This is a genomic window from Streptomyces sp. NPDC103540, assembly GCF_055584445.1.
This window is the reverse complement of sequence record NZ_JBVJMA010000019.1, coordinates 1-110853: the sequence shown is the minus strand read 5'-3', so window position 1 is coordinate 110853 and position 110853 is coordinate 1. Positions and strand designations below refer to the sequence as shown.

Below are 110853 nucleotides of genomic sequence, written 5' to 3'. Positions count from 1 at the left end.
GGGCGGTCCGCGGTGGGAGGGGGTCGGGCGGTCCGCGGCGGGAGGGGCGTCGTCAGCGGGCCCCGGCCCCGGTCCCCCCGAGCTTGCGGAAGTCCCAGGACACGACCGTGTCCGGAGTGAGCCGGATCCAGGCGTGGCGGCCGTCGTGGGGCATCGTCGGGATCCCGAAGTTCTTCACGGGGAACAGCCGTTCCGGCTCCTCCAGCTCCGGGCACGGCTCCCCGGTGCGCGGCGCCTCGCCCACGAAGACGGCGCGGCCGGACAGCTCCACCCCGCGCAGCTCGTCGTAGGACTCCCCGGCGTCCACCACGACCGAGATCCGCAGGTCCGCGCGCAGGTCGGACCAGCGGCGGCTGCGCGTGATCGAGTAGAGCCACAACGAGGCGCCGTCCCAGACGAACCACAGGGCGCCCACGTGCGGCCGCCCGTCCGGGGAGACGGTGGCCACCCGGCAGGTCCGCTGCCCGCGCAGGAAGGCGTCCACCTCCGCGTCGGACATCATGATCCGCCGGCCCCTTCGTTGGGCCGTCCGTGCCGTCTTCGCCTCGTCCATCGGCTCCGCACCCCTTCACATCTGACTGTGTGTCAGGAATCATGCGGGCTCCGCCGCCGCCACACCAGGGGGAGCCATGCAGGAACTCGATCCCGCCACGACCGCGCTGCTCACCGTCGAGTGCCAGAACGGTGTCGTGGGGGAAGAGAGCGCCCTGCCCGAACTGGCCGAGGAGGCCCGCCGCTCCGGGATGCTCGGGCGGGTGGCCGAGCTGGTCGACGCCGCGCGGACCGCCGGCGTACAGGTGGTGCACGCGGTGGCCGAACGGCGCCCCGACGGGCGCGGGGCGAACGCCAACGCGCGCCTCTTCCGGGCCGCCGGGAGGCTCCCCGTCCGCCAGCTGAGCGGGAGCCCGGCCGTCCGGGTGGCCGCCCCGATCACCGTCGCCGACGAGGACCTCGTGGTGCGCAGGCTGCACGGGCTCTCCCCGATGGCCGGCACCGACCTGGACGCCCTGCTGCGCAACCTGGGCGTCCGCTCCCTCGTCGTGACCGGCGTCTCCTCCAACATCGCCATCCCGAACACGGTCTTCGACGCGGTCAACCTCGGCTACGACGTCGTCGTCCCGGCCGACGCCATCGCCGGGGTCCCCGCCTCCTGCACCGCCGAGGTGATCCGCAACTCCCTCGCGCTCGTGGCGACCATCACCACGGCCGGAGCGCTGCTCGACCAGTGGGACTCCGCGCGCTGACCCCCGTAACCTGGGCGGATGCTGTCCGAAGTGATCGCGACCCGTTACGTCACGCCCTTGCGTGAGGGCGGCTCGCTCCCGGGGATCGTCGAGGCCGACGATCTCGGTACCTACGTCATGAAATTCACCGGAGCCGGTCAGGGACGCAAGACCCTGGTCGCCGAAGTGGTCTGCGGGCGCCTCGCCCAGCGGCTGGGCCTGCGCGTCCCGCGGCTGGTGGCCATGGACCTCGACCCCGTCATCGGGCTCGCCGAGCCCGACCAGGAGGTGCAGGAGCTGCTGAAGGCCAGCGGCGGCCTGAACCTCGGGATGGACTACCTGCCCGGCTCGCTCGGCTTCGACCCGCTCGCCTACGCGGCCGACCCGATCGAGGCGGGGCGCGTCGTCTGGTTCGACGCCCTGATCAACAACGTCGACCGGTCCTGGCGCAACCCGAACATGCTGGTCTGGCACGGGGACCTGTGGCTGATCGACCACGGCGCGACCATGATCTGGCACCACAACTGGCCCACCGCCCGGGCGGCCGCGGCCAAGCCCTACAACGCCTCCGACCACGCGCTGGCCCCCGTCGGCCCCGACATCGCGGCCGCCGCGGCCGAGCTGGCCCCGCTGGTGACGGAGGAGCTGCTGACCGAGGTCACCGCCGACGTGCCCGACGAGTGGCTCGTCGACGAACCGGGCTTCGACACCACCGACGCGGTCCGACGCGCCTACGTCGACGCCCTGCTGCCCCGCGCGGCCACGATCCACGAGAGGATCACGATGGAGGCCGAGGTCCGGCCCCGATCCGGTCCGCCGGGGTGGCTCGCCGAGCGCCTCGCCCCCCAGCCGAACAAGAAGAAGAGCGACAGCGAGTGACCAAGCGGGACGTGTTCGAATACGCGCTGGTGCGCGTGGTGCCCCGGATGGAGCGCGGCGAGTGCTTCAACGCCGGCGTCGTCGTCTACTGCCGGGCGCGCTCCTACGTGGCCGCCCGTACCCATCTCGACGAGGCCAAGCTCCTCGCCCTGGACCCCGCGGCCGACGTGGCCGGGGTCCGGGCGGCGCTGCGCGGGGTCGAGGGGCTGTGCGCGGGCGGCGAGCGGGCCGGGCAGGCGGCGGGCGACGAGCCGGGGCGCAGGTTCCGGTGGCTGATCGCCCCGCGCAGCACGGTGGTGCAGCCGGGGCCCGTCCACACGGGCCTGACGGCGGATCCGGAGGCGGAGCTGGAACGCCTCCTGGACCTGTTGGTCCGCTGATCGGCCCGCCCGTACCGGGTCCCGTTGACACGGGGTGCCACGGCTCCTAGCGTCTCCTCAGCTGAAGCTACTAAGCGGTTGCTCACCTCGGGCGGCCGTTCTCAAGGGCGAGGAGATCCAGCATGTCCACCACCGAGCAGCGCGTCGCGATCGTGACCGGGGCGGCCCGTGGCATCGGCGCGGCCACGGCCGTCCGTCTGGCGGCCGAGGGCCGCGCCGTCGCCGTACTCGACCTCGACGAGGCGGCCTGCAAGGACACCGTGGAGGCGATCACGGCGGCCGGCGGCCGGGCCCTGGCCGTCGGCTGCGACGTCTCCGACGCCGCGCAGGTGGAGGCGGCCGTCGAGCGCGTCGCGAGCACGCTCGGCGCCCCGACCATCCTGGTCAACAACGCGGGCGTGCTCCGCGACAACCTCCTCTTCAAGATGAGCGACACCGACTGGGACACGGTCATGAACGTCCACCTGCGCGGTGCGTTCCTGATGGCGCGGGCCTGTCAGAAGTACATGGTGGAGGCCAAGTTCGGCCGCGTCGTGAACCTCTCCAGCAGCTCGGCGCTCGGCAACCGCGGCCAGGCCAACTACGCCGCGGCCAAGGCCGGTCTCCAGGGCTTCACCAAGACCCTCGCCATCGAGCTCGGCAAGTTCGGCGTCACCGCCAACGCCGTCGCCCCCGGCTTCATCGTCACCGAGATGACCGCGCGGACGGCCGCCCGCGTCGGCATGGGCTTCGAGGAGTTCCAGGCCGCCGCCGCCACCCAGATCCCCGTCCAGCGCGTGGGCCGCCCCGAGGACATCGCCAACGCCATCGCCTTCTTCACCGGCGACGCGGCCGGCTTCGTCTCCGGCCAGGTCATGTACGTGGCCGGCGGCCCGCTCAACTGACGACCGCCGACGACGCGGGTCCACGAGTCCACGAGTCCACGAGAGACAGGACGCAGGAAATGACGGACAACGGCACGGGCGGCGACAGGGCCGCCGGCAACGGCGGCGTCGACAGCGGGCGGGTCGCGCTCGTCACCGGCGCGAGCCGGGGCATCGGCTACGGAGTGGCCGAGGCGCTCGTCGCGCGGGGCGACCGGGTCTGCATCACCGGGCGCAACGAGGAGGCGCTCAAGGAGGCCGTGGAGCGGCTCGGCGCGGACCGGGTGATCGGGGTGGCGGGCAAGGCGCACGACGAGGCCCACCAGGCCGTCGCCGTGGAACGCACCATGGAGGCCTTCGGCCGGGTCGACTTCCTGGTGAACAACGCGGGCACCAATCCGGTCTTCGGGCCGATCGCCGACCTCGACCTCGGGGTCGCGCGCAAGGTGTTCGAGACGAACGTGATCTCCGCGCTCGGCTTCGCGCAGCGGACCTGGCACGCCTGGCAGAAGGAGAACGGCGGGGCGATCGTGAACATCGCCTCCATCGCCGGCATCTCCGCCTCGCCCTTCATCGGCGCGTACGGGATGAGCAAGGCGGCCATGGTCAACCTGACCCTCCAGCTCGCCCACGAGATGGCGCCGGGCGTGCGGGTGAACGCGATCGCCCCCGCGGTGGTGAAGACCCGCTTCGCCCAGGCGCTCTACGAGGGCCGCGAGCAGGAGGCCGCGGCCGCCTACCCGCTGGGCCGGCTCGGTGTCCCCGAGGACATCGGAGGAGCCGCCGCATTCCTGACATCTGCACAAGCGGAATGGATCACGGGACAAACTCTGGTGGTCGATGGAGGAATGTTCCTCAATGCCGGAGTGCACTGACCGATAAACGGACGCATTTGCCTCCTTGAGGGAGGCAAATGCGTACCTAATGTGCACGTAATCGGTCAAGTGCCTCACGAAACCTGCCCATTGGATTTGTGATGCACTGCGGTAGGGTCTGCCGCACCCCTGGCTGATCGAGGAGCGTGCACGTGTTCAACCGGACCAGATGCCTGCAGATCGCTGCGGCCGTTGCGTCCATATCCCTGCTCTCCGGATGCGGTCTGTTCTCGGACGACAGCGGCGACAAAGCGAAGCGGATCGTCGTCGGCACCACCAGTGCCCCGAGCACCCTCGATCCGGCGGCGGCCTGGGACGGCTCCTGGGAGCTGTACCGCAACGTCTACCAGACCCTGCTGGCCTTCCCGACGGGCAGCACCAAGCCGCAGCCCGACGCGGCGCAGAACTGCGAGTTCACCGACGCGGCCAACGAGTCCTACCGGTGCACCCTGCGCAAGGGCCTGAAGTTCTCCAACGGCGAGCCGCTCGACTCCAAGGCGGTCAAGCACTCCCTCGACCGGATCAAGACGATCAACCACAAGTTCGGTCCCGCCGGGCTCTTCGGAACCCTGGAGAAGATCGAGACCCCGGACGCGCTCACGGTCGTCTTCCACCTGAACACCCCCGACGCGACGTTCCCGTACGTGCTGGGCTCGCCGGCCGCCTCCCTGGTCCCGCCGAAGGAGTACCCCGCCGGCAAGATCCGCGACGACGGCGCGATCACCGGCTCGGGGCCCTACGTCCTCACCTCGTACAAGAAGGACGGCGAGGCCGTCCTCGGCCGCAACGAGACCTACGCCGGATTCGCCAATCGCCGCAACGACGGCGTCACGATCCGCTACTTCTCCGACTCCAAGAAGATGGTCGCGGCCCTCAAGGGCAAGGAGATCGACGCCACCTACCGCGGCCTCTCCGCCGCCGAGATCAAGGACCTCCAGACCCCCGCCTCGCACGCCCAGGGCGTACAGGTCGTGGAGAACGTCGGGGCCGAGATCCGCTACCTGGTCTTCAACCCGAACGACCCGCAGGTCGCCAAGCCCGCGGTGCGCCAGGCCATCGCCCAGGTCATCGACCGGGGCGCCATCGTCTCCAAGGTCTACCAGGGCACCGCCGAGCCGCTCTACTCGATGGTCCCCAAGGGCGTCGTGGGCCACAAGACGCCGTTCTTCGACCTCTACGGCAACGCCAACGTCGAGAAGGCCAAGAAGATCCTCAACGGCGCCGGCATCACCACCCCGGTGGAACTGACCTTCTGGTACACCACCGACCGCTACGGCGCCTCCACCGCCGACGAGTTCACCGAGATCAAGCGCCAGCTCGACGAGACCAACCTCTTCAAGGTCAACCTGCGCGGCCAGCCCTGGATCGCCTTCCAGGAGGGCTACAAGAGCGGCCAGTACCCGGTCTTCGGCCGCGGTTGGTTCCCCGACTTCCCGGACCCGGACAACTTCATCGCGCCGTTCGTCGGCAAGCAGAACGCGGTCGGCACCCCCTACGAGCCGCCGCAGATCATGAACGAACTGCTGCCCAAGTCCCGCCGCGAGGGCGACCGGTCGGCCGGCGTCAAGGAGTTCGAGACGGCCCAGCAGATCTTCGCCCAGGACGTCCGCCTGCTGCCCCTGTGGCAGGGCAAGCTCTACGTCGGCGCGCGCGAGGACATCGCCGGCGCCGAGCGGGCCCTCGACCCGCAGACCGCCATGCAGATGTGGGAGCTGTACCGCAAGACCAGCTGGTGACGGCTCCGGCCGGCGCGATGCGCCGGCCGGGTCGAGGCGATGTCAGTGGCCCCCGGTAGGTTCTGAGCAGTTGCACGAACTTGTACCGGAGGTTGTCGCCGTGACCCAGATGCTGCCCGAGTCCTGGCTCCCCGCTGTCGGCGGGGAGCTGGAGCAGCCCTACTTCAGGGAACTCCTCGAGTTCGTCGAGAAGGAGCGGGCGAACGGGCCGGTCTACCCGCCCCGCGAGCAGGTGTTCGCGGCCCTGGAGGCCACCCCGTTCGACAAGGTGAAGGTGCTCGTCCTCGGCCAGGACCCCTACCACGGCGCCGGCCAGGGCCACGGCCTGTGCTTCTCCGTGCAGCCCGGCGTGAAGACCCCGCCCTCGCTGCGCAACATCTACAAGGAGATGAAGGAGGAGCTCGACCTCCCCGTCCCCGACAACGGCTACCTCATGCCGTGGGCCCGCCAGGGCGTCCTCCTGCTCAACGCGGTCCTCACCGTCCGCGAGGCCGAGGCCAACTCGCACAAGGGCAAGGGCTGGGAGAAGTTCACCGACGCCGTCATCCGCGCGGTGTCCGAGCGCCCCGATCCGGTCGTCTTCGTGCTCTGGGGCGCCTACGCCCAGAAGAAGATCCCGCTGATCGACGCCGATCGGCACGTGATCGTCAAGGGCGCCCACCCCTCCCCGCTGTCGGCGAAGAAGTTCTTCGGCTCGCGCCCCTTCACCCAGATCAACGAGGCCGTCGCCGCCCAGGGCCATGAGCCGATTGACTGGCGGATCCCGGACCTGGGCTGACGCCACACCGCGCCTCGGCGCCGAAGCCGCCGCCTCCGGTTAGCTTCTAGCTGACCGGAACGCGAAGATCCGGCGGAGCGAGTCGGAGGCCGCGTTGACGGAGCAGCAGGAGGCGTCCGAGGACGCCGTCATGACCAGGATCGGCCAGGCGGTCATCCTGCTGCACGCCGGTGACCGCGAGGAGGCCCGCAACCGGCTCGCCGAGCTCTGGGCCGAGCTCGGCGAGGACGGGGACGGCCTGCACCGCTGCACCCTGGCCCACTACCTCGCCGACGCCCAGGACGACCCCGCCGACGAACTCGCCTGGGACCTGAGGGCCCTGATCGCCGCCGACGGGCTGGAGGAACGGAGCACCCGGCCGCCGGAGTCCGCCGGGCCCGAGCCGGGACAGCCGTACCGGGCGGTGCGCGTGTTCTACCCCTCGCTGCACCTCAACCTCGCCACCGACTACGTCAAGCTGCGCCGTCCCGAGGCGGCCCGGGTACACCTGGCGCGGGCCCGGGCGGCCACCGCGGCGCTGGCCGACGACGGCTACGGGAACGGCGTACGCGCCGCCATCGCGCGACTGGAACGGCGCCTCGCGCAGGAGCCGGGCGCGCAGTACGGGCCCGGCCCCTTCCCGGAACAGTCGCCGTAGGCCGAAGGCGCCGTAGGCCGACGGCGCGGGGGTCGTGCGGCTCCGGGGGTTCAGCCGTCGCGGACGCCCGCGCAGATGCGGGCCTCCGGGCTGTCCGGGTGCCAGCGCCCGTGCCGCCGACCCAGGGCGCAGACGTCGGCCGGTCGCACCGGCAGCTCCCGCACCAGCTCGCGGGGGACCCGCGCCTCCGGCCGCCCGGCCCGCCCGTGGCCCTCGGGGTGCTCCGCCGGGCGTTCCTCGACCCGGAGCGGCTCCGGGATGTCCGGCACCGGGGGAACGGCCTCCCGGGGCCCCTCCTGCGCCTGGCCGGTGGCGTGCGTGGTGGCCCGCAGCGGGGCCGTCGCCCGCGCCGTCGCCCGCCCGGGCTCCGGGGGCACCGCGCGCAGCGCCTCCAGCGCGGGGGCCTGGACGACCACCGGGAGGGTTCCCGGCCCTCCGCGCGGCTCGTGGTGCGGGGGCACCCCGGCCGCGGGGGACGTCGGCGGGCGCGTCGCCGCCGGCGTCACGTTCACGCAGCCGGAGACCGCCGAGACGGCGCAGGCCACTCCGAGGAGCAGTTTCGTGGAGGTTCGGGTTGGATGCACCCGCGCAACTCTGCTGTGCGAGGTCCCCGTTGGGAAAACCCGGAGCCCATATTCACCCCGCACGGGTGACGCGAGGGGGGTGTCCGGCGGACACCCCCCTCGCGCCGGCGCCGGTCGCCCGTGACGCCGTCGACGCGCCGGCGCGGCAGGGTGGCGTGGCCGTGGTGGCGCGCGCACTCCCCGATCACGTCGAGCCGCCCGCCGGCGGTCCCGCACGCCGGCGGTCGCGGAGGGTTCGAAAGGGGCCCGGTCCTTCGGGGGCCATCGCCCCACCCCGGTCGAACGCGCCCCCTCCCACCAGGGATTAAGCTGCGGGTGACCCACACGGCACAGACCAGGAGGTACCCGGTGAAGGTCGGCGTCATCGGACTCGGCGACATCGCGCAGAAGGCGTACCTGCCCGTCCTCACCACCCGCCCCGGAGTCGAACTGCACCTGCAGACCCGCACTCCCGCCACCCTGGAGAGGATCGGCGCCCTCCACCACATCCCGGCCGAGCGCCGCCACACCTCCCTCGACGGGCTCCTCGAACAGGGCCTCGACGCAGCCTTCGTGCACGCCCCGACCACCGCCCACCCCGAGATCGTGGAGCGGCTGCTGGAGTCCGGCGTGCCCACCTACGTCGACAAGCCGCTGGCCTACGAACTCGCCGACTCCCGCCGCCTGGTGGAGCTGGCGGAGGAACGCGGCGTCTCCCTCTTCGTCGGGTTCAACCGCCGCCACGCACCCGGCTACGCCCAGTGCGTCGAGCACCCGCGCGAGCTGATCGTCCTGCACAAGAACCGCGTCGGGCTCCCCGAGGACCCCCGCACCCTGGTCCTCGACGACTTCATCCACGTCGTCGACACCCTGCGCTTCCTGCTGCCCGGGGACGCCGACCACATCGACGTCCGGGCCGTGGTGCGCGAGGGGCTGATGCACCAGGTGGTGCTCCAGATGTCCGGCGCGGGGTTCACCGCGCTCGGCGTCATGAACCGGCGCTCCGGCTCCACCGAGGAGGTCCTCGAAGTGTCCGGCCAGGACGCCAAGCGCCAGGTCGTCAACCTCGCCGAGGTCATCGACCACAAGGGCCAGCCGACCGTGCGGCGGCGCGGGGACTGGGTGTCCGTGGCCCGCCAGCGCGGCATCGAGCAGGTCGTCGACACCTTCCTGGAGGCCGTGGAGGCCGGTACGACGCTCAGCGCCCGGGACGCGCTCCTCACCCACGAGCTGTGCGAGCGGGTGGTGCTGACGGCCCTGGAGCAGGAGCAGGCCCCACCGGCCTGACCCGGCGGACCCCCCTGACCGCGCCGTACAGGACCAGAGCGGTCAGGGACGCCCCCGCCGGCCAGTTCCCGAAGCGGACGAACAGGGTCGTTCCCTCGGCCCGAGGGACCTCGTACACGAAGGCCGTGCTCCGCGACGTCGACAGCGCCGGACCGACCGGCTCGCCCGAGGGGCCGAACACCGCGCTGACCCCCGTCAGGGTGGCGTGCACCACGGGACGGCCGTTCTCGGCGGCCCGCAGCGCGGCCAGGGAGGCGTGCTGGGCGGGCGCCCAGCTGTCCTGGAAGGTCGAGGTCGCCGACTGGGCCACGAGCAGGCCCGCCCCCGCCCGCGTCAGGTGCCGGCTCATGTCGGGGAAGGCCGACTCGAAGCACACCAGGGGCCCCAGCCGCGGCCCGCCGGGCAGGTCCATCACCACCGGCGCCGCGCCGCGCATCCGGTCCTCGCCCGCCGCCCGGCCCACCGAGGTGGCCCAGCCCATCAGCGCGCGGGCCGGCACGTACTCCCCGAACGGGACCAGCCGCATCTTGTCGTACCGGTCACCGGTCGGCCCCTCGGGGCCGACCAGCACCGAGCTCTTGTAGATGCCGGACCGGTCCGAACGGCGCGCGTCCACGTTCACCAGGAGCGGGGCCCCGACCTCCCGGGCCAGGTCCGCCAGCCGGCGCGACAGGTCCGGCCGCGCGGCCAGATCCGCGCCGACGCTGCTCTCCCCCCACACCACCAGGTCCGGACGGGTGCCCACCAGCGTCCGGGTCAACCGCTCGCCGACCTCGAAGCGGCGCTCCGCGCTCTCGGGGCCGTCCGGGACCGGCCCCGGCTGTACGACGGCCACCCGCAGCGCCCCCGCAGGCACGGGCCGGGGCGCCCACAGCCACACCGCCCCCGTCAGCACCGCGCATCCCGTCAGCCCCGCCGCCGCGGGCACCCGCGCCCCCGGCGCCGCGACCAGCAGCACCACCGCGCAGTTCACCGCCACCACCAGCAGGCTGACCGCCCACACCCCGCCCACCGAAGCCAGGCGCAGCGCCGGGGCCACGTCCCACTGGGAGGCCCCCAACAGCCCCCACGGCCCGCCCAGCCCCTGCCAGGACCGGGCCAGCTCCGAGAGCAGCCACCCCGCCGGGACCAGGACCAGCGCGGCCCCCGCGCGAGCCGCCGTGGGCACCCCGCCCAGCAGTTCCCGCACCAGCAGCGCCCACGGGATCCACAGCAACCCCAGCAGGGCCGCGACCGGGACCAGGAACACGTGCAGGCTCGGCAGCAGCCAGTGGTGCACCGCCACGATGAGGCCCGCACCGCCGAGCCAGCCCTCCAGCGCCGCCCGCCGCCCGGTGGGGGCGGAGCGCAGCAACAGCATCCAGGGCACGAGGGCGACGTAGGCGAACCACCACAGACCCGGTGCGGGGAAGGCGAGGCAGGGCAGCGCCCCGGCGGCCGTCGCGGCCGCCGCACGTCGCCAACCTGTCCGTCGCCTGCCCATGACGCGCCTCCGCTTCCAGTGTGGGACCGGCCCCGGCGGGGCGCGGCTCAGAGCGACAGCCGGCGCCACTTCTCGTGGACGGTGACCCCGTCGATGCGCCAACCGTCGGCGGTGCGGGCGAGCGCGAAGGTGTAGCGGCCCGCCGCGACGAAGTTGGGGGAGACCGCGGTCGCGGCGTCCCCGCTCTCGTCCGGTCCGCGCAGACGCATCGGGTTGAGGAAGTCGGCCAGCACCTCGGCGGCGTCGCCCGGGTAGCCTCCCCGGTCCTCCAGCCGTATCCGGCGGTTGACGATCAGGTGCTGGCGCACCGGGAACAGTTCCATGGTCGTGGCGAGCCAGCCGGCCACCTCGGCGGCGGGCCCCGCCGCCCCGCCCGCCGAGCCGTAGTCGGCCCGCCCGGAAGGTGTGAACAGGGCCCGGTAGGCCTCCCAGTCCCCGTCGTCGACGGCCGCCGCGTAGCCCGAGATCAGCTCGTCGATGGCCAGTCGGTCCATTACCGTCGCGAGATCCACACGCTGCGTCATCGGGTCAGTCTGGGGTGCGGGGCCCGCCAGGTGAAGGGGCGTGCGCGGACCGGGCGCGCCCGCGGGCGGATCAGTGTCCGGAACGCGCCTCCCGCTGCCGCACCACGACCAGGAACGCGTCACTGGCCAGGTCCATCACCACCTCCGCCGGAACCCCCTCGCTCAGGCGCTGGGCGGCGTACTCCTCGGCCGGCCGGCTCCCCCTCGGACCTCCGGCCGGAAAACGCTCCAATACCACGCGGCTCATGCGGGCCACCCCCTGCTGCTGTCGTGCCGTCCTTCGGACACAACGACGAAGAGGCCGCCCGGGAACGTTCCCGAACGGCCTCCCGTTCACGCGAACCGGTGAGCGCGCGACCCGCTACGAGCCGGACTCGCCCGCGTGGGGGCTCAGCACGCCCATGCCGATCAGCACGAACAGCGCGATGCCCAGCAGGATGCGGTAGATCACGAAGGGCATGAAGCTCTTGTTGGAGATGAACTTCATGAACCAGGCGATGACGGCGTACCCGACGAGGAAGGCGATGACGGTCGCGAAGATCGTCGGCCCCCAGGTGATGTGGCCGGGGGTCTCGATCACGTCCTTGATCTCGAAGGCGCCCGAGGCGAGCACCGCAGGGATGGCGAGGAGGAAGGAGTAGCGGGCCGCCGCCTCGCGGGTGAAGCCCAGCAGCAGACCGCCCGAGATCGTCGCGCCGGACCGGGAGACGCCCGGGATCAGGGCCATCGCCTGGCACAGGCCGAAGATCAGACCGTCCTTGACGCCCAGTTCCTTGAGCGTCTTGCGCTGCTGCACCACCCGGTGCCGGCCGCCCTCCGCGTCCCGCGAGGCCAGCCAGTCGGCGAAGCCGAGCACCAGACCCATCACGATCAGCATCGTCGCCGTCAGGCGCAGGTCACGGGCCGGACCCACGATCTGGTCCTTGAGCGTGTAGCCCAGGACGCCGATCGGGATCGAGCCGACGATCACCAGCCATCCCATCTGGGCGTCGTGGTCGGAACGCAGCGACCGGTTGAACAACGACCGGAACCACGCCGAGACGATCCGCGCGATGTCCTTGCGGAAGTAGATGAGGACGGCCGCCTCGGTACCGATCTGGGTGATGGCCGTGAACGCCGCACCGGGGTCGTGCCAGCCGGCGAACGCCGCGGTCAGACGCAGGTGGGCACTGGAGGAGATCGGGAGGAACTCCGTAAGCCCCTGGACGAGACCGAGGATTAGGGATTCGAACCAGCTCATGTCGGGGTGCGCTCGTCCTTGTGATCGTCGGGCAGTTCGCCCCCGATGCTAGGGCCCGTGGGGAGTCGCCGTGACCACAGGAGGGTGAACGCCGGGTGACGGGAAGGGGGTGGTCGGGGCCAGCCGGTGCCGCTTGCGCCAGGCGACCACCGCCGCGACCAGCCCGGACACCGCGATGAAGCCGAACGAGGCCAGGAACGCGGGCGAACCGGGGGAGGAGGCGCTCGATCCCGCGATCACGTAGGCGGCGGTGTTGGGGATCGTGCCCAGGGCCGTGGCCGACAGGAAGGGCAGCCAGCCGCAGCGGGAGACCGACGCGATGTAGTTGGCCGCCGCGAAGGGCACCCCGGGGAAGATCCGCACCGCCAGCATCGAGCGGAAGCCGTGCCGGCTCAGCTGGGTGTCCGCCGCCGTCAACCAGCGCCCGCGCAGGTACGGGCGCAGCGCCTCCTGGCCCATGCTCCGTCCCAGGCCGAAGGCGATCGCCGCGCCGACGACGGTGCCGCCGACCGCCGCGGGCATGCCGAGCTGCGAGCCGAAGAGCGCCCCCGCCGCGAGGTTCAGCAGCGGGCGCGGCACGAACGCCGCCGTGCACAGCCCGTACGCGCCCGCGAACAGCGGGATCGCCGCACCGACCGGCAGGTTCGAGGGCAGGCCCTCGGACAGCAGCCGCTGGGGTTCGTAGACCAGGACGCACACCCCGGCCGCGACCAGCAGCACGACGAGGAGCGACAGGCGGGTCCACGGCGCGAGGAGGAAGGGCATCCCGGGAGACTAACCGACACATATGGAGCACCGCCGTAATCTGCGCCTCATGCGGGGGAACGCCCGGCGGCGGGCGACGGTTCCCGCGGACCGCGGCGCGGGCGGAAATTCGCTCGACGGCCCGCGACCCGTAGGACAGGATCGGGCTCATGAACCGGCAGGCCTTCCCCGCAGCGCCGTCCGCAGTCGCGGACGCGCCGAAGGCTGCCGTCCCGGCGTTCGCGGCGGCGGTCCCCGCCGCACTCGGCGGCGCACGAAGCTGACCCTTCCCGGATCGTCCGGCGGACCCCACAGGGGGAGGGTCGGATCGCTTCCGGGGTCCCGTTCCGGCTTCGAGCCACGGGAAAGAGATCATGACCAAGACGGCCTTCGCGCGCACCAAGCCGCACCTCAACATCGGCACCATGGGTCACGTGGACCACGGCAAGACCACCCTCACCGCCGCCATCACCAAGGTCCTCGCCGAGCGCGGCGGCGCCTCCTTCGTGCCGTTCGACCGCATCGACCGCGCCCCCGAGGAGGCCCGGCGCGGCATCACCATCAACCTCACGCACGTCGAGTACGAGACCGACACCCGCCACTACGCCCACGTCGACATGCCCGGTCACGCCGACTACGTCAAGAACATGGTCACGGGCGCCGCCCAACTCGACGGGGCCATCCTCGTCGTCTCCGCGCTCGACGGGGTCATGCCGCAGACCGCCGAGCACGTCCTGCTCGCCCGCCAGGTCGGCGTCGACCACATCGTCGTCGCCCTCAACAAGGCCGACGCGGGCGACCCGGAGCTGACCGACCTCGTCGAGCTGGAGGTCCGCGACCTGCTCACCGCCCACGGCTACGGCGGCGACACCGCCCCCGTCGTACGGGTCTCCGGACTCGGCGCGCTGGAGGGCGACCCGAGGTGGACCGGGGCGATCGAGGCGCTGCTGGACGCGGTGGACACGTACGTGCCGATGCCGGTGCGGTACACGGACGCCCCGTTCCTGCTGCCGGTGGAGAACGTGCTGACCATCACCGGGCGCGGCACCGTCGTCACCGGGGCCGTCGAGCGCGGCACCGTGCGCCCGGGCGACCGGGTGAGCCTGCTCGGCGGCGACGGCGAGGGCGCCGAGACCGTCGTCACCGGCCTGGAGACCTTCGGCAAGCCGATGGAGTCCGCCGAGGCCGGTGACAACGTCGCGCTGCTGCTGCGCGGGGTCCCCCGCGACGGGGTGCGCCGCGGGCACGTGGTGGCCGCGCCCGGCAGCGTCGCGCCGAGCCGCCGCTTCACCGCGCGGGTCTACGTCCTCTCGGCGAAGGAGGGCGGGCGGAGCACGGCCCTGGCCTCCGGCTACCGCCCGCAGTTCTACATCCGCACCGCCGACGTCGTCGGCGACGTCGACCTCGGCGAGGTCGGGGTGGCCCGGCCCGGGGAGACGGTCGAGATGACCGTCGAGCTCGGGCGCGACGTCCCCCTGGAGGCCGGGCTCGGCTTCGCGATCCGCGAGGGCGGCCGGACCGTGGGGGCGGGGACCGTGACCCGGGTCGGATAGATCCCGTACAGCTCCCGCGGGGCCCCCGTACAGACCCCGCATGTGGTGGCGGCAGGCCCGCTGCGTCAGACTGCCGTCACCACAGGGGTGTGCCCACGGGCGGAACGAGGGGGGCGGCGATGAGCGGCGGCGAGACGGCACTGGTGCTGGGCGGCGGGGGACTGACCGGCATCGGGTGGGAGAGCGGGATCCTCTACGGGCTCGCCCGCGCGGGCGTGGACCTGTCCGGCGCGGACCTCGTCGTCGGCACCTCCGCCGGCTCCGTGGTCGGCGCCCAGCTCACCTCCGGGCTGCTCGGCCCGCGCGCACTCTACGAACGCCAGCTCGGCGACCCGGCGGGCGAGACCGTCGCCCGCTTCGGCCCGGGGCTGCTCACCCGCTACGCCATGGCCATGGCCCGTTCCCGGGACGCCGCGGGCTACCGCCGGCGGATCGGCGCGATGGCCCTGGCCTGCGACACCGAGGCCGACGAGGCCGAACGTCGGGAGGTGCTGGGCCGTCGGCTCGTCTCGCACCGGTGGCCCGACCGGCGGTTCGTCGTCACGGCCGTGGACGCGCACAGCGGCGAGCTCGTGGCCTTCGACCGGCACAGCGGGGCCGGCCTCGTCGACGCGGTCGCGGCGAGCTGCGCCGTGCCCGGGGTGTGGCCCCCGGTCACGGTGGACGGCCGTCGTTTCATCGACGGCGGCGTCCGCTCGCCGGCCAACGCCGACGTGGCCTCCGGCTACCGGCGCGTGGTGATCCTCGCCCCGATGGCGCTCGGGGCCTCGATGATCCCGTCGGCGTCCGCGCAGGCGGAGCGGCTGCGGGCGGAGGGCGCGCGGGTCCTGCTGATCACGCCCGGCCCGCAGGCCCGCAAGGCGTTCGGCCGCAACGTGCTCGACCCCGCCCGCCGCGACCCGGCGGCCCGCGCGGGACTGGCCCAGTCCGAACTGCACGTGGCCGAGGCGCGGCGGGTCTGGGCGGCCTGAGCGGCCCGGACGGCGCCCCACAATGGTGGGGTGAGCGACGAACAGATCCCGGTGATCCGGGCCGTGGACCAGGGCACCGCCAAGCTGATGCCGGACGTGGACCGGGAGCGGGCCTGGCTGCTGACCGTGGACGGGGCCCCGCAGTCGTACGTGGACCTCGACGAGCCGGAGCACCTGGAGTTCGAGTACGTACGCCGCCTCGCGTACGTCCTCGACGCCGCGGCCGAGCCGGGCGCCGCCCTGGACCTGCTGCACCTGGGCGGGGGCGCGCTGACCCTGCCGCGCTACGCCGCCGTGACCCGGCCGGGGTCGCGTCAGACGGTGGTGGAGTTCGACGGGCCGCTCGTGGAGCTGGTGGCGGAGCACCTGCCGCTGCCGGCCGGGGCGGACGTGACGGTGTGCGCCGCCGACGCCCGGGAGTGGCTGGAGGCGGCGCCGCCGGCGAGCGCCGACGTGCTGGTGGCCGACGTGTTCGGGGGATCGCGGGTGCCGGCCCCGCTGACCTCCGTCGAGTACGCACGGCAGGTCGCGCGGGTGCTGCGGCCCGGCGGGCTGTACGCGGCGAACCTGGCCGACGGGGCGCCCTTCGCCTTCCTCAGGGCCCAGCTGGCCAACTTCGCGGCCGTCTTCCCGGAGCTGGCGCTCATCGCCGAGCCCGGGGTGCTGCGCGGCCGGCGCTTCGGCAACGCGGTGCTGCTGGCCTCCCGCGCCCCGCTGCCGTTGGCCGGCCCGGCCCGGCGGTGCGCCGCCGACGCGTTCCCGGCGCGGGTGGAGGCGGGGCAGGCGCTGGCCCGGTTCACGCGGGGTGCCGCGCCGGTGGCGGACGCGGACGCGGTGGCCTCGCCGCCGCCGCCCGAGGGGGCGTTCAGCCTGGGCTGACGCCCGGGGCGGAGGCCGCGCTGTCGGCGGCCTCGCCCGTCGGCGCGCGGTGGGTCAGAGCGCGGCGTGGTCGGGGGCGGAACGGTCGGGGGTGGCGGCGGCCTTGGGGGAGCCGGCCACCGGGAGGTGGGGCCTGCGCGTCATGCGGCGTACGTCCGGGACGAACAGCACCGCGGCGGTGCCGAGGAGCACGACGACGGCGCAGCCCCACAGGGCGGTGGACCGGCCGAAGGCGGCCTCGGCCGGACCGGCCAGGGCGGTGGCCACCGGCAGCATCGACACCGAGCCGAACCAGTCGTAGGCGGAGACGCGGGAGAACTTGTCCTCCGGGATCTCCTGGTGCATGGTGCTCATCCAGTTGACGCCGAACACCTCGATCGCGGTGCCGCTGACGAACATGACCACGCACAGCCCCCACGCCGGCAGCGGTACCGCCAGCGCCGCCGACGGCAGCGCGAGCGGGAAGACGCACAGGGTGCCGACCAGCAGCAGGCGGCGCGGCTTCCACGTCATCATCAGCACCGCGCCGGCGATGGTGCCCACCCCGAAGCAGGCCAGGGCCACGCCCCAGGGGGCGGGCCCGCCCAGGTGTTCGCGGGCCACGAGTGGCCCGTAGACCGCCTCCGCGGCGCCGACCACGGCGACGACGACGGAGAACTGGAGCACGATGCTCCACAGCCAGGGACGGGTCCGGAACTCCACCCAGCCCTCGCGCAGGTCGGCGAGCAGCCCGCCGCCGGGAGCGCGGTCGGGGACCTCCTCGACCTTCAGGAAGGCGCGCAGACCGCCGGCGACCGCGAAGGCGAGGGCGTCCACGGCCAGCACCCAGCCGGGCCCCATCGCGGCGATCATCGCGCCGCCGAGCGCGGCGCCGCCGACGCCGGCGCTGCTCATGGCCATGCGGAAGAGCGCGAAGGCCCGGTTGGAGTGCTCGCCCGAGACGGTGGCGAGGAGCATCCCCTCGGCGGCCGGGCTGAAGAAGGCGGTGCCGGTGCCGCACAGCGCGGTGAGCAGCATCATCTGCCACAGCTGTGGGTCGCCGGTCAGGACGAGGACGGCCAAGACGGCCTGGGAGACGCAGTTGAGGGCGTTGGCCGCGACCATCACGTGGTGGCGGGGGAGCCGGTCGGCGAGCGCGCCGCCGACGAGGAGGAAGAGGACGAGGGGCAGCGTACGGGCCGCCGCGACGAGGCCGACGTCCCCGCTGCTGCCGCCGGCGTCGAGCACGGCGAAGGCGGAGGCGATGAGCGCTCCGTGGCTGCCGAGTTGCGTGACCACGGCGGCGCCCGTCAGCAGCGTGTAGTTGCGGCCGGCCCACGCGGGCCGGTGGCGGCGCGCGCCGGGGGACGGGACGACGGGGGGAGTGCTCACCCACGGACTATCCCCGCCCCGGGCCGAGAATCAAAACCGATTGTCGGCCCGGGTGCGGCGAAGGGCGCCCGCGGCGGGACGGAGTCCGGAGGACCGGCGGGAGGACTAGGAGGTCAGCCGGATCGAGCTGAGGACCTTGTCGTAGACGTCGGCCTGGACCTCTTCCTTGACGCCGGCCGCGGTGATCAGGGTGAAGCTGGCGAAGTCACCGACGGCGTTCTTGAAGCCGAAGCCGATCGCCTTCCCGTCGGTGTTGCACTTGGTCTCCTTCTTCACGTTCGCGGCGGTCGCGATCACCGTGTGGCCCTTGAGACCGGAGGAGGTCGTGTACTCCTTGGGGTCGGTCACCTTGACCGTGCCCTTCGGTTCCTTCTGCGCGAAGCCGGCCCAGACCCAGCTGCCGGTGTTGTCGGTCGCGAGCTGGGCGGTGTCCTTGGCTCCCTGGCCGCCCTTGACGCCGGTGTCGGCGAGGGAGAACTTCTCCAGGTCGCCGTCCTTGTCCTTGTCGACCGAGCACCACTCGCTCTTGAGGGTGGCCGTGCCGGACATGGTGATGACGGGGGAGCCGTCGCCCTTGACCTCGTCCTCGAAGAAGAGGGAGACGCCGGAGTCGTTGACGTTCCACTCGGGCGGTACGTCGTAGGCCGCGCCGTACTTGGTGTTGATGACCACCTTCCAGCCCGGGATCACGGGCTTGGGGGCCTCGCCCGAGCGCGGGTTGCCGCTCGGGGCGGCGGGGGAGGCGGCGGGAGCGACGGGGGCGGAGGCCGGAGGCTTGTCGGCGGCCTGGTTGCCCGCGTCGTCGTCCCGGGTGAGGACGAAGGCGGCGGTGACGGCCGCCGTCACGACGACGGCGGAGGCGGCGACGATGGCCACCGTCTTCGTCGCGTACGGGCTCCGGCCGGCCCGGGCCTGTGCGGGCGGCTGGGCCTGCCCCCACGGCTGCACCGGCGGCGGTGTCTGATAGCCGGCCTGCGGGTACCCGTAGCCGGGCTGCTGCTGTCCGAATCCCGCTTGCGGCTGTTGCTGGTAGGGGTTCGGCGTCCCCGGCTGCTGCTGGTACGGGTTCTGATGCGCGTCCTGGGGGTTCTGCTCGCCCCCGGGCGGCTGCTGCTGTCCTGGCCACATGGCCGGTAACGATAGTGGGAGCGGGGCGGGGCGGCCACGACCACCCCCCGGCCGAGGTCTGGCCAAGGCCATCTACTCGTGGGTAACATCGCGTCCCATGAGCGCAGAACAGATGAACGTGGGCGAACTGCTCGCCCAGACCGTCCCGATGGCCCGCACCCTGAACCTCGAGTTCCTGGAGACGACCCCGGAGCGCGCCGTCGTCCGGCTGCCGGACCAGCCCGACTTCCACAACCACGTCGGCGGCCCGCACGCCGGGGCCATGTTCACCCTCGCCGAGTCCGCCAGCGGCGCCATCGTCCTGGCCGCCTTCGGCGACCAGCTCTCGCGCGCCGTACCGCTCGCCGTCAATGCCGAGATCGGCTACAAGAAGCTCGCCAAGGGCGTCGTCACCGCCACCGCCACCCTCGGCCGCCCCGCCGCCGACGTCGTCGCCGAACTCGACGCGGGCGGTCGCCCCGAGTTCCCCGTCACCATCGCCATCCAGCGCGAGGACGAGGCCGTGACGGGCGAGATGGTCGTCGTCTGGACCCTGCGCCCCAACGCGTAGTCCCTCCGGGCCCCGTCGCGCCCGCCCCGGGTGGCGCCCCGGGTGGCGCCCCACACGGCGCTCCACCCGGCGGCGTGGGGGACGGCGCCCCGGGGCCCGCGGGCCATCCCGGGAGGCCTCCGGGCGCCACACCGGGCACGCGCCGCAGCCGCCGCAGGGCTGAACCTGGCGCGCCCGAGGGCGCGCCCCCCGGGCCGCGGCGCCCCCGCGGAGCACAGTGGGCGGGGGAGCGGTCCGGCGCGGGGCCGCTCCCGTCGACCCACGCCGCCGCAGGGAGCCCCCATGAGCGAGGCCGTGTCCCGACGCTCCACGATCCGGTGGCTGAGCCGGCTCGGCGGCCTCGGAGCCCTCGCCGGCGCGACCGCCGCCCCGCTCCTGGCGACGACGGGCTGCGCGCCGCCCGTACCGCCCACCGTCCGACGTACGGGCGCGCCCTCCCCGGCCGCCGCCCCGCGCCCCGCCGCCACCGGCCGCATCGACACCCTCCTGGCCCGCCTCACCCTCGACGAGAAGACCGCCCTCCTGCACGGCGCCCCCGATCCCGCGCCGCGCGGCCGGGGCGGATACCTCCCCGGCGTTCCCCGTCTCGGCATCCCGGCCCTGCGCGTCGCCGACGGCCCCGCCGGCGTACGTGTGGACCGGCCCGCCACCGTGCTGCCCGCACCCCTGCTCCTGGCCTGCGCCTTCGACCCCGCGCTGGCACGCGAGTACGGCCGGGTCCTCGGCCGCGAGGGCCGCGCCCTCGGCCAGGACGTCCTGCTCGCACCGGTGGCCGACCTCGCCCGGAGCCCGTACGCCGGCCGCGCGTCGGAGACCTTCGGCGAGGACCCCCGACTCACCGCGGACCTCGTCGCCGCCGTGGTGCGCGGCATCCAGGACGAGGGCCTGATCTCCGCCGTCGGGCACTTCGCCCTCGGCGGCCGGGCGCCGGGCCGGGCCGCCCTCGACGTGAGCGTCTCCGACCGGGCCCTCCACGAGACCGAACTGCGCGGCTTCGAGGCCGCCGTGACCGCGGGCGCGGGCGTCGTCGTCGGCTCCGGCAACAGGCTCGACGGCACCTACGCCTGCGAGGACCGCGCCCTCCTCGACGAAGTGCTGCGCGGCCGGTGGGGCTTCGACGGCTGGGTGATGTCCGACCGGGACGCCACCCACAGCACCGTCGCCGCGATCGCCGCCGGCCTCGACGTGGAGATGCCCGGCGGCACCCACTACGGCGCCCCTCTGCGCGCGGCCGTCCGCGGCGGCTCCGTGTCCCCCGCCACCCTGGACCTCGCCGTACGCCGGATCCTGACCACCCTCGACCGCTTCGGGCTGCTCTCCCCCAAGCCGCCGGCCCGCCCCGCGCCCGAACCCGGCGCCGGAGCCCGCCTCGCCCGCCAGGTCGCCGTCGCCGGAGCCGTCCTGCTGCGCAACGTCCGCGCCACCCTGCCGCTGACCGGAGCCGAGGCCCGCTCCGTCGCGGTGATCGGGCCCGCCGCCCTCCACGAGGGCGCGGCCGGAGCGGGCGCGGCCTCGCCCCTGTCCGAGATCCGGCGGCGGGTCGGAGCCGCCGGGGAGGTCCGCCACGCCGTCGGCGAGGACGTCCACGGCAGGCCCCTCCCGCCGGGCCTGCTCACCCCGCCCGTCGAGACGGCGGACCGGAAGGTGGACGCGGGCCGCGACTGGAACTACGCGGGCACCTTCACCCTCGCCGCCGCCGACGAGTGGACCCTGCTCGTCCACCACACCGGAGCGCGGCCGTCCGTACGCCTCGACGGGCAGGAGCTGTTCCCCGCCGCCCCGGCCGCGGGCACGGGCCCCGGCGGCGGTCTCCTCGACCGCGCCCCCGACGGGATGCACGTCTCCCGCCGCACCCTCGCCCTGACGGCCGGCGCCCACCGGATCACCGTCTCCGCGCACGGCGGGAGTGCCGGGCAGCGGCTGCGACTGCGGCACATCACCGGCGCCGGCCGCGCCGCCGACCGCGCCGACGCCGTCGCCGTCGCCGAGGCGGCGCGCTCCGTGGTCCTGTTCGCCCACGAGGACCCCGGCGACGGCGGCGAACGCACCACCCTGGGACTGCCCGGCGGGCAGGCGGCGCTCATCGAGGCCGTCACCGCCGTCAACCCCCGCACCACGGTCGTGCTCAACACCCCGTCCAGTACGACCATGCCCTGGCTCGCGGGCACCGGGGCCGTGTTGCAGATGTACCACCCGGGCCAGGAGGGCGCGGGCGCGACCGCGGACCTCCTCTTCGGGGACGCGGACCCGGGCGGCCGGCTCACCCAGACCTACCCGGCCGACGAACGGGCCCGCCCGACGGGCGCCGACCCGCGGCGTCGGCCCGCGACCGGTGTGCGCCGGGAGTACGCCGAGGGCGTGCACGTGGGCCACCGTTGGTACGACGCGCGGGGGGTGGCGCCGCTGTTCCCCTTCGGACACGGGCTCTCGTACACGACCTGGGCCTACGGGAAGCTCGACGTAGGGGCCCGACGCGGCGGGCTGCGGGTGGAGTTCACCGTTCGCAACACCGGCCGCCGCAAAGGCGTCGAGGTGGCGCAGGTCTACCTGGGCCCCTCCCCGGACCTGGCCCTGGAGCAGCCGGTGCGCGTCCTGGTGGGCTACCGGCGGCTCACCCTGGAGCCGGGGAGCGAGCAGCGGGTCACCGTGGACGTGGACGCGCGGGCGCTGTCGTGTTGGGACGCGGAGCGACAGGCCTGGGTGCCGGGTTCAGGCCGTCGCGAAGTGTTCGTCGGTCGTTCCTCGCGCGAACTGCCCCTGCGGGCAAAGACTGTGGTGAGGAGCGGGTGAGGAGCGGATAGGCTGCCCGTTCGGCGTGTCACGGGGGCGCGCCGGATGACGACTCGGGAGGACGTACCGGTGCACATCCAGGAATGGCTGGAGACGATTCCGGCGATCAGTGTCTACCTCCTGGTGGGGGTGGTCATCGGACTGGAGAGCCTCGGCATCCCGCTGCCGGGCGAGATCATCCTGGTCAGCTCGGCGCTGCTGGCCTCGCAGCACGGGGACATCGACCCGGTGGTCCTCGGCCTGTGCGCGATCGCGGGCGCGATCATCGGCGACTCCATCGGCTACGCGATCGGCAGGCGCGGCGGCAAGCCGCTGCTGGAGAAGCTCGGGCGGCGCTTCCCGAAGCACTTCGGGCCCGACCAGGTGGCGCTCGCGGAGCGATCCTTCGACAAGTGGGGCATGTGGGCCGTCTTCTTCGGCCGGTTCGTGGCCCTGCTGCGGATCTTCGCCGGGCCGCTGGCGGGCGTGCTGCACATGCCGTACTGGCGGTTCCTGGTCGCGAACGTGTTCGGCGGGATCCTGTGGGCCGGCGGCACCACCGCGGTCATCTACTCGGTCGGCGTCGTCGCGGAGCCGTGGCTGAAGCGGTTCTCGTGGCTGGCCCTCGTGGTGGCCCTGCTGATCGGCCTCACGGTCACGCTCGTCCTGCGCAGCCGGATGAAGAAGGCGGCGGCGGCCGCCCGCGAGGCCGCCGCGCCGGTCGCCGAGCCGGTGGCCGTCGCGGACTGACGCGTTCGCGGAGCGGACGGGGCACGGAGCGGCCGGGGCACGTGCCCCGGCCGACGCCGGCCCGTCCCGTCTCAGCCCTGCGGGGACACCGACGCCCGGTGCTGCTTCGCCAGCTCGTTGTACATCGCGGCGTTCAGTTTGATCCCCTCGCGCTCCTCGTCGGTGAGCGGGCGCCGGACCTTCGCCGGCACCCCGGCGACCAGGGAGCCGGGCGGGACCACCATGCCCTGCGGCACCAGGGCCTGGGCGGCGACCAGCGAACCGGCCCCGATCACCGCGCCGTTCAGCACCGTCGCGCCCATTCCGATCAGGCAGTCGTCCTCGACGGTGCACCCGTGCACGACGGCGTTGTGACCGATGGACACCCGCTCGCCGATGGACACGGGGAAACCGGGGTCGACGTGGAGCGTGCAGTTGTCCTGCACGTTGCTGTCGGCGCCGAGGACGATCGGGCCGCAGTCCGCGCGCAGCACGGCCGAGTACCAGACGCTCGCCCCGGCGCCGAGCGTGACGTCGCCGACCACGACCGAGGTGGGAGCGGTGAAGGCCGTCGGGTCCACCGACGGGTGCCGGTCGCCGACGGCCGCGACGAGGGCCTGGCCGTGGTTCGCCTGTGGGGTCATGCTCGTGCCTCTTCTTCCGTGCTCGCTGGAGCGGCCCCCCCTGACCGGCGGGGCCGCGGTTTTCCGGTCTGCCGCGCTACCGGCACCGTAGGGCACGCCCCGGCGGACGGTCGTGATGGGGTGAAGATCACAGGAACGGGGTCCGGACGCCCGGCGTGCGGCCCACTACCGTGGCCGGGTGCCGAAGAAGCAGAACACGTTCTCATCCCTGGCGGACCTGCCGGGTCGGGCCGCGAGCCGCGTGGCGCACGCCGGCTGGCGCTGGATGCAGCGCGCCGGGGCGGTCACCGCGCGGACCCCCGGGCGCCTGCGCTTCGGCGCGATCGGCGCCGGGACGCGGTTGGCCTTCCCCCAGGGCACCGTCTTCGGGGAGCGGTGGATCCGGCTCGGCGAGCACTGCATCATCGCCGAGCAGGTCACCCTGACCGCCGGGATGATGCCCGACCTCGATCTCGGCCCGGATCCCGTGCTGGTGCTGGGCAACGGCGTCGTCCTGGGCCGGGGCAGCCACGTCATCGCCGACACCCGGATCACCATCGGCGACGACACCTTCTGCGGTCCGGGGGTCTACATCACCTCCACGAACCACAGCTACGACGACCCGAACGAGCCCGTGGGCCGGCAGTGGCCCCGCAGCGCGCCGGTGGAGATCGGCCCCGGCTGCTGGCTGGGCACCGGCGCGGTGATTCTCCCGGGGGCCCGGCTGGGTCGCAACGTGGTGGTGGCCGCGGGGTCCGTCGTACGGGGCGAGGTGCCCGACCACGCGGTGGTGGCGGGGGCGCCCGCCCGGGTCGTGCGCCGCTGGGAGCCGGAGACCGGCTGGGTTCCCCCGCTGCGGACCCCGGCGCCGGTGCCGATCCCCGACGGGCTCACGTCGGAGCAGCTGCGGGGACTGGCGCTGTTGGCGGAGGCCGAGCAGAGCGGGGTCTGATCAGCCCGCGGCGAGCAGGACCGTACCGGCCAGCGCGAGCCCCGCGCCGGCCGCCTGGACCGTGCGCAACCGTTCCTTGAGCACGGCGAACGCGGCCAGCGCGGTGATCACCGGGTAGAGCGAGGAGAGGACGGCGGCCACCGTCACGGGTCCGTTCTGCGCGGCCAGGGAGTAGCTGCCGTTCGCCGCCACGTCCGCGAGGCCGACGAAGGCCAGCGCGGGCAGCATGCTCCACAGCACCCGGGGGCCGACGCCCTCGGGCAGGGCCGGGACCCCGCGCCGGACCTGTGCCCACAGGGCCGCGCCGCCCACCGCGACGTTGGTGACCCGCTGGACGAACAGGGCCAGGAAGAGCCCGGTCAGGGTCTCGGAGGCCTCCGAGATCAGGGCCATGACCGCGCCGAACCCGAAGGCGGCGACGAGGGTGAGGACGACCGCCTGCCGCTGTACGGGCGCTCCGCGCAGCTCGGGTCCGCCCGCGAGGACGATGCCGGCGAGGGCCACCGCGATGCCCGCGAACTGTCCGAGCCCGGGCCGCTCGCCCAGGGCCAGCCCGACCCCGACCGGTACCACCACTCCGACGGACCCGAGCGGGGAGACCACGCCCATCGGGCCCAGGGCCAGGGCCTTGTAGAAGGCGAGCATGGCGGCCGGTCCGACCAGGCCCGCGGCGACGGCGAACCACAGGTGCGGACCGGTCTCGTGCCAGGCGCCCGTGCCGAGCACGAGCGCGCCGAGGACGACGACGGCCACGAGCTGCGAGACCACGACCACCGTGAGCGCCGGTATGCGGCGGGTCAGGAGGCCGCCGCCGAAGTCGGCGAGGCCCCACAGGACGGCTGTGGCCAGGGCGAAGAGGGCGGTCATGACAGGAGCCTCGCAGTACAGTGTGATGAACGGTGCGGTGCAGCGTGTAGTACAGCGCAGGTTAGTTCAGTCTATTGAACTCTGTCATTCAAAATATTGGACGACTTCGGAATTTTGGACGGAACGGTGTCGGATCTCGAACAGCTCACCCAGGCGCTCGCCCGCAACCTCAAGCGGTGGCGGGGGGAACGCGGATTCACCCTGGACGCGCTGGCGGCCCGCGCGGGGGTCAGTCGCGGCATGATCATCCAGATCGAGCAGGCCCGTACGAACCCCAGCGTGGGCACCACGGTCAAGCTGGCGGACGCGCTCGGCGTCAGCATCACCACCCTCCTCGACCACGACCGCGCACCCGAGGTGCACGTGGTGCGGCCGGGCGAGGGGGTGCGGATGTGGTCCAGTGGCGCGGGGAGCCGGGCGGACATGCTCCTGGGCGACGACCGGCGCGGGCCGGTGGAGATGTGGATCTACCGCCTGGAGGCCGGGGACGGCACGGCCTCGGACCCGCACCCGGCGGGGACCTTCGAGATGCTGCACGTCACGGCAGGGGAGCTGACGTTGGTGATCGCCGACGAGAGCCACGTCGTCCCCGCCGGCGGCGCGGTCTCGTTCGAGGCGAACGTGCCCCACGCCTACCGCAACGAGGGGACCGAACCGATGGAGATGACCATGGCGGTGTCCATCCCGCCGGTCACCGGGGTGGCCGCGCCCCACTGACGCCACGACGTCGCCGCGGCCCGCCGCCCCTCACGGGGGCGCGGCGGGGCCGCGGCGGGCCGAGGTGGGGCGGGCCGGGCCGGGGCGGGGGCGTCGTCAGAGGGCGGGGATCTCGATGGCGGGGCAGCGATCCATGACCATGTCCAGCCCGGCCCCGCGGGTGCGCGCGAAGGCGGCCTCGTCGATCACGTCCAGCTGGAACCACACGGCCTCCGCGCCCACCGCGACCGCCTCGTCCGCGACCGCGCCGGCCAGCGCGCTGTTCACGAACACGTCCACCACGTCCACCTTGAACGGGATCTCCGCGAGCGAGGCGTAGCCGCGCTCGCCGTGGACCGTCTCGGCCTTCGGGTGGACCGGGACCACGCGCTTGCCGTAGCGCTGGAGCACGCGGGCCACCCCGTGGGCCGCCCGGTCCTCGTTGTTGGACAGGCCCACCACGGCCCACGTGTCGCCGAGTTCGGTGAGGATCCTGCGGATGGTTGCCGGGTCGCCGTACACGGGCGCCGCCTCCTGATGCCGTTCCGATGCCGTTGACCACCGGGGCGCCGGCGCGGCCTCGTCGAGGTCGCGCCGTCGTTCCGTCGTGGTGCTCGGCCGGTACAACCGGGCACACACCCGTCCGATTCCCGTCGGAACGGCCCGTAGGGTGGACGGGTGAAGGCAGACCAGTACGTGACGGTGGCCCGCGAGGGCGTGCACGAGTCGGAGATCAACCGCTCGCGCTTCCTGTGTTCCCTCGCGCCCGCCGCGACCGAGCGGGAGGCGCAGGAGTTCATCGCGCGCGTCCGCAAGGAACACCCCACCGCCTCGCACAACTGCTACGCCTACGTGATCGGCGCCGACGCCTCCGTCCAGAAGGCCAGTGACGACGGCGAGCCCGGCGGCACCGCCGGCGTCCCGATGCTCCAGATGCTGACCCGGCGCGACATCCGCTACGCGGTCGCCGTCGTCACCCGCTACTACGGCGGCGTGAAGCTCGGCGCCGGCGGACTCATCCGGGCCTACGGCGGAGTCGTCGGGGAGGCCCTCGACGTCCTCGGGACCGTCACCCGCCACCGCTACCGGCTCGCCACCGTCACCGTCGAGCACCAGCGCGCCGGCAAGACGCAGAACGACCTGCGCGCCACCGGCCGCGCCGTCCTGGACGTGCGCTACGGCGAGGCCGTCGCCATCGAGATCGGGCTTCCCGAGGCGGACGTCGAGGCCTTCCGGGCCTGGCTGGCCGACGTCACCGCGGGGACGGCGGGCTTCGAGCTCGGCGGCGAGGCCTACGGCGACGGCTGAGCACCGGGGTCCGTCGCCCGTCCCCGCTCCCGCCCGGGTGGGACCCGGGCCATGGCCGGGGCGCCGGGGACCGGCCGCGAAGGGGTTAGCCTGGAGGGTCGGTGCGGGGTCGCGCGCGGGTTCGCGTGCGGGGTCAAGAAGGAGAACGGGCGTGCGGGTCGGAGCGGTCGAGTGAAGTTCCTGCACACCTCCGACTGGCACCTGGGCCGCTCCTTCCACCGCGTGAACCTGCTGTCCGCCCAGGCCGCCTTCGTCGACCACCTCGTCGAGACCGTCCGCGAGCACGAGGTCGACGCCGTCCTCGTCGCCGGTGACGTCTACGACCGCGCCGTGCCGCCGCTGCCCGCCGTCGACCTCTTCGACCGGGCCCTGCACCGCCTCGCCGACATCGGCGTGCCCACCGTGATGATCTCCGGGAACCACGACTCGGCCCGCCGCCTCGGCGTCGGCGCCGGACTGATCGGCCGGGCCGGCATCCACCTCAGGACCGATCCCGCGGGCTGCGCCGACCCCGTGGTGCTGGCCGACGTACACGGCGACGTCGCCCTCTACGGGCTGCCGTACCTGGAACCGGCCCTGGTCAAGGACGAGTTCGCCGCGCCGAGGGTCAGCCACGAGGCCGTGCTGGGCGCGGCCATGGACCGGATCCGGGCCGACCTCGCCGGCCGGGCCCCCGGCACCCGTTCCGTGGTCCTCGCGCACGCCTTCGTCACCGGCGGACAGGCGAGCGACAGCGAACGCGACATCGCCGTCGGCGGGGTCGAGGCCGTGCCCGCCGACGTCTTCGACGGGGTCGACTACGCCGCCCTCGGCCACCTCCACGGCTGCCAGACGATCAACGAACGGGTGCGCTACTCGGGTTCCCCGCTCGCCTACTCCTTCTCCGAGGCCGACCACCGCAAGACCATGTGGCTCGTCGAGCTCGGTCCCGCCGGCGAGGTCACCGCCGAACGGATCGACACCCCCGTCCCGCGCCCCCTCGCCCGCCTGCGCGGACGCCTGGAGGAGCTCCTCGACGACCCCGCGCTCGCGGGCCGGGAGGACAGCTGGATCGAGGCCACCCTCACCGACACGGTCCGCCCCCAGGACCCGATGGCCCGCCTCACCAGCCGCTTCCCCCACACCCTCAGCCTCGCCTTCGACCCCGAGGGACGCGTCCAGGACGGCCCCGCCTCCTACGCCCGGCGCCTCAGGGGCCGCAGCGACCAGGAGATCGCCGAGGACTTCGTCGCGCACGTGCGCGGGGGCGGCCCCGCCGACGAAGCCGAGCGCGCCGTGCTGCGCGGAGCCTTCGACGAGGTGCGCGTCCAGGGCGCGCGCGAGGACAGCGGCCGGGAAGGCGACCGATGAGGCTGCACCGGCTGGAGGTCACCGCCTTCGGGCCCTTCGCCCAACCCCAGACGATCGACTTCGACGCCCTCTCCGGCGCCGGGATCTTCCTGCTGCACGGCCCCACCGGCGCCGGCAAGACCTCCGTCCTCGACGCCGTCTGCTACGCCCTCTACGGCTCCGTCCCCGGCTCCCGCCAGTCGCCCGGCACCAGCCTGCGCAGCGACCACGCCGCCCCGGACACCCCGACCGAGGTCACCCTCGAACTCACCGCCGGCGGCCGCCGCCTGGAGATCACCCGGCGCCCCGAGCAGGACCGGCCCAAGAAGCGCGGCACCGGCACCACCAAGGACAAGCCGCAGAGCCTGCTCCGCGAGCGCACCGCCGACGGCTGGACCGGGCTCAGCCGCTCCCACCAGGAGATCGGCGAGGAGGTCGAACAGCTCCTCGGCATGAGCCGGGAACAGTTCTGCCAGGTGGTGCTGCTGCCGCAGGGCGAGTTCGCGCAGTTCCTGCGCGCCGGCGCGGAAGCCCGCGGCAGGCTCCTCGGGCGGCTCTTCGACACCCGCCGCTTCGCCGCCGTCGAGTCCCTCCTCGCCGACCGCAGGCGCGCCGCCGAGGCCAAGGTGCGCGCCGGCGACGAGAAGGTGCTCGCCGCCGCCCAGCGCCTGGCCCAGGCCGCCGGCGACAGTCCCGACCTGCGGGCCTGGCCGCTGCCCGACCGGCAGCCCGGCGAACCCGGCCTCGCCGAGGCCGTCCGCGCCTGGGCGGCCGTCGCCCGCTGCTGGTCCCGGGAACGGCTCGTCGTCGCCGAGTACGCGCTGGCCGCGGCGGAGGGGCGCCACGTCGCCGCCCGGCGGGCCGCCGACGAGGAGCGGGAACTCGACCGTCTCCAGCACCGGCACGCCGAGACCACCCGCCGGGCCGCCCTCCTCGACGGGGCCGCGCCGGACCGCGCACGCGTACGGGACCTCCTGGACCGGGCCCGCCGGGGCGCCCTCGTGGCCCCCGCCCTCGAACTGCGCGGAGCCGCGGCCGCCGCCCACCTCACCGCCGCGCACGCCGAGGGCGTGGCCCGCTCCGAGCTGCCCCCGCCCCTCGCCGCCGCGGGGGCCGAGCAACTGGCCGTCGTGGAACAGCGGCTGCGCGAGGACCTCGGCGCGGTCGGCGCCGCCCGGCGGGCCGAACTGCGCAGCGCCGAGATCGGCCGCGAGCGCGCCACGCTGGACCGGGAGTCCCGCGACGCCGAGGAGCAGCGCCAGGAGTCCGCCGAGTGGCTCGCCCGCTGGGAGGCCACCAGGGCGGAACTCCAGGAACGGGTCGACGCCGCCCAGCAGGCACTCACCCTGGCCGAGCAGCTCGCAGGCCGGCTGGAGCCCGTTCGGATGCAGCTCACCGCGTCCCTGCGCCGCGACGCGCTCGCCGCCGACGCGACCGCCGCCGACGGCGAACTGCTGCGCGCGCGCGAGGAGTCCGCCGGCGCCCGGGAGCGCTGGCTGGAGCTGAAGGAGGCCCGGCTGCGCGGCATCGCCGCCGAACTGGCCGAGGCCCTGACCGCGGGCGAACCCTGCGCCGTGTGCGGGTCGGCCGACCACCCCGCCCCGGCCCGCCCCGCCGCCGGGCACGTCGACCGGGCCGCCGAGGACGCCGCCCACGCCCGCTTCGAACAGGCCGAGGAGCGCCGGGCCGGCGTCGAGCGCCGACTCGCCGCCCTGCGGGAGGCCGAGGGGGAAGCCGCCTCCGCGGCGGGCGAAGCCGGCACGGAGGAACTGCGCGCCCTCACCGCGGACCTGAGCGGACGGCACGCCGCCGCCCACGCGTCCGCGGCCGGCCTGCACACCGCCCGGGAGCGACTCGCCCGCGCCGAACGCGAGCACGAGGCGCGCGGCTCCGACCGGCTCGACGCCGAACGCCGCGCCGCCGCCCGCGCCTCCCGCCGGGAGGCCCTCGACCGGGAGCAGGCCTCCCTGGAAGCCGAACTGGTCCTCGTACGGGGCGACTCGCCCAGCGTCGCGGCGCGCGCCCGCACCCTGGAGGACCGCATCCGCATGGTCACCGGGGCCGCCGAGGCGCTGCGCCGGGCCGAGACCACCGCCGCCCGCCTCAAGGAGGCCGACGGGCAGCTCGCCGACGCCGCCTTCAAGGCCGGCTTCGACTCCGTCGACGCCGCGGCCGAGGCCGTCCTGCCCGAGTACGAGCGCACCGGCCTGCAACACCGCCTCGACGCCTGGCAGGCCGAGGAGGCCACCCTCGCCGAGCGCCGCGCGGAAGCGGACACCGCCCGCGCGGCTGCCCTGCCCCCCGCCGACCCGCGCGCCGCCGAGGAGGTCGAGGCCCGCGCCGCCGCCCGGCTGCGCGCCGCCGGCTCGACGGTCGACGCCGCCCGGCTGCGCCGCTCCGAACTGGACCGGCTCGCGCGGCAGATGGAGAGCGAACTGCGGGCCCTGGGCCCGCTGCGGGAGGCGTACGAGAGGGTGGCCCGGCTCGCCGGGCTCACCGCGGGCACCTCCGCCGACAACGAGCGCCGGATGCGCCTGGAGTCGTACGTCCTGGCCGCCCGGCTGGAGCAGGTCGCCGCCGCCGCGACGGTGCGGCTGCTGCGGATGTCGGGGGGCCGCTACACCCTCGTGCACTCCGACGCCCGCGCGGGCGGACGAGGCCGTTCCGGCCTGGGCCTGCACGTCGTCGACGCCTGGACCGGCAGCGAGCGCGACACCGCCACCCTCTCCGGCGGCGAGACGTTCTTCGCCTCGCTCGCCCTGGCCCTCGGCCTGGCCGACGTGGTCACCGACGAGGCCGGCGGCATGCGCCTGGACACCCTCTTCATCGACGAGGGCTTCGGCAGCCTCGACGAACAGGCCCTGGACGAGGTGCTCGACGTGCTGGACTCGCTGCGCGAACGCGACCGTAGTGTCGGCATCGTCAGCCACGTCGGAGACCTGCGCACCCGCGTCCAGGCCCAGCTGGAGATCGTCAAGCAGCGCGGCGGCTCGGTGGTGCGCCACCGCACGGCGGGGGTCACGGACTGATCGGACGCCGGGCCAGCGGGGACGAGTACACGATGCTGGTGGTCACCGGTCCGAGGCCGCCGATGCGGCCCGTGATCTCCTCCAGGTGGGACATGGAGCGGGCCGCCACCTTCAGCACGAAGCAGTCGTCGCCCGTCACGTGGTGCGCCTCCAGGATCTCGGGGGTCGCGTCGAGGAAGTCGTGGAAGGGCTTGTAATTGCCGTGCGGGTAGCGCAGCCGCACCAGCGCGAGGATGGTCTTGCCCAGCTTCTCGTGGTCGACGACGGCCGTGTAGCCGGTGATGACCCCGGCCTCCTCCAGCCGGCGCACGCGTTCGGTGACGGCGCTCGCGGACATGGACACGGTCCGGGCCAGCTCGGTGAAGCTCGCGCGGCCGTCCTCCTGGAGGGCCGCGAGGATCCGCCAGTCGGTGGCATCCGGGGTGTAGGGGGAATATCCGCTCATGGGGCAGGTCTAGCAGGGGAATCCCCGGGTGAACAAGCGGAAGGCCGGGGAAAGTGCCTTCCAGAAATGATCAACACTTCGTAGATTTCTGGCCATGACCACGACGCAGCCGCAGGCCACCGCCCCTACGACCGCCCCGACCACCTCCACGACGGCCTCGGCCTCCACGACCGCCGCCGTCGTGAACCCCGTGCTCCGCGTCCCCCCGGCGAGCCCGGCCGCCGCCGCCGCGTACTTCGCGGCGAGCCTCGCCTTCCACGCGGACGTCTCCGACGTGGCCGCCGCCTTCAAGGCGCACCGCGAGCAGGGCGCCGAGCTGGGCTTCCAGCTGATCGACTCCCGCTCCACCCCGTCCTGGGACCAGGCCCACGTGCCCGGCGCGATCCACCTGCCGACGGCCCTGATCCCCGAGCAGGCCGAGAAGCTCCTCGACAAGGACGTCCCCGTGGTGACGTACTGCTGGGGCCCCGGATGCAACGGCGGCACGCGCTCCGCCCTCGCCCTGGCCGAACTGGGCTTCCGGGTCAAGGAGATGCTCGGCGGCATCGAGTACTGGATCCGTGAGGGCTTCGAGGTCGAGACCTGGCAGGGCGCGCAGCGCCGGACCGAGGCCGACCCGCTGACCGCCCCCACCGACTCGGACGACTGCGGCTGCTGAACCCCGCGCGCGTACGCGGGCACGCACGGGCCGGCCGCCCCTCGTGGGAGCGGCCGGCCCTTCGGCGTGGCGGGCGCCGGGGCCCGCGGGCTCAGAGCTTGGAGAGCTCGTCCACGAGGTCGTCCAGGCCCAGCGAGCCCTGCGACAGCGCGGCCATGTGCCACGCCTTCAGGTCGAAGGAATCGCCGTGCGCGGCGCGGGCGTTGTCCCGACCCAGCAGCCAGGCGCGCTCACCCAGCTTGTACCCGATGGCCTGCCCCGGCATCGACAGGTAGCGGGTCAGCTCGCTCTCGACGAAGTCCCCGGGCCGCCCGCTGTGCAGCCCGAAGAACTCCTGCGCCAGGTCGACCGTCCAGCGCTCGCCCGGGTGGAAGGGGGAGTCCGCCGGGATCTCCAGCTCCAGGTGCATGCCGATGTCCACGATCACCCGGGCCGCGCGCATCATCTGGCAGTCGAGGTAACCCAGCCGCTGCTCGGCGTCCTTGAGGTAGCCCAGCTCGTCCATCAGCCGCTCGGCGTACAGGGCCCAGCCCTCGACGTTCGCGCTGACCATGCCCACGCCCGCCTGGTAGCGGGACAGCCGGTCCGCCACGTGCGTCCACTGCGCGAGCTGGAGGTGGTGGCCCGGAACGCCCTCGTGGTACCAGGTGGAGACCAGGTCGTACACGGGGAAGCGGGTCAGGCCCATCGTCGGCAGCCAGGTCCGGCCGGGACGCGAGAAGTCCTCCGACGGGTTCGTGTAGTACGGGGCGGCCGCGCCGCCCGCCGGGGCGATCATCGACTCGACCCGCTTGACGCGCTCGGCGAGTTCGAAGTGGGTGCCGTCGAGGTTCTCGATGGCCTCGTCCATCAGGCCCTGGAGCCAGTCCCGGACCTCCTCGACGCCCTCGATGTGGGTGCCGTGCTCGTCCAGGTGGCGCAGCGCGTCCCACGGGTTCGGGTCGCCCGGCAGGATCTTGGCGGCCTCGGCCTTCATCTCCGCCAGCAGCCGGTGGTACTCGCTCCAGCCGTAGGCGTAGGCCTCGTCCAGGTCGAGGTCGGTGCCGTTGAAGTAGCGCGCCCAACGGGCGTAGCGGGCACGACCGACCGGGTCCGGGGCGTCCGCGACGGCCGGGGCGTACACGTCGCGCACCCAGTCGCGCAGTTCGACCACGGCCGCCGTGGCACCGGCCGCCGCCGCGTCCAGCTCCGCGCGCAGCGACTGCGGGCCGCCGGCCGCGAACTCGTCGAAGAAGGCCGGGGTGTCGGCGTCCTCGCCCGCCCAGGTGGTGAGCTGCTCGACGAAGGTGGCGGTGGGGCGCGGGCTGCCGGGCAGGCCCCGCTCCAGTCCGAGCGCGAGGCTCTCGCGGTAGCCGGCGAGGGCGGCCGGTACGGCGCGCAGTCGCTCGGCGATCGCGGTCCAGTCCTCCTCGGTGTCGGCGGGGGTGAGGGTGAAGACCTCGCGGACGCTGTGCGCCGGGGAGTGGATGTTGCTGACCGCGCGCAGGTCCTCGTCGGCCTCGTACACGGCGATCTCGGCGCCCAGGCGCTCGCGCAGCAGTCGCGCGCAGCGGCGCTCGATCTCGGTGTCGGCGCCGGGCAGCGCCTCGGCGGCGTCCAACCGGGCGAGGGTGGCGCGCCACAGGTCGGCTGCCGCCGCCCGACCGGCGGGGGAGAAGTCCGGCAGGCTGCGGGAGCTTTCGGCGACTCCGAGGTAGGTGCCGGTGATCGGGTCGAGGGCGACGAGATCGTCGACGTAGGCGTCGGCCACCTGGCGGGGCAGAAGGGCCGCTTCGGTGCTGTGGAGGGTCTCAGACATGCCGCCATCTTCGTATGCGGGACGCCCCCGCGTCATCACCATGGGATCTTCGTCTCCTGACGGATCGAGGGGTCCGCGCGGGGGCGGACCCCTCGAAGGGTCGGGACGGGCGGGCCGGGACGGGGCGGGTTCGCGGCGGAGCGGTCCGGCGCGGGGTTCAGTGTCCCGGGTGCGCAGCGGTCCCGTACGCGGTCCGCTCGGCCGTGGCCTCGTGGGGCGGGCGGGGGCCGACGGGGGGCGCGTCCAGCCGGGCCGTGATCACGAGGGTGCCCTCCTCGATCTGGTAGTCGAGGGGCAGGCCCAGGCCGCGCATGGCCGCGACCATGCCGGTGTTCGACGCCCGGGTGACGGCGTAGACGCTGTCGCAACCGGCCTCGACGGCCATCGCCAGCAGGCGGCGCAGCAGTTCGGAACCGATGCCGCGGCGCTGCCAGTCGTCCTCGATGAGCAGGGCCACCTCGGTCTCGTCGCCGTCCCAGAGCAGGTGGCCCAGGGCGACGAGCCGGCCGGAGGCGGTGGTGGCGGCGAGGGTGCGGCCGAAGCGGGGGCTCAGGAGGTGGCCGAGGTAGCGGTCGGCGTCGGCGACCGGCCCGTGGTAGCGCAGACCGAGGGTGCGCTCGCTGCACCGGTCGTGCATCGCGCGGGCGGCGTCGAGGTCGGAGCCGTCGGCGCGGCGCACGGTGATCTCGTTGCCCTCGGGCAGGGTCAGGACGTCCTGGCCGCGCGGGACGCGCGGGCCCAGGCGGGCGTCGAGCTCGACCAGGGCCCGGGCGCGGGCGAACTCGCTCGGGGTGAACGGCAGGTAGGGGCGCTCCACGGTGATCGCGCCGCCCGAGGGGTCGCGCAGGCGCATCACCGTGGCCTCCAGGACCCCCTCGACGGGGGCGTCGGCGCCCGCGTTGGGGCGGCCCGACAGGGTCGTCGCGGGGATCGAGTGGATCGTGCAGCGGCCCAGCAACTGGCGCAGCGCGAGCGGCAGCTCGGCGGCGTCCAGGGCGGTGCGGGTCGCCAGGCCCAGGACCCGGGTGGGGGTGTCCACCAGGTCGTGGGCGTCGGCGCGTTCGATCCAGGTGCTGCGGCCGCCGGCGCGGGCGACGGCCCGCGTCAGCTCGGCGGACGCCAGCTCCCGCGGGGCGCGCAGCAGGAACTCGTCGACCGTACCGCCCTCCGGCAGCGGGTGGGTCTGGAGCGTCAGGATGTCCACCCCGAGACCGGCCAGGACGGTGCAGAGCGCGGCCAGGCTGCCGGGCTCGTCGCGCACCGTCGTCCGCATCCGCCACAACGCGTCCGTCGTGCCGCCGGCGCGCGCCTGCGGGGCGTCGCCGCGCGGCCCGGGATCGGAGGGCGCCGTGTCCGCGGGAGGCGGCGCATGGCTGTGCCGGCGCGCCCACCAGGTGTGGAAAGCGGCCGTGACCAGGAGCGCCACGGCCGAGGCGACGAGCAGGACCGGGCCCTTCGGGCCGTGGACGACGAGGTTCGCGATGCCGTCGGCCACCGCCACGGCGCAGAAGAGCGCGGCGAGCTCGACGAGATCGCGGCGCCAGTGGTGGCGGTGGTGGGGGCGGTGGGGGGCGTCGGCATTGAGTTTGGTCATGGACTCACTGTGGACGCGGGGTGTTGCGTGATCACGAACGTTCTGTGACCGATGGGTTAAGCGTCGATCTGGCCCGTTTCACCCAGTTTTCCGGCTGAATTCCCCGGACGGGTTCCCCGGCTCGGGCCCCCGTCCACCTCTTCGGCGCGCCCCGCCTTTGCCTATGCCTCCGGCTGGCCGACGCGACCGGGTCGGAGGGTTTTTGTGAAGAGTACGCCACCCCCTTGGCGGCGCAGCCGGACGGTGAGCTCGCCGCTGTCGCCGTCGATGTCGACCTCGCCGTAGTACGGGGGGTTCTCGGCCGGGGACATGTTGGCGACCTTCGCCGACTCCACGAAGGCGGTCCGCGGCCCGAAGGTGGCGTCGAGCCGACCGGCGGGGAAGGCGCCCGCCCCGATGGGGCCGGAGACGAACTCCCAGAACGGCGCGAAGTCGCCGAAGGCGGCCCGCTCGGGCGCGTAGTGGTTGGCGGCGGTGTAGTGGACGTCGGCGGTGAGCCAGACGGTGCCGGTGATGTTCCGGTGCTTGATGTGGCGCAGGAGTTCGGCGATCTGGAGCTCCCGGCCGAGCGGGACGCCCGGATCGCCCTGTGCGACGGCCTCGAAGTTCGTCGCACCGTCGGGGACGACGATCCCCAGCGGCATGTCGGCCGCGATCACCTTCCACGTGGCGCGGGAGCGCGAGAGCTCCCGCTTGAGCCAGGCCAGTTGTTCCGGGCCGAGGATGCCGATCGGGTCCTCGGCCCGGCGGCCCGGCGAGTTGGCGTCGCGGTGGGTGCGCATGTCCAGGACGAAGACGTCGAGCAGCGGACCGTGGCGCTGCACCCGGTACATCCGGCCCTCGGCGCGACCGCCCCGCAGGTCGGTGACCGGGAAGTACTCGCCGAAGGCCTGGCGGGCGCGGGCGGCGAGGGTGTCGACGTCCTTGACCGTGTAGCGGGGGTCGTCGATGAGCTGGCCCGGGTACCAGTTGTTGCGCACCTCGTGGTCGTCCCACTGCGCGAGCACCGGGACCTGGGCGTAGAAGTCGCGCAGGTTGCGGTCGAGCAGGTTGTAGCGGAAGTTCCCGCGGAACTCGGCGAGCGTCTCGGCGACCTTCGCCTTCTCCTCCGTGGTCACGTTGTGCCAGATGCGGCCGTCGGGCAGGGCGACGGACGCCTGGAGCGGGCCGTCGGCGTAGATCGTGTCCCCGCTGAAGAGGAAGAAGTCCGGGTCGCGCAGTCGCATCTCGTCGAAGACGCGGTAGCCGCCGAGTTCCGGGTTGATGCCCCAGCCCTGTCCGGCGAGGTCCCCCGACCACAGGAAGCGCACGTCGTGGCGGCGGGAGACCGGGGTGGTGCGGAAGGTCCCGCGGACCGGTTCGCCGGAGCGGCGCGGGTCGTCGGGGTCGGTGAGCACGACCCGGTAGTGGATCTGACGGCCGGGCGGCAGGTCGCGCAGGGTCGCGGTGCCGGTGTGGTCGGTGGCGGGGCCGAGGAAGGGGCCCTCGTGCCGGCGGACGCCGTAGCGGAACGATTCGCTCGGCGAGGTCTCCACGTGCATCCGGGCCGGACGGTCGGAGCGGGTCCACACGGTCGCCGAGTGGGCGGTGATCTCGCCCGACTGGGTGCCCCACAGGGCGGCCGGGCGCCCGGAACGCACGAAGGCGGCGGACCGGGCGGAGGCGGCGGCCAGGGCGGGCGCCGCGTAGGCGGTGGACAGGACGAGGCCGAGGGGGACGGCGAGCGAACCGCCGAGCAGGGTCCGTCGGGTGTGCGGCAGGGGTGCCATCGGTTGCGTCTCCAGGGGCCGGCGGGGGTGGGCCGGGCCAGTGTGCCGCCGCACACCGGACCGGCCGCGTCTCCCGTGCGAACCGGGGATGAACAGCCGTCAGCAGGTCATCGGCGGTCGGCCGCGGCCCCCTCGCCGGCGCCGGGCGCCGGGCCGGAATCCGCCGCGCGGGCGGTGTCGAGGACGACGCGGGCCACGAGCGCCGGGTCGTCGTGCATCGGCACGTGCCCGCAGCCCGGCAGACGCACCAGCCGCGCCCCGGGGACCGTGTACTTGGCGCGCACCCCCTGGCGCGGCAGGAGCAGCCGGTCGCCCGAGCCCCAGGCGATGGTGACGGGCAGGTCCGGCACGTCCGCGGTGAACCGTACGGAGCCGCCCGCGGCCAGCGTCCGCTCGAAGCCGGTCGCGCCGCGCAGGGCGAGGGTCTCGGCGACGACCGCCTCGGGCGCCCGGCGCGCGGGGCGGGCGTAGATGGTCCCGGTGAGCGCCGCGCGGCCGGCGGCGCTGCGGGAGAGCCGCTCCAGGAGGGGCAGGGGCAGCGCGCGGGCGCCCACGCGCATGGCCCGCAGGGCGGTGAAGGCGTAGCGGCGCTCCGTCTCCGTCCAGAAGCCGGCCGGGGAGAGCGCGGTGACCGAGCGGGCCAGGCCGACGCGACCCATCTCCAGGGCGAGCAGCCCGCCCAGGGAGTTGCCCGCGACGTGCGGCGTCGTCACGCCGAGCGCGGAGCACAGCGCGCCGAGCGCCGGGGCGATGGTGTCGAGGTCGTAGGGGACGCCTTCGGGCAGCGGGTCGGAGGCGCCGAAGCCCGGCAGGTCGACGGCGATGACCTCGTACTCGGCGGCCAGGAGGTCCGTCACGGGGTGCCAGGCCTGGAGGTGGTGGCCGATGCCGTGCAGGAGGAGGAGCGGTTCGCCGGCGCCCTTGCGCTCGTGGGCGAGGGTGACGGTGCGGGGGCCCGTCGGCGAATCGATCGGGAAGGAGACCGTGGCGGTCATGCTGCTCCTCGTCGGGGGGACGCGTGCGAGACGGATCGTCAGGAGTGACTGCCCCCATGATTACCGCCCGGTAGCCTGCCGCTACAAGACGTCGGCGCTGTGCGCGCTCCGCTGCGCCGGGTGGGGTGCGGGGCGGTCCGCGGGCTCGCGTGCGGGCTGGGGCCGGCGAGGCCTGCGGGGTGGGGGTGGCGCGGGCGGAGAGGGCGGCGACACCTTCCGGACGCCTTGCGGCATGTTTCGGTCGTCTCCCGGACGTCTTCCGGCCGTAAGGGGTGAGGGCGAGAACATCCTGTGAACGCCTTGCTACATATGCCCGATCTGCCCGGCAAAGCGGCGAGCATTGGTCTTGACCAAGGGGGTGCGCCGTCCTATCGTCGCAGGGATAGTGCAGGAACCTTTAATAAACAAGGGCGCGGAACTGCGGCGCGAAACCGCGGCTCGCACACGGCGACAGCGGCGATTGCAGGAGGAGTCAGGGTGGGGACCACGCAGCTCGAATCGGTGCCGGAGCCGAAGTACTGGCACCTCAAGAACGTGCTCAGCGAGGCGCTCGACCAGGACTTCGCCGTCGGTGAGGTCCTGCCGAACGAGCGAGAGCTCGCCGCGCGCTTCGGAGTCGCCCGCGCCACCCTGCGACAGGCCCTGGAGCAGCTCGAACTGGAAGGCCGCCTCCAGCGCCGGCGCGGTGTCGGCACCACCGTGGCCCCGCCGCGCGTGGGCGTCGCCGTCGGCAGCCCGCAGCACAGCTGGCCCGGTGAGGTCGTCGACGGCTGGGAGCCGGTGGACGCCGTCGAGTGCATCCCCACCGCCGCCGTACTGAAGCTCCTGGGCACCGCCCCCGACCAGGCCGTCCACACCGTGCGCCGCACCCGCGTCACGCAGGGCCAGGCCGTCGCCGCCGAGCTGCTCTACGTGCCCGCCGGCTCTGTGCCCGGCCTCTCCGCGATCGACGCCCCCGCCGGCGCGGCACGTGCCCGGGCCGTGCTGCGCGAACTCCAGCGGCTCGCGCTCGACGGGCAGGACCGCTCGGTCGAGCTGGGCTCCGCCCGCGCCGACGACGCCAAGGAACTCGACCGCCTCCCCGGCGCTCCCGTGCTCGTCGTGACCACCCGCTACTTCACCGCCGAGGGCACCGCGGCCGTCTCCGTGGCCACCTACCGCGCCGACACCTGCCGCCTGACCTTCGGGGACTCCGGCGTCGAGATCACCGAGACCCGCGCCGCCTCCTGACGCGTCCGAGACCCCACCGGGCCCGTAGCACCCCTTCGGGCCCCCGGCCCCCTCGGGCCCCCGCCCCACCGCGCCCGACGGGCCCGGTGGGGTCTCGCGTTTCCGGGCCCGGGTCGTGCGGGCCGGGTCGTGCGGGCCCGTCGGGCGCGCACGGGGGATCGGGGCGATCGGGGGAGTCGGTGGGGTGGCGCCGGGCCCGGGCCGCGCGGGGGCGGGTGTGTGGGCGGGCCCGCCCCCGGCCCGGCCCGGCCCGCACCCGGCCCGGCACGGCCCGCGCCGCGCCGGGTGCGGGGGATCGGGGCGTCAGCGGCGGGCCGTGACCGTCCGCTCCACCGCGAACAGCTCCTCTTCCACGTGGTCCAACGCCAGCCGCAGCGCCCCGGTGGCCACCGCGGCCTCCCCGAGCAGGGACAGTGCCACCCGGGGCGGGCGCAGGCAGTACCGTTCCAGCTCCCGGCGCAGCGGATCCAGCACCCCGTCCAGGCCGGCCGCCCAACCTCCGACGACCACCAGCTCCGGGTCCATGGCCAGGACGAGGGCGGCCACGTCGTGCACGAGCCGCTGGATGAACCGCTCCACGGCGGCCACCGCTTGTTCGTCTCCGCGCCTGGCCTTGGCGAAGACCTCGGCCACCGCCTGCTCGTCCAGCGGGTGCAACGGTTCACCCGTCGTCGACAGCAGCCGCTCCGGAGTGACCTCACGGCCCAGCAGGTGCAGGGCCCCGATCTCTCCGGCCGCGCCCCCGAAGCCCCGGTGCAGTCGGCCGCCGATCAGGGAGCCGGCGCCGGGGCTGAGGCCGGCCATGACGAACACCATGTCGTCGATGCCCCGCCCCGCGCCCTTCCAGTTCTCGGCTACCGCCGCCGCGTTGGCGTCGTTCTCCACCCGGACCGGGCAGCGGAACGAGCGCCGCAGCCGCTCGCCGAGCGGCAGCCCCGTCCAGCCGGGCAGTGCGGTCCCGAGCCGGACCGTCCCGTCCGCCTCCACGATGCCGGGGCTGCCGACGCCGACGGCCCGCAGCGAATCGCGGGGGATCCCGGCCCGGCGCAGCAGATCGGCCACCGCCGCCCTGACCCGCTCCAGGCGCTCGTCGGTGGACGCGTTCTCGGCGACGTCCTTGGTCCCGGCGCCGATCACCCGGCCGTCCAGGCCCGAGAGCAGGACGGCGACGCGGTGCGAGCCGATCTCGATGCCCAGCAGGTGTCCGGCCTCGGCGCGGAAGCGGAACCGACGGGCGGGCCGCCCCTGTCGGCGCGCGCCCTCCTCCGCGTCGGCCTCGACGACCAGCCCGGTGCCGATCAGTCCTTCCACGACGCCTTCGACCGTCGGTCGGGAGAGCCCCGTGACGCGCGTCAGATCGGTGAGGGTCGGCGATTCGGCCGCCCGCAGTGCCCGGAGCACCACGGCCGAATTGATGCGCCGGAGCAGAGAAGGATCCCCGCCGGTCAGCTGCCCCAACGTGTGTCCTCCCAGCTAGCGGCCCTGTCAGCCGGATCGTACTGCCCGTCCGGCGTCGCTGCGAGACGCGACCCCCCGTCGGTCGGAATCGGCCGCGTCCCTCAGGCCGGAGAGACGAATCCGGACTCGTACGCGGTGATCACGGCCTGGGTGCGGTCCCGGGCCCCCAACTTGCCCAGAATGGCGCTGACATGGGACTTCACCGTTTCCGTGCCGACGATCAGCTCGCCCGCGATCTCCACGTTGGTCAGCCCGCGCGCCATCAGCCGCAGGACGGCCTCCTCGCGGTCGGTGAGCGCCGCCCGCTCCAACACGGCCCGGGCCTGCCGGTTTCCGTACTCGGCCGCGAGGGCCCGGACGGCCGCCGGGAACAGCAGCGTCTCCCCCTCCGCCACCAGCCGGACGGCGTGCACGATCTCCGAGGGCCGGGCCCGCTTGAGCAGGAACCCGTCCGCGCCGGCGCGCAGCGCCTGGTAGACGTACTCGTCGTTCTCGAACGTGGTGACCACGAGGATCTTCGGGGGCGAGTCCACCGACCTCAGGACCGCGCGGGTGGCCTCGATCCCGTCGAGCAGCGGCATGCGTACGTCCATGGCCACCACGTCCGGACGCAGGCTGCGCACGAGGGGGATGACGGAGGCGCCGTCGGCGGCCTCGCCCACCACCTCGATGTCGGGCTGGGAGTCCAGGACGGCGCGCAGACCCGCACGCACCAGGGGCTCGTCGTCAACGAGCAGTACGGTAACCGGCATCGGGTCAGCGTATTCGCTCCAGCGGGAGCCGGGCGCGCACCCGCCAGGCGTCCTCGTGGGGGCCGGTCTCGGCCTCGCCGCCCAGCAACGCGGCCCGCTCCCGCATCCCGCGCAGCCCGCTGCCGCCGCCCGCGGTGACCGCGACGCGCTCCGGCATCGGGTTCGTCACCTCCAGGAGCAGCCGCCGCCCGGTCATCTCCACCCGTACGCGGACGGGAACGGGCCCGCAGTGGCGCAGCACGTTCGTCAGGGCCTCCTGCAGGATCCGGTAGCCCTCCCGGGTCACCGGGCCGGGCAACTTCTCCAGTGGGCCGATCAGTTCGGCGTCCACCTCGGCTCCCGAGGCGCGCGCCGACTCCAGCAGTCGGTCGGCCTCGGCGAGGGTGGGCCGCTGCGACGGAGGCCGCGACGACTCGCGCAATACCAGCAGCACCCGTTCGAGGTCCTCCAGGGCGGCGCGGCCCGTCTCCTCGATCGCGTTCAGCGCGCGGTCGGTGAACTCCGGGTCGCCGGCGGCCCGGGCGGCTCCCGCCTGGACGACGGCCACGGTGAGCGCGTGCCCGATGGAGTCGTGCAGCTCGCGTGCGATGCGGGTGCGCTCCAACAACTGTTCCGTGCGCGCTTCCAGGACCGTCAGCCGCTCGGCCGCCGAGGGCCCCAGCAGCCGGCGGGCGATCGTGGTGATCACCTCCCCGAGGACGACGACGACCACGAGCAGGACGACGAGCGGCACCGGCGCCAGGAGCGCCGCCGCCCAGCGCGGCGGCGTGAAGGGCAGGGCCGGGTCGTCCGTCAGGGGTTGGCCGAGCGCGGTCGCGACGAGCTCCACGGACATCACGGGCAGCATGACGGTCGCGAACATGGCGGCCCCCGCCACCAGCAGCCGTATCTCCAACCACAGCACGGTCCGCCAGCGGTCGCCCCAGTGGGCCGACGGGCGGCCGCTGATCGTGTCGTCCTCGACGCCGTCCTCCCGCGGGGTCAGCAGGAACCGCGCCTGGAGCCCCTCCGCCAGCCGCACCCACGGGACGAAGCCGAAGGGTATGACGAGGAGCAGCGGCATCCACGGCCATCGGGGATTGATGAACATCCACACGGCCAGGAGCAGCAGGGGAACGCACAGGTGCAGCCAGCGCGAGTACGTCACCGGCCGGAGCGGGGCGCGGAGCATTCGGATCATGCGCCCATCCTGGCAGGGGCGCCCCGGCGGGCGTCTCCCCCACGTGGGGGAGACGCCACCCTCGCACGGGGGAGGAAAGGGGGAGGGGCCGGCGGGGAATCTGGAGCCATGAACCGCATCGAGATCCGCGAACTGACCAAGGACTACGGCACCCACCGGGTCCTCGACCACATCACCTTCGACGTCCTGCCCGGCCGCGTCACGGGTTTCCTCGGGCCGAACGGCGCCGGGAAGTCCACCACCATGCGCCTGCTGTTGGGCCTCGACCGACCCACTTCCGGGAGCGCCACGATCGGCGGCCGTCCTTTTGCCTCCCTCCGCGACCCGCTGCGGCAGGTCGGGGCCCTCCTGGACCCCCAGGCGGCCCACGGCGGGAGAAGGGCCCGGGACCACCTGCTCATGCTCGCCGTCAGCAACGGCATCCCCGCCCCACGGGTGGACGAGGTGCTGGAGCGGGTGGGCTTGGCGTCCGTGGCCCGGCGCCGGGTCGGTACCTTCTCGCTCGGCATGCGCCAGCGTCTGGGCATCGCCGCCGCCCTCCTGGGCGACCCGGGCGTGCTGTTGCTCGACGAGCCGACCAACGGCCTCGACCCCGAGGGCATCATCTGGATCCGCGAGCTGATGCGGGGCCTGGCCGCCGAGGGCCGGACCGTCCTGGTCTCCAGCCACCTCATGGCCGAGTCCGCCTCCTTCGTCGACCACCTCGTGGTGTTGGGCGCCGGCAGGCTCCTCGCCGACACCCCGATGAGGGAGTTCCTCGACGCCCGGAGCAGTCCCAGGGCGCGCCTGCGGACCTCGGAGCCGGCCCGGCTGGAGGCGGCGCTGGCCCGTGAGGGCTTCGCGATGGTCGCGGGAGAGGACGGGCGTTGGACCGTCGAGGGCATACGGGCCGAGCGCATCGGTGCCCTGGCCGCCCGAGAGGGCATCCCCGTCCTCGAACTCGCCGACGAGCGAGCGTCGCTGGAGCAGGCCTACCTCGACCTCACCGCCGACCGTACGACCTTCGTCGCCACCGGCATCTGAATCGGATCGGAGCAACCGCCTTGACCACCAACGCCCTGCCCAACCTGCCCGTCCTGCGATCGGAATGGATCAAGATACGTTCGGCCCGATCGGTCCTCGCGTCGTTGGCGGCCGTCTTCGTCGCCACCGCCGGCGTCACCGTGCTGACCGCCGCGGCCATCGGGACGTCGGAGCCGGACGCCCTGGGACCGGACCGCCTCCTCGGCGCCTTCTTCGGGATCAACTTCGGTCAGATAGCGGCCATCGCGTTCGGCGCCACCGCCTTCGCCGGCGAGTTCCGCGAAGGGGCCCTTCGGGTCTCGTTGACCGCCGTGCCCAACCGGACGCGCCTGTACCTGTCCAAGGTCGTGACCGTCGCCGTGCTCTCCCTCGTCGTCGGCCAGGTCACCGGGGTCGTCACCTTCCTCGGCGGGCAGGCCCTCATGGGGCAGTACGCCCTCGACCTCGGCGATCCGGGCACGCTGCGGGCCGTGTTCGGAAGCGGGATCTACCTGACGCTCATCGCCCTGCTGTCGGCCGGGCTGACCGCGCTGACGCGCAGCGGAACCCTCGTGATGGGTCTGCTCATACCCCTGCTGCTGATCGTGCCGTTCGTCGTCGGAGAGGTCTCGGGCGGGGCGGGGGAGTTCATGCCGGACCGGGCCGGACAGTTGGTCATGCGGCTGGAGACGGACGGCCTGCTCGGCCCCTGGAGCGGTCTCGGGGTGACGGCGCTGTGGGCCCTCGTGGCCCTGACCGCGGGATGGATCGCCGTACGGCGTCGGCCGGCATGACGCCGGGCCAGTTGTCAGTGGTCGCCGAAATACTGACGGTATGACCACGGCAGCGCATCTCGACCTGATCGACCGCTTGCTGGTCCAGGGCTTCCCGGACCGGCAGGTCCGGCTCGGCTGGCACAGCAGTGGGCCCGGCCACCATCTGGCCCTGCTCGACGGGACCGCGGACTTCTGGGAGGACGACGGCTCGCGGCGGGCCGAGGAGACCGAGCGGATCGCCGCCGACTACGGATTGCTCGTCCGGGCCTTGACCCGTGGCCGGGGGGCGCCGCAGATCTTCACCCTGTCCGCCCCCGGAGAGGGAGACTCCCACGGGGGAGGCGCGGCCGGGGAGGCGCAGACGGCGCAGCCGTGGGAGGAGCTGGGCGCCACCACCGACCACGTGCACCTGTGGCGGATCGAGGAACGGTGGCTGGTGGTCTGCGTGGCGCGGGGTGGGGAGGAGGACCCCTACCTGTTGATGGCGGCGGTCACCGTGGCGGACCCGCCGTAGCGGCTCAGCCGAGGGAGCCGGCCGACCCGGTCGGGCCGGCTCCGGGGACCGGCCCCCGGAGCCCTCAGGGGGCTTCCCGGCCCTCGGCCGCCGCGCGTAGCCGGCCGTACTCGGCGGCCATGGAATCCGCGGTCCAGTGGGCGTTGAGCCCGCTGGGGTTGGGCAGGGCCCAGATCCGGGTGGAGCCGATGGTGCGCTCCTGGGGGCCGATGAGGGCCTTCCTGTCCTGGAAGGCGGTGCGGTATGCGGTCACGCCGACCACGGCCAGCCACTGCGGGCGCAGCCGTTCGACCTTCGCCGTCAGGATCCGGCCGCCCTCGCGGAACTCCTCGGCGCTCAGCTCGTCGGCGCGGGCGGTCGCCCGGGCCACGACGTTGGTGATGCCCAACCGGTAGGAGAGGAGCTCCTCCTGTTCCTCCGGGGCCAGCCGGCGCGGAGTGAAGCCGGACAGGTGGAGGACCGGCCAGAAACGATTGCCGGGGCGGGCGAAGTGGTGGCCCGTCGCGGCGGAGAGGAGACCCGGGTTGATCCCGCAGAACAGCACACGCAGACCGCCCGCGACCACGTCCGGGAGGACGCGGTCGCGGGCGGCTTCGAGCTCGTCGGGGGTCAGAGGATCGACCCCGGCGCGTACCCGGCGGCCTCCGGGTGCTCCTTGGCGATGGCCTCGATCCGCGCGACCACGGTGGCCACCTGATCGCCGGCGGCGCCCGTGAAGGACAGCTTGTCGGCCATGAGGGCGTCCAGCTGCGCACGGTCCAGCGGCATCCGCTCGTCGGCCGCCAGCTTGTCCAGCAGCTCGTTGCGCTCGGCGCCCTGCTCGCGCATGGCGAGCGCGGAGGCCACCGCGTGCTCCTTGATGACCTCGTGCGCGGCCTCGCGGCCCACACCGGCGCGCACCGCGCCCATCAGGACCTTGGTGGTGGCCAGGAACGGCAGGTAACGGTCCAGCTCGCGGGCCACGACCGCCGGGAAGGCGCCGAACTCGTCGAGGACCGTCAGGAAGGTCTCCAGCAGACCGTCGAACGCGAAGAACGCGTCGGGCAGGGCCACGCGGCGGACGACGGAGCAGGAGACGTCGCCCTCGTTCCACTGGTCGCCGGCGAGCTCGCCCGTCATCGAGGCGTAGCCGCGCAGGATGACCATGAGGCCGTTCACGCGCTCGCAGGAGCGGGTGTTCATCTTGTGCGGCATCGCGGAGGAGCCGACCTGGCCGGGCTTGAAGCCCTCGGTGACCAGCTCGTGGCCGGCCATCAGGCGGATCGTCTTCGCGATGGAGGACGGGGCGGCGGCCAGCTGCACGAGGGCGGTGACCACGTCGTAGTCCAGCGAGCGCGGGTAGACCTGGCCCACGGAGGTGAAGGCCTGGGAGAAGCCGAGGTGGGTGGCGATGCGCTGCTCCAGGTCGGCCAGCTTCGCGGCGTCGCCGCCCAGCAGGTCGAGCATGTCCTGGGCGGTGCCGACGGGGCCCTTGATGCCGCGCAGCGGGTAGCGCTCCAGCAGGTTCTCCAGCCGGTCGTAGGCGACCAGCAGTTCGTCGGCGGCCGTCGCGAAGCGCTTGCCCAGGGTGGTCGCCTGCGCGGCCACGTTGTGGGAGCGACCGGCCATGACCAGCTCGGCGTGCTCACCGGCCAGCTTGCCGAGGCGGGCCAGGACGGCCACCGTGCGGTCGCGGGCCAGTTCCAGGGAGAGGCGGATCTGGAGCTGCTCGACGTTCTCGGTCAGGTCGCGGGAGGTCATGCCCTTGTGGACGTGTTCGTGGCCGGCGAGGTCGTTGAACTCCTCGATGCGGGCCTTCACGTCGTGCCGGGTGACCTTCTCGCGCTCGGCGATGGAGGCGAGGTCGACGGTGTCCAGGACGCGCTCGTAGTCGGCGAGGGCGGCGTCCGGGACCTCGATGCCGAGGTCCTTCTGGGCGCGCAGCACGGCGAGCCACAGCCGCCGCTCCAGCGTCACCTTGTACTCGGGGGACCACAGGACGGCGAGCTCCGCAGACGCGTAGCGGCCGGCCAGGACATTGGGGATGCGGGGCTTGGCTGTCACGTGGAGTGATTCTACTTGGGCCCCGGCTGTGCGTTCACGCAGGTAGGGGCGCCACCCGTGATTGTGGATTGCTACGAGAGCGGGGGGCGCTCGTAGGGCAGCAGCTCCGGACGCTTCGCGGGACGGCCGTCCCCCGAGGACCGGCCCGTCAGGCGACGACCGATCCAGGGCAGCAGGTGGGTGCGGGCGAAGCGCAGGTCCGAGGTCCGGCGCACGGCCCAGCCCGGGGCCACCGGGGGCGGCAGCGGCGCCCGCCAGTCCTCCTCCGGCGGCAGCCCCAGGGCCTGCCACACCGCCTCCGCGACCCGGCGGTGCCCCTCGGGCGTGAGGTGCAGCCGATCCACGTCCCACAGGCGCGGGTCGGCGAGCACGGGAGCCCCGTAGAGGTCCACCAGCAGGGCGTCGTGCCGGGCGGCGAGCTCCTCCAGGAAGGCGAAGAGCTCCTCCATACGAGGGCGGAAACGTTCCATCACCGGCCCGTTGCGGCCCGGCGAGCGCATCAGCACGAGCCGCCCGCAGGAGGGGGCCAGCAGCGCCACCGACTCCTCCAGGTGCGCCCGCACCCGCCCCATGTCGACCTTGGGGCGCAGGGTGTCGTTCAGGCCGCCCACCAGGGTGACCACGTCCGCGCCCATCGCCGCCGCGACGGGGACCTGATCACCGGCGATCTGCCCGATCAGCTTCCCGCGGACCGCGAGGTTCGCGTAGCGGAAATCGGGCTCGCGCGCCGCGAGGCGGGCGGCGAGCAGATCGGCCCAGCCCCGGTACGAGCCGTCCGGGAGCAGGTCGGACATGCCCTCGGTGAAGGAGTCGCCGACCGCGACGAAACTGGTGTAGGACGCATTCATCTCCATGGCGCAGCGATGCTACCGCGCGGTACCCCGGCCGCGCGGAGGCAGGGCCGGGGCGCGGGGCGCGGGGCGCCCCGAGGTGCCGGTGCCCCCGGGGCGCGGACACCCGGGGCCGCCGCCCGGCCGCTACGCGGTCGGCGAGCGGCCGAACAGCTCGCGCAGGACGTCCTCCATCGTCACCAGACCCGTCATGGCCCCGTCCGCCCCGAGGACCGCCGCCAGGTGCGTACGGCTGCGGCGCATGGCGGTGAGCACGTCGTCCAGCGGCGTGTCCGCCCGGACCTGGGCGATCGCGCGCAGCGCCGACAACGGGAACGCGTCGTCCCGCTCCGTCATGTCCAGCGCGTCCTTGACGTGGAGGTATCCGAGGATCCGGTGCCGGTCGTCGACCACCGGGAAGCGGGAGTAGCCCGTCTCGGCCGACAACCGCTCCAGCCCGGCGGGGGTGATGCCCTCCTGGGCCGGAACCACCCGGTCCGCGGCCAGCACCACGTCCGTGACCGGCCGACGCCCCAGTTCGAGGGCGTCGTGCAGCCGCTCGCTCGCCCGGTCGTCGATGAGGCCGGCGTCACTGGAGTCCTTGACCATCCGGGCCAGCTCGTCGTCCGAGAAGGTCGCCGTCACCTCGTCCTTCACCTCCACCCGCAGCAGCCGCAGCAGGGTGTTGGCGAAGGCGTTGATCGCGAAGATCACCGGCTTCAGCGCCCGGGTCAGGGTCACCAGCGGCGGCCCCAGCGACAGGGCCGTGCGCACCGGCTCCGCGAGGGCCACGTTCTTCGGCAGCATCTCCCCGAACAGCATGTGCAGGTACGTTGCCAGCGCCAGCGCGATCACGAAGGAGATCGCGTGCGTCAGACCGGCCGGCACCCCGACGAGGTCGAACAGGGGGGTCAGCAGATGGGCGATGGCCGGCTCGGCCACCACGCCCAGCACCAGGGTGCACAGGGTGATGCCCAACTGCGCCGCCGCCATCATCGCCGACACGTGCTCCAGGCCCCACAGCACGGCGCGGGCCCGCCGGTCGCCCTGCTCGGCGTACGGCTCGATCTGGCTGCGCCGCACCGAGATCAGGGCGAACTCCGCGCCCACGAAGAACGCGTTCACGACGAGCGTCGCCAGACCGATCAGCAGCTGGATCGCGGTCATCGGACCCCCTCCGTCCCCGCGCGACCCTCGCCGTCGACGGGCTCCGCCGGCATGTGCAGCAGCACGCGCGCGGCCCGGCGGCCGGAGGCGTCCACCACGTCCAGCCGCCAACCGTCCAGTTCCAGACGGTCGCCGACCTCGGGGATGCGCCCCAGCCCGGTCGCCATCAGCCCGGCGAGGGTCTCGTACGGGCCGTCGGGGATCCGCAGGCCGATCCGGCGGAGCTGGTCGGTGCGCGCGGCGCCGTCGGCCGAGTAGAGCGCGCGCCCGGACTCGTCCGTACCGGCCGGGGCCAGGTCGGAGGTCTCGTGCGGATCGTGCTCGTCCCGCACCTCGCCGACGACCTCCTCGACGATGTCCTCCAGCGTGGCCACGCCGGCCGTGCCGCCGTACTCGTCGATCACCACGGCCATGGTCTGCCTGCCGGACAGCCGGTCCAGCAGCCGGTCCACGGTCAGCGACTCGGGCACGAGCAGCGGCGGGCGCAGCAGCTGCGCCACGGGCAGGCGGTGGCGTTCCTCCGCGGGCAGGGCGAGCACGTCCTTGATGTGCACGGTGCCCACGACGGTGTCGAGGCTGCCCCGGTAGACGGGGAAGCGCGACAGGCCGGTGGCCATGGTCGCGTTCGCCACGTCCTCGGCGGTGGTCTGCACGTCGAGGGCGGTGACCTGCACGCGCGGGGTCATCACGTTCTCCGCGGTCAGGTCGGCCAGGTTCAGGGTGCGGACGAACAGCTCCGCCGTGTCCTTCTCCAGCGCGCCGGCCTTCGCGGAGTGCCGGGCCAGGGCCACCAACTCCTGCGGGCTGCGCGCGGAGGCCAGCTCCTCGGTGGGCTCCAGCCCGAACCGGCGGACCAGGTGGTTCGCGGTGGTGTTGAGATGGCTGATGAGCGGTTTGAAGGCACGGCTGAACACGCGCTGCATCGTGGCCACCCGCTTGGCGATGGCCAGCGGCGAGGAGATCGCCCAGTTCTTCGGCACCAGCTCGCCGACGACCATCAGGACGACGGTCGACAAGGCGGTGCCCAGGACCAGGGCCGTGGAGGAGGCCGCTCCGGCGGACAGCCCCATGGCCTTCAGGGGGCCCTGGAGCAGCGCGGCGATGGACGGCTTGGAGATCATGCCGATGACCAGGCCGGTCACGGTGATGCCGAGCTGGGCGCCCGAGAGCTGGAAGGTCAGGCCGCGCACGGCGGCGAGGGCGCTCTCGGCGCCGCGCTCACCGCGTTCGACGGCCCCTTCGAGCTCGCTGCGCTCGACGGTCGTCAGGGAGAACTCGGCCGCGACGAAGACACCGCAGGCAAGGCAGAGCAGCAGCGCCACGAGGAGCAGGAGCACTTCGGTCATCGATGGATCACCTCCGTCCCATGATCAGTCAGGAGGGCGAGGGCCGCGCGGCGTCGCGTGTCGGCACGGCGCGTGCCGGTGTGCCGGACGGAGGGTCGGGGATCGGGGGGCTCGCCCATGGGCGCACGCTCACACCCTTTCGTCTTTCGTCGGTCGGGAGCGCCGCAGCCACCGCTCCACACGAGGCAAAGGAAAGGCAAAGTCGATGGATCTTCCTTTTGGTCACCCGGGCCCCGGTGATGGGATCCGGTCATGAGTGATCTTCATATCGGCCACGCCTCGGCGGCCGACCTGCCGGCCGTGCTCGACTTCTGGAAGGGCGCGGCCAAGGGCACGAGCATCAGCGACGACCTCGCCGGGGTCGAGCGCCTGCACGCCCGCGACCCCGAGGCCCTGCTGCTCGCCCGCGTCGACGGCGCACTCGTCGGCACGGTGGTGGCCGGCTTCGACGGTTGGCGCTGCCACCTCTACCGGCTGGCCGTGCACCCCGGCCACCGTCGGCGGGGCATCGGCGCGGCGCTGCTCGCGGCGGCCGAGGAACGGTTCGAGGCCCTCGGGGGTCGCCGCGCGGACGCGATGGTCCTGGACGGGAACGGACAGGCGCACGGCGCGTGGGACGCCTACGGCTACCGGCCCGAGGAGATCTGGACCCGCTGGGTCAAGCCGCTGACCGCCTGAAAACCCGAGCCACCGTTGCACCGGCGCCGGACGGGTGAGCGGAGCCCCGCCGGCGCCGCTCAGGTGGGGGAGCGGCGGGCCGAGCCGATCACGCAGTACGACGTGGGCAGCGCCGGGCCGCGCTCCGGCAGGCGGAACGCGCGCTGCGTGACGATCCGGAACCCGGCCGCCTCGATGGAGGCCAGCGGATCGCGGGCGGTGTGGCAGCCGCCGAACAGGCGGGGCCAGATCGTCCGGTCGAGGGCGCGCTGGACGGCCGCCATGCCGGGGCCGGGCGCCAGGGCGTGCTCCATGAACCGCAGCTCGGCGCCGGGGCGCAGCACCCGGTGCAGCTCGGAGAGGGTGCGCGGCAGGCTGCGTACGGTGCACAGCACCAGCGAGGCCACGGCCACGTCGAAGGCCTCGCTCTTGACCGGGAGCGCCTCGGCCACGCCCGGTACGAGGTCCACCGGCACCTCGGCGCGCTGCGCGGCGGAGGCCGCGAGCCGGCGCAGGGTGCGCTCCGGTTCGACGGCGACGACCTCGGAGACGGCGCGGGGGTAGTGCGCGAAGTTCAGGCCGTTGCCCGCGCCGATCTCGATGACCCGGCCGGAGACGCCGTGCAGCAGTTCCCGGCGCAGGGAGGCCATCCCGGCGTGGGTCTCGGCGGCGGTGCTGGCCCGGGCGTAGAAGCGGGCGAAGCACGGATGGTGGACCGGATCGGGAGGAGCTGAGGGCATGGCGGGCCTCCGGGCGCGGTTCGGGGGCTTACACGGACGGACGTGCCCTGCCCGGCTGTTCCCCGTCGAGGCGCACCCCGAAACCGGACCGCGCGGAATCCGGCCGGCCGCGGGGGGCCCGGACGCCCCTGCGCGGCGGATCCCGGCCGGGCGCACCGGATCGGGGCGGCGCCCGGACGGCGGCACCACTCGGGTCCGGCGGGTCCGCGCCCGCCGGGCCCGTCGGACCCGCGCCCGTCGGCACACCCCCGGCCCGGCCCGGCGCTCAGCACGGGTGCGCCGGGCCGCGGCGGTCGGTCAGGCGGGCCAGGCGCGCAGGAAGGACCGCGCCGACCAGGTTCCGTCCAGGGCGGGGGCGAGCCAGCTCGCCGCCGCCGCGCGGAAGGCCTCCGGGGCCAGGGCCGCCGCGCCCTGCGGGACGGCTCCCAACAGCGGCGTGCCCGACACCTCGGGCAGGTCCGCGAGGTTGCACCGGGAGGCCAGGTCGGGATCCGCGGGCCAGCTGCCGACGACCAGCCCGAGCGGGGTCAGGTCACGGGCGCGCAGGGCCTCGGCCGTCAGCGCGGCGGAGTTCAGGGTGCCCAACCCGGCGGGGGCGACCACCAGCACCGGAGCCGCCATGAGCCGCGCCGCGTCGGCCAGGGTGTTGCCGGCCTCGTCGAACCGGACGAGCAGCCCGCCCGCGCCCTCCACCAGCACCAGGTCGTGCGCGGCGTCGAGCCGGGCCGCCTCCTCGGCGATCCGGGCGGGGGCGAGCGTCGCCAGCCCGGAACGCCGCGCGGCGGTGTCCGGGGCCAGCGGTTCGGGGTAGCGGACCAGCTCGACGCCGGTCACGGACGTGCCGGCGAGGCGGACGACCTCGGCGACGTCACCGGGCTCGTCCGGGCCCAGGCCCGTCTGCGCGGGCTTGAGCACCGCCACCGACCGGCCGGCGGCCAGGGCGGCGGCGGCGATCGCGGAGGTGACGACGGTCTTGCCGATCTCGGTGCCCGTACCGGACACGACGACGACGGACATCTCAACCCTCCTGGGCCGCGGCGACCACCGCACGGCAGATACGGGCCACGTCGGCGTCCGAGGTGACGAACGGCGGCATGGTGTAGATCAGGTCGCGGAACGGGCGCACCCACACGCCCTCCCGCACCGCCGCCCGGGTCGCCGCCCACACGTCGACCGGGCGGTCGAGCTGGACGACCCCGATCGCGCCGAGCACGCGGACGTCGCGGACCCCGGGGACCGAGGAGGCCGCCGCGAGCCCCTCGCGCAGGCCCGCCTCGATCCGCTTGACCTCGCCCGCCCAGTCCTGGCCGAGCAGCAGGTCGATGGAGGCCAGGGCCACCGCGGTGGCGAGCGGGTTGCCCATGAACGTCGGCCCGTGCGCGAGCACCGGCACCTCGCCCCGCGAGATCCCGTCGGCCACTCGCTCCGTGCACAGGGTCGCGGCCAGCGTCAGGTACCCGCCGGTCACGGCCTTGCCCAGGCACAGCACGTCCGGGGTGATCCCCGCGTGGTCGGCGGCGAACAGCGCGCCGGTCCGTCCGAAGCCGGTGGCGATCTCGTCGAGGATCAGCAGGACCCCGTACTCGTCGCACAGTTCGCGCAGCACCCGCAGGTAGCCCGGGTTGTGGAAGCGCATCCCGCCCGCGCCCTGGACGACCGGCTCCACGATGACCGCGGCCAGTTCGGCGGCGTGCGCCGAGACCAGCGTGCGCAGGTGGTCGACGTACGTCGGGTCGACGGGGGCGTCGAAGCCGTCCGGCGGGGCGTCCGCGAAGACCTGCCGGGGCAGGTGGCCCTGCCACAGGTCGTGCATGCCGCCGTCGGGGTCGCAGACGGCCATCGGCTGCCAGGTGTCGCCGTGGTAGCCGCCGCGCCAGGTCATCAGCCGGGTCTTGCCCGTGTGACCGAGGGAACGCCAGTACTGCAGGGCCATCTTGACGGCGACCTCGACGGACACCGACCCCGAGTCGCACAGGAAGACGTGTTCCAGTCCGACCGGGGTGATCTCGACGAGCCTGGCCGCCAGCCGGACGGCGGGCTCGTGCGTGAGCCCGCCGAACATCACGTGCGACATCCGGCCGAGCTGCGCGGTCGCGGCCTCGTTCAGCACGGGGTGGTTGTAGCCGTGGATGGCCGACCACCAGGAGGACATGCCGTCGATCAGTTCGTCCCGGCCCTGGGCGGGCGCGGCGAGCCGCAGCCGCACGCCCGAGGCGGAGGAGACCACGAGGTTCTCCTGCCGCCCGGGCATCGGGCCGTAGGGGTGCCAGACGTGCCGCCGGTCCAGGTCGATCAGACCGGCGGTGTCCGAGGCCCCGTCGAGCGGGTCGTGCAGGGGGAACAGGTCACGCATTCGGTGCGACGTCCGTTCCCGCGCCGCGGCGGCGTACGGCCACCAGTTCGGGACGCACCTCGCCGGCCGGGGCCTGGGCCGGAGCCGCGGCCCCGTCGGCGGCCGGGGTCCGCTCCGCGACCGGGGTCCGCTCCGCGGCCGGCGCCTCGCCGTGCCCGGAGCAACCGCCGCAGGCGGAACCGCAGCCGCCGGCCGAAGCGCCCGCGGCGGAGCCCGCGGAAGAGCCGCACATGCCGCCCCCGTGCGAGGCGGCGGCCGCGGCCGCGATGTCGGCGCGGTGCGCGGGCAGGGTCGTCGTACCGGCGCCCTCCACCTCGAAACCGGCGTCCGCGATCATGTCGAGGTCGGCCTGGCCGGCCTGGCCCTCGCTGGTGAGGTAGTCACCGAGGAAGATCGAGTTCGCGATGTTCAGCGCGAGGGGCTGCATCGAGCGCAGGTGCACCTCGCGGCCGCCCGCGATCCGGACCTCCACGTCGGGGCAGACGAAGCGGACCATCGCGAGGATGCGCAGGCAGCGCTGCGGGGTGAGGTTCCACTCCTTCGCGAGGGGGGTGCCCTCGAAGGGGATCAGGAAGTTGACCGGCACCGAGTCCGAGTCGAGCTCGCGCAGCGAGTAGACGACGTCGACCAGGTCCTCGTCGCTCTCGCCCATGCCGGCGATCAGGCCGGAGCAGGCCGACAGACCGGCGGCGTGCGCCTTCTGTACCGTATCGACCCGGTCCGCGTAGGTGTGCGTCTTGGTGATCTGACCGTACGTCGCCTCGGACGTGTTCAGGTTGTGGTTGTAGGCATCCGCACCCGCGTCGCGCAGCTTCTCGGCCTGGCCGTCGGAGAGCAGACCCAGGCAGGCGCAGACCTCGATGCCCTCGTTCTGCTCCTTGATGGCCGCGATCGTCTTGCCGACGCGGTCCACGTCCCGGTCCGTCGGACCGCGTCCGCTCGCCACGAGGCAGACCCGCTTGGCGCCGCCGGCGACGCCGGCGGCCGCGGCCTGGGAGGCCTCCTCCGGCTTCAGCCACGTGTACTTGAGGATCTCGGCCTTCGACCCCAGGCGCTGGGAGCAGTACGAGCAGTCCTCGGGGCAGAGCCCCGACTTGAGGTTGACCAGGTAGTTCAGCTTGACGCGGCGCCCGAACCACTGGCGGCGCACCTTGCCGGCCGCGGCCACCACGTCGAGCAGTTCGTCGTCAGAGGTCGCGAGTACGGCGAGTGCCTCTTCACGGGTCGGCAGCTCGCGCCGCAGTCCCTTTTCCACCAGGGTGTTCAGCAGGTCCATGGGCCCGATCCTGGACCACGCGACCACTCCCGGCCAAGGAGAGATCGGACAACATGGCCTGAAGGGAGTGTGTGGATCGCCACATCCGCCCCGCGAGTCCCGGCGGCTAGGGTCGAGCAGATCTGTCGACTGCCGACAAAACGCGAGGACCGCCGATGACCCAGCACACTCCGGACCCCGAGGACGTCTTCGCCTGGATCGACGGCGCGGAGCGGGCCCGTGAACAGGCAGGACTGGTACGCGCCCTGCGCCCGCGCCCCGCGCACTCGCCGCTCCTGGACCTGGCGAGCAACGACTACCTGGGCCTGACGCGGCATCCGCTGACCGTGCGCGGAGCCCGCGAGGCGGCGGAGCGCTGGGGGGCCGGGGCCACTGGATCCCGCCTGGTCACAGGGACGACCGAGCTTCATGCCGAGCTCGAGCGGGAGCTCGCGGCCTTCGCCGGATTCGAGGCGGCGCTCGTCCTGTCCTCCGGCTACGCGGCCAACCTCGCCGCCGTCACCGCGCTCGGCGACCGCGACACGCTGGTGGTCTCCGACGCGGGCAACCACGCCTCCATCGTCGACGGCTGCCGGCTCTCGCGCGCGGAGATCGCCGTCACCCCGCACAGCGACCCGGAGACGGCGCGCAAGACCCTCGCCGCCCACGGGGGCAGGTCCCTGCTGGTCACCGACTCGGTGTTCTCCGTCGACGGCGACGCCGCCCCGCTCGCCGCCTACGCCGAGGCCTGCCGCGCCGAGGGGGCCGCCCTGGTCGTGGACGACGCCCACGGCCTCGGGGTGCTGGGGGAGGGCGGCCGGGGCGCGCTGTACGCGGCCGGACTCGCGGGGGCTCCGGGGGTGGTCGCGACGATGACCCTGTCCAAGTCGCTCGGCAGCCAGGGCGGCGCGGTGCTCGGGCCCGCCAAGGTGATCCGGCACCTGATCAACACCGCCCGGACCTTCATCTTCGACACCGGCCTGGCGCCCGCCGCCGCCGGGGCGGCGCTGGCGAGCCTGCGGCTGCTGCGCGCGGAGCCTCAGCGCGCCGACCGGGTCCGGGAGGTGGCCGTCGAACTGTACGACCGGCTCACCGCCGCCGGCCTGACCGCGGCCCGGCCGGACGCGGCCGTGGTGTCGGTCCGGGCCCCGTCGGCGTCGGCGGCACTGCGCTGGGCCGCCGACTGCCGCGAGGCGGGACTGTCCGTGGGCTGCTTCCGTCCGCCGTCGGTGCCGGACGGCATCTCCCGGCTGCGGCTGACCGCCCGTGCCGATCTCACGGGGGACGAGATCGTCAGGGCGGTCGGGACGGTCCTGCGGACCGCGCCGGCCGGAGCCACGCGGATGCGGGACGCCACGGCGTGAGGATCCGAGGGTGCCGCGCCGCGCGGACGTGACGGTTCACGTCACGCGGGCAGGTCCGCCCGTACGGAGGCGAGGAAGCCGTCCCAGGCCGGCCCGGTGAAGAGCACGGCCGGGCCGTCCGTCCGCTTGGAATCGCGGACGGCGAGCAGTCCGCCGGAGAGGACGGCCGCTTCCACACAGTTGTTCATTCCGGTACTGCGGCTGCTGCGCCGCCACCGCGCGCTGCCTGGAAGTCCGCCGGTGGATAAGGGGGTTGCGGACACGGGGGTGCCTCCTTACGTGTCGTCAGCGAGTTTGCTGATGAGGTCCGACGAGTCACGGGGCGGGAGGGCGTGCGCCTGGATGGTGCGGAACGCGGCGCTGTACGCCTCAAGGTCTTCCTTCCGCTCCAGATAGAGGCTACTCGTCAAATGGTCGAGTACCACCACATCCAGATCGGCGATGTTCGGAAATGAGAAGATAACGAACGGTCCTGTCAGGCCGAGATGACCCCCCACGGTGAACGGCAGCACCTGGAGCCGCACTTGCGGCAGCCGCGCCACCTCCACCAGGCGTCGCAGCTGCTCACGCATCACCTCCGGCCCGCCGATCTGCCGGCGCAGCACCGCCTCGTCGAGCACGGCGCTCAACTCCAGCGGCGGATCGGCCCGCAGCACCGACTGCCGTGCCAGGCGTACGTCGACCAGCGCGTCCACCTTCGGCTCCGGCAGCCCGCCCAGCGCCGCCCGGGTCACCGCCCGCGCGTAGTCCGGGGTCTGCAACAGCCCCGGGACCACCGAGAGTTCCACCGTCCGGGCCGCCCGGGCCCCCGCCTCCAGGCTGATGAAGTCGCGGTACTCCTGCGGGAGCAGCCCCCGGTAGTCGTGCCACCACTGCCGCCCCCGCGCCGCGTCGCCGTTCGCGCCCGGACCCGCCGCTGAGGCCCCGAGCGCCTCCAACAGCGCGCGCTGCTGGGGGCCGACGACGTCCCCGTAGGCGTCGAGCAGCAGCCGGATGTCCTCCGATTTCACGCCACTGCGCCCGGTCTCGATGCGGCTGACTTTCGACTGGTGCCACCCGACGATCCGGGCGACCTCACCACTGGTGAGTCCCGAACGGTCGCGCAGGGCGCGCAGTTCCTCGCCGAGCTTGCGTCGACGTACGGCGGGACCGTGCTGCATACCCGCTCTCCTTCCACCGGCACAGCTCGCACCAGTCTGCCGTCCAAATACGCTCTTCCGTAGCAGAGTTCACCGCATTGAGCGACAGATATATGCATATCTTGGGGGATCGGCGGAAACGGCGGCACGATGGGTGGCACTCTGGCGCTCAGCGTAGGTCCGGGGCGGCTCCGTCCCGGTGGGAAAGGGACGTCGCCATGGCAGATCAGCAGGAAGCATCCGTCACCCTGCCCAGCGACCCGGTCTCGGTCGCCGCCGCCCGCCGGTACGTCGCCCGGGTCCTGGGCGAATGGGGAATGCCCGACGGCACCGAAGCCGCCGACGCCGTCCGCCTCATCGTCTCGGAACTCGCCACCAACTCCGTCCAGCACACCTTCGGCCAGTCGCCCACCTTCACCGTGGACCTCCGCCTCGAACGCGAGGAATGGCTGCGCATCGGCGTCACCGACAGCCATCCGCGCCGGCCCCAACGCCTGCCCGCCGCCGTCCAGCAGGACAACGGCCGGGGGATGGTCATCATCCGCTGGCTGGCGGCCGAGGCCGGTGGCCGACTGTCCGTCACCCCCACCGAGGACGGCGGCAAGACCGTGTGGATCGCCCTGCCCTGGCGTCCCGTCGACGCACGGACCGCCGGTACCGCGACGGGCCGCTGACCCGGGCGACGGACGGCTGACCCCGGCGACGGACCGCCGACCCGGCGACGGGCCGGCGACCCCGCCCGCCCGCGTTCGCGTCGTATACGGCGAACGGCCGGGCGCCGTCGCGCGGTCGAACCGTGCGCCCGCCCGAAACACGGGTTAACGCAGCCGAAAACCGCCGACCCTAGCGTGGGACCCGGAGCGCCTTCACCAACGGTCGCCCATGGGGAGGCAAAGCGACGGCGATCGTGTCGGAAAGCCTCTCCCTGCCGTTGGGCAAGACATTGCCCGGCCCGGATACGGGCTGGTCAACAGAGTGTTGAAGGCGGTTACCTTCGCTGCGGCGCGACGCAGATCCACGTCCCGGAAGCTTGGTGATACAGGTGCAACTGACACCCCATGAGCAAGAGAGACTCCTGATCCACGTCGCGGCCGACGTGGCCGAGAGGCGCAGGGCGCGCGGGGTCCGGCTCAACCACCCGGAAGCCGTCGCCCTGATCACCTCGCACCTCCTCGAAGGGGCCCGCGACGGGCGGACCGTGGCCGAACTGATGGCCTCGGGCCGTACGGTGCTCACCCGGGCGGAGGTCATGGAGGGCATCCCCGAGATGATCCACGACGTCCAGGTGGAGGCGACCTTCCCCGACGGCACCAAGCTCGTCACCGTCCACGACCCGATCGTCTGAAGGGCCACACCACCGTGATCCCCGGCGAGATCGCCTACGGGGACGGCCCGGTGCGCCTCAACGAAGGCCGCCCCGTCACCCGCCTGACCGTCCTCAACGCCGCCGACCGGCCCGTCCAGGTCGGCTCCCACTACCACTTCGCCGAGGCCAACCCCGGCCTCGACTTCGACCGTCGGGCCGCCCGGGGGCTGCGCCTGAACATCGCCGCCGGGACCGCCGTCCGCTTCGAGCCGGGCATCCCCGTCGCCGTGGAGCTCGTACCCCTGGCCGGCCTGCGCCGCGTGCCGGGACTGCGCGGGGAGACCGGAGGGCCGCTCGATGGCTGAGATCACGCGCCGGGCCTACGCCGACCTCTTCGGCCCGACGGCCGGGGACCGCATCCGCCTCGCCGACACCGACCTCTTCGTCGAGATCGAACGCGACCTGAGCGGCGGCCCCGGGAACGCCGGGGACGAGGCGGTCTTCGGCGGCGGCAAGGTCATCCGCGAGTCCATGGGACAGGCCCGCACCACCCGCGCCGAGGGCGCCCCCGACACGGTGATCACCGGCGCGGTGATCCTGGACCACTGGGGCGTCGTCAAGGCGGACATCGGCATCCGCGACGGCCGTATCTGCGGCATCGGCAAGGCCGGCAACCCCGACACGATGGACGGGGTGGACCCGACGCTCGTCATCGGGCCCGAAACCGAGATCATCGCGGGCAACGGGAAGATCGTCACCGCCGGAGCCGTCGACACCCACGTCCACTTCATCTCGCCGACCGTGATCGACGAGGCCCTCGCCTCCGGCATCACCACCCTCGTCGGCGGCGGCACCGGGCCCGCGGAGGGGACCAAGGCCACCACCGTCACCCCCGGACCCTGGCACCTGGCCCGGATGTTCGCCGCCCTGGACGCCAGTCCCGTCAACATCGGCCTCCTCGGCAAGGGCAACACCATGTCCCGCGAGGCCATGCACTCCCAACTGCGCGGCGGCGCCCTCGGATTCAAGATCCACGAGGACTGGGGGGCCACCCCCGCCGTCATCGACGCCTGCCTGAGCGTCGCCGACGAGACCGGAGCCCAGGTCGCCATCCACACCGACACCCTCAACGAGGCCGGCTTCGTGGGCGACACCCTCGCGGCCATCGCCGGACGGACCATCCACTCGTACCACACCGAGGGCGCGGGCGGCGGGCACGCCCCCGACATCATCACCGTGGTGTCCGAGCCGCACATACTGCCCAGCTCGACCAACCCCACCCGGCCCCACACCCTCAACACCGTCGAGGAGCACCTCGACATGCTGATGGTCTGCCACCACCTCAACCCGGCGGTCCCCGAGGACCTCGCCTTCGCCGAGTCCCGGATCCGCCCCTCGACCATCGCCGCCGAGGACGTCCTGCACGACCTGGGGGCGATCTCCATCATCTCCTCCGACGCCCAGGCCATGGGCCGCGTCGGCGAGGTCGTGCTGCGCACCTGGCAGACCGCCCACGTGATGAAGAAGCGGCGCGGGTTCCTGCCCGGCGACGGCCCCGCCGACAACCACCGGGCCCGCCGCTACGTCGCCAAGTACACGATCAACCCCGCCGTCGCCCAGGGCCTGGCCCGGGAGATCGGCTCCGTCGAGACGGGCAAGCTCGCCGACCTCGTCCTGTGGAACCCGGCCTTCTTCGGGGTCAAACCCGAACTGGTCGTCAAGGGAGGCCAGATCGCCCTCGCGCAGATGGGCGACGCCAACGCCTCCATCCCCACCCCCCAGCCGGTCCTGCCCCGACCGATGTTCGGCGCCCGGGGCTCCGCGCCCACCCTCAACTCGATCAACTTCACCGCGCAGGCGGCGCTCGACGACGGCCTTCCTGACCGACTCGGTCTCGGCAAGCGGTTCGTCGCCATCGAGAACACCCGCAAGGTAAGCAAGTCCGACATGCGGGGCAACGACGCCATGCCCCGGGTGGAGGTCGACGCCGACACCTTCACCGTCACCATCGACGGGGAGCCGGTGGAGGGCGCCCCCGCGGTGGAACTGCCCATGGCCCAGAGATACTTCCTCTTCTGATGGGCCCGGTGATCCGCACGAGCCCGACCCCCGGCGTCCCCTCGGGCGGGCCCCGATGAGCCTCGCCACCCTGCTCGTCCTCGCGGACGGCCGCTTCCCCGCCGGCGGGCACGCCCACTCCGGCGGGGCGGAGGCCGCCTGCAAGGCGGGCCGGATCCACGACGCCGCGAGCCTGGCGGAGTTCTGCCGGGGCCGGCTCCACACCGCCGGACTCACCGCCGCGGCCCTCGCCGCGGCCGCCGCCCTCGGCCTCGACCCCGCGGAGCTCGACGACGCCGCCGACGCCCGCACCCCCTCGCCCGCGCTGCGCGCCGCCGCGCGCAGGCTCGGACGCCAGCTCCTGAGGGCCGCCCGGGCCGTCTGGCCCGCCGCCGAACTGGACGCCCTGGCGGCGGCGTTCCCGCGCGGGGCGCACCAGCCCGTGGTGCTCGGCGTCACCGCCCGGGCGGCCGGGCTCGGGGCGCTCGAGGCCGCGCACGTGGCGGCGTACGAGAGCGTCAGCGGCCCGACCTCGGCGACCGTACGGCTCCTTGGCCTCGACCCCTTCGAGGCCGGCGCGGTCCTGGCGGGCCTCGCCCCCGAGCTGGACGCGGTGGCCGCGCGGGCCGCCGAGGCCGCCGCGCGGGCCCGCACCGAGGGGACGCTGGCCCTGCCCGCCGCCTCCTCGCCCCTGCTGGAGATCGCCGCCCAGATCCATGCCGACTGGCCGGTCCGGCTCTTTGCCTCCTGACCCACCCGCCCCGTTCGACCCACCCGCCCCTCCCCGGTCCCTTCGAAGGAGACCCCATGCACCTCGACCACGGCGTCACCTACCCCCACCGGCACACGTACGCCGCCGAGCCGGTCCGCGCCGACGGCAGCCGGCGCGCCCTGCGCGTGGGTCTCGGCGGGCCCGTCGGATCCGGCAAGACGGCCACCGTCGCGGCCCTGTGCCGCACCCTGCGCGCGGAGCTGTCCATGGCCGTGGTCACCAACGACATCTACACCCGCGAGGACGCCGAGTTCCTGCTCCGCGAAGCCGTCCTGCCGCCCGAGCGGATCAGTGCCGTCGAGACCGGGGCCTGCCCGCACACCGCCATCCGCGACGACATCTCCGCCAACCTGGAGGCCGTCGAGGAACTGGAGGAACGCGTCGGCCCCCTGGACCTCATCCTCGTCGAGTCCGGCGGCGACAACCTGACCGCCACCTTCTCCCGGGGCCTGGTCGACGCCCAGATCTTCGTCATCGACGTGGCCGGCGGCGACGACATCCCGCGCAAGGGCGGCCCCGGCGTCACCACCGCCGACCTCCTCGTCGTCAACAAGACCGACCTCGCCCCCCACGTCGGCTCCGACCTCGAACGGATGGCCCGCGACGCCGCCGAGCAGCGCGGCGACCTGCCCGTCGCCTTCCAGTCGCTGCGCGGCGCCGAGGGCGTGGCCCCCGTCGCCGCGTGGGTGCGCGAGCGGATCACCGCCTGGACGGCCGTACGGTGACCAGCGCGCCCCCCGCCCCCCGCGCCCCGACCGGCGGCCTGCGCGCCACCGCCCGCGTCCGGGCCGTCGCCGACGGGCGCGGCGGCACCGCGCTGCCGCTGCTGGCCGGGGAGGGGCCGCTCGCGCTGCGCCGCACCCGGGGCGAGGAGGGCGCGGCCCACGTCACGCTGGTCGGGGCGATGAGCGCCCCCCTCGGCGGCGACCACCTCACGATCGAGGCCGAGGCGGGGCCCGGCGCACGCCTCGCGCTGGGCTCGGCGGCGGCCACCCTGGCCCTGCCGGGCCGGAGCGGCGAGCCGGCGCGCTACGACGTACGACTGACCCTGGCCGGGGACGCCGAGGTGCGCTGGCTGCCCGAACCGCTGGTCTCCGTCCGGGGCAGCGACCTGCGGGTCCGCACCCGGGTCGACGTGGCGCCCACGGCCCGGCTGCTGCTGCGCGAGGAGCAGGTGCTCGGCCGTACGGGCGAGGCCCCCGGACTGCTGTGGAGCCGACTCACCGTCACCCGGGGCGGACGGCCGCTGCTGGACCAGGAACTGGCCTGCGGCCCCGGAGCCCCGGGAGGGTGGGACGGGCCGGCCGGACTCGCCGGGCACCGCGCGCTGGGCCAGCTCCTCGTCGTGGACCCGCGCTTCGAGGCGCAGCCGCCGGAGGCCGAAGTACTGGGGGAGTTCGCGGCGCTCACCCCGCTGGCCGGGCCCGCGGCCCTGGTCACGGCGCTCGCCCCGGACGCGCTGCGGCTGCGGGAGCTGCTGGACGGGGCGGTACGCGCGTACGGCCTCTGACACGGCACCTCTGACACGGCACCTCTGACACGGCACCTCTGACACGGAACCGGTGACACTGCATCGGTGACATCGCATCGGATGACGGGGTGTCGGGCGGGACCCCGCCGCTGGGCGCGCGGCGGGCACCGCTCAGCGGTACACGTGTTTCCGGTTATCGGGTTGGCAAAGAACTGGACCGCGCTCTGTTGTCCGGCGCAGGTCAGCCGCGAGGATCGCCCTTGCACGCCGACGACCGGAGCAGACCGAAGCCGTCCGCACACGGCGGCACCTGAACCAGGGGGATCAACACGTGATACGCACCGCGGCGCTGGGGAGCGCCGCCACACTCGTCACCGGCGCGCTGGCCGCCGGCCTGCTGCTGGCGCCGCCCGCCGCGGCCGCGCCGACCGGCCGGGACAACGGGACCGCCGAGGCCATCGGCGTCCAGATCGCCGCCGCGCGCGCCGCGCGCACCGGCATCGACTGGAAGGACTGTCCCGCCGACTGGGGCTTCGCGAAGCCGGTCCAGTGCGGCTGGGTGAAGGTCCCGCTCGACTACGCCAAGCCCTTCGGCAAGACCATCGACCTCGCCGTCGACCGCGCCGTCAGCACGGGCACCAAGGAGGAGCGCCAGGGCGCCCTCATCTACAACCCGGGCGGCCCGGGTGGTTCCGGCATGCGCTTCCCGCTGCGGATCACCAACAAGAGCCCGCTGTGGGTCAACACCTCCAAGGCGTACGACTTCGTGGGCTTCGACCCCCGCGGCGTCGGCCACTCCGCGCCGATCTCCTGCATCGACCCGCAGGAGTTCGTCAAGGCCCCCAAGGCCGACCCGGTCCCGTCCAACGAGGCCGACAAGCGCGCCCAGCGCAAGCTCGCCGCCGAGTACGCGGACGGCTGCAAGGAGCGCAGCGGCGAGATGCTGCCGCACATGACCACGCCGAACACCGCGCGCGACCTGGACGTCATCCGCGCCGCCCTCGGCGAGCAGAAGCTCAACTTCCTCGGCGTGTCCTACGGCACCTACCTGGGCGGGGTCTACGCGACTCTCTTCCCGACCCACGTGCGCCGCATGATCGTCGACAGCGTGGTCAACCCGGACCAGGACAAGATCTGGTACCAGGCCAACCTCGACCAGGACGTCGCCTTCCAGATGCGCTGGAACGACTGGCAGGACTGGGTCGCGAAGAACGACGCCTCCTTCCACCTCGGCGACACCCGCGCCAAGGTCGAGGCCAAGTGGCAGCAGCTTCGGGCCCAGGCCAAGGCCAACCCGCTCGGCGGCGTGGCCGGTCCGGCCGAGCTGATCTCCTTCTTCCAGGGCGCCCCGTACTACGACTCCTCGTGGGTCCCTGTCGCCAAGGCCTTCAGTGCCTGGGCCGCGGGTGACGAGAAGCCGCTGATCGACGCCGTCGCCCCGGACATGTCCGACCTCGCGGGCAACGCGACCTCGGAGAACGGCAACGCCGTCTACACCGCCGTCGAGTGCGCCGACGCCAAGTGGCCCACCAGCTGGGCCAGGTGGGACCGTGACAACAGCAGGCTGCACCAGAAGTACCCGTTCCTGACCTGGTCGAACGCCTGGATGAACCTGCCCTGCGCGACGTGGAAGTCGAAGCAGAGCACCCCGATCGAGGTCGGTGCCAAGCGCGGTCTGGCGCCCGTGCTCATCGTCCAGTCCGAGCGTGACGCCGCCACCCCGTACGAGGGCGCCGTCGAGCTGCACCGGCGACTGGCGGGCTCGCGCCTGATCACCGAGCAGAACGCCGGCTCGCACGGCGTGACCAGCCTGGTGAACCCCTGCATCAACACCCGGGTGGACGCCTACCTGCTCACCGGCAAGGTCGACGCGCAGGACGTCAAGTGCGGCCCGCACGCCACCCCGGTCGCGCCGGCCCCGGCCGCCGCCAAGTCGCTCGCCCAGGCCCCGTCCGCCGCTCTCCCGGCGCACGAGGAGCTGCCGGTCGTCCGCTAGGACCCCCGGCGGGGTGAGGTGAGGGAGAAGGCTCAGCGCGACAGGCGCCGGGCCTTCTTCCGCTTCCTCTCCTCTTCCTCGGCCTTCACCTCGGCCGCGTACCGGTCGACGTACTCCTGACCGGACAGGCCCAGGATCGCGTACATGATCTCGTCGGTGACGGCCCGCAACACGGCCCGCTCGCGCTCCATCCCGGCGTAGCGGGAGAAGTCCAGCGGCTCACCGAAGCGGATCGTCACGCGCCGGATCTTCGGGAGCTTCTGCCCGGGCGGCTGGATCTCGAAGGTGCCGACCATCGCGCAGGGGATCACCGGTACGCCGGCTCCCAGCGCCATCGCGGCGACGCCGACCTTGCCCTTGTACAGCCGGCCGTCGTGCGAGCGGGTGCCCTCGGGGTAGATGCCCAGCAGCTCGCCCTCGGCCAGCACGCCCAGCCCCTCCCGCAGCGCGGCCTGCCCGGCGTCCTTGCCGGAGCGGTCCACGGGGATCTGCCCGGCGCTGCGGAAGAACGCGGCGGTGAGCCGTCCCTTGACCCCGGGGCCGGTGAAGTACTCGGCCTTCGCGAGGAAGGTGATCCGGCGCCGCAGGATCGCGGGCATCAGGAAGTGGTCCGAGAACGACAGGTGGTTGCCCGCGACGATCGCGGCACCCTCCGCCGGGATGTTCTCGAGCCCCTCGATCCGCGGCCGGAACAGCAGCCGCAACAGCGGACCGAGCAGCACGTGCTTGAGCAAGTGGTAGAACACCAGGCCGCTCCCGTCGATGCCCTAGGTTACGGCCATCTTACGGACGGTCAGGCGGACGGCGGCAGGTGCGTGCGATCACGCGTCCGCGATCACACGTGCGGGGCCACACGTACAGGGCCACATGTACGGGGCCACACGTGCGGGGCCACGCGCACGAGGCCGCGCGGTGGGCTCGGGCGGGGTGCGGTCAGGTGGTGCGGGAGGCGGCCAGGCCGGCGGTCAGCAGCCCCAGCACGATCCACCCGAACCACAGCCAACCGTTGCTGCCGAGGGCCACGGAGTACGTGGACACGGCCACCAGGGCGGCGAAGGTCGTCACGGCCATCGCCTTCACGGATCCGGTCATGCTCCATGGTGACGCGCGCGACGCCTCCCGCGCTACCGGCCGCGCCCTTGCAGCGAGGCGAGATACGCGTTGTACGCCTCCAGCTCCTGATCGCCGTTGCGCTCGGCGGCCCGGTCCGCCCGCTTCGCGGCCCGCTGCTCGGAGTGGTACCACTGGTACATCAGGGCGATCAGCACGAGGACCGAGGGGATCTCGCTGAACGCCCAGGCGATGCCGCCGCCCCACTGCTGGTCGAGCAGCGGGTCGATGCCGAGGGAGGCCGGCGGGTTCGCGTACGTCTTGATCATCGGCTCGCTCGCCATCATCAGCGCGATGCCGAAGAAGGCGTGGAAGGGCATGCCCGCGAACAGCTCCAGCATCCGCATCACGTAGCCGGGGCGGTGCGGGCCCGGGTCCACGCCCATGATCGGCCAGAAGAAGATCACGCCGACCGCGAGGAAGTGGAGCATCATCGCGATGTGGCCGGTCCGGCTCTCCATCAGGAAGTCGAAGAGCGGGGTGAAGTACAGCGCGTACAGGCTGGCGATGAACATCGGGATCGTGAAGGCCGGGTGCGTGATGATCCGCATGTACCGGCTGTGCAGCAGCGCCAGCAGCAGCTCGCGCGGGCCCTTGCGGCCGCGTCCGGCCGGCGGCAGCGCGCGCAGGGCCAGGGTCATCGGCGCCCCGAGCAGCAGCAGGATCGGCGTGATCATGCTGATCACCATGTGCTGGACCATGTGCACGCTGAACATGACCATGCCGTAGTCGTTCAGCTTGGTGCACATCACCAGGATCACCGTCAGCACGCCGATGGTGAAGGCCGTGGTCCGACCCGCCGACCAGGAGTCCCCGCGACGGCGCAGCCTCAGCACGCCCCACCCGTAGAGGGCGAGCGCCAGCAGCGACCCGAAGAGGAAGAAGGCGTCGAAGGAGAACTCCAGACCACGCCCGAGGGTGAACGGCGGCAGGTCCATGGGCATGTCCATGCCGTGCCCGCTGTGATCCATCTGTTGACTCCCTTGACTGTGGCGCTCCACCACAGTAGTGCCGCCCCCGGACGTGATCGCGTCCGGGGGCGGTCAGGGCGTCAGAACGGGGCAAACATCACAGCACCGTCTGGGCCTCGGCGTACCGGTCGCCCGGCACCGTCTTGAGCGTGGAGGTGGCCTCGGCCAGCGGGACCATGACGATGTCGGTGCCGCGCAGGGCCGTCAGCATTCCGAATTCGCCCCGGTGCGCGGCCTCCACCGCGTGCCAGCCGAAGCGCGTCGCCAGGACCCGGTCGTAGGCGGTCGGCGTGCCGCCGCGCTGCACGTGGCCCAGGATCACGGGACGGGCCTCCTTGCCGAGCCGCGCCTCCAGCTCGACGGCGAGGCGGTTGCCGATGCCGGCGAAGCGCTCGTGGCCGTACATGTCCGTACCGCCGTCCTCGAAGGCCATCGAGCCCTCGGCCGGCTTCGCGCCCTCCGCGACGACGACGATCGCGAACCGCTTGCCCGCCGAGAACCGCTCGCCGACGATCCTCGTCAGCTCGTCGATGTCGAAGGGGCGCTCGGGCACCACGATCGCGTGCGCGCCGGCCGCCATGCCCGAGTGCAGCGCGATCCAGCCGGTGTGGCGGCCCATGACCTCCACGACCATGACGCGCTGGTGGGACTCGGCGGTGGTCTTCAGCCGGTCCAGGGCCTCGGTGGCGACGCCCACGGCCGTGTCGAAGCCGAAGGTCACGTCGGTCGAGGCGATGTCGTTGTCGATGGTCTTCGGGACGCCGACGATCGGCAGACCGGCCTGCGACAGCAGGTTGGCGGCCTTGAGGGTGCCCTCGCCGCCGATCGGGATGATCGCGTCCAGACCCAGGTCGGCGACGTGCCCGCGGGCCCGCTCCACCCCGTCGCGCAGGTGCGCGGGCTGGACCCGGGAGGAACCGAGGATCGTGCCGCCGAGGGCCAGGATGCCACCGACGGCGTCCAGGTCGAGCTTGCGGTAGTCGCCCTCCAGCAGGCCGCGCCAGCCGTCGCGGAAACCGATCACCTCGTCGCCGTGGTCGACGACGGCGCGGTGCACGACGGAACGGATGACGGCATTGAGGCCGGGGCAGTCGCCGCCGGAAGTGAGCACACCAATGCGCATGGCAGGAAGAACCTTTGCAACGTGGGCCGACGACCGGACCACGTCGTCCGGTTGGAACTACCCGTCACCCTACAAGCGGATCCCCACTGGACTGAACCATCCTCCACATGCTGGTCGGGCCAATCGTGCGAAGAGACGTGTACGAGAACGGCCCGGACCCCCACGAAGGGGATCCGGGCCGAACACCGCACGTCGACGGGGCGACGGGCGGGCGAAGCACGGGCGCCGGGAGGACCCGGGCCGCTACGCGGGCTCGGTGGCCGCGGCGATGCGCTCGGCGCGCAGGGCCTCGTACCAGCGGTCGTCTATGGCCGGCAGCGCGTTCACGTCGAGGGCCAGCTTCAGCAGCAGGTCCGCGATCAGCGGGTTGCGGGCCATGACGGGGCCGTGCATGTACGTGCCGAACACGGTGTCGTTGTACGCGCCCTCGGTGCCGTCGCCGGTGCCGTTGCCCCGACCCAGGCGGGTGCGGGCGAACGGGCGGGCCGTGGGGCCCAGGTGCGTGACGCCCTGGTGGTTCTCGAAGCCCGTCAGCGGCGGCAGGTTCAGGCGCGGGTCGATGTCGGCCAGCACGTCGCCGACGCACCGCTCGCCCTCGCCGCGCACCGTCACGACGTCCAGCAGGCCCAGCCCCTCCTGGCGCTGGCCCATGTCGTTGACGAACTCCTTGCCGAGGATCTGGTACCCGGCGCACACGGAGAAGACGATCGCCCCGTTGGAGACGGCGCGCTCCAGGCCGCCGTCGCGCAGCAGGCGCTCCGCCGCCAGGCGCTGCGGGCGGTCCTCACCGCCCCCGATCAGGTAGATGTCACCCGAGGTGGGGATGGGCTGGTCGCTGCGCACGTCCACGCGCTGCACGTCCAGGCCGCGCTGGCGCGCCCGGCGCTCCACCACGAGGGCGTTGCCCTGGTCTCCGTACGTGCTGAGCAGGTCGGGGTAGACCCACACCAGACGCAGGCTGTTGTCGCTCATGCTCTTGTCCTCTGCGGTTCTGACGGGGCTCTAGTTGCCGACGCGGCGGCGCACGTCCTGGAAGGCGGTGTAGTTGGCGATCAGCTCGATCTGACCGGGCGGCGCCAGCTGCACGGCCTCGTCGAGCGTCTCGCAGACCCGGAAGTCCAGCCCCGCGACCTCCAGGCGGACCGCGAGGTCCAGCTTGCGGTCGCCGATCACGAAGATCGGGTGGCCGGCCAGACGCGGGTAGTCCACGTCCCACAGCCAGGAGGTGTCAGTGCCGTCGGCGCCGCGGGCGTTGACCGAGAGGATCACCGGCGCGGGCGGCGGGTCGATCAGCGAAAACGTTTCGAGCCAGCCGGCCGGGTTCTTCGCGAGCAGCAGGCGCAGCTCACGGCCCATGAAGTTGACCACGTCGTAGCGGCCGGCGACGGCCTGGACCTGGTACATGCGCTCCAGCGCGACCTGAGGCGGCACGCCGAACACGGCGGCGACGGCGGCCGAGGTGGCGGCGTTCGCCTTGTTGGCGCGGCCCGGGAGCTGGAGGTGGATCGGCCAGGCGCTGCCGTGCGGGTCCAGCACGTGGTCGCCGGAGAGCACCCAGCTCGGGGTGGGGCGCCGGAAACCGCACTCGGCGCAGAACCAGTCGTCGCCGGGGCGCTGCATGACGCCACCGCAGGAGGGGCACGACCAGGCGTCGTCCTTCCACTCCTGGCCGGCGGCGACCCACACGACGTTCTGCGACGAGGACGCCGACCACACGATCAGCGGGTCGTCGCAGTTGGCGACGACGACGGCCTTGGAGCCCTGGAGCCCCTCGCGCCACTTCTCCGCGAGCATGCGGGTCTCCGCCGCGCGGTCCAGCTGGTCGCGGGAGAGGTTCAGCAGGGCGATCACCTTGGGGGTGACGTCCCGGGCCACCCCGGCCAGGTACTTCTCGTCGACTTCGATGACGCCGTACTTGGCGTCCGATCCGCCGGCCAGGGCGGAGGTGATGCCCGCCGGCATGTTCGCGCCCAGCGCGTTCGAGACGACCGGACCGCTGGCCCGCAGGGCCTCGGCGATCAGTCGGGTCGTCGTGGTCTTGCCGTTCGTCGCGGAGACGAGGACGACATCGAGATGCTGCGCCAGCGCGCCGAGAAGATCGGGGTCCAGCCTGAGTGCGACCTTGCCACCGATCACCGATCCGCTTCCGCGTCCCGCGGCCCGCGACACCGCCGCCGCGGCCTTGCCCGCCGTCACGGCCAGCTTGGCCCGCGGCGAAAGCGGCTCCGTGTTGCCTGCCATCGTCCCTTGTCCTCCTAGCGTCGGTCGGCCCCAGCCTATCCAGTGCCGGCGCGGGCCTTGACCGCGGCGCCCCCAGGTCGCCGCGGATCTCCTCATATATTCGCCCGTCGTACCCTTACGGCCATGCGACAGCGCCCCATCCCCGGTACCACCGGACTCGTCCGCACCATGAGCCTGCTGGGTGATCCGGTGCTCCATTCGCCCTGCGCCGAGGTCACCGACTTCGGCCCCGAACTCGGCCGCCTCGTCGAGGACATGTTCGCGACGATGTACGCCGCCCAGGGCGTCGGCCTCGCCGCGAACCAGATCGGGGTCGGGCAACGGGTCTTCGTCTACGACTGCCCCGACGACGAGGACGTCCGCCACCTGGGTCACGTCGTCAACCCGCGGCTGGTGACGGCCGACGGCGACGAGTTCCTCGGTCCGGAGGGCTGTCTTTCGCTGCCCGGCCTGGAGGCGGGCACCGCCCGCTTCGACCGCGCGGTCGTCGAGGGGTTCACCTCCGACGGCGCCCCGGTGCGGATCGAGGGCACCGGGTTCTTCGCCCGCTGCCTCCAGCACGAGTGCGACCACCTCGACGGCACGGTCTACGCGGACCGGGTCACCGGGCTGCGGGCCCGCCGGCTGCGCCGGGCGATCCGCAGGACGCCGTGGGGCGCCCGGGCGGCGCGCGACTGATCGGGCGGGGGCGCGGGGCGGGAGGCGCGGCCGAGCGGCCCGACCGGCGCCCCTTCGGCGACGGAGCCCGGCGCCCCGAGGGCCGTGGGGTCGCGAGGGCCGTGGGGTCGCGAGGGCCGTGGGGTCGGGGTCGCGGCGGCGGTCAGAAGCCGGGGCCGCCCTCGCGGTTGCCCGCGGTGGCCAGGCGGCCCCACAGCAGGTCGGTGAGGCCGGCCACCAGTTCGGCGCGCCCGCAGGGGCGCTCGGCCAGCCACCAGTCGCCGGCCGCGTGCATCATGCCGACGATGCCGTGGCCCCAGATGCGGGCCAGTCGGTCCCCGTCCGGCCCGAGGTCGACGCGCTCGCCGACCACCTTCGCGAGCTCCTCGCCGAGGCGGCGCAGCAGCGGGACGGAGTGCACGCCGACGTCGAACCCCCGCTCGGAGCTGTGGGAGTCCTCGGCCGGGTGCATCAGGAAGCGGTACACCTGCGGACGGGCCTCGATGGCGGCGAGGTAGGTGTCGAGCGTCGACTCGACGCGGCTGCGGCGTTCGGCGGGCGCGTCGAGGGCGTCCCGCAGCGAGTCGAGCAGGGCGTCGGTGTGCCGTGCGGCGAGGGCCTGGTAGAGGCCCGCCTTGTCCCCGAAGTGGCGGTAGAGGATCGGCTTCGTGATGCCGGCCTCCGCCGCGATGGCGTTCATGGAGGCCTTGGGGCCGTCCCTCAGGACGACGCGGTCGGCGGCCTCCAGCAGCTCCCGGCGGCGGCCTTCGGCCGCACCTGACTCGCCGGACTGCCGGTTGGTCTGCATGACGTTTTCTTCTCCCCGCCCTTGCGATGTGCGTGACGCCCACGCAACGTAACACCCCGTGCACCCCTCCCGGCGAACCGGCGGTGCTTGACAGTGCTTACCGGCCGGTAACAGACTGTGGCCGTCATCTGGGTTACCGGCAGTAACTCTGCCGGCGGTACGTGAGCGCTGGAGGGGTCGTGGCGGAGTTCACCATGGAGCTGAACGAGGACCAGAAGCAGGTGCGGGACTGGATCCACGGATTCGCCGCCGATGTGATCAGGCCCGCCGCCGCCGAATGGGACGAGCGGGAGGAAACCCCCTGGCCCGTCATCCAGGAGGCCGCGAAGGTCGGCATCTACTCCCTCGACTTCTACGCCCAGCAGTTCTTCGACCCCACCGGCCTCGGCATCCCGATGGCCATGGAGGAGCTGTTCTGGGGCGACGCCGGCATCGCCCTGTCGATCGTCGGCACCGGACTCGCCGCCATCGGGGTCGTCGCGAACGGCACCGAGGAGCAGATCGGCACCTGGATCCCGCAGATGTACGGCACCCCGGACGACGTCAAGGTCGCCGCCTTCTGCTCCTCGGAGCCGGACGCCGGCTCCGACGTGGGCGCCATGCGCACCCGGGCCGTCCACGACGCGGCCAAGGACGAGTGGGTGCTGAACGGCACCAAGACCTGGGCGACCAACGGCGGCATCGCCAACGTCCACATCGTCGTCGCCGTCGTCGACCCGGAGCTCGGCACCAAGGGCCACGCCTCCTTCATCGTGCCGCCGAACACCCCCGGACTCTCGCAGGGGCAGAAGTTCAAGAAGCACGGCATCCGCGCCTCGCACACGGCGGAGGTGGTGCTGGAGGACGTGCGCGTGCCCGGATCCTGCCTGCTGGGCGGCAAGGAAAAGCTCGACGAGCGGCTCGCGCGGGCCCGCGAGCGGGCCGCGGCCGGGGGTGGCGAGCGGGTGAAGAACGCCGCGATGGCCACCTTCGAGGCCTCGCGCCCGGCCGTCGGGGCGATGGCCGTCGGCACCGCGCGCGCGGCCTACGAGGTCGCCCTCGACTACGCGAAGACCCGCACCCAGTTCGGCCGCCCGATCATCGACAACCAGGGCGTCGCCTTCCAGCTCGCCGACATGCGCACGCAGATCGACGCGGCGCGGCTGCTGGTGTGGCGGGCGTCCTGGATGGCCATCGCCGGCAAGCCCTTCACCTCGGCGGAGGGCTCGATGTCGAAGCTGTTCGCGAGCGAGGTGGCCAAGAAGGTCACCGCCCAGGCGGTGCAGATCCTCGGCGGCAACGGGTTCACCCGGGAGTACCCGGTGGAGCGGATGCACCGGGACGCCGCCATCTACACGATCTTCGAAGGCACCAGCGAGATCCAGCGCCTGGTGATCGCGCGGACCCTGTCGGGGATGCCGATCCGCTAGCCGGGGGCCGGGGGCCGGGGGCCGGGGGCCGGTGTCGGGCGGCCGTGGGCGTCCGGGCGTCTTCAGGGGCGCAGGAGGCCCGTCAGGGTGCGGCCGAACAGGAGGCGGGCCGCGCCGGCCGTCAGGGGGTCCAGGAAGCGGGGGACGCCGCGCACGCGGATGGACTCCCGCCAGCGGACCTCCGTACCCCCGGACGAGCACGGCTGGAGCCCGATCTCGGCCCACCCCGTCACCACCCGCCCCCGCTTCTCCAGCCGCACCCTGAGCGGGGGCTCCCAGACGACGACCTCCATCGGGTCGTCGAACGTGATCCGGCCCACACCCGTGCGCGCCGTGAAGCGCGTTCCGGCGCACGTCGGAGGCGGCGTCTCGATGATCGTCCGGGTGAGCGGAACGTGCGCGCCGTGCGATTCCCAGGCCGTCACGCGTCGCCACGCCTCTTCGGGGGCGAGGGACGTACGGCGAATGATCCGGATAACGGGCATGAGCGCATGGTAAGCGGGCATACACACCCTGAACTGGACCGCGAATATGGGTTCCGTCCGGGGGTGGCGGTCGGCAATACTCGCCGCCACCGTGGATCGCGGATTCGACCGGGTGACCACCGGCCCTCCCGCCCCACTCTGCGAGGAGGTGCGCCATGTGCTCCCACCAGCCCCCCTGCCCGTCCGCCGACAGCGCGGACCACGACGCCGCCCGCGTCGTGGCCTCCCATCCCGAACAGGGATGGAGTCTGCTCTGCAACGGCGTCGTGGTCTTCGACGACACCGGTGAACTGCTCCCCGAAGGCAGGACGGTCGAACCCCGCCGTCCGGCACTGGTCTGAGCGAGGAGGCAGCATGCGCCAGCAGCTGATCCGCAAGCCCGTCCCCAAGCCCGCCCCCCGAGACCTGGACCTGCGCACACCGTCGGGCAGACCCCTCCCGTACTGACGGGAGCCCCCGACCCGCGGCGTCCACCGGCCCGAAGTCAGCCGGTGGACGCCGCCGCGCCGCCCAGGAACGCGTTCTCGTACGCCGCGTCCCCGATCGCCGCCCTCGCCTGCCGTTCGCCCCGGTCCCGTAAGGCCGTCAGCGACGGCGAGCCCATCTGCGGCCGTCCCACCGTGCGCCACCAGGCGTGTCCGGTGCCCAGCAGCCGCGCCGCCAGTTCCCCGTCGCCCAGGGCCGCCACCGCGGCCGCCAGCAGGTCCAGGCCCAGCGCGATGCCGAAGCGGTCGCCCAGCAGCCGCTTGCCCGAGAGCATGGCCCGCACGTGCCGGGCCGCCTCGTCGTTGCGACCCAGCCCGAGCGCGGACACGGCCAGCACGTAGTCCGCGTAGGCCCGCAGCCACCGCTCGCCCAGCTCCGCGCACGCCGCGCGCAGCGCCTCCGCCTCCCGCGCGGCCTCCTCGAAGCGGCCCAGGTCGCACAGCGCGTACGCGCCGGCCAGCCGGCACAGCAGCCACCCCGCCCCGCTCGGCCGCCCGCCGTGGCCCGCCCGCGCCCGGGGCCCCGCCAGCGACAGCGCCCGGGCCGGATCGCCCGGCATCATCACCGCCACGGCCCGCAGGTAGGCGGCGCGCAGTTCCCGTTCCGGGTCGGCGAGGGCCGCCGCCGCCCGGGTGCACTCGGCGCCGACCTTCCCGGCGGTGTCCATCTCCCCCTGGAGCAGCAGCGTCAGCCCCAGGGCCCACAGGCCCTGGGTGTGCGCGGGGCCGGGGGAGGGGGCGCCGGCCAGGGCCCGTTCCAGGAAGGCGCGGCCCTCGTGGACGTGCCCGCACGCGAACCAGAGGAACCACAGGGCCCCGGCCATCTCCAGGGCCGCCGCCGGGTCGGTGCCCAGCAGGTGTTCCAGGGCGGTGCGCACCTGCGCGTGCTCGGCGCTCATCCTGCGGTACCAGTCCACCTGGGCCGGGCCCAGCCAGCCCTGGTCGGCGGCCCCGGCCAGGGCCGCGTACCAGTGGGCGTGCCGGTCGGCGACGCCGCGCACCTCGCCCAGCTCCGTCAGCCAGTCGTGGCCGAACTCGCGGATGGTGTCGAGGATCCGGTAGCGGGCGCCCGCGCCCCGCTCCTCGGAGCGGCGTACGACGGACTTCGCGACGAGCCCCTCCAGCACCCGTTCCACCCGCGCCGCCGGCAGCGGCCCGCCGGAGCACACCGCGCGGGCCGCGGCCACGTCGAAGTCCCCGCTGAACACGGACAGTCGGGCCCACAGGAGCCGCTCCAACGGCTCGCACAGCTCGTGGCTCCAGCCGATGGCGGTCCGCAGGGTGCGGTGGCGGTGTCCCGCTGCGGGTCGGCCGTCGGTGAGGACCTCGAAGCGGGCGTCGAGCCGGCGGGCCATCTGTTCCAGCGTCCACCGGCGCATGCGGGCCCCGGCCAACTCCAGGGCGAGCGGGATGCCGTCCAGGCGGCGGCACACCTCGGCGGCGATCCGGGCGCGGTCCGGGTCGGCGAAGGCGGCGGCGCTGTCCGGGGCGGCTGCCAGGGCGCGGGTCCGGAAGAGGGCCAGGGCCTCGCTGTCGGGGCCGTCGGTGGGCAGGGGGCGGACCTCGAAGACCAGTTCGCCGGGGGTGCCCAGGCGCTCCCGGGAGGTCGCCAGCACCGTCAGGCCGGGGGCCGACTGGAGGAGCTCGCCCACGAGGTGGCGGACCTCGGGGACCAGGTGCTCGCAGGTGTCGAGGACGAGCAGCAGTTCCTTGTCGGCCATCCACGCGCACAGTTCCTCGTCGAGGGGGTGCGGGGAGTGGTCGGCGAGGCCGACGGCGTGGGCGACGGTCGCGGTGAGCAGGTCCGGGTCGCGCAGGGGCGACAGTTCGACCCACCACACCCCGTCGGCGCGGGCCTGGAGGCGGTCGGCGGCGGCCCGCAGGGCGAGCCGGGACTTGCCGACGCCGCCGACCCCGGTCAGGGTCACCAGTCGGCGGTCGCGCAACAGGCTTGCCAGGCGGGCCAGTTCGCCGTCCCGGCCGACGAAGCTCGCTGTCTCCGGCGGCAGGTTTCCCGGCACGGCGACAGATTCTGGCGCAGGGTTCCCGCTCGCGGAGTCTGCCTGATGGTCGTTGACCGAGTACTCACCGAACACGGATGTATTGTGCGCGATCTTTGTTCGCGGCAGGGGCGTTCGGCGGGTATCGCCGCCCGATCGGTGTGCGTACGCCGTGTGTTCGGATGCGGCGTGGTCGCCCGCGCGGTGGTCGCCCGCGCCGTGTTCGGATGCGGCGTGAGCGGACGCGGGGCCCCGCCGCCCGCGCGGTGGGCGGGGCCGGCGCGGGCGCGCGGCTCAGCCGGTGAGGGTGATGCGGCGTTCCTCGGAGAAGGCGCCCCAGTTCCCGTCGGGGAGTCGGGCGCGCAGTTTCAGGGCCCAGACCGTCCCGGCCGGCTCGCTCGCCGTGAGCCGGTACGCGGCCCGCCCGGAGGGCACCGCCCCGGTGCCGAACTGGATGACGGTGACGGGCCGGTCGTCGACGTAGAGCTCGTACTCACTGGTCGTGCGTCCGGTGTCGGGGGCGGTCCAGCCCAGCTCGACCGCCCCGGGCACGGCCGTCGCCGTGAAGGCGCCGGGTGCGGTGCCCGGGCCCTGCCCGGGGTCGGCCGGGGTGGTCACGGCCACGGCGGGGCCGTCGGGGGAGGAGTTGTCGGCGCCGTCGCGGGCCCGGACCGTGAACGCGTACGCGGTGCCCGGCTGGAGTCCGCCGAGGCTGGTGCCCCGCTCCGCGCCGCCGGAGGTGTGGATCCGTACGCCGCCCTGGTAGACGTCGTAGGCCGTCACGCCGGTGTCGTCGCTCGCCGGGCCCCAGTCGAGTCGGACCGTACGGGGGCCCTCGGCGCGGCCGGTGGTGGTGGGCGGGGCCGTGGGCGCCCGGCGGTCCTCGGCCCGGGCGACCGGGGTGGTCACGTCGACGGTCGCGCTCGGGGCGGAGCGCCTGCCGTCGGCGTCCTTGGCGCGGACGGTGAAGGCGTAGGCGGTCTGCGGGGCGAGGTCGGTGATGTCCACCATGGTCTTGTCGGCGGGCAGTTCGCGCACCAGGCGACCGGACTGGAAGACCTGCCAGTTGCTGACCCGGTCGGCGGCGGGCGCCGAGTTCCACATGACGTGGACCGACGTGGCGCTGCCGGCCTGGGCGGTCAGTCCGACGGGCGCGTGCGGGCCGTCGGGGCCGTCCGCGGCGCAGGCCGTGAGGGCGGCGAGGGCGGCGAGGGTCAGGGTGGCGCCGAGCGCGGCGCGCAGGGGGCGCGGGGGAGGGGTGCGTCGCACGGGGTGCCTTCCTGCGCGTCCGGCGGATGATCGCGATTGGTCTAGACATATATGGCACGCGGGGGGTCGCCCCGGCAAGACCCCGGCCGACACCGGGTCCTGCCGGGCCGGCTCGGGGTCGGCTTCGGATCGGGTCCCGGGGCCCCGTCGTGACCGGGTTCGTCTTCTTCTGTACCCCTCTGGCATTATTGCCATCTCTTTGCAATAACACGTGATCACAAACAGGGATGTGCACACCATGACGGCCCGGACAGTCCGCGCACGGGGAGCGGTCCGCGCGACCCTCGCCACCGCACTCATCACGGGCGTGGCGGCCTGCTCGAACCCCACCGGATCCGCCCCCGCGGACTCCGCCGTGGTCGGCATCGCGACCGAACCCGAAACCCTCAGCCCGCTGCTGGGCTACGGCAAGGACGGCAACTCCAAGATCTTCGACGGGCTCCTCACCCACGACGCGGACATGAAGCTCCAGCCCGCGCTCGCCGAGGCCCTCCCCGAGGTCTCCGCCGACGGCCGCACCTACACCTTCCGGCTGCGCCACGGCGTGAAGTTCAGCGACGGCGAGCCCTTCACCGCCAAGGACGTCGAGTTCACCTACCGGACGATCCTCGACCCCAGGACGAACAACGCCTCGAAGACCGAGCTGGACGCCGTCGAGAGCGTCACCGCCCAGGGCGATGACCGGGTCGTCTTCACGCTCAAGTACCCCTACGCGCCCTTCGCCGAGCGCACCGTCCTGCCCATCGCCCCCGAACACGTCGCGGGCCGCCAGGACGTCAACAGCGGCGACTTCACGACCAAGCCGGTCGGCACCGGCCCGTACGTGCTCACCGCCTGGTCCAAGGGCGAGAAGATCTCCTTCAGGGCCAACCCCCACTACTGGGGCGGCGAGCCGGCCGTGAAGAAGTTCACCATGGCCGTCGTGAAGGACGACGACGTCCGGGCCACCCGCCTGCGCTCCGGCGAACTCGACGCGGCGATCCTGCCCCCGAACCTCGCCAAGGGCTTCGCGAAGGACACCGCCCGCCGCACCTACGCGGCCAAGACGTTCGACTACCGCAACGTCACCCTCCCCACGCACCACCCGGTCACCGGCGACACCGCGGTCCGGCAGGCCCTGGACATCGCCGTGGACCGCCAGGCCATGGTCGACAAGCTCCTGGAGGACGCCGGCAAGGCCGCCTACGGCCCCGTCCCGACCGACAGCCGCTGGTTCACCGCCGGCACCGAGCGCCCGTACGACCTCGAACACGCGAAGAAGATCCTCGACGACGCCGGCTGGAAGACGGGCGACGACGGCGTCCGCGCCAAGGACGGCGTCCGCGCCTCCTTCCCGCTCTGGTACACCTCCGGGGACAAGATCCGCCAGGACCACGCGCTCGCCTTCGCCTCCGACGCCCGCAAGGCCGGCATCGAGGTGACTACCGAGGCGGGCACCTGGGAGGTCATCGAACCCCGGATGAAGACCGACGCCGTCCTCGCCGGCGGCGGCTCCCCGGCCGACCCGGACTTCGACCAGTACCTGCTGCTGACCTCCTCCCTCGCGGGCGACGGCTTCAACAACATGGGCCAGTACGCCAACCCCACCGTCGACCAGGCCCTCCTCGACGGCCGCCGCAGCGGCGACCCGGCCGCCCGCAAGGCCGCCTACGACACGGTGCAGCGCGAACTGGTCAACAACCCCGGCTACGTCTTCCTCACCCACATCGACCACCTCTACGTCGTCAACGACAAGTGGGAGGGCCCGAGCACCCAGGTCGAACCCCACGACCACGGCCTCGGATCCGGCCCCTGGTGGAACGTCGAGAAGTGGAAGCCGAAGCAGAAGTGACCCCCCGCCTCCCCTGGGGGCCGATGGCACGCATGACCGGGCGGCGGCTCCTCGCCGCCGCCCCGGTCCTGCTCGCCGTCACCTTCGGCGTCTTCGCCGTCGCCGCGCTGTCCCCCTTCGACCCCGTCAAGGCCTACGCCGGCACCGCGGGACTGACCGCCTCACAGGCCGAACTCGACCAGCTGAGGGCCAACCTCGGCGTCGACCGGCCCTTCGTCACCCACTGGTGGGACTGGCTGACCTCCGCGCTCACCGGCGACCTCGGAACCTCCTCCGTCATGCGCCAACCCGTCGCCGACGTCATCACCGCCCGCCTCGGCTGGTCCGCGCTGCTCGCCTTCAGCGCCTTCGCCTTCGCCGTCCTGCTCGGCACCGGCCTCGGCGTCCTCGCCGCCCGCCGCCAGGGCGGCCCCCTCGACCGGACCGTGTCCGCCCTCGCGTACACCCTGGAGGCCGCCCCCGCCTACTGGCTCGGACTCCTCGGCATCTGGTTCTTCTCCGTCCGCCTGGGCGTCCTGCCCTCCGGCGGACTCACCGACGCCGCGAGCGACACCGTCACCGCCGGCCAGGTCGCCTCCCACCTCCTGCTCCCCGCGCTCGTCCTGGGCCTGTCCCAACTGCCCTGGTTCTTCCTCTACGTACGCCAGGGCGTCGCCGACGCCCTGGAGGAGGACCCCGTACGCGGCGCCCGCGCCCGGGGCCTGTCCGGACGACGCGTCCTGCTCGGACACGGGCTGCGCTCCGGCATGCTCCCCGTGCTGACCCTCGTCGGATCGCGGGTGCCCGAACTGATCACCGGCGCCCTCCTGGTCGAGACCGTGTTCAGCTGGCCGGGCATCGCCGCCGCCACCGTCCAGGCCGCCACCTCCGTGGACTTCCCGCTGCTCGCCGCCCTGACCGTGCTGGCCACGGCCGCCGTCCTCGTCGGCAACCTGCTGTCCGACCTGCTCTACGGACTCGCCGACCCGAGAGTGGGCTTCGATGGCTGACCTCCACGACCGCGAGGCCCGCGACGACCGCGCCGCCCGCCGCGACCTCCCCGCCCCCCGCTCGGCCCCCGCGGACCCCGGCGCCCCCGGGCACCCCGGCGCCCCCGAGCGCCGTTGGCGCGCCCGCGGCGGCTCCCGCCGCTCCACCCGCGCACTGCGCCTGGGCGCCTCGGCGACCGTGATGACGGTCCTCGTCCTCGCCGTGCTGCTCGTACCGCCCCTGGTCCGCCTCGACCAACAGGCCGTCGACCTCGCCGCGAAGCTCCTCCCGCCGTCCCCGGCCCACCCCTTCGGCACCGACGACGTGGGCCGCGACCTGCTGCTGCGCTGCGTCTACGGCCTGCGCGTCTCCCTCCTCGTCGGACTGGTGGCCGCCCTCGTCGCCACCGTGATCGGCACCGCCGTCGGTGCCGCCGCCGGCGCCCTCGGCGGACGCGTCGACCGGCTCCTCATGCGCGCAGTCGACACCCTGTCCGCCATCCCGCACCTGCTGCTCGGCATCTTCGTCGTGGCCATGTTCCGGCCCGGCGTCTGGCCCGTGGTCGTCTCCGTGGCCCTGACCCACTGGCTGTCCACGGCCCGCATCGTGCGCGCCGAGGTCCTCTCCCTGCGCGCCCGGCCCTACGTGGACGCCGCCGTCTCGGGCGGCGCCTCACGGCTGCGCGTCATCCTGCGCCACCTGATCCCGGGCGTCCTGCCGCAGGCCGGGCTGGCCGCCGTGCTGATGGTCCCCCACGCCATGTGGCACGAGTCGGCCCTGTCCTTCCTCGGCCTGGGCCTGCCCTCCCACCAGGCGAGCCTGGGCACCCTCGTGCAGGGCGCCCGCGGCTCGCTCCTCGCCGGCGACTGGTGGCCCACCCTCTTCCCGGGCCTGCTGCTCATCGTCCCGACCCTCGCCATCGCCGGGCTCGCCGGCGCCTGGCGCGACCGCCTCAACCCCCGCCGCCGCTCGGAGCTGACGCTGTGACCGCCCGCCACCCCGACCCGCCGCCGGCCACGCCCGCGTCCGCCGGGTCCGCCGCGTTCCTCGCGTCCGGCGACCCCGACGCCCCCGTGCTCACCGCGGAAGGCCTCTCGGTGCGGTTCCGGATGCCGGGCGGGCGGCACGTGGAGGCCGTCACCGACGCCACCTTCCGGCTGCGCCCCGGGGAATGCCTGGCCCTCGTCGGCGAGAGCGGCTGCGGCAAATCCGTCCTGGCCTCCGCCCTCCTCGGACTGCTCCCCGGCAACGCCGAGACCGCGGGCCACGCCCGCCTCGCCGACGGTCTCGACCTCCTCGCCGCCGACGAGGCCACCCTCGCCCGCCGCGTACGGGGCCGACGGGTCGGCCTGGTCCCGCAGAGCCCCGCCGCCCACCTCACCCCGGTCCGCACCGTGCGCTCCCACCTGGAGGAGACCGTCCGGGAACTCGCCGACCCCGGCAAGGCGGGCCGGCGGGTCGCCGCCGAGGCCGCCGCCGAACGGGCCGCGTTCCCCGCGAGCCACCTCGACCGCCACCCCCACGAACTCTCCGGCGGCCTCGCCCAACGGGCCACCACCGCCCTCGCCCTCATCGGGGACGCCCCCCTGCTCCTCGCCGACGAGCCGACCACCGGCCTCGACCGGGACCTCGTCCACCGCACCGTCGACGAACTGCGCGCCCACACGCGCGACACCGGCCGCGCCCTGCTGATGATCACCCATGACCTGGCCGCCGCCGAGCGGATCGCCGACACCGTCGCCGTCATGTACGCGGGCCGCATCGTGGAAATCGCCCCCGCCGACACCTTCTTCCACACCCCCGGCCCCCGCCACCCCTACGCGCGGGGACTGCTCGACGCCCTGCCCGAACGCGCCTTCACCCCGATCCCCGGCGCCCCGCCCGAGCTCGGCGCGCTCCCGCCCGGCTGCGCCTTCGCCGCCCGCTGCGCCCTCGCCGACGCCGACTGCCGCGCCACCCGCCCGGCCCTCACCGAAGGAGTGGCCTGCCACCGTGCTTGAGCTCAAGGGCGTCACCGCCGGCTACGACCGCCGCCGGCCCGTCGTACGCGACGCGCACCTGACCCTGGAGCCCGGCGAGGCGATCGGCCTGCTCGGGCCCAGCGGCTGCGGCAAGTCCACCCTCGCCCGGGTGGCCGCCCTGCTGCACCGGCCCGACGCGGGCACGGTCACCCTCGACGGAGCCACCGTCACCGGATTCCGCCACCGCGCTCCGCGCGCCCTGCGCACGGCCGTCGGAGTCGTCTTCCAACAGCCCCGCCTGTCCGCCGACCCCCGCCTGAGCCTCCACGACCTCGTCGCGGAACCGCTCCGGGCCACCGGGCGGCGCGCGGAGGCGGCCGTCGCCGTCGCCGACCTCGCCGAGCGGGTGGGCCTGGGCGCGGACCTGCTCGCCCGACGCCCCCACGAAGTCAGCGACGGCCAACTGCAACGCGCCTGCCTCGCCCGGGCACTGGTGCTGCGCCCCCGCTGGCTGGTCTGCGACGAGATGACCGCGATGCTCGACGCCTCCACGACGGCGGCCCTCGTCACCGTGGTCGAGCGGTACCGCGCCGAGACCGGCGCCGGGCTGCTCGCCGTGGGGCACGATCCGGTCCTCCTCGGCCGCTGGTGCGACCGTACGACCCGCTGGGAGGACGTCGCGCGCGGCTGACCGCCGCCCCCGCCGGGGGTCGGTCGCCCGCCGTCTGCCGTCCGCCGTCCGCCGTACGCCTTCTGCCGCGCGCCGCGCGTCGCGCGTTCGTGAATCCTCCCGCTCCTCCATGGACTCCTCGGGGCGCGCGATCTACCGTCTGGCGGCGGCTCGATGTCAGACGCGGTGTCAACACGACGCGGGAAGAAGGGGGTTGACCGGATGCCTCTCATCCGACTCCGGCTCGGACCACGACGCGAACCTCCGCTCCGACGCGGACCGCGACCGCGGCCCCGCCCCCGGCTCCGGCTCCGGCCCGGAAGGATGCCGAACTGCGCCGTCGTCCCCGCCCTCGCCGCCCTGGCGCTGCTGTACGGGCCCGCCGCGACCGCACACGCCGAGGAGATCCCCAAGGCCCCGGGCCACCGGCTCGTCAGCCACTACGACGGCGCCCCCGCCCCCGCCCTGCCCCTGCCCGGCCAGGCCCCGCCGCAGCACCCCTTCCTCGCGCCCAACGGCCGCAGCGGCATGCACGCGGACGCCGCCGGCAGCGCCACGACCCCCTGGTCGGGCCCCCTCGGCAGGAACCCCCGGGTCACCAGCGAGAGGATCGCCGCCCTCGGCGGCGAGTGCGCCACCGCCACCTTCGACTCCGGCGGCCGGCTCGTCACCGTCTGCGGGACCTTCTCCGGCTTCAAGGTGAAGCTCCTGGAGCCCCGTACGCTCGCCACGCTCGCGGAGTACCGGCTCCCGCAACGCTCCTCGACGGTCGAGGCGATCACCTCGCTCGACTTCTCGAAGATCTTCAAGGACACCTCGGGCGGCGCCTACTTCTACCTCGACGACCGGGACCGGGCCGTCCTCGCCGACTCCCGTCAGCACGTCCTGCGCCTGGCCCACGCCCAGGACCCCGACGGCGTCTGGAGGTTCACCGTCGAGGACGACTGGGACCTCACCGGACACGTCCCCCACGACTGCGTCGACTGGACCGACCCGTGGCCCGGCGGCACCTGCGACCCCGTGACCTCCGTGATGCCCGACTGGGACGGTCGCATCTGGTGGGTCACCCGACAGGGGCGCGTCGGCACCGTGGACCCCGCCACCTCACGGATCCGCTCCGTGAGACTGGAGGGCGAGGAGATCCAGAACTCCTTCTCGGTCGCCGAGGACGGCGTCTCCATCGTCACCGACCACGCCCTCTACGGCTTCCGCGCCACCGCCGACGGAACCCCCGAGGCGCAGTGGCGCGAGACCTACGACCGGGGCACCGCGACCAAGCCCGGCTCCGTGAACCAGGGGTCGGGCACCACCCCCGACCTCTTCGGCGACGGCTACGTCGCGATCACCGACAACGCCGACGACCGCATGAACGTCCTCGTCTACCGGCGCGGCGCGGACGTACCCGCCGACCGCCGGCTGGTGTGCCGGGTGCCCGTCTTCCGCTCCGGCGCCTCGACCACCGACAACTCCCTCATCACCTGGGGCAACAGCATCGTCGTCGAGAACAACTTCGGCTACGAGAACCCCACCTCGCTGCTCCTCGGCAGGTCCGTCGTCGGCGGGGCCACCCGCATCGACGTCCGCGCCGACGGCAGCGGCTGCGACACGGTCTGGGAGAGCGACGTCCGCTCGCCCTCGACCGTGCCCAAGCTCTCCACCGGCAACGGCCTGCTCTACTTCTACGAGAAGGAGCCCAACTTCTGGGGCGTCGACGCCTGGTACCTGACGGCCGTCGACTTCCGCACCGGAGAGCGCCGCTGGCGCCGGCTCACCGGTACCGGACCCCTCTACGACAACAACTGGGCGCCGATCACCCTCGGCCCCGACGGAACGGCGTACGTCGGCGTCTTCAACGGCATCGTCGCGGTCCGCGACGGCGACTGACCCCATCCGGCGCCCGGTCCCAACTCGCCTGCGGTACAGGGGAGTCGACACTGGATCGGGAGCTGTGAACGGGGCGTGAACCTTCCGGATGGCCGAAACCCGGCCGCGCGCCGCGCGGCCGGGCGGCCTCAGACCGCCGATTCGAGTTGCCGCTCCCTCTCCGCCTCCGGACCCGCCCCCGGACCCGTCGCCGACCGCGCCCCGTCCGCACCCGGCGGACCCGGGACGTCCGCCAGACTCGCCTCCAGGTCGTCGAGGGCCAGCCGGGCGGCGACGATCCGCTGCCGGACCTCCTCGGCGGGGTCGACGTCCTTCGCGGCGCGCTCCCGGGCGCGGGCGTCGGCCTCCTCCATCTCCCGCGCCTCGTCGAGGGAGTTGAGGACGACGCCGATCAGCACGTTGACGAGGACGAAGGAGGCGAGCAGCGCGTAGGAGGCGTAGTAGACGATGCTGAACCGGGAGATCTCCAGCCCGGCCCGGACCGCGTCGGTGAGCCCGTCCAGGGTGGTGAGCAGGAACAGGGTGAGCATGGCCCGGCCGATCGAGCCGAAGTGCCCCGGGTCGGACCCGGCGAAGCAGACCCAGCCGACCATGGCGTACACGTACAGGACGAGCGCGCCGACGAACAGGAAGCTGGCGGTCCCCGGCAGGCTGCGGCCGACCGCGAGCAGCAGGATCCGCAGGTGGGGCAGGAAGCGGGCGGTCCGCAGGACCCGCGCCAGGCGCAGGAGCCGCAGGACGGTCGTGTTCTCGCGGAGCACCGGCAGGAACGCGGAGGTCACGATCAGCAGGTCGAAGACGTTCCAGGGGTCCCGGAAGAATGCTTTCGGCCGGTCCGCGTACGAGCCCACGCGCAGCAGCATCTCCAACGTGAACAGCGTGAGGCAGCCCTGTTCGGCGAGCAGGAGCACCCGGTGGTACGCCTCGGCCAGCCCGCTGTACGTCTCGGCCCCCATCAGCCCCGCGTTGAACAGGATCACGCCGAAGACCACCATCCCGAACGACGGCGCCTCGGTGATCCGCCGGCAGCCGGCTGCCAGTCTCCTGCGGCCGGGTCCGGCCGGGGTCGGGTCGGTCATCTCGCTCCTCGTACTCGCTCGGGCGTCCGTGTGGGGGCGGACGCCGGCGCGCGCGGGGCGCGCACGCCGGTCCGCCCTGCTAACGCGGCACAGCCGAACGGGTTTCAACCGGTCTCGGACGACCTGCCCGCGACGTCGGCGTGCCGGACCGGGAACGCGACCGTGCCCGCCCCGGGAGCGGGGCGGGCACGGTCACGGCGAGACGGCGGTGACGAAACCGCCGTGGCGAAACGATTCCTCAGGCGCGGGCGGCAGCGGTCTCCGGACGGCGCTCGGCGGGGGCTCTGCCGGCCCGGCCGGCGAACAGCCCGTCGAGGGCCAGGGCGCCGGGGCCGGTGAACACCAGCAGCAGGAAGGCCCAGCAGAACATCGCGGAGGCCTCGCCGCCGTTCTGCAACGGCCACAGCGACTCCGGCTGGTGCACCGAGAAGTACGCGTACGCCATGGAGCCGGAGGCCACGAAGGCCGCCGACCGGGTGCCCAGGCCCACCAGCACCAGGATCCCGGCCACGAGCTGGATGACGGCGGCGTACCAACCGGGCCAGGTACCGGCGGCGACGGTGCCGCCACCGTGCGCGCCACCGAGGACCCCGAAGAGCGAGGCGGCGCCGTGACAGGCGAAGAGGAGCCCGGTGACGATCCGGAAGAGGGCGAGGGCGTACGGCTGGGCGGACTGCAGACTTCCGGGCATGGGGGCTCCTTCGGTTGGGGACGGGTGCCGAAGTGTGTGCCGAGGCCGACGGCCGGGCGAGCCATAGGTTAGGTAGGCCTAAGGGGGTCGGCAAGCGCGGTTTTCAGCCGGCGCCGCGGCCCCCGTGCCGCCCGGCGGAGCCGTGCCGGACGACCGCGCCGCGCCGCCCCCCCCCGCGGGCCGGAGGAGCGGGGGAGCGGTGGGGTGGGGGGCGGGGAGACGACCGATGGCCGGGCCGGAGGGACCGGCCCGGCCATCGGCGCGGGTACAGCGGTACTGCGGTACTGCGGTACTGCGGTGCCACGGGGGTGGCGCCGGGCGCCGGGCGGGGCGGGCGCGTCAGCCGGCGTCGTCGCGCCGGGCGGCCTTCTCGGCCTTCTCGGCCTGCATCTCCTTGATCCGTACGGCTTCCTTGCGGACCTCGGCCTGGGTGGCCCGCTCCTTCTGGAGCCACTCGGGGTCGTCCTGCTTCAGGGCCTCGATCTGCTCGGTGGTGAGCGCCTCGGTGACCCCGCCACGGGCGAGACCGGCGATGGAGACGCCCAGCTTGGCCGCGACCACCGGCCGGGGGTGCGGGCCGTTGCGCCGCAGCTCCACCAGCCACGCGGGCGGGTCGGACTGGAGGGCGTTCAGCTCGGTGCGCGAGACGACACCCTCCTGGAACTCTGCGGGGGTGGCCTCGAGGTACACACCCAGCTTCTTCGCCGCGGTCGCGGGCTTCATCGTCTGGGTGCTCTGGTGCGACGTCATGGGGTCAAGGGTATCGAGCGTGTGCGCTACCTCCGACCACGACCGGTAACCTGGCGGGGTGACAGGCTCGGATGCATCCCCTTCGTTCAGGCTCGCCTACGTCCCTGGAGTGACGCCCACGAAGTGGGTGCGGATCTGGAACGAGCGGCTGCCCGACGTTTCGTTGACCCTCGTACAGGTCCCCTCCGCGGAGGCGTTCGACCTGCTGCGCGGCAGCGGCGCCGACGCCGGATTCGTACGCCTCCCCGTGGACCGGGCCGACCTCAGCGCGATCCCGCTCTACACCGAGACGACCGTGGTCGTGATCCCGAAGGACCACGTCGTGGCCGCCGTGGAAGAGGTGTCGATCGAGGACCTCGCCGACGAGATCGTGCTGCACCCCCTCGACGACGTCCTCGGCTGGGAGACCCTGCCCGGACGGCCCGCCTTCGAGCGTCCCCAGACCACCGCCGACGCGATCGAGCTGGTCGCGGCCGGGATCGGCGTCCTCGTCGTCCCCCAGTCGCTGGCCCGCCTCCACCACCGCAAGGACCTCACCTACCGCACCGTCTCGGACGCCCCCGAGTCGCGGGTCGCCCTGTCCTGGCCGGAGGAGAAGACCACCGACCTGGTGGAGGAGTTCATCGGCATCGTCCGGGGCCGGACGGTGAACAGCACCCGGGGACGCACGCCGACCCCGCCCCAGCCCAAGCAGCGGGGTCGCGCCGACGCGGCCGGCGGCAAGGCGGGCGCGAAGGGCGGGGCGAAGCCGACCGGGAAGACGGGCGCGAAGACCGGGGGCAAGCCGGGCACCAAGTCGGGCGCGAAGCCGACCGGGAAGGCGACCGGGAAGCCCGCCCGCGGCGCGTCCGGGGCCCCCAAGGCGGCCAAGCGCGGCAAGCCCCGCGGCCGACGGTAGGACCGTCCGGCGCCCGCTCTCGCGTTGCGGGGGCGGGGGCCTGCGGGCAGGGTCGAAGGCGCGACTCCCCCGCAGGAAGGTCGGACCATGCCCATCGCCACCGTCAACCCCACGACAGGCCGGACGCTGCGCACCTTCGACGCGCTCGACGCCGACGGCATCGAGGCCTGCCTCGCGGAGGCGGCACGGACCGCCGCCGACTACCGGCGCACCGGCTTCGCCGAGCGGGCCGCGCTCCTGGAGCGCGCCGCCGACCTCCTGGAGGCGGAGGCGGAGGACATCGCCCGCACGATGACCATCGAGATGGGCAAACCGCTCGGCGCGGCCCGCGCCGAGGCCGCCAAGTGCGTCAAGGCCATGCGCTGGTACGCGGCCCACGCCGAGTCCCTCCTCGCCGACGAACGCCCCGCCGACCCCGACGTGCGCGACGCCGGCGCCTCCGCCGTACGCGTGCTCTACCGGCCCATCGGCGTGGTCCTCGCCGTGATGCCCTGGAACTTCCCCCTCTGGCAGGTCGTGCGCTTCGCCGCGCCCGCCCTGATGGCCGGGAACGTCGGCCTGCTCAAGCACTCCTCGAACGTCCCCCAGACGGCCCTTTACCTGGGAGACCTCTTCGAACGGGCCGGATTCCCCCGCGGCTGCTTCCAGACCCTGCTCATCGGCTCCGCCGCCGTGGAGGGAGTGCTGCGCGACCCCAGGGTGGCCGCGGCCACCCTGACGGGCAGCGAGCCGGCGGGGCGCGCGGTGGCCTCCGTCGCGGGTGACGAGATCAAGAAGACCGTGCTGGAGCTCGGCGGCAGCGACCCCTACGTCGTCATGCCGTCGGCCGACGTCGCCCGCGCCGCCCGTACCGCCGTGACCGCCCGGGTGCAGAACAACGGCCAGTCCTGCATCGCCGCGAAACGGTTCATCGTCCACGAGGAGGTCTACGAGGAGTTCGCCCGCCTCTTCACCGAGGGGATGAGGGCGCTGACCGTCGGCGACCCGATGCTGGCCGGCACCGACGTCGGCCCCCTGGCCACCGAGGCGGGCCGCGCCGACGTCGAGGAACTCGTGGACGACGCCGTACGGCGGGGCGCCACCGTTCTCTGCGGCGGCCGGCGCCCGCCGGAGTTCCCGGACGGCTGGTTCTACGAGCCGACGGTGCTGGCGGACGTCACCGCCGACATGCGCGTCGACCTGGAGGAGACCTTCGGACCCGTCGCCACCCTGTACCGGGTGGGGAGCCTGGACGAGGCCGTCGAGCGGGCCAACCACACGCCCTTCGGACTCAGCTCGAACGTCTGGACCCGCGACGAGGCCGACCTGGAACGCTTCGTCCGGGACCTCCAGGCGGGCGGTGTCTTCGTCAACGGCATGACGGCCTCCCACCCCGCCCTGCCCTTCGGCGGGGTCAAACGCTCCGGGTACGGGCGCGAACTGTCCGGCCACGGCATCCGTGAGTTCTGCAACATCACCACGGTCTGGCGGGCGGCGGACCCGGACTGACCGCGACCTCGGCCGCCGCTGACTCCTGGGCCGTCGTGGCCCCCTCGGCCGCCCCGTCCGGGGTGTCCACGAGGGCGAGCACGTGCTCGGTGACCAGGTCCAGCAGGTCGGAGGCGGCCGCCCGGTCCCCGAGCACGAGGACGTTCAGGGTCAGCCCGTCGGTCATCGCCGCCAGGTAGCGGGCCAGCACCGGGACCGGGACGCGCAGCCGCAGGTCCATGGTGTCGCGCAGTTGCCGGAGCAGTTCCGCGTACGTCTCCCCGTACAGCTCGTACTGCCGGCGGGCGAGGTGTTCGAAGCCGGGGCGGCGCAGCGCGTACTGGGTCAGCTCGTAGGTGAGCATGTGTTCGCCGGGCTGCGCGCTGACGTGGTCCCAGTAGGCCTGGAAGCCGGAACGGACGGTCTCGCGGAGGGTGGGCTTGGGGCGGATCGCCTCCCGCACCACCGAGATGTAGTGCGCGGTGATCGCTTCGATGACCGATTCGAGCAGCTCCTGCTTGGAATCGAAGCAGTAGTGGAACACGCTCAGCGACACGCCCGCCTCGGCGGCGATGGAGCGGGTCGTGGTGCGCGCGACGCCGTCCCGGGTCATCGCGCGGATCGCCGCCTCGGTCAGCTGCCGGCGTCGTTCGGCCGACGGCATCCGTGCCATGGGGTCCTTTCACGTGGTGCGGGTGGGGCGGTGGGGTTGTGCCTGCTGCCTGCTGCCTGCTGCCTGCTGCCCGCCTGCCTGCCTGCCTGCTGCCCGCCTGCCTGCCGGGCGGGCGGGGCGGGGCGGGGCGGGGCCGGGGGCAGGGGCGGCCCGGGGCCGGTCGGATCGGTTCCGTCGATCCGACCGGCCCGGACGGCGGACGGCGTCAGCCGCTGTAGACGCCGACCTCGTGGAGGGAGTACCCCCACTGGGTGCCGCGGCCCAGCCCGTGGATCCGTACGTAGCGGGCGGTGGTGCCGGCGAACCGTGCCGTGTCGAGGCCGCCGTCGCCGGCGGTCGTGGACCAGGCCGTCTGCCAGTTCGTCCCGTCGGAGGACAGCTCGATCCGGTACGACCTGCCGTACGCGCGCTCCCAGTCGAGGGTGACCCGGCTGACCAGGCTCGGGGCGCCGAGGTCGATCCGCAGCCACTGGTCGTCGCTCCAGTCGCTGGCCCAGCGGGTGCCCCGGTTGCCGTCCACGGCCCGGTCGGGCGCGTAGCTGACGAACGGGTTCCACTCGGAGGAGCTGGCCGCGCCGGCGGCGCCGGCCGCGAGGTTCACGCCCGCCTTGTGCCGCTCGGAGGCCCCCCAGGTGCCGAGGTAGGACTCGGCGCCCCGGAACAGGTCGTCCACCACCTCCTGGCCGCCGACCTGCCGGATGTCCTCGATCCAGTCCGGGACGAGCCCGTAGTGCGAGGCGCCGTCGGTGTTGAGGTCCCACGTGCGCTGCCCGGTGGTCTGCCGGTCGATGACGGAGCCGCCGTCGACGCTGCGGAACGGGTAGCGCACCGGGTTCGAGGTGTCGGCGCCGCGCGGGCCCGGCCAACCGCCGACCCCGTTCATGTCGGTGCCGTAGCCGTACCCGACGCCGTACTTGTCGCGCAGCGCCTTCGTCCGCGCGGCCTCCGCGATGAAGCCCTCGGAGCCGTTCATGTACTGGGTGGCGAACCCGCCGAGCTTGTACAGGCGCTCGGTCCAGCCGAGGTCCATCCAGCTGTGCGAGGAGATGATGCCGGGGTACGACTCCGACTCCAGGATGTCGAAGGCCCGCCCGGCGGCCTTGACGCTCATGTGGTCGATCTCCAGCATCATCTTGCGCTTCATCATGCCGCGCACGGCGTACTCGCCGAGGTCGGTCAGGCCGCGCGTGTTGCACTGGGCGTCGGCCGCGTACCCGGGCACGCTCACCCCGGCCGGGAGCTCCTTCTGGGCGTTCGGGGCCGGCGCGAGGCCGATGGGGTTGTCCTTCTGCGGGCCCGTGCACTTCTCGGTCTGCCAGAAGGTGCCGGTGGACAGGAACTGGCCCACGTTGATCGCGGTGCCGAGGGCTCCGCCGTCGAACCGGACGCCGCACAGGGCGTTGTCGAACTTGTGGCACAGGAACATGCTGCGGACGCCGATCCTGTGCAGCTCGTCGAGGCCCCGGTCGATGTCCTGCCGGGAACACTGGGAGATGTCCAGGATCTGCTTGCAGCCGAAGGGCTCGGAGGTCTCCACCCCCAGCACGACGGCCAGCTTGCCCTGCTTGATCACCTCGCGGGCCTGGGCGGAGTCGGTGACGATGCGGAACCAGCCCTTGCCGGGGCCGCCGTACATCTTGTCGATGTAGGCCTGCATGTCGTACGTCTTCTGCGCCTCCAGGCGGATGGCGGTCATCTCGTCGCAGCCGCGGTCCTTGAAGAAGTAGACCGAGCAGATCACCCCGTTGGTGACGAGGTCGTTGACGAGGACCCGCTGGCCGCCGCGCCAGGCGCGTTCGACCCAGGCGTAGTAGTTCTGCTGGTGGGTCAGGGAGTCGTGGGCGGGCCAGTCCTTGAAGGTGGGCCAGCCGTCGGGGTCGTGCTTGCCGTCGCCGCCCTTGGTGATGAAGTCGAAGACGGCGAGGGTGCCGTCGGGGTAGTGCTCGGGACAGTCCTTCAGGGCGTCGGCGACGCCGAGCTCCGAGAAGGGCTTGCCGCAGATGAGCCGGCCGCCGAAGCCCTCGTTGGACATCAGGTGGTCGTGCGCGTCCACGAAGCCGCGTACGCGGCCCTGGGCGTCGGTGCCCTTGAAGGGTTCGCCGGTGACGTTGATCTGCGAGTCGGGGCCGGGGCGCGCCGTCGGGTTCCACCAGCCCGCGTCGGCGACGGCGCCGGCTTCGGCGTCGGGGTCGGCGGAGGAGCTGGGCACGGGGCCGAGCAGGATCGCCAGGACCGCGAGGAGCAGCGACAGGACGGCGGCGGGGCGTCGCCGGAACGCGCGGCGGCGCCGTGGGTGGGGGTGTGGGTGGGGGCGGGACGGGGGGTGAGGGTGTGGGGTCAAGGTCATCACTCGTGTCTTCGCTCGGCGTTGGGGGCGCGGTCGAAACAGGCATGACTTGTCATGCCCCGCACAAAGGGTGCGACGAGAATCGCGACTGGCGCGAACGGAGTCAAGGGTCCGGGACGGATGACCTGATGAATCGTCGGATCGGTCGAGGCCGGCGCGAGGTGGGGGGCGGATGGGGCGCGAGGAGGGGGCCGAGGGAGCGGCGCGAGCGCGGGCGAGGCCGGCGCGATCGGTGCGGGTCGGTGCGGTCGGTGTGGTGAGGATGCGCGGGGTGGGGGCCGCGGGTCGGGGGTGAGGGCGGGGGGTGTGAGGGCAGGGGGGAGAGAGGGGGCGGGGGCGACGAGGCGAGGGGCGACGGCCGAGCCCCCGCACCAGGCTCCGGGCGGGGGCTGTCGGGCGGGGGCTGCCCAGGGCGGGGAGTTACTCGTGTTATCCCCGGTCAGCGGCCCGGGGCCATGTCGTAGGTGACCCACATCGTGCGGGTCGCCACCTGGTCGTACTTCGACCGGGCCCGGTGGTTGTCGTCGGCGGTGATCCACCGCACCACGCTCCACCCGCGCTCGGCGGCCAGTTCGCGCAGGGCGGCGAGCAGTGCGTCGGCCGCACCCGAACCCCGGTCCTCCGGGGCCACGAACAGGTCGTCCAGGAAGCAGCCGGTCGTCGCCGACAGCGGCCGGGCGAAGGGGCGGTAGTGGGCCAGGCCGAGCAGCCTGCCCGCGGTGTCCTGCGCGACCAGGGCGCCCACCTCGTGGGAGGGGTCGTTGATCCAGCCCCAGACCGTCGCCGCCGCCTCCTCGGTCTGCTCCACCCGGTAGAAGTCGGCGTACCCGCGGTAGAGGACCCGCCACCGGTCGAAGTCCTCGGGCTGTGCGGCGCGGACCTGGATGTCGGACATGTGGGGTGCTCCCGGCGGTCGAAACGGTTACGGGGGCTGCGGGCCCCGGGGCCCGCAGCCCCTCGTGGTGCAGGCCACCGATCATGGTCGGCCGCGCGGCGGGTGGCAAAAGGCCGCCGTGTCGAAAGCGCGGACGGCGCATCGCCGCCGTGGACAAGGCCGCCGGACACCGCGACGTGGTGCGCGGTCCGGCGGGCTGCGGTGGAGCCGGCCCGGGACCCGGCGGTCGCCCGGGCGAGGTGTTCACGTGGATCCCGGCACCGAGACCCGCCGCGACGACCTCGGTGTCCCGGTCGTCACGTCGAGGCCCGCGGCCGGCGCGGCGGCGCCCATCGCCTGGGCAACACGTGCCACCACGGCCGACTCCACCCCCTCTTCGAGGATGACCCCGCGCGACAGCTGCGCGGCCGGGTCCCGGTCGCGGCCAGGCGGTTCACGGTCCCGTCGACCGCCGGTTCCCCTATGCGTCCGCCCGGCAGGCACACCGGCCGTACCGCGTACGAGTCCGACGCCACCGGTCCCGGCGCCGCCCGCACGCGCGGAGGCGGTCGGGACGACCACCCTCCTCACGGCCTCGACCTGCCGCAATAGGCAAGCGGAAGCGAAACGGAATCCGGGCGGAAAAACTGTTCCAATCGCCTTTAAATGACCTTGGAGGGACTTTCAAAAACTCCTCAATCGCGCCTCAAGTGATCCTGTGGGGACTGGCGGGAACCTTGTGCCAATCGCCGCAGGAAAGGCGGGAATCGACCCACTTGGGGGTCGGATCCCGGTGCCCGGCCGGTGATGACAGGCCGAATAGTTACCGAGTTGGCCAGGTCGTAAGGAAATTGCACATCATAGACGGCTCATGGATTTCTCTGCGATACCGTCGATTCAAAGCATTCCTCGGGCGCCGGAAAATTCGACACCGTGGATTGCGGTCGATTGCGCGGAGTGAATCCTGAATTCACCTCACCCAAGGGAGAAGCATATGTCTGACATTGCGCGCAACTCCGAGTTCGACCTCCAGGACCTGGAGCTCGACCTCGGCGACCTGTCCATCACCTCCCTGCGTGACACCGCCGCGCTGCCGGAAGGCGGAGCGTCCTGGGGCAGCAGCTCCTGCCAGGGCTCCTCGTCCTGCAACCAGACGATGGGCGACCGTCCGGTCGAGTAGTCGTCGCCGCGCTTCGGACAACACGCGTCACCACACCGAACACCGAACGTCCCACGACAAGAGGAGAGACCATGAACCACGCGACCCCGGCCGACGGCTTCGACCTCCAGGACCTGGAGCTCGACCTCGGCGACCTGACCGTCACCTCCCTGCGTGACACCGCCGCGCTGCCGGAAGGCGGAGCGTCCTGGGGCAGCAGCTCCTGCCAGGGCTCCTCGTCCTGCGCCAAGCCGACCACGGAAACGCCGACCCTCTGACACTCGGCAATCCGTACGCACCGCGTCTCCCGCCGCACCCCGCTCGTGCGGCGGGAGACCGCGCGAAACCACCGACAGGACGGGGACCGCCATGCCGCAGCCGCAGCCCTCCACGGTCGCCGACGTCGACACCGTCGCCGCCGTCGACGGGTACCACGTACGTACCGCCCCCCACGCTCTCATCCGCTTCACCGTGCTCGCCCACCCCGCGCAGGGCCGGGCGGCGGCGGACTTCCGCACCCTCCTCACCCACCTGAGCGGGCTCGACACCGAACTCGCCCGGATCACCGGCCCCCTCGGCGACCACCTCCACGACAGTTACGCCGGCCACCCGGAGACCTACCACCGTGACGTGGTGCTGCCGCTGCGCCGCGCACTGCACAACGGCCGCGAACCCCGACCCGCCCTCCTGGAACGCCTCGACGACCTCCCGGACCGGATCCCCCTCCTCGCCTCCTGGCTGGCCCTGCGCGCGCGGCGCTCGGCACTCCTCGCGAGCCTCCCGGACGCGGCCGAGGCCGCACTGGCCGACGAACGCGACGCCCTGGCCGCCCTGTGTCGAGACCCGGCCCTCGGCAAGGCCGTCGCCCTCACCAGCGGCGACCTGCTGCGCGCCGTCGAACGGGCCGCCACGGGCCCCGTCGACCGCCGCACCCGCAAGGAGGAGCCGACCGTGCTGCGCTACGCCCTGCGTGCCAGCACCAAGACCAGCCCCCTGTCCTGGTTCACCGCCGTCGGATGGGGCACGCTGACCCGGGAACCGGCCGCGCCCGTGTCCTCGTGGGGCGCCCCCGAGCTTCACGACGGCCCCCTGCGCTCCATCGTGAAGGTCAACCGCACCCTCACCACCGCCCTCGTCCTCGCCCTGCGCGACGCCCCCCACCGCCTGGCCGCGACGCCTCACCGCATCACCAGCACCGCCCGCATCGCCGACGGGCGCGCGACGTACTCGCGGGACCGGACCTCCTTCTCCGGCGGGCGGTACCTCGTCGCGGACGAGGACGAGGTGGCCCTGCCCTACGGCGGCCCCCTGCGCCTCCTCACCGAACACGTCGCCGACACCCCCCTGTACCTCCCCGAGCTGACCGGACTGCTCATCGCCGCCTTGGGCGGCGCCGGTCACGGCGCCCACGACGCGGCCGAAGCCTTCCTCGACCGTCTCCGCGAGGCGGGACTGCTCGTGCCGGGCGATCCGCTCCCACCCCTCGCGAGCGACCCCGTCGGCGGCATCGCGGCATGGCTGCGGCGGATCGCCGCACCGCGCCCCGAAGGGGCGGAGCCGGCACCCCCCACCGGCGTGGTCGCGACGCGCGCCGACGAGGTAACACGTGTTGCCGACGCGGCGCGTGCCGAGAGGATCGCCGAACTCGGACGGCTGACCGCGACGTTCGCCGGCGCGACCGCCGCGAACCGCCCCGCCCTGCTCGCCGGCCTCTCCCGGAGCTGGAAGGAGACCCTGGCGGACGCCGGACGCCCCGTGCCCGAAACCGCGGCCCCCCTCACCGTGCTCTCCGAGGACGTCGTCACCCCCCACCCGCTCCGCCTCGACGGCTTCCTCGACGGAGCCGACCGCGAGGCCCTCGGCGAAGTCACCGCCCTGGCGGAACTCTTCGACCTCGGCCACCTCGTCCGACGCGTCCTGCGCGACCGCTTCGTGGCCCGGTACGGGCGCGGCGGACGCACCGGTCACCCGTGGGAGTTCGGCGCGGAGGTCGTGGAGGCGTGGCAGACCGCCGGCGGCCTCGCCGACCTCAACCCCTCCGACCGTGCCGCCCTCCCCACCGGAACCCGGGAACTGGCACTGCTGCGGCAGGAATTCGCGCGCGCCACCCAGGCCGCCGCAGACGACCGGGGCGGTGCCGTCGAGGTGGTCCTCCCGCCGGAACTCGTCCGTTCCCTCGGCCCGCGCCTGCCCGGCTGGGCCCTCGAACGCCCACTCAGTTACTCGTATTTCCTCCAGAAGGCGCCGACCCTCGGACGCGACCTGTTGTGCGTGAACCACGTGTACGGCGGCTGGGGCCGCTTCAGCAGCCGCTTCCTCGACACCCTCGACCCACGCGCGGGCGCCGGGGTGTCCGAGCAGATTCGCCAAGGGCTCGGGCCCGCAGCGCGGGCGGCGCAGATCCGCCCCGTGGGCGGTTTCAACGCCAACCTCCACCCCCTGCTCGTGCCCGACGAGATCGGCCCCGACCGGCGGTGGGCCTCCATCGGCGAGGGAGACGTCGACCTCGTCCACGACGAGGCCACCGACCAGGTCCGCCTGAGCCTGCGCTCCACCGGGGAACTCCTTGACATCCTCTACGCGGGCTTCCTCGCCCCCGTCCTGCTGCCTCGCCGCATCGGGGCCCACCTGGCCGATCACCCCCACGGGGTCGTCGACTTCCTGCCGCTCGTCCCCAGGCGCGCCCTCGACGCCCCCGGTGGCCGGGTGCTGACCGCCCCCCGACTCAGCCATCGGCATGTGGTGCTGCGCCGCCGGCGCTGGACGCTGTCACCCGGCGTGGTGGAGCGCCTGCGTGCGGACCTCGCGACCGGTGGCCCCGTACCGGCGGAGGCGGTGGCCCGCTGGCGCGCGCTGCTGGACCTTCCCGAGCAGCTGTTCCTGCATCCTGTCGCCGCCGCGCCCGTCGGCCGTCCCGCCGAGGACTTCCTCCGGTCGATCGACCGCCCCAAACCTCACTTCGTCGACCTCGGCAACGCGTTGCACCTGCGCTGCCTGCACAAATGGCTGGCCCGCCACGGCGACGGTGCCGTGTTCGAAGAAGCCCTGCCGGCCCCCGGAGGCCTGGCCGAGCCCACGCGCGCAACCGAACTGGTCCTGGAGGTCTACCGGGCCGGACGCCGGTCGAGATGACGCGCCGAAGCCGCGAGAACCACCCGTCCCACCCGCCCCGCCCCCAGACGACGGAGGAAGAGAACGTGCCGGGAGCACCGCAGCACCCCGCCGACGACGCCTCGAACGGCGTCGCCCTCGCCCAGACCCTCGCCCGAGACCGCGGCCTCGACGGCGACGACGCCCTCGACGTGGTCGCCTACTACCACCAGCCCGTCAAGGCCCGGCTGTTACACGAGTTGCTCCTCCCGCTCGCCGCCGCCCACGAGGCCGAGGGCCTCACCGCCCACGTCGAACGCCACTGGCTCCACGGCCCCCACCTACGACTGCGTCTGCACGGCCCGCGCGCCCACCGGGAGGCCGCAGCCACCATCGCCGCCGACCGGATCCGCGAGTGGATCCACCTCAACCCCTCGCGCGGTGACCTCACCGACGGCGAACTCCTGCGCCAAGCGGCCGAGGCCGGGCGCGCCGAACTGATCCCCCCGCCCTACGGGCCGATCGTCGCGGACAACACGGTGCGGATCGAGCCCGTCGACGGATCCTCCCTGCGCTCCCTCCTCGGCGACGAAGGATCCGACCTGCGCGACGAACTGCTGCGAGCCGGACTCCCCGCACTGCGCGCCGGCGCCGGATTCCTCGCAGCCCACGACCACGACCCCGACCACAGCGCGCGGGCCCGGCTCGCGCTCGCCGTGACCGCCCTCGTCGCACACGCCCGCGCCCACCCGGGCGGGCTCGCGGGCGGCCACTACTCCTACGTGTCCCACCTGGAGGACTTCCTCGTCCACGACGACCCGGACGGCCGCCTCCGAGCGGGCTTCGAGCGCCGTTGGGAGCACGCGGCGGACACGGTGACCGACCTCGTCACACGGATCGCCGGCGACGGAGCCCGGGGTTGGGAGCGGGCGTGGGTGGACTTCTCCGCCGACGCCTGGCAGCGGGTGCGCGCCCGCCACGAGACGGGCGCCGAGTTACACGGTTCACCGGCTGCCTACCGCGAGCGCGCCGCAGCCACCGGCGACGCGGCCGCCGCCCAGCGCTGGAACCCGGAAACCCGCACCCGCTTCAGCGAGTTCCACCGCCTGCTGAGCCGCTCCGACCCGCAGGGCCGGATGTGGAGCCACCCGGACTACCTGATCTACCGCTCCTGCACCAACGCCCTGTACCGCCTCCTCGCCATCTGCGACGTCCGCCCGCTGGAGCGGTACCTGGCCGCCCACCTGGTCGTCCGCGCCGTTCCCGCCGTGACCGGGGTCGACTGGCGCACGGAGATCGACGCCGCCATCGAAGCAGTGGAGGCCCGCGCATGACCGCGACCACCCCGACCGCCACCACCCCGCACGTCACGCCCGAGTCGGGTGCGGCCGCGGCGCCCCGCACCGTGCGCGTGCTGCGCCCGGGCGTGGCGGTGACGCCGCTACGGGCCGGCCTGCACCTGCGCGGCCGGCGCGGCAGCGTCACCCTGGAGGGCAGCGCCTCCCTTCCGGTGCTGTGGCGATCACTGGAAGGCCCCCTGCGCGCAGGTCGCCTCGACGACGCGGTGGCGAGCCTCGAACCGGGTTCCTCCACACGCCGGGCGGTGGAGACCCTGATCGGTCAACTCGAGGAGCACGACCTGCTCGTGGCGCGGCCCGCCGACGCCCACGACACCGCCGCGCATCCCGTGGAGCGGTGGACCGCCGCCACCGCCGAACGGCCCGGAGCCGCTGCGGCCGCTCTCGCCTCGACGCGGTTCGAGGTCGTCGCCGGCGCTCCGGACGGGGACCTCGCCCGAGCCGCCGGCCGGGCCCTGGAACTCGGCGGGCCGACCGTGACGTACACCGCCGACCCGCTCCTGCCCGCGGACCGGATCCTGCTGCGCACACGTGTAACGAGTGCGGAGCCGCGTACCGCCCCGGTGGCCGTCGCCGCCGGACTGTGCGGCGGCACCGGCTGGGTCACCGCCCCGGGCAGCGCCGCCCAGGCGCGATCCGACGCCGCCGCCCTGGAGGCGCGCCTCGCGCCAGGCGGGCCCGGTGCCACGCCCGCGTCCGCCGCCCTGCTCGGGAGCGCCGCCGCCCACCGACTGCTGTGCGCCGCCGCCGGGCTCCCGGACCCGGCGTTCGAGGGCGGCGACGACCGGCTCCTGCCCGGCCTACCCGCCGTGCTCCTCGCCGAGGCCCGACCGGCCCGGTCCGACTACGTGACCTGGCTCGGCCCGGAGCGGATCGACGCGGACCGGGGTGCCGGACCGGGCCCGGCCGACACCCTCGCCGACGCGCTGCGCCGACTGGCCGCGCTCGGGGACGAACGCTGCGGGGCGCTGCCCGCGCCCCTGCCGGAGGACCTGCGTCAGATGCCGGTACCGCTCGCCTCCTGCGAGCTGCCCGGCGCCACGCCCCCCGGGGTCACCGTGGCCGCCGGTGCGCCCCGACTGGACCTGGCCCGCCTGGAGGCGTTCTGCCGGGCGGCGGAATCGCTCCTCGGCCCGGAGGGGTTGAGCGTCGGAGCCACGCCCGGCCACGCCCGGGGCCGCGCCCTGCGCGAAGCGGCCGCCCGGCACATCCCCAGCACCATCGCGGCGACCCCGTTGCCCGGCGGCCCCTGGGAGCGGCATCCGCAGCTGCGCCACTGGTGGACCACCCTCACGGCCCGCCTCGCCGTGCCCGCCCGGCTGGAGGTCCGCCGCCTCGCCCCGGACCGGGAGGCGTACCTCGCGGTGGTGCACCGCCACACGCCCGACGGGGGCGCCGAGCCCGTCCTCGGCCGCGCGGTCGAGGCGACCCCCGGCGACGCGGCGGCGTTCGCCGCCCTCGCGGCCGTCGCCGCCGCGTCGGACACGTCGGCCGCGCCCGCTCTGGGCGTTACACGTGTCGCTTCGGTGCGTGCCTCCGGTGGAGCCGTCGCCCCGCTGGCCTCCGCCGAGGTTCGTACGGCCGCCTGGGAGGACGACGGCTGGACCGACGGCTGGCTCGCCGCTCTCGCCGAGCGCGAGGAGGCCCTGCTGGACGCCCTGAGCCGGCTGCCGGGGCTGCCCCCGACCGAGGAGGCGACCCACGCCGCCGATCCCGAACTCCTCGCCCTCGTAAGGGCCTTCGGATTCACCGTGCTGCACACCCCGCAGGAGACCCGATGAGCACGCGCACCGCCCCCGCCCCCGCCCCCGCGACTGCCGGTACCGCCGGGGCGGCCGAACCGGCGGTCGGCGACGTCCTCGGCCCCCTCGGCGTGCCGGTCGTCGACGCCGCGACCGCGACCGTGGCCACGGACGGCGTGGCCGTCGTCCTTCTGACGGACTGGACCCTCGGCGTGGCGGAGGAGCTGAGCCGGCACGCGCTCGCGCACCCGGTGACCCTGGTCCCGGTGCGCTTCGACGGAGCCCTCGCCGTGATCGGCCCCGTACTGCGGCCGGGCGCAGCGGCCTGCCTGTCCTGCACCGAGTACCAGCGGCTGGCCACGGCCGGAGGGCGCGTCCCGTGGCAGAGCCCGGGGCTCGCGCTCAGCGGGGTCCCGTCCCCGGCCCTGATGGCGTCCGTCGGGGCCCTGGTCCGGGAACTGCTGGACGAGGAGCCCGCCGGCAACACGAGTAACCCACCCCGCGCCGCGGACCAGGCCGACCATGCCGCCGCAAACCCCGAACCCCGTACGTCCGTCGTACACGTCGTGCACCAGGGCCGGGGCACCTGGAGCACCCACCGAGTCCGCCCCGTCGGCGGCTGTGCCGTCTGCCACCCGCTGCCCCCCGACTTGTCCGACTCCGCCGACTCCGCGGACTTCTCCGACCTCTCCGGTTCCGCCGACTCCGCCACCGAAGTCGCGGCCCCGTCCGCTGCCGCCGCCGCGGCAGCGGCCACGGCAGCGACCCCGCCCCCGCCCGTGGCACCCTTCTCCACCCCCCGCCCCCTCCCCGATCCGTACGTCCTGCGCGAGCCCAACCCCCTCACCACCCCCGACCGGTTGCGCGACACCCTGCACGACGAGCGTTTCGGCCCCGTCCGCCGCCTCTTCCGCACCGAAGGCTCCGCCTTCTGCCTGACCAGCGCCTTCGTCACCGACGGCCGGAACATCGACGACGGCGGATACGGTCGCGCCCGCGACTTCACCTCCAGCGAACGCATCGCCCTGTTCGAGGCCGTCGAGCGCTACGCGGGCATGCGCCCCAGTGCCCGCCGCACCGACCTGCGCACCTCCTTCGCCGCTCTCGGCCCCGACCGCGCCGTGGACCCGGAACGGCTCGGCCTGCCCGATCCCGCCCACCACGGTCACCCGTCCTCCACGACCGTCCCGTACAGCCCCGACCTCGAGCTGGACTGGGTTCGCGGCTGGTCGCTGACCCACCGGCGCCCCGTCGCCGTCCCCGAGCACGTCGCGTACTGGGACGTGGCGGGCAGCGACCGTCCGCGCGTGGTCTACGAGTCCTCCAACGGCTGCGGCCTCGGCAACAGCCCCGAAGAGGCCGCGCTCTACGGCCTGTTCGAGGTCGCCGAACGCGACGCCTTCCTGATGGCCTGGTACGCCGCCACCCCCCTGCCCCGCATCGTCCTCCCCGCGGACGACCTCGACACCGTCCTGCTCGCGGACCGGGCCGCCCTCGCCGGCTACCGCCTCCTGCTCCTCGACGCGACGAACGACCTCGGCATTCCGGCGGTCCTCGCGGTCTGCCGCTACGAGGGCACCCACCCGGACGCCCCCCGCATGTTCCTGGCCGCCGGAGCCCACCACGACCCGCGCGCCGCGATCCGCTCCGCCGTCGCCGAGGTCGTCACCAACGTGCTGGAATCCGCGCACCGTTCACTCGCCGACGGCGGTCCGCGCGACCCGGAGCGGCTGCGCCCGATGCTGGAGCGGCCCGAGTCCGTGACCTCCCTGGACGACCACGTCGGGGTGAACACCCTTCCCGAGGCCGCACCGCGCCTGGAGTTCCTCTTCGCCGACACCCCGCTGCTGACCCCGGAGGAGGCCTGGCCGTCGGCGCCCGCACCGGTGGCCGATCTCACCGAACTCCTCGCGGCGACCGTGGAGCGTCTGTCCGGGGCCGGCCTGGAAGTGGTCACCGTCGACCAGAGCGAGCCTGGAGTGGCGGCCGCTTTGGGCCTGCACTGTGTGAAGGTGATCGTGCCGGGATCGCTCCCGATGACGTTCGGGCACGTCAACCGTCGCACCCGGGGCCTGCCCCGGCTGCTGGAGGTGCCCCACCGCCTCGGTCGTGTGGACCGGCCCCTGCGCCACGAGGACCTGGCCCTGGACCCGCACCCGTTCCCCTGACGCTTCCCCTTCCGGACGTTCCCCCGACGCATCGAGGACCGCACGTGACGACGACCAACGCCGCTACCGACGCCGCGCCCGATGCCGCGTCCGGCTCCACCGGCCCCGGCACCACCGCCGCCTCCACCACCGAGGCCACCACCGAAGCCGACGCCTGGCACAGCCTCCACCTCTTCCTACACAGCGCCACCGAGGACACCGACGCCTTCCTCCTGCGCGGCGCCGCACCACTCCTCGACGGCCTGGTCGCCGCCGGCGAGGCGTCCGACTGGTTCTTCATCCGCTACGGCGAGGACGGCCCCCACGTACGGATCCGGGTGCGCGGGCTGAGCCCGCGCGCCGCCGCGGAACTCCCGGCGCTCCTCTCCCGCGCGGCCGAGGACGTGCCCTCCGTATCCGGTCCGTGGCCCACCCGCCACGGCGAGGTCCGCGTCGTTCCCTACGAACCCGAAACGGACCGCTACGGCGGCCCCGACGCCCTCCCCGTCGCCGAGGAGGTCTTCGCCGCCTCCAGCCGGATCGTCCTCGACGCCCTGCGCGCCCTGCCCGAGGGCGCAGGCGGCTCCGCGCGCCTGACCCTCGCCGCCGACCTCGCCCACGCCACCGTCGACGGCCTCGGCATGGACCGGCTCACGGCCGCGCGCTGGCTGCGCGGACACGCCGCCGGCTGGCGCTGGGTCACCGAAGTGCCCCTGCTGCCGAGCGCCGCCGTCCACGCCCGCGTCAACGTCGTCTACGCCGCGCAGCGTACGGCCCTCACCGCACGCGCCGCCGATGTCCGCGAGCGCCTCGCCGACGGCACCGCCGCCCCCTGGCTGGCCCGCTGGGCGGAGGTGGTCCGAGCCGCCGACGCGCGCCTGCGCGGCCGGGGCACGGACGCCGCCACCGCCACCGCGGATGCCACCGACGCCGACGCCGACGCCGACGCCGCCGCCGACGCCCCGTCCACGTCGACGGCCTGGATCTGGGCCTCGCAGCTCCACATGCTGTTCAACCGGTTCGGCGTGGGCCCCGACGAGGAGCGCGCCGTCTGTCGACTCGCCGCCCGGACCCTGCTGGAGACGGAGGAGCCGCCCGGCTTCTTCCCGGCCGGGCACACGTCCGCGGACGTCCAGTACCTGGAGCGCAGCAAGTTCCAGACCGGCCGCAACGAGGACACCGCGGTGCGCCCCGTGGCGAACCCGGTGCACCCGCCGCGCACCACCCGCCCGGAGCTGCCCCTGCCGTCCGACGCCCTCCCGGAGGTGTCGCTGCGCGCCGCTCTCGCCGCCCGCGCCTCGGTGCGCGGCGCGCTCGGCGGCCCTCTGGACGCGGGCACCCTGGGCTCCCTGCTGTGGCACTCCCTGTCCGAGAGCGGCAGCACCGAACAGGGTCTCGCGGACGGCTCGCGGCGCACCCTGGTCCACCGCCCGTACCCGAGCGCGGGCGCCCTGTACACGGCCCGGGTGCGACTGCTGGTCCGGGACGTGGCGGGGGTCCCGGAGGGGACGTACGACTGCGTGCCGGAGAACCGCACGCTGCGCTACGTCGGCCCCGCGCCCTCCCTCCTGGAGGTCAAGGCGCTGTCCACGTACTTCACCCGGCCGGACACCGACCCCGACTGGGTCGGCGTCGACGACGCCCCGGTGTTCCTGTGCCTTTACGCGGACCTCGGCCGCCTGCGCAGCCGTTACGGCCTGCGCGCGCTGCGCATGGCCCTGCTGGAGACGGGGCACCTCGCGCAGACCGTGCTGCTGACGGCCGCCGCGCTGGGCCTGGCAGGCACCCCGTTGGGCGGGTTCCACGACGACCTGGCCCACGAGCTGCTCGGGCTGGACGACGTCGAACAGCCCCTCCAGTACGTGCTGCCGCTGGGGCGCCGTACGGCCTCCTGAGCGCGCACCCGTGGCGGCGGTCAACCCGCTCCGGGTACGGGGAGGCGATCTGGCGGGGCCCCAGGCCGGGAGGCGGCGTCATACCGGGCGAACACGTGTAACGGGTCGGGCCGGCGGCGTACCGGAGCGTAGGCGCGCACGCGCACGAGCAGGACGTACACCTACGTCATGACCGACGGCGCCTCGACGGCGGACGCCAGGGACCCGCCGGGCGCCGTCGAGGCGCTGAACGGGGTCGGAACCGTCGTTCATGCGTGTCCGCACGCACCCCGCTGGGTCGACTGCGACGTACCGGAAGGGCGAAAAGGCCTCAAGTGGGTCGAAACGCCCTGTTCCGGGTATATCCAGGTCGACAGCCACGGCGGTTCGGCCGTGTCGGAAGCGTAAAGCGCCGGACCACCCGTCGGAGGATGGGGTTGACGTCTATGTCCCGAGAAACCGCAGCGCCCGTACGCACGGTAGATTTCGCGGACGGCCTGGAAATCCCGGAGGACCCGCTCGGTGTGAGCACCGCGAGCGCGCGGACCCTCTCCGTCGCCCTGTTCCGGCGGCTGAACGAACTCACCGAGGGCACGCCCGAATACTCGTACGTGCGCAATACGCTCGTGGAGCTGAATCTCAGCCTGGTGAAGTACGCGGCCCACCGGTTCCGCAATCGCAGCGATCCGCTGGAGGACATCATCCAGGTGGGGACGATCGGCCTCATCAAGGCCATCAACCGTTACGACGTCGAGCGCGGAGTGGAATTCGCAACGTTCGCGTTGCCCACGGTCACCGGCGAGATCAAACGATTCTTCCGTGACAGCACCTGGTCGGTGAAGGTGCCCCGGCGCCTCCAGGAACTGCGCCTCGACATCGCGAAGGCCCACGACGTCCTGGAGCAACGCCTCGGCCGCCACCCCACCGACCTGGAACTCGCCGAACACCTCGGCATCACCGAGGGCGAGGTGAACGAAGGCCGCCGTGCCGCCAATGGCTACACGGCCGGATCCCTGGACGCGCCGGCCGGCGAGGAGTCCGAGGGGACGACGTTGATGCGCTCGCTCGGCGTCGAGGAGACGGCGTACGACCGGATCGAGTGCATGGAGGCGCTGAAGCCGCTGATCGCGGGCCTCGGCGGGCGCGACCGGCAGATCCTCTCCCTGCGCTTCGGCGACGAACTCACCCAGGGCGAGATCGGCAGCCGGCTCGGCATCTCCCAGATGCACGTGTCCCGTCTGCTCGCCCGCATCATGGAGACCCTCCGCGCCGGCCTGCTGGAGGACCCCGACCCCGACGACCCGGCAGGGGAAGGCAACGTCGACGAGGTACAGGCCGCGCCCGAAGGCCGCGGGCGCAACGCCCCCGCCGCGCCGCGCCGCGAAGGTCGCCGATAACGCGAGTAACCGCACGTACGGCGGGCCCCCCGCGTGATGCATACGACGGAGCCGGTAGAGCGCGAGCGCGTTCTACCGGCTCCCTCGCTGGGGTCGCGGAGCGAGCACCTCCAGCCAGACGCATTTCCCGTCGTCGCCCATGGGCTCCGAGCCCCAGCGGCGCGCCAGCCGCTGCACGATGACGAGTCCATGCCCGCCCGGCCGCGCCGGATCGGGCCAGGGCTTGGGCACGGGGGGATGCGGGCTGTGATCGGTGACCTCGATGCGCAGACCGTCCGACGTGCGCCGCAATCGGAGTGACCGGGGCCCTCCACCGTGCAGGCGGGCGTTGGCCACCACCTCGGACACGAGGAGGAGTACGTCCTCGGCCTCGGCGGTGTCGGCTTCGGCTTCGTCGGCGTCCGGCGGCGGCGCTGGCCAGTCCCAGGCGGCGAGTGCCCGCCTGGTGAAGTCGCGGCAGTGGCTGACGACGTCCTTCGTGTCGTTCAGCAGCAGGTGCCGGCTCCCCTCGGGTGACCGGCGCTCCTCCATCGCGACTCCTCCGTCCGACTCCGATGCCCCGACTGTCCGCTCGCCCCACGACCCGACTGCCCCGGTCCGTGGTCCCGGGCCCCGCACCTCGATCCGCGCGGTCCGACCCTGCGCCGCCCTACCGCGCCGCGCTAGCCGTGCGGACCGCTGCGATCGTTGCGACCGCCCTCCGCCTGCCCGGCCAGCGCGTGCGCGACGTCCGGGTACACGTCGAAGACCGTGTCCGCCCCCGTGATCCGGAACATCCGCTCCACCGGGCGCCGGAGTCCGACCAGGGCGACGGCGCCGCCGTTCTCCCGTGCGGTGAGGCGTCCGTGCAGGACGGCGTTGAGCCCCGTGGAATCACAGAAGCTCACGCCCGAGAAGTCGATGAGCAGCCGCGCCCCGTCCGCTTCGAGCGCCGCCTCCAGCGCTTCGCGCAACGGCTCGGCCGTATCGTGGTCCAGCTCGCCGGCCAACGCGAGGACGACCGCACCCCCTTCGTGCCGTACCTCGACGGTGAACCGGTCTCCGCCAGCTGCCGAAGCCATCGGGAACCACCTCTCCATGTCCGGTGAACGGCTCCGCACGGCGCCTACCCGTACGCGGGCGGCTCATTCCGGATGCCACCGGACCCACACCTTCCCGAGCGGAACGGACACGAGAAGGACACCAGGATCGCACCGATCAGGGCGCCGCGCCCCGACCCGCCGGGATGCGGCCCCGTCGCAGCCTCGGTGGCCGAGCCGCATCCCGTGCAGCGCGCCTACCCGGGTTCGCGGGTTTCACCGGCCCGGATGCGGCAAGGTGCCCTTCATGGTGACCGAACCCAGGCAGGACATACCGGGGGACGGACGGGACGAGTCCCCCCAGGAACGGGCCGACCGGCAGTGGCAGGAGCTGATCCAGGAGATCCGCGTCGCCCAGACGGGCGTCCAGATCCTCTTCGGGTTCCTGCTCACCGTGGTCTTCGCCCCGACGTTCGTCGGTCTCTCGCAGACGGACAAGACGATCTACGTCATCACCGTGGTGCTGGGTGCGCTGGCCACGGGCGCGCTCATCGGGCCGGTGGCCTTCCACCGCATCGTCTCGGGGCGCCGGATCAAGCCGGAGGCGGTCGCGTGGGCCTCCCGGCTCACCTTCGTCGGGTTGATCCTGCTGCTGGCCACCTGTACCTCGGCCCTGTTCCTCGTCCTGCGCGTCGCGACCCACAACAGCCTGGTGCCCTGGCTGGTCGGGGGAGTGTTCGCCTGGTACCTGCTGTGCTGGTTCGTCCTCCCCGTCTGGGCCCGCATCCGCTACACCGCCGACCCGCACGGGCAGGACCCGTCCCGAGCGTCCTGAGCAGCGGCGCGAATCGCAAGGCGTCGCAAAGACGACGCAAAGACGAGGCGTCGCAAGGAGGGGCGGGGGTACCGGATCCATCCGGTACCCCCGCCCGGGACGACAGCACCATCAACGACGTCGATGCCGTCGAAGCGACGAGCCGGCTCGCCCTCGCTAGTCCTTCAGGACGTCCTTGATCTTCTCCTTGGCCTGGCGGGCATCGCCCTTGGCCTGCTCGGCGCGGCCTTCGGCCGTGAGGCGTTCGTTGCCCACCGTGCGGCCCATGGCCTCCTTGGCCTTGCCCTTGACCTGTTCCTTCTTCGCGCGCATCTTCTGCTCACCCGACACGGCCGTCACTCCCGTCACTCGGAATCGCTTCCGTCGATGCGCGCCTTACCGCTCCGGGCGCCCTCAAACGCCCGGAACCGGGTGAGCGTGCGGCTCGACTGCCGACTGCGGGTCGGCCGCTCCTACCAGCCGAACCGGCGGTCCACGACGGCGGTGAACTCCTCCAGGGTCAGCAGGCGGTCGCCGTTCTGATCGGCGGCGTCGAACAGCGCCGACGAGGCCTCGACGTCCCCGACGCCCCAGGCCGGGATGATGCCCTGCGCGGCCAGGGTGGGGCCCTTGGCGCGGAGGGCCTCGATGACCTCAACACGTGTAAGCGTGCCGTCGTGGTCGAGGTCGAGCGCGTCGAACAGCTTGCGGGCCTTCTCGCTCATCACGTTGTCCTGTTCCGTGGGTGGCACGTGTCGCGTCGGTCGACGCGCCGTCCTGCGGGGGAAGACGCCGGGCTCCCGCGTCGGGTTGCGCGTCCGCGTTCCCGTACGTACGGGAACGCGCCGAGGGGCGGGGGCGGGCGCGGGGGGGGGGGGGGGGGCGCCCCCGGGGGGGCCCCCGCCGCGCCGCGGGCGGGGGGGGGGGGGCCGCGGGGGGGGGGCCGCGGCAACTCGAAAAGGGCGAA

At 73.7% G+C, this 110853-nt stretch carries 106 protein-coding genes and 1 pseudogene; 56 read left to right on the top strand and 51 right to left on the bottom strand.

The genetic code is table 11. The features are described 5' to 3' along the window. Positions 1–52: 52 nt before the first annotated feature. Positions 53–502 carry a pyridoxamine 5'-phosphate oxidase family protein gene (locus tag ACZ6ZI_RS34570; RefSeq protein ID WP_469527770.1) on the bottom strand — a complete coding sequence of 150 codons (450 nt, stop codon included), beginning with the start codon at positions 500–502 and terminating at the stop codon, positions 53–55. Between the two features lie 127 nt (positions 503–629). Here ACZ6ZI_RS34570 and ACZ6ZI_RS34565 point away from each other — a divergent pair, with 127 nt between their 5' ends. The 8 genes from ACZ6ZI_RS34565 (at position 630) to ACZ6ZI_RS34530 (ending at position 7371) form a co-directional block, all read left to right on the top strand. After that, positions 630–1244 (top strand): cysteine hydrolase family protein, encoded by a 615-nt coding sequence (locus ACZ6ZI_RS34565; protein WP_469527767.1) that lies wholly within the window; start codon positions 630–632, stop codon positions 1242–1244. Between the two features lie 18 nt (positions 1245–1262). Further along, positions 1263–2102, top strand: a complete 840-nt coding sequence (locus ACZ6ZI_RS34560; RefSeq protein ID WP_469527764.1) for a HipA family kinase — start codon at positions 1263–1265, stop codon at positions 2100–2102. Beyond that, on the top strand, positions 2099–2482 hold the full coding sequence (locus ACZ6ZI_RS34555) for a DUF3037 domain-containing protein (protein WP_469527761.1): 384 nt from the start codon (positions 2099–2101) through the stop codon (positions 2480–2482). Before ACZ6ZI_RS34560 ends, ACZ6ZI_RS34555 begins: the two co-directional genes overlap by 4 nt. 122 nt (positions 2483–2604) lie before the next feature. Next, positions 2605–3366, top strand: coding sequence for a 3-oxoacyl-ACP reductase FabG (gene fabG, locus ACZ6ZI_RS34550; protein ID WP_469527759.1), 762 nt, complete (start codon positions 2605–2607; stop codon positions 3364–3366). A gap of 59 nt (positions 3367–3425) precedes the next feature. After that, entirely contained in the window at positions 3426–4220 is a 795-nt protein-coding gene (locus ACZ6ZI_RS34545; RefSeq protein ID WP_469527756.1) for an SDR family oxidoreductase, read from the top strand. A gap of 152 nt (positions 4221–4372) precedes the next feature. After that, positions 4373–5956: an ABC transporter substrate-binding protein gene (locus ACZ6ZI_RS34540; RefSeq protein ID WP_469527754.1), complete on the top strand. Its 1584-nt coding sequence runs from the start codon at positions 4373–4375 to the stop codon at positions 5954–5956. Between the two features lie 109 nt (positions 5957–6065). Then, entirely contained in the window at positions 6066–6734 is a 669-nt protein-coding gene (gene ung, locus ACZ6ZI_RS34535; RefSeq protein ID WP_469527825.1) for a uracil-DNA glycosylase, read from the top strand. Between the two features lie 94 nt (positions 6735–6828). Continuing rightward, positions 6829–7371, top strand: a complete 543-nt coding sequence (locus tag ACZ6ZI_RS34530; RefSeq protein ID WP_469527752.1) for a hypothetical protein — start codon at positions 6829–6831, stop codon at positions 7369–7371. 50 nt (positions 7372–7421) lie between these two features. Here the strand turns inward: ACZ6ZI_RS34530 and ACZ6ZI_RS34525 are convergent, their stop codons facing one another. Continuing rightward, the gene (locus ACZ6ZI_RS34525) at positions 7422–7955 is read right to left on the bottom strand and encodes a hypothetical protein (RefSeq protein WP_469527750.1); all 534 of its coding nucleotides are present in this window, start codon (positions 7953–7955) and stop codon (positions 7422–7424) included. A 348-nt stretch (positions 7956–8303) separates the two neighbouring features. Here ACZ6ZI_RS34525 and ACZ6ZI_RS34520 point away from each other — a divergent pair, with 348 nt between their 5' ends. After that, positions 8304–9221, top strand: coding sequence for a Gfo/Idh/MocA family protein (locus tag ACZ6ZI_RS34520; protein WP_469527823.1), 918 nt, complete (start codon positions 8304–8306; stop codon positions 9219–9221). Here the strand turns inward: ACZ6ZI_RS34520 and lnt are convergent. From lnt to ACZ6ZI_RS34495, 5 genes are all read right to left on the bottom strand, one after another. Further along, a complete protein-coding gene (gene lnt, locus ACZ6ZI_RS34515) occupies positions 9154–10704 on the bottom strand; it encodes an apolipoprotein N-acyltransferase (RefSeq protein ID WP_469527748.1) in 1551 nt (516 codons plus the stop codon). The two genes, ACZ6ZI_RS34520 and lnt, sit on opposite strands and share 68 nt — an antisense overlap. A gap of 47 nt (positions 10705–10751) precedes the next feature. Further along, complete coding sequence (locus tag ACZ6ZI_RS34510) at positions 10752–11228, bottom strand: nuclear transport factor 2 family protein (RefSeq protein WP_469527746.1); 477 nt, start codon at positions 11226–11228, stop codon at positions 10752–10754. A gap of 70 nt (positions 11229–11298) precedes the next feature. Next, a complete protein-coding gene (locus ACZ6ZI_RS34505) occupies positions 11299–11475 on the bottom strand; it encodes a hypothetical protein (protein ID WP_469527743.1) in 177 nt (58 codons plus the stop codon). A gap of 114 nt (positions 11476–11589) precedes the next feature. Further along, complete coding sequence (locus ACZ6ZI_RS34500) at positions 11590–12468, bottom strand: undecaprenyl-diphosphate phosphatase (protein ID WP_363055205.1); 879 nt, start codon at positions 12466–12468, stop codon at positions 11590–11592. 48 nt (positions 12469–12516) lie between these two features. After that, positions 12517–13233, bottom strand: a complete 717-nt coding sequence (locus ACZ6ZI_RS34495; protein ID WP_469527740.1) for a TVP38/TMEM64 family protein — start codon at positions 13231–13233, stop codon at positions 12517–12519. Between the two features lie 353 nt (positions 13234–13586). Between ACZ6ZI_RS34495 and tuf the strand changes: the two genes are divergently transcribed. The 3 genes from tuf (at position 13587) to ACZ6ZI_RS34480 (ending at position 16615) form a co-directional block, all read left to right on the top strand. Further along, entirely contained in the window at positions 13587–14765 is a 1179-nt protein-coding gene (gene tuf / locus ACZ6ZI_RS34490) for an elongation factor Tu (protein WP_469527738.1), read from the top strand. 119 nt (positions 14766–14884) lie between these two features. Further along, complete coding sequence (locus tag ACZ6ZI_RS34485; RefSeq protein ID WP_469527736.1) at positions 14885–15736, top strand: patatin-like phospholipase family protein; 852 nt, start codon at positions 14885–14887, stop codon at positions 15734–15736. A gap of 87 nt (positions 15737–15823) precedes the next feature. Next, positions 15824–16615, top strand: coding sequence for a spermidine synthase (locus tag ACZ6ZI_RS34480; RefSeq protein ID WP_469527822.1), 792 nt, complete (start codon positions 15824–15826; stop codon positions 16613–16615). A gap of 54 nt (positions 16616–16669) precedes the next feature. On the opposite strand, the gene ACZ6ZI_RS34475 is transcribed toward ACZ6ZI_RS34480, so the two are convergent. Further along, the gene (locus ACZ6ZI_RS34475; protein WP_469527734.1) at positions 16670–17986 is read right to left on the bottom strand and encodes an MFS transporter; all 1317 of its coding nucleotides are present in this window, start codon (positions 17984–17986) and stop codon (positions 16670–16672) included. A 105-nt stretch (positions 17987–18091) separates the two neighbouring features. Next, positions 18092–19114 carry a DUF8017 domain-containing protein gene (locus tag ACZ6ZI_RS34470; RefSeq protein WP_469527731.1) on the bottom strand — a complete coding sequence of 341 codons (1023 nt, stop codon included), beginning with the start codon at positions 19112–19114 and terminating at the stop codon, positions 18092–18094. Positions 19115–19211: 97 nt separating this feature from the next. On the opposite strand from ACZ6ZI_RS34470, the gene ACZ6ZI_RS34465 reads away from it, so the two are divergent. From ACZ6ZI_RS34465 to ACZ6ZI_RS34455, 3 genes are all read left to right on the top strand, one after another. Then, positions 19212–19664, top strand: coding sequence for a DUF4442 domain-containing protein (locus ACZ6ZI_RS34465; protein ID WP_469527729.1), 453 nt, complete (start codon positions 19212–19214; stop codon positions 19662–19664). 282 nt (positions 19665–19946) lie between these two features. Further along, positions 19947–22454, top strand: a complete 2508-nt coding sequence (locus ACZ6ZI_RS34460; protein WP_469527727.1) for a beta-glucosidase — start codon at positions 19947–19949, stop codon at positions 22452–22454. Positions 22455–22523: 69 nt separating this feature from the next. Then, a complete protein-coding gene (locus tag ACZ6ZI_RS34455; RefSeq protein ID WP_469527819.1) occupies positions 22524–23183 on the top strand; it encodes a DedA family protein in 660 nt (219 codons plus the stop codon). A 71-nt stretch (positions 23184–23254) separates the two neighbouring features. On the opposite strand, the gene ACZ6ZI_RS34450 is transcribed toward ACZ6ZI_RS34455, so the two are convergent. Continuing rightward, the gene (locus ACZ6ZI_RS34450; protein WP_469527724.1) at positions 23255–23806 is read right to left on the bottom strand and encodes a gamma carbonic anhydrase family protein; all 552 of its coding nucleotides are present in this window, start codon (positions 23804–23806) and stop codon (positions 23255–23257) included. A 178-nt stretch (positions 23807–23984) separates the two neighbouring features. On the opposite strand from ACZ6ZI_RS34450, the gene ACZ6ZI_RS34445 reads away from it, so the two are divergent. Continuing rightward, complete coding sequence (locus tag ACZ6ZI_RS34445; protein ID WP_469527720.1) at positions 23985–24737, top strand: acyltransferase; 753 nt, start codon at positions 23985–23987, stop codon at positions 24735–24737. Here the strand turns inward: ACZ6ZI_RS34445 and ACZ6ZI_RS34440 are convergent, their stop codons facing one another. Next, positions 24738–25604 (bottom strand): EamA family transporter, encoded by an 867-nt coding sequence (locus ACZ6ZI_RS34440; RefSeq protein WP_469527717.1) that lies wholly within the window; start codon positions 25602–25604, stop codon positions 24738–24740. It lies immediately after the preceding gene. Positions 25605–25730: 126 nt separating this feature from the next. Between ACZ6ZI_RS34440 and ACZ6ZI_RS34435 the strand changes: the two genes are divergently transcribed. Then, on the top strand, positions 25731–26321 hold the full coding sequence (locus ACZ6ZI_RS34435) for a helix-turn-helix domain-containing protein (RefSeq protein WP_469527714.1): 591 nt from the start codon (positions 25731–25733) through the stop codon (positions 26319–26321). A gap of 96 nt (positions 26322–26417) precedes the next feature. On the opposite strand, the gene ACZ6ZI_RS34430 is transcribed toward ACZ6ZI_RS34435, so the two are convergent. Beyond that, positions 26418–26822, bottom strand: a complete 405-nt coding sequence (locus ACZ6ZI_RS34430; RefSeq protein WP_469527712.1) for a CoA-binding protein — start codon at positions 26820–26822, stop codon at positions 26418–26420. Between the two features lie 156 nt (positions 26823–26978). Here ACZ6ZI_RS34430 and ACZ6ZI_RS34425 point away from each other — a divergent pair, with 156 nt between their 5' ends. The 3 genes from ACZ6ZI_RS34425 (at position 26979) to ACZ6ZI_RS34415 (ending at position 31966) form a co-directional block, all read left to right on the top strand. After that, the gene (locus ACZ6ZI_RS34425; protein ID WP_469527710.1) at positions 26979–27608 is read left to right on the top strand and encodes a YigZ family protein; all 630 of its coding nucleotides are present in this window, start codon (positions 26979–26981) and stop codon (positions 27606–27608) included. Positions 27609–27779: 171 nt separating this feature from the next. Further along, positions 27780–28958, top strand: coding sequence for an exonuclease SbcCD subunit D (locus ACZ6ZI_RS34420; RefSeq protein WP_469527709.1), 1179 nt, complete (start codon positions 27780–27782; stop codon positions 28956–28958). Beyond that, positions 28955–31966 (top strand): AAA family ATPase, encoded by a 3012-nt coding sequence (locus tag ACZ6ZI_RS34415; RefSeq protein ID WP_469527707.1) that lies wholly within the window; start codon positions 28955–28957, stop codon positions 31964–31966. Before ACZ6ZI_RS34420 ends, ACZ6ZI_RS34415 begins: the two co-directional genes overlap by 4 nt. Here the strand turns inward: ACZ6ZI_RS34415 and ACZ6ZI_RS34410 are convergent. After that, positions 31956–32411 carry an Lrp/AsnC family transcriptional regulator gene (locus ACZ6ZI_RS34410; RefSeq protein WP_469527705.1) on the bottom strand — a complete coding sequence of 152 codons (456 nt, stop codon included), beginning with the start codon at positions 32409–32411 and terminating at the stop codon, positions 31956–31958. The two genes, ACZ6ZI_RS34415 and ACZ6ZI_RS34410, sit on opposite strands and share 11 nt — an antisense overlap. Positions 32412–32505: 94 nt before the next feature. Between ACZ6ZI_RS34410 and ACZ6ZI_RS34405 the strand changes: the two genes are divergently transcribed. Then, positions 32506–33069, top strand: a complete 564-nt coding sequence (locus tag ACZ6ZI_RS34405; protein WP_469527700.1) for a rhodanese-like domain-containing protein — start codon at positions 32506–32508, stop codon at positions 33067–33069. Positions 33070–33160: 91 nt separating this feature from the next. On the opposite strand, the gene ACZ6ZI_RS34400 is transcribed toward ACZ6ZI_RS34405, so the two are convergent. From ACZ6ZI_RS34400 to ACZ6ZI_RS34385, 4 genes are all read right to left on the bottom strand, one after another. Continuing rightward, on the bottom strand, positions 33161–34867 hold the full coding sequence (locus ACZ6ZI_RS34400; protein ID WP_469527699.1) for a DUF885 domain-containing protein: 1707 nt from the start codon (positions 34865–34867) through the stop codon (positions 33161–33163). A gap of 157 nt (positions 34868–35024) precedes the next feature. Continuing rightward, entirely contained in the window at positions 35025–36461 is a 1437-nt protein-coding gene (locus ACZ6ZI_RS34395) for a GNAT family N-acetyltransferase (protein WP_469527696.1), read from the bottom strand. A 161-nt stretch (positions 36462–36622) separates the two neighbouring features. Further along, positions 36623–38230 carry an alkaline phosphatase D family protein gene (locus ACZ6ZI_RS34390; protein ID WP_469527694.1) on the bottom strand — a complete coding sequence of 536 codons (1608 nt, stop codon included), beginning with the start codon at positions 38228–38230 and terminating at the stop codon, positions 36623–36625. A gap of 107 nt (positions 38231–38337) precedes the next feature. After that, positions 38338–39225 carry an alpha/beta fold hydrolase gene (locus ACZ6ZI_RS34385; protein WP_469527692.1) on the bottom strand — a complete coding sequence of 296 codons (888 nt, stop codon included), beginning with the start codon at positions 39223–39225 and terminating at the stop codon, positions 38338–38340. A 477-nt stretch (positions 39226–39702) separates the two neighbouring features. Here ACZ6ZI_RS34385 and ACZ6ZI_RS34380 point away from each other — a divergent pair, with 477 nt between their 5' ends. Then, complete coding sequence (locus tag ACZ6ZI_RS34380) at positions 39703–40455, top strand: GntR family transcriptional regulator (protein WP_469527691.1); 753 nt, start codon at positions 39703–39705, stop codon at positions 40453–40455. 303 nt (positions 40456–40758) lie between these two features. On the opposite strand, the gene ACZ6ZI_RS34375 is transcribed toward ACZ6ZI_RS34380, so the two are convergent. The 3 genes from ACZ6ZI_RS34375 to ACZ6ZI_RS34365 all read right to left on the bottom strand — a co-directional run bounded on the left by ACZ6ZI_RS34375 (position 40759) and on the right by ACZ6ZI_RS34365 (position 43845). Then, a complete protein-coding gene (locus ACZ6ZI_RS34375; protein WP_363055228.1) occupies positions 40759–41913 on the bottom strand; it encodes an ROK family transcriptional regulator in 1155 nt (384 codons plus the stop codon). A 101-nt stretch (positions 41914–42014) separates the two neighbouring features. Beyond that, positions 42015–42665, bottom strand: coding sequence for a response regulator transcription factor (locus ACZ6ZI_RS34370; protein ID WP_363055229.1), 651 nt, complete (start codon positions 42663–42665; stop codon positions 42015–42017). Between the two features lie 4 nt (positions 42666–42669). Next, the gene (locus ACZ6ZI_RS34365) at positions 42670–43845 is read right to left on the bottom strand and encodes a sensor histidine kinase (RefSeq protein WP_469527688.1); all 1176 of its coding nucleotides are present in this window, start codon (positions 43843–43845) and stop codon (positions 42670–42672) included. 108 nt (positions 43846–43953) lie between these two features. Here ACZ6ZI_RS34365 and ACZ6ZI_RS34360 point away from each other — a divergent pair, with 108 nt between their 5' ends. The 3 genes from ACZ6ZI_RS34360 to ACZ6ZI_RS34350 are packed head-to-tail and all read left to right on the top strand — an operon-like array spanning position 43954 to position 46137. Further along, positions 43954–44868, top strand: coding sequence for an ABC transporter ATP-binding protein (locus ACZ6ZI_RS34360; protein WP_469527685.1), 915 nt, complete (start codon positions 43954–43956; stop codon positions 44866–44868). 20 nt (positions 44869–44888) lie between these two features. Beyond that, the gene (locus tag ACZ6ZI_RS34355; RefSeq protein ID WP_469527682.1) at positions 44889–45641 is read left to right on the top strand and encodes an ABC transporter permease; all 753 of its coding nucleotides are present in this window, start codon (positions 44889–44891) and stop codon (positions 45639–45641) included. Between the two features lie 40 nt (positions 45642–45681). Beyond that, the gene (locus tag ACZ6ZI_RS34350; protein ID WP_469527680.1) at positions 45682–46137 is read left to right on the top strand and encodes a hypothetical protein; all 456 of its coding nucleotides are present in this window, start codon (positions 45682–45684) and stop codon (positions 46135–46137) included. 64 nt (positions 46138–46201) lie between these two features. Here ACZ6ZI_RS34350 and mug read toward each other — a convergent pair whose 3' ends face one another. The 5 genes from mug to ACZ6ZI_RS34325 form a co-directional block, all read right to left on the bottom strand. Beyond that, positions 46202–46750, bottom strand: coding sequence for a G/U mismatch-specific DNA glycosylase (mug, locus tag ACZ6ZI_RS34345; RefSeq protein ID WP_469527817.1), 549 nt, complete (start codon positions 46748–46750; stop codon positions 46202–46204). Next, the gene (purB, locus tag ACZ6ZI_RS34340) at positions 46747–48180 is read right to left on the bottom strand and encodes an adenylosuccinate lyase (protein WP_363055233.1); all 1434 of its coding nucleotides are present in this window, start codon (positions 48178–48180) and stop codon (positions 46747–46749) included. Before purB ends, mug begins: the two co-directional genes overlap by 4 nt. A gap of 71 nt (positions 48181–48251) precedes the next feature. Further along, entirely contained in the window at positions 48252–49034 is a 783-nt protein-coding gene (locus ACZ6ZI_RS34335; protein WP_469527679.1) for an SGNH/GDSL hydrolase family protein, read from the bottom strand. Positions 49035–49157: 123 nt separating this feature from the next. Beyond that, positions 49158–50177 carry a hemolysin family protein gene (locus ACZ6ZI_RS34330; protein ID WP_469527678.1) on the bottom strand — a complete coding sequence of 340 codons (1020 nt, stop codon included), beginning with the start codon at positions 50175–50177 and terminating at the stop codon, positions 49158–49160. Continuing rightward, the gene (locus tag ACZ6ZI_RS34325; RefSeq protein WP_469527676.1) at positions 50174–51523 is read right to left on the bottom strand and encodes a hemolysin family protein; all 1350 of its coding nucleotides are present in this window, start codon (positions 51521–51523) and stop codon (positions 50174–50176) included. Before ACZ6ZI_RS34325 ends, ACZ6ZI_RS34330 begins: the two co-directional genes overlap by 4 nt. 252 nt (positions 51524–51775) lie before the next feature. On the opposite strand from ACZ6ZI_RS34325, the gene ACZ6ZI_RS34320 reads away from it, so the two are divergent. Then, on the top strand, positions 51776–52201 hold the full coding sequence (locus ACZ6ZI_RS34320; RefSeq protein WP_469527674.1) for a GNAT family N-acetyltransferase: 426 nt from the start codon (positions 51776–51778) through the stop codon (positions 52199–52201). Positions 52202–52260: 59 nt separating this feature from the next. Here ACZ6ZI_RS34320 and ACZ6ZI_RS34315 read toward each other — a convergent pair whose 3' ends face one another. The 4 genes from ACZ6ZI_RS34315 to bioB all read right to left on the bottom strand — a co-directional run bounded on the left by ACZ6ZI_RS34315 (position 52261) and on the right by bioB (position 56549). Further along, positions 52261–52920 (bottom strand): class I SAM-dependent methyltransferase, encoded by a 660-nt coding sequence (locus tag ACZ6ZI_RS34315; RefSeq protein WP_469527672.1) that lies wholly within the window; start codon positions 52918–52920, stop codon positions 52261–52263. A 297-nt stretch (positions 52921–53217) separates the two neighbouring features. Then, positions 53218–53937 (bottom strand): dethiobiotin synthase, encoded by a 720-nt coding sequence (gene bioD, locus ACZ6ZI_RS34310; RefSeq protein ID WP_469527670.1) that lies wholly within the window; start codon positions 53935–53937, stop codon positions 53218–53220. A 1-nt stretch (position 53938) separates the two neighbouring features. Continuing rightward, positions 53939–55273: an adenosylmethionine--8-amino-7-oxononanoate transaminase gene (locus tag ACZ6ZI_RS34305; protein ID WP_469527668.1), complete on the bottom strand. Its 1335-nt coding sequence runs from the start codon at positions 55271–55273 to the stop codon at positions 53939–53941. Next, positions 55266–56549 carry a biotin synthase BioB gene (bioB, locus tag ACZ6ZI_RS34300; protein ID WP_469527665.1) on the bottom strand — a complete coding sequence of 428 codons (1284 nt, stop codon included), beginning with the start codon at positions 56547–56549 and terminating at the stop codon, positions 55266–55268. Before bioB ends, ACZ6ZI_RS34305 begins: the two co-directional genes overlap by 8 nt. Positions 56550–56704: 155 nt before the next feature. Here bioB and ACZ6ZI_RS34295 point away from each other — a divergent pair, with 155 nt between their 5' ends. Next, complete coding sequence (locus tag ACZ6ZI_RS34295) at positions 56705–57892, top strand: 8-amino-7-oxononanoate synthase (RefSeq protein ID WP_469527662.1); 1188 nt, start codon at positions 56705–56707, stop codon at positions 57890–57892. A 41-nt stretch (positions 57893–57933) separates the two neighbouring features. Here the strand turns inward: ACZ6ZI_RS34295 and ACZ6ZI_RS34290 are convergent, their stop codons facing one another. Both ACZ6ZI_RS34290 and ACZ6ZI_RS34285 read right to left on the bottom strand, forming a co-directional pair. After that, on the bottom strand, positions 57934–58155 hold the full coding sequence (locus tag ACZ6ZI_RS34290) for a DUF397 domain-containing protein (protein WP_469527660.1): 222 nt from the start codon (positions 58153–58155) through the stop codon (positions 57934–57936). A gap of 12 nt (positions 58156–58167) precedes the next feature. Next, a complete protein-coding gene (locus tag ACZ6ZI_RS34285) occupies positions 58168–59052 on the bottom strand; it encodes a helix-turn-helix domain-containing protein (RefSeq protein ID WP_363055243.1) in 885 nt (294 codons plus the stop codon). Between the two features lie 197 nt (positions 59053–59249). Between ACZ6ZI_RS34285 and ACZ6ZI_RS34280 the strand changes: the two genes are divergently transcribed. From ACZ6ZI_RS34280 to ACZ6ZI_RS34245, 8 genes are all read left to right on the top strand, one after another. Then, on the top strand, positions 59250–59705 hold the full coding sequence (locus ACZ6ZI_RS34280) for an ATP-binding protein (RefSeq protein ID WP_469527656.1): 456 nt from the start codon (positions 59250–59252) through the stop codon (positions 59703–59705). A gap of 368 nt (positions 59706–60073) precedes the next feature. After that, the gene (locus tag ACZ6ZI_RS34275; RefSeq protein WP_042802987.1) at positions 60074–60376 is read left to right on the top strand and encodes an urease subunit gamma; all 303 of its coding nucleotides are present in this window, start codon (positions 60074–60076) and stop codon (positions 60374–60376) included. A 14-nt stretch (positions 60377–60390) separates the two neighbouring features. Next, a complete protein-coding gene (locus ACZ6ZI_RS34270) occupies positions 60391–60702 on the top strand; it encodes an urease subunit beta (RefSeq protein ID WP_363055245.1) in 312 nt (103 codons plus the stop codon). Next, on the top strand, positions 60695–62416 hold the full coding sequence (locus ACZ6ZI_RS34265; protein WP_469527654.1) for an urease subunit alpha: 1722 nt from the start codon (positions 60695–60697) through the stop codon (positions 62414–62416). The genes ACZ6ZI_RS34270 and ACZ6ZI_RS34265 overlap by 8 nt, the downstream gene beginning before the upstream one ends. 55 nt (positions 62417–62471) lie before the next feature. Beyond that, a complete protein-coding gene (locus ACZ6ZI_RS34260) occupies positions 62472–63146 on the top strand; it encodes an urease accessory protein UreF (RefSeq protein WP_469527651.1) in 675 nt (224 codons plus the stop codon). Between the two features lie 56 nt (positions 63147–63202). Next, positions 63203–63892: an urease accessory protein UreG gene (ureG, locus tag ACZ6ZI_RS34255; protein WP_469527650.1), complete on the top strand. Its 690-nt coding sequence runs from the start codon at positions 63203–63205 to the stop codon at positions 63890–63892. Next, the gene (locus ACZ6ZI_RS34250) at positions 63889–64677 is read left to right on the top strand and encodes an urease accessory protein UreD (protein ID WP_469527647.1); all 789 of its coding nucleotides are present in this window, start codon (positions 63889–63891) and stop codon (positions 64675–64677) included. The genes ureG and ACZ6ZI_RS34250 overlap by 4 nt, the downstream gene beginning before the upstream one ends. A 292-nt stretch (positions 64678–64969) precedes the next feature. Next, positions 64970–66634 (top strand): alpha/beta hydrolase, encoded by a 1665-nt coding sequence (locus tag ACZ6ZI_RS34245; RefSeq protein WP_469527645.1) that lies wholly within the window; start codon positions 64970–64972, stop codon positions 66632–66634. A 32-nt stretch (positions 66635–66666) separates the two neighbouring features. Here ACZ6ZI_RS34245 and ACZ6ZI_RS34240 read toward each other — a convergent pair whose 3' ends face one another. The 6 genes from ACZ6ZI_RS34240 to ACZ6ZI_RS34215 all read right to left on the bottom strand — a co-directional run bounded on the left by ACZ6ZI_RS34240 (position 66667) and on the right by ACZ6ZI_RS34215 (position 72079). Continuing rightward, complete coding sequence (locus ACZ6ZI_RS34240) at positions 66667–67380, bottom strand: lysophospholipid acyltransferase family protein (RefSeq protein WP_469527642.1); 714 nt, start codon at positions 67378–67380, stop codon at positions 66667–66669. A gap of 187 nt (positions 67381–67567) precedes the next feature. Further along, complete coding sequence (locus ACZ6ZI_RS34235; protein WP_363055252.1) at positions 67568–67726, bottom strand: hypothetical protein; 159 nt, start codon at positions 67724–67726, stop codon at positions 67568–67570. Between the two features lie 32 nt (positions 67727–67758). Next, positions 67759–68715 (bottom strand): cytochrome c oxidase assembly protein, encoded by a 957-nt coding sequence (locus ACZ6ZI_RS34230; protein ID WP_363055253.1) that lies wholly within the window; start codon positions 68713–68715, stop codon positions 67759–67761. A gap of 97 nt (positions 68716–68812) precedes the next feature. Further along, positions 68813–69838, bottom strand: a complete 1026-nt coding sequence (locus ACZ6ZI_RS34225) for a 6-phosphofructokinase (protein WP_469527639.1) — start codon at positions 69836–69838, stop codon at positions 68813–68815. A gap of 243 nt (positions 69839–70081) precedes the next feature. After that, positions 70082–70810, bottom strand: a complete 729-nt coding sequence (locus ACZ6ZI_RS34220; protein WP_363055255.1) for a type 1 glutamine amidotransferase — start codon at positions 70808–70810, stop codon at positions 70082–70084. 30 nt (positions 70811–70840) lie between these two features. Then, positions 70841–72079 (bottom strand): Mur ligase family protein, encoded by a 1239-nt coding sequence (locus ACZ6ZI_RS34215; protein ID WP_363055256.1) that lies wholly within the window; start codon positions 72077–72079, stop codon positions 70841–70843. A 123-nt stretch (positions 72080–72202) separates the two neighbouring features. Between ACZ6ZI_RS34215 and def the strand changes: the two genes are divergently transcribed. Further along, positions 72203–72757: a peptide deformylase gene (gene def, locus ACZ6ZI_RS34210; protein ID WP_363055257.1), complete on the top strand. Its 555-nt coding sequence runs from the start codon at positions 72203–72205 to the stop codon at positions 72755–72757. Between the two features lie 142 nt (positions 72758–72899). Here def and ACZ6ZI_RS34205 read toward each other — a convergent pair whose 3' ends face one another. Beyond that, positions 72900–73544: a TetR/AcrR family transcriptional regulator gene (locus ACZ6ZI_RS34205; RefSeq protein ID WP_469527635.1), complete on the bottom strand. Its 645-nt coding sequence runs from the start codon at positions 73542–73544 to the stop codon at positions 72900–72902. A gap of 179 nt (positions 73545–73723) precedes the next feature. On the opposite strand from ACZ6ZI_RS34205, the gene ACZ6ZI_RS34200 reads away from it, so the two are divergent. After that, a complete protein-coding gene (locus tag ACZ6ZI_RS34200) occupies positions 73724–74953 on the top strand; it encodes an acyl-CoA dehydrogenase family protein (RefSeq protein WP_469527632.1) in 1230 nt (409 codons plus the stop codon). 62 nt (positions 74954–75015) lie between these two features. Here the strand turns inward: ACZ6ZI_RS34200 and ACZ6ZI_RS34195 are convergent, their stop codons facing one another. Continuing rightward, positions 75016–75438 carry an SRPBCC family protein gene (locus ACZ6ZI_RS34195; RefSeq protein ID WP_469527629.1) on the bottom strand — a complete coding sequence of 141 codons (423 nt, stop codon included), beginning with the start codon at positions 75436–75438 and terminating at the stop codon, positions 75016–75018. Positions 75439–75593: 155 nt separating this feature from the next. Here ACZ6ZI_RS34195 and ACZ6ZI_RS34190 point away from each other — a divergent pair, with 155 nt between their 5' ends. After that, positions 75594–75779, top strand: a complete 186-nt coding sequence (locus ACZ6ZI_RS34190) for a DUF5999 family protein (protein ID WP_363055261.1) — start codon at positions 75594–75596, stop codon at positions 75777–75779. A gap of 143 nt (positions 75780–75922) precedes the next feature. Here the strand turns inward: ACZ6ZI_RS34190 and ACZ6ZI_RS34185 are convergent, their stop codons facing one another. Further along, on the bottom strand, positions 75923–77944 hold the full coding sequence (locus ACZ6ZI_RS34185) for an ATP-binding protein (protein WP_469527626.1): 2022 nt from the start codon (positions 77942–77944) through the stop codon (positions 75923–75925). A 273-nt stretch (positions 77945–78217) separates the two neighbouring features. Further along, the gene (locus ACZ6ZI_RS34180) at positions 78218–79192 is read right to left on the bottom strand and encodes a fibronectin type III domain-containing protein (protein WP_469527624.1); all 975 of its coding nucleotides are present in this window, start codon (positions 79190–79192) and stop codon (positions 78218–78220) included. 238 nt (positions 79193–79430) lie between these two features. Here ACZ6ZI_RS34180 and ACZ6ZI_RS34175 point away from each other — a divergent pair, with 238 nt between their 5' ends. From ACZ6ZI_RS34175 to ACZ6ZI_RS34150, 6 genes are all read left to right on the top strand, one after another. Then, positions 79431–81023 (top strand): ABC transporter substrate-binding protein, encoded by a 1593-nt coding sequence (locus ACZ6ZI_RS34175; RefSeq protein ID WP_469527620.1) that lies wholly within the window; start codon positions 79431–79433, stop codon positions 81021–81023. A 23-nt stretch (positions 81024–81046) separates the two neighbouring features. Continuing rightward, positions 81047–82012: an ABC transporter permease gene (locus ACZ6ZI_RS34170; protein WP_469527618.1), complete on the top strand. Its 966-nt coding sequence runs from the start codon at positions 81047–81049 to the stop codon at positions 82010–82012. Beyond that, positions 82005–82979 carry an ABC transporter permease gene (locus tag ACZ6ZI_RS34165; protein WP_469527617.1) on the top strand — a complete coding sequence of 325 codons (975 nt, stop codon included), beginning with the start codon at positions 82005–82007 and terminating at the stop codon, positions 82977–82979. The genes ACZ6ZI_RS34170 and ACZ6ZI_RS34165 overlap by 8 nt, the downstream gene beginning before the upstream one ends. A 122-nt stretch (positions 82980–83101) precedes the next feature. Next, positions 83102–83992, top strand: coding sequence for an ABC transporter ATP-binding protein (locus ACZ6ZI_RS34160; RefSeq protein WP_469527815.1), 891 nt, complete (start codon positions 83102–83104; stop codon positions 83990–83992). Beyond that, positions 83985–84644, top strand: a complete 660-nt coding sequence (locus ACZ6ZI_RS34155; RefSeq protein ID WP_469527615.1) for an ABC transporter ATP-binding protein — start codon at positions 83985–83987, stop codon at positions 84642–84644. Before ACZ6ZI_RS34160 ends, ACZ6ZI_RS34155 begins: the two co-directional genes overlap by 8 nt. Before the next feature lie 303 nt (positions 84645–84947). Continuing rightward, complete coding sequence (locus ACZ6ZI_RS34150) at positions 84948–86507, top strand: hypothetical protein (protein WP_469527613.1); 1560 nt, start codon at positions 84948–84950, stop codon at positions 86505–86507. 128 nt (positions 86508–86635) lie between these two features. Here the strand turns inward: ACZ6ZI_RS34150 and ACZ6ZI_RS34145 are convergent, their stop codons facing one another. From ACZ6ZI_RS34145 to ACZ6ZI_RS34135, 3 genes are all read right to left on the bottom strand, one after another. Next, positions 86636–87586 (bottom strand): ion transporter, encoded by a 951-nt coding sequence (locus ACZ6ZI_RS34145; RefSeq protein WP_469527611.1) that lies wholly within the window; start codon positions 87584–87586, stop codon positions 86636–86638. A gap of 238 nt (positions 87587–87824) precedes the next feature. Then, the gene (locus ACZ6ZI_RS34140; RefSeq protein ID WP_469527609.1) at positions 87825–88277 is read right to left on the bottom strand and encodes a DoxX family protein; all 453 of its coding nucleotides are present in this window, start codon (positions 88275–88277) and stop codon (positions 87825–87827) included. A gap of 339 nt (positions 88278–88616) precedes the next feature. Beyond that, positions 88617–89027 carry a DUF5997 family protein gene (locus ACZ6ZI_RS34135; RefSeq protein WP_469527607.1) on the bottom strand — a complete coding sequence of 137 codons (411 nt, stop codon included), beginning with the start codon at positions 89025–89027 and terminating at the stop codon, positions 88617–88619. A gap of 58 nt (positions 89028–89085) precedes the next feature. Here ACZ6ZI_RS34135 and ACZ6ZI_RS34130 point away from each other — a divergent pair, with 58 nt between their 5' ends. Together ACZ6ZI_RS34130 and ACZ6ZI_RS34125 are read left to right on the top strand one after the other, a co-directional pair. Continuing rightward, on the top strand, positions 89086–89925 hold the full coding sequence (locus tag ACZ6ZI_RS34130) for a LysR family substrate-binding domain-containing protein (protein WP_469527604.1): 840 nt from the start codon (positions 89086–89088) through the stop codon (positions 89923–89925). A gap of 87 nt (positions 89926–90012) precedes the next feature. Further along, positions 90013–91413 carry an NADP-dependent succinic semialdehyde dehydrogenase gene (locus tag ACZ6ZI_RS34125; protein ID WP_363055273.1) on the top strand — a complete coding sequence of 467 codons (1401 nt, stop codon included), beginning with the start codon at positions 90013–90015 and terminating at the stop codon, positions 91411–91413. Between the two features lie 67 nt (positions 91414–91480). On the opposite strand, the pseudogene ACZ6ZI_RS34120 reads toward ACZ6ZI_RS34125, so the two are convergent. The 3 genes and pseudogenes from ACZ6ZI_RS34120 to ACZ6ZI_RS34110 all read right to left on the bottom strand — a co-directional run. Next, positions 91481–92065 (bottom strand): annotated as a pseudogene (locus ACZ6ZI_RS34120) (TetR/AcrR family transcriptional regulator); the annotation flags it as partial. Between the two features lie 205 nt (positions 92066–92270). Then, entirely contained in the window at positions 92271–94412 is a 2142-nt protein-coding gene (locus ACZ6ZI_RS34115) for a galactose-binding domain-containing protein (RefSeq protein ID WP_469527601.1), read from the bottom strand. Positions 94413–94851: 439 nt separating this feature from the next. Beyond that, positions 94852–95307: a GNAT family N-acetyltransferase gene (locus ACZ6ZI_RS34110; protein ID WP_469527599.1), complete on the bottom strand. Its 456-nt coding sequence runs from the start codon at positions 95305–95307 to the stop codon at positions 94852–94854. Between the two features lie 973 nt (positions 95308–96280). On the opposite strand from ACZ6ZI_RS34110, the gene ACZ6ZI_RS34105 reads away from it, so the two are divergent. The 9 genes from ACZ6ZI_RS34105 to ACZ6ZI_RS34065 all read left to right on the top strand — a co-directional run bounded on the left by ACZ6ZI_RS34105 (position 96281) and on the right by ACZ6ZI_RS34065 (position 108053). Then, positions 96281–96466 carry a thiazolylpeptide-type bacteriocin gene (locus ACZ6ZI_RS34105; protein WP_363055288.1) on the top strand — a complete coding sequence of 62 codons (186 nt, stop codon included), beginning with the start codon at positions 96281–96283 and terminating at the stop codon, positions 96464–96466. Between the two features lie 71 nt (positions 96467–96537). Next, on the top strand, positions 96538–96723 hold the full coding sequence (locus ACZ6ZI_RS34100) for a thiazolylpeptide-type bacteriocin (RefSeq protein ID WP_469527595.1): 186 nt from the start codon (positions 96538–96540) through the stop codon (positions 96721–96723). A 91-nt stretch (positions 96724–96814) separates the two neighbouring features. Further along, on the top strand, positions 96815–99577 hold the full coding sequence (locus ACZ6ZI_RS34095; protein ID WP_469527592.1) for a lantibiotic dehydratase: 2763 nt from the start codon (positions 96815–96817) through the stop codon (positions 99575–99577). A gap of 65 nt (positions 99578–99642) precedes the next feature. Further along, on the top strand, positions 99643–100869 hold the full coding sequence (locus tag ACZ6ZI_RS34090) for a lantibiotic dehydratase C-terminal domain-containing protein (protein WP_469527590.1): 1227 nt from the start codon (positions 99643–99645) through the stop codon (positions 100867–100869). Next, complete coding sequence (locus tag ACZ6ZI_RS34085) at positions 100866–102674, top strand: hypothetical protein (RefSeq protein WP_469527588.1); 1809 nt, start codon at positions 100866–100868, stop codon at positions 102672–102674. Before ACZ6ZI_RS34090 ends, ACZ6ZI_RS34085 begins: the two co-directional genes overlap by 4 nt. Beyond that, positions 102671–104803: a TOMM precursor leader peptide-binding protein gene (locus ACZ6ZI_RS34080; RefSeq protein ID WP_469527585.1), complete on the top strand. Its 2133-nt coding sequence runs from the start codon at positions 102671–102673 to the stop codon at positions 104801–104803. The genes ACZ6ZI_RS34085 and ACZ6ZI_RS34080 overlap by 4 nt, the downstream gene beginning before the upstream one ends. A gap of 44 nt (positions 104804–104847) precedes the next feature. Beyond that, entirely contained in the window at positions 104848–106677 is a 1830-nt protein-coding gene (locus tag ACZ6ZI_RS34075) for a thiopeptide-type bacteriocin biosynthesis protein (RefSeq protein WP_469527583.1), read from the top strand. 168 nt (positions 106678–106845) lie between these two features. Beyond that, positions 106846–107064 carry a hypothetical protein gene (locus tag ACZ6ZI_RS34070; RefSeq protein WP_469527580.1) on the top strand — a complete coding sequence of 73 codons (219 nt, stop codon included), beginning with the start codon at positions 106846–106848 and terminating at the stop codon, positions 107062–107064. Positions 107065–107102: 38 nt separating this feature from the next. Further along, the gene (locus ACZ6ZI_RS34065) at positions 107103–108053 is read left to right on the top strand and encodes a SigB/SigF/SigG family RNA polymerase sigma factor (protein ID WP_469527578.1); all 951 of its coding nucleotides are present in this window, start codon (positions 107103–107105) and stop codon (positions 108051–108053) included. Positions 108054–108125: 72 nt separating this feature from the next. Here ACZ6ZI_RS34065 and ACZ6ZI_RS34060 read toward each other — a convergent pair whose 3' ends face one another. Continuing rightward, positions 108126–108584, bottom strand: a complete 459-nt coding sequence (locus ACZ6ZI_RS34060; RefSeq protein WP_469527576.1) for an ATP-binding protein — start codon at positions 108582–108584, stop codon at positions 108126–108128. A gap of 131 nt (positions 108585–108715) precedes the next feature. Next, positions 108716–109114 carry an STAS domain-containing protein gene (locus ACZ6ZI_RS34055; RefSeq protein WP_469527573.1) on the bottom strand — a complete coding sequence of 133 codons (399 nt, stop codon included), beginning with the start codon at positions 109112–109114 and terminating at the stop codon, positions 108716–108718. Positions 109115–109379: 265 nt separating this feature from the next. On the opposite strand from ACZ6ZI_RS34055, the gene ACZ6ZI_RS34050 reads away from it, so the two are divergent. Further along, entirely contained in the window at positions 109380–109907 is a 528-nt protein-coding gene (locus ACZ6ZI_RS34050; RefSeq protein WP_469527569.1) for a DUF6328 family protein, read from the top strand. Positions 109908–110063: 156 nt separating this feature from the next. Here the strand turns inward: ACZ6ZI_RS34050 and ACZ6ZI_RS34045 are convergent, their stop codons facing one another. Together ACZ6ZI_RS34045 and ACZ6ZI_RS34040 are read right to left on the bottom strand one after the other, a co-directional pair. Beyond that, positions 110064–110219 carry a CsbD family protein gene (locus ACZ6ZI_RS34045; protein ID WP_469527813.1) on the bottom strand — a complete coding sequence of 52 codons (156 nt, stop codon included), beginning with the start codon at positions 110217–110219 and terminating at the stop codon, positions 110064–110066. 140 nt (positions 110220–110359) lie between these two features. After that, entirely contained in the window at positions 110360–110611 is a 252-nt protein-coding gene (locus tag ACZ6ZI_RS34040) for an EF-hand domain-containing protein (protein ID WP_363055299.1), read from the bottom strand. Positions 110612–110853 lie beyond the last annotated feature (242 nt).

What these genes read in the sequence shown, in the direction of transcription:
- ACZ6ZI_RS34190 (WP_363055261.1), top strand. Translation starts at nt 75,594, where the DNA reads ATGTGCTCCCACCAGCCCCCCTGCCCGTCCGCCGACAGCGCGGACCAC.
- ACZ6ZI_RS34440 (WP_469527717.1), bottom strand. Translation starts at nt 25,604, where the DNA reads ATGACCGCCCTCTTCGCCCTGGCCACAGCCGTCCTGTGGGGCCTCGCC.
- ACZ6ZI_RS34110 (WP_469527599.1), bottom strand. Translation starts at nt 95,307, where the DNA reads ATGTCCGACATCCAGGTCCGCGCCGCACAGCCCGAGGACTTCGACCGG.
- ACZ6ZI_RS34100 (WP_469527595.1), top strand. Translation starts at nt 96,538, where the DNA reads ATGAACCACGCGACCCCGGCCGACGGCTTCGACCTCCAGGACCTGGAG.
- ACZ6ZI_RS34055 (WP_469527573.1), bottom strand. Translation starts at nt 109,114, where the DNA reads ATGGCTTCGGCAGCTGGCGGAGACCGGTTCACCGTCGAGGTACGGCAC.
- ACZ6ZI_RS34320 (WP_469527674.1), top strand. Translation starts at nt 51,776, where the DNA reads ATGAGTGATCTTCATATCGGCCACGCCTCGGCGGCCGACCTGCCGGCC.
- ACZ6ZI_RS34500 (WP_363055205.1), bottom strand. Translation starts at nt 12,468, where the DNA reads ATGAGCTGGTTCGAATCCCTAATCCTCGGTCTCGTCCAGGGGCTTACG.
- ACZ6ZI_RS34450 (WP_469527724.1), bottom strand. Translation starts at nt 23,806, where the DNA reads ATGACCCCACAGGCGAACCACGGCCAGGCCCTCGTCGCGGCCGTCGGC.
- ACZ6ZI_RS34565 (WP_469527767.1), top strand. Translation starts at nt 630, where the DNA reads ATGCAGGAACTCGATCCCGCCACGACCGCGCTGCTCACCGTCGAGTGC.
- ACZ6ZI_RS34570 (WP_469527770.1), bottom strand. Translation starts at nt 502, where the DNA reads ATGATGTCCGACGCGGAGGTGGACGCCTTCCTGCGCGGGCAGCGGACC.
- ACZ6ZI_RS34335 (WP_469527679.1), bottom strand. Translation starts at nt 49,034, where the DNA reads ATGGAGATGAATGCGTCCTACACCAGTTTCGTCGCGGTCGGCGACTCC.
- ACZ6ZI_RS34460 (WP_469527727.1), top strand. Translation starts at nt 19,947, where the DNA reads ATGAGCGAGGCCGTGTCCCGACGCTCCACGATCCGGTGGCTGAGCCGG.
- ACZ6ZI_RS34060 (WP_469527576.1), bottom strand. Translation starts at nt 108,584, where the DNA reads ATGGAGGAGCGCCGGTCACCCGAGGGGAGCCGGCACCTGCTGCTGAAC.
- ung (WP_469527825.1), top strand. Translation starts at nt 6,066, where the DNA reads ATGCTGCCCGAGTCCTGGCTCCCCGCTGTCGGCGGGGAGCTGGAGCAG.
- ACZ6ZI_RS34085 (WP_469527588.1), top strand. Translation starts at nt 100,866, where the DNA reads ATGACCGCGACCACCCCGACCGCCACCACCCCGCACGTCACGCCCGAG.
- ACZ6ZI_RS34480 (WP_469527822.1), top strand. Translation starts at nt 15,824, where the DNA reads ATGCCGGACGTGGACCGGGAGCGGGCCTGGCTGCTGACCGTGGACGGG.
- ACZ6ZI_RS34125 (WP_363055273.1), top strand. Translation starts at nt 90,013, where the DNA reads ATGCCCATCGCCACCGTCAACCCCACGACAGGCCGGACGCTGCGCACC.
- ACZ6ZI_RS34160 (WP_469527815.1), top strand. Translation starts at nt 83,102, where the DNA reads ATGCCGGGCGGGCGGCACGTGGAGGCCGTCACCGACGCCACCTTCCGG.
- ACZ6ZI_RS34195 (WP_469527629.1), bottom strand. Translation starts at nt 75,438, where the DNA reads ATGCCCGTTATCCGGATCATTCGCCGTACGTCCCTCGCCCCCGAAGAG.
- fabG (WP_469527759.1), top strand. Translation starts at nt 2,605, where the DNA reads ATGTCCACCACCGAGCAGCGCGTCGCGATCGTGACCGGGGCGGCCCGT.
- ACZ6ZI_RS34045 (WP_469527813.1), bottom strand. Translation starts at nt 110,219, where the DNA reads ATGCGCGCGAAGAAGGAACAGGTCAAGGGCAAGGCCAAGGAGGCCATG.
- ACZ6ZI_RS34145 (WP_469527611.1), bottom strand. Translation starts at nt 87,586, where the DNA reads ATGACCGACCCGACCCCGGCCGGACCCGGCCGCAGGAGACTGGCAGCC.
- ACZ6ZI_RS34350 (WP_469527680.1), top strand. Translation starts at nt 45,682, where the DNA reads ATGACCACGGCAGCGCATCTCGACCTGATCGACCGCTTGCTGGTCCAG.
- ACZ6ZI_RS34365 (WP_469527688.1), bottom strand. Translation starts at nt 43,845, where the DNA reads ATGATCCGAATGCTCCGCGCCCCGCTCCGGCCGGTGACGTACTCGCGC.
- ACZ6ZI_RS34405 (WP_469527700.1), top strand. Translation starts at nt 32,506, where the DNA reads ATGACCACGACGCAGCCGCAGGCCACCGCCCCTACGACCGCCCCGACC.
- ACZ6ZI_RS34470 (WP_469527731.1), bottom strand. Translation starts at nt 19,114, where the DNA reads ATGTGGCCAGGACAGCAGCAGCCGCCCGGGGGCGAGCAGAACCCCCAG.
- ACZ6ZI_RS34415 (WP_469527707.1), top strand. Translation starts at nt 28,955, where the DNA reads ATGAGGCTGCACCGGCTGGAGGTCACCGCCTTCGGGCCCTTCGCCCAA.
- ACZ6ZI_RS34050 (WP_469527569.1), top strand. Translation starts at nt 109,380, where the DNA reads ATGGTGACCGAACCCAGGCAGGACATACCGGGGGACGGACGGGACGAG.
- ACZ6ZI_RS34510 (WP_469527746.1), bottom strand. Translation starts at nt 11,228, where the DNA reads ATGACGCAGCGTGTGGATCTCGCGACGGTAATGGACCGACTGGCCATC.
- ACZ6ZI_RS34385 (WP_469527692.1), bottom strand. Translation starts at nt 39,225, where the DNA reads ATGACCGCCACGGTCTCCTTCCCGATCGATTCGCCGACGGGCCCCCGC.
- ACZ6ZI_RS34080 (WP_469527585.1), top strand. Translation starts at nt 102,671, where the DNA reads ATGAGCACGCGCACCGCCCCCGCCCCCGCCCCCGCGACTGCCGGTACC.
- ACZ6ZI_RS34070 (WP_469527580.1), top strand. Translation starts at nt 106,846, where the DNA reads ATGACCGACGGCGCCTCGACGGCGGACGCCAGGGACCCGCCGGGCGCC.
- ACZ6ZI_RS34360 (WP_469527685.1), top strand. Translation starts at nt 43,954, where the DNA reads ATGAACCGCATCGAGATCCGCGAACTGACCAAGGACTACGGCACCCAC.
- ACZ6ZI_RS34485 (WP_469527736.1), top strand. Translation starts at nt 14,885, where the DNA reads ATGAGCGGCGGCGAGACGGCACTGGTGCTGGGCGGCGGGGGACTGACC.
- ACZ6ZI_RS34220 (WP_363055255.1), bottom strand. Translation starts at nt 70,810, where the DNA reads ATGAGCGACAACAGCCTGCGTCTGGTGTGGGTCTACCCCGACCTGCTC.
- ACZ6ZI_RS34545 (WP_469527756.1), top strand. Translation starts at nt 3,426, where the DNA reads ATGACGGACAACGGCACGGGCGGCGACAGGGCCGCCGGCAACGGCGGC.
- ACZ6ZI_RS34115 (WP_469527601.1), bottom strand. Translation starts at nt 94,412, where the DNA reads ATGACCTTGACCCCACACCCTCACCCCCCGTCCCGCCCCCACCCACAC.
- ACZ6ZI_RS34305 (WP_469527668.1), bottom strand. Translation starts at nt 55,273, where the DNA reads ATGCGTGACCTGTTCCCCCTGCACGACCCGCTCGACGGGGCCTCGGAC.
- ACZ6ZI_RS34370 (WP_363055229.1), bottom strand. Translation starts at nt 42,665, where the DNA reads ATGCCGGTTACCGTACTGCTCGTTGACGACGAGCCCCTGGTGCGTGCG.
- ACZ6ZI_RS34225 (WP_469527639.1), bottom strand. Translation starts at nt 69,838, where the DNA reads ATGCGCATTGGTGTGCTCACTTCCGGCGGCGACTGCCCCGGCCTCAAT.
- ACZ6ZI_RS34165 (WP_469527617.1), top strand. Translation starts at nt 82,005, where the DNA reads ATGGCTGACCTCCACGACCGCGAGGCCCGCGACGACCGCGCCGCCCGC.
- ACZ6ZI_RS34170 (WP_469527618.1), top strand. Translation starts at nt 81,047, where the DNA reads ATGGCACGCATGACCGGGCGGCGGCTCCTCGCCGCCGCCCCGGTCCTG.
- ACZ6ZI_RS34465 (WP_469527729.1), top strand. Translation starts at nt 19,212, where the DNA reads ATGAGCGCAGAACAGATGAACGTGGGCGAACTGCTCGCCCAGACCGTC.
- ACZ6ZI_RS34390 (WP_469527694.1), bottom strand. Translation starts at nt 38,230, where the DNA reads ATGGCACCCCTGCCGCACACCCGACGGACCCTGCTCGGCGGTTCGCTC.
- ACZ6ZI_RS34230 (WP_363055253.1), bottom strand. Translation starts at nt 68,715, where the DNA reads ATGGATCACAGCGGGCACGGCATGGACATGCCCATGGACCTGCCGCCG.
- bioB (WP_469527665.1), bottom strand. Translation starts at nt 56,549, where the DNA reads ATGGACCTGCTGAACACCCTGGTGGAAAAGGGACTGCGGCGCGAGCTG.
- ACZ6ZI_RS34560 (WP_469527764.1), top strand. Translation starts at nt 1,263, where the DNA reads ATGCTGTCCGAAGTGATCGCGACCCGTTACGTCACGCCCTTGCGTGAG.
- ACZ6ZI_RS34400 (WP_469527699.1), bottom strand. Translation starts at nt 34,867, where the DNA reads ATGTCTGAGACCCTCCACAGCACCGAAGCGGCCCTTCTGCCCCGCCAG.
- ACZ6ZI_RS34040 (WP_363055299.1), bottom strand. Translation starts at nt 110,611, where the DNA reads ATGAGCGAGAAGGCCCGCAAGCTGTTCGACGCGCTCGACCTCGACCAC.
- ACZ6ZI_RS34065 (WP_469527578.1), top strand. Translation starts at nt 107,103, where the DNA reads ATGTCCCGAGAAACCGCAGCGCCCGTACGCACGGTAGATTTCGCGGAC.
- ACZ6ZI_RS34330 (WP_469527678.1), bottom strand. Translation starts at nt 50,177, where the DNA reads ATGACCGCGATCCAGCTGCTGATCGGTCTGGCGACGCTCGTCGTGAAC.
- ACZ6ZI_RS34215 (WP_363055256.1), bottom strand. Translation starts at nt 72,079, where the DNA reads ATGGCAGGCAACACGGAGCCGCTTTCGCCGCGGGCCAAGCTGGCCGTG.
- ACZ6ZI_RS34135 (WP_469527607.1), bottom strand. Translation starts at nt 89,027, where the DNA reads ATGACGTCGCACCAGAGCACCCAGACGATGAAGCCCGCGACCGCGGCG.
- ACZ6ZI_RS34140 (WP_469527609.1), bottom strand. Translation starts at nt 88,277, where the DNA reads ATGCCCGGAAGTCTGCAGTCCGCCCAGCCGTACGCCCTCGCCCTCTTC.
- ACZ6ZI_RS34265 (WP_469527654.1), top strand. Translation starts at nt 60,695, where the DNA reads ATGGCTGAGATCACGCGCCGGGCCTACGCCGACCTCTTCGGCCCGACG.
- lnt (WP_469527748.1), bottom strand. Translation starts at nt 10,704, where the DNA reads ATGGGCAGGCGACGGACAGGTTGGCGACGTGCGGCGGCCGCGACGGCC.
- ACZ6ZI_RS34105 (WP_363055288.1), top strand. Translation starts at nt 96,281, where the DNA reads ATGTCTGACATTGCGCGCAACTCCGAGTTCGACCTCCAGGACCTGGAG.
- ACZ6ZI_RS34285 (WP_363055243.1), bottom strand. Translation starts at nt 59,052, where the DNA reads ATGCAGCACGGTCCCGCCGTACGTCGACGCAAGCTCGGCGAGGAACTG.
- ACZ6ZI_RS34295 (WP_469527662.1), top strand. Translation starts at nt 56,705, where the DNA reads ATGACCCAGCACACTCCGGACCCCGAGGACGTCTTCGCCTGGATCGAC.
- ACZ6ZI_RS34235 (WP_363055252.1), bottom strand. Translation starts at nt 67,726, where the DNA reads ATGACCGGATCCGTGAAGGCGATGGCCGTGACGACCTTCGCCGCCCTG.
- ACZ6ZI_RS34325 (WP_469527676.1), bottom strand. Translation starts at nt 51,523, where the DNA reads ATGACCGAAGTGCTCCTGCTCCTCGTGGCGCTGCTGCTCTGCCTTGCC.
- ureG (WP_469527650.1), top strand. Translation starts at nt 63,203, where the DNA reads ATGCACCTCGACCACGGCGTCACCTACCCCCACCGGCACACGTACGCC.
- tuf (WP_469527738.1), top strand. Translation starts at nt 13,587, where the DNA reads ATGACCAAGACGGCCTTCGCGCGCACCAAGCCGCACCTCAACATCGGC.
- def (WP_363055257.1), top strand. Translation starts at nt 72,203, where the DNA reads ATGCGACAGCGCCCCATCCCCGGTACCACCGGACTCGTCCGCACCATG.
- ACZ6ZI_RS34315 (WP_469527672.1), bottom strand. Translation starts at nt 52,920, where the DNA reads ATGCCCTCAGCTCCTCCCGATCCGGTCCACCATCCGTGCTTCGCCCGC.
- bioD (WP_469527670.1), bottom strand. Translation starts at nt 53,937, where the DNA reads ATGTCCGTCGTCGTCGTGTCCGGTACGGGCACCGAGATCGGCAAGACC.
- ACZ6ZI_RS34280 (WP_469527656.1), top strand. Translation starts at nt 59,250, where the DNA reads ATGGCAGATCAGCAGGAAGCATCCGTCACCCTGCCCAGCGACCCGGTC.
- ACZ6ZI_RS34505 (WP_469527743.1), bottom strand. Translation starts at nt 11,475, where the DNA reads ATGAGCCGCGTGGTATTGGAGCGTTTTCCGGCCGGAGGTCCGAGGGGG.
- ACZ6ZI_RS34175 (WP_469527620.1), top strand. Translation starts at nt 79,431, where the DNA reads ATGACGGCCCGGACAGTCCGCGCACGGGGAGCGGTCCGCGCGACCCTC.
- ACZ6ZI_RS34410 (WP_469527705.1), bottom strand. Translation starts at nt 32,411, where the DNA reads ATGAGCGGATATTCCCCCTACACCCCGGATGCCACCGACTGGCGGATC.
- ACZ6ZI_RS34260 (WP_469527651.1), top strand. Translation starts at nt 62,472, where the DNA reads ATGAGCCTCGCCACCCTGCTCGTCCTCGCGGACGGCCGCTTCCCCGCC.
- ACZ6ZI_RS34205 (WP_469527635.1), bottom strand. Translation starts at nt 73,544, where the DNA reads ATGCAGACCAACCGGCAGTCCGGCGAGTCAGGTGCGGCCGAAGGCCGC.
- ACZ6ZI_RS34395 (WP_469527696.1), bottom strand. Translation starts at nt 36,461, where the DNA reads ATGACCAAACTCAATGCCGACGCCCCCCACCGCCCCCACCACCGCCAC.
- ACZ6ZI_RS34495 (WP_469527740.1), bottom strand. Translation starts at nt 13,233, where the DNA reads ATGCCCTTCCTCCTCGCGCCGTGGACCCGCCTGTCGCTCCTCGTCGTG.
- ACZ6ZI_RS34095 (WP_469527592.1), top strand. Translation starts at nt 96,815, where the DNA reads ATGCCGCAGCCGCAGCCCTCCACGGTCGCCGACGTCGACACCGTCGCC.
- ACZ6ZI_RS34150 (WP_469527613.1), top strand. Translation starts at nt 84,948, where the DNA reads ATGCCGAACTGCGCCGTCGTCCCCGCCCTCGCCGCCCTGGCGCTGCTG.